96 protein-coding genes, 1 pseudogene and 1 riboswitch (1 of these 98 running past the window's edge) are annotated in these 115,343 nt (G+C 72.0%); of the genes and pseudogenes, 54 read left to right on the top strand and 43 right to left on the bottom strand.

Annotated elements, in window-relative coordinates; translation table 11 throughout:
* Positions 1–238: 238 nt before the first annotated feature.
* From AB0411_RS17885 to AB0411_RS17895, 3 genes are all read left to right on the top strand, one after another.
* Entirely contained in the window at positions 239–565 is a 327-nt protein-coding gene (locus AB0411_RS17885; RefSeq protein WP_366418253.1) for a helix-turn-helix domain-containing protein, read from the top strand.
* A 136-nt stretch (positions 566–701) separates the two neighbouring features.
* A complete protein-coding gene (locus AB0411_RS17890; protein WP_366418254.1) occupies positions 702–1,202 on the top strand; it encodes a phospholipase A2 in 501 nt (166 codons plus the stop codon).
* Between the two features lie 339 nt (positions 1,203–1,541).
* The gene (locus tag AB0411_RS17895; protein ID WP_366418255.1) at positions 1,542–1,760 is read left to right on the top strand and encodes a hypothetical protein; all 219 of its coding nucleotides are present in this window, start codon (positions 1,542–1,544) and stop codon (positions 1,758–1,760) included.
* 118 nt (positions 1,761–1,878) lie between these two features.
* Here AB0411_RS17895 and AB0411_RS17900 read toward each other — a convergent pair whose 3' ends face one another.
* Entirely contained in the window at positions 1,879–2,472 is a 594-nt protein-coding gene (locus AB0411_RS17900) for a GNAT family N-acetyltransferase (protein ID WP_366418256.1), read from the bottom strand.
* A 153-nt stretch (positions 2,473–2,625) separates the two neighbouring features.
* Here AB0411_RS17900 and AB0411_RS17905 point away from each other — a divergent pair, with 153 nt between their 5' ends.
* Positions 2,626–3,777, top strand: a complete 1,152-nt coding sequence (locus tag AB0411_RS17905) for a trypsin-like serine peptidase (protein ID WP_366418257.1) — start codon at positions 2,626–2,628, stop codon at positions 3,775–3,777.
* 44 nt (positions 3,778–3,821) lie between these two features.
* On the opposite strand, the gene AB0411_RS17910 is transcribed toward AB0411_RS17905, so the two are convergent.
* The gene (locus AB0411_RS17910; RefSeq protein WP_366418258.1) at positions 3,822–5,297 is read right to left on the bottom strand and encodes a PLP-dependent aminotransferase family protein; all 1,476 of its coding nucleotides are present in this window, start codon (positions 5,295–5,297) and stop codon (positions 3,822–3,824) included.
* A 46-nt stretch (positions 5,298–5,343) separates the two neighbouring features.
* Between AB0411_RS17910 and AB0411_RS17915 the strand changes: the two genes are divergently transcribed.
* On the top strand, positions 5,344–5,889 hold the full coding sequence (locus AB0411_RS17915) for a carboxymuconolactone decarboxylase family protein (RefSeq protein WP_366418259.1): 546 nt from the start codon (positions 5,344–5,346) through the stop codon (positions 5,887–5,889).
* A 122-nt stretch (positions 5,890–6,011) separates the two neighbouring features.
* On the opposite strand, the gene AB0411_RS17920 is transcribed toward AB0411_RS17915, so the two are convergent.
* Both AB0411_RS17920 and AB0411_RS17925 read right to left on the bottom strand, forming a co-directional pair.
* Positions 6,012–6,764 (bottom strand): isocitrate lyase/PEP mutase family protein, encoded by a 753-nt coding sequence (locus tag AB0411_RS17920; protein ID WP_366418260.1) that lies wholly within the window; start codon positions 6,762–6,764, stop codon positions 6,012–6,014.
* Complete coding sequence (locus tag AB0411_RS17925) at positions 6,761–7,303, bottom strand: carboxymuconolactone decarboxylase family protein (RefSeq protein WP_366418261.1); 543 nt, start codon at positions 7,301–7,303, stop codon at positions 6,761–6,763. The genes AB0411_RS17920 and AB0411_RS17925 overlap by 4 nt, the downstream gene beginning before the upstream one ends.
* A 47-nt stretch (positions 7,304–7,350) precedes the next feature.
* Between AB0411_RS17925 and AB0411_RS17930 the strand changes: the two genes are divergently transcribed.
* Positions 7,351–8,790, top strand: a complete 1,440-nt coding sequence (locus tag AB0411_RS17930) for a PLP-dependent aminotransferase family protein (protein WP_366418262.1) — start codon at positions 7,351–7,353, stop codon at positions 8,788–8,790.
* Between the two features lie 93 nt (positions 8,791–8,883).
* Here AB0411_RS17930 and AB0411_RS17935 read toward each other — a convergent pair whose 3' ends face one another.
* Entirely contained in the window at positions 8,884–9,423 is a 540-nt protein-coding gene (locus AB0411_RS17935) for a GNAT family N-acetyltransferase (protein WP_366418263.1), read from the bottom strand.
* A gap of 612 nt (positions 9,424–10,035) precedes the next feature.
* On the opposite strand from AB0411_RS17935, the gene AB0411_RS17940 reads away from it, so the two are divergent.
* The 3 genes from AB0411_RS17940 to AB0411_RS17950 all read left to right on the top strand — a co-directional run bounded on the left by AB0411_RS17940 (position 10,036) and on the right by AB0411_RS17950 (position 17,454).
* On the top strand, positions 10,036–15,627 hold the full coding sequence (locus AB0411_RS17940) for an Ig-like domain-containing protein (RefSeq protein ID WP_366418264.1): 5,592 nt from the start codon (positions 10,036–10,038) through the stop codon (positions 15,625–15,627).
* Between the two features lie 216 nt (positions 15,628–15,843).
* On the top strand, positions 15,844–16,248 hold the full coding sequence (locus tag AB0411_RS17945; protein ID WP_366418265.1) for a hypothetical protein: 405 nt from the start codon (positions 15,844–15,846) through the stop codon (positions 16,246–16,248).
* Between the two features lie 15 nt (positions 16,249–16,263).
* Positions 16,264–17,454, top strand: coding sequence for a glutathionylspermidine synthase family protein (locus tag AB0411_RS17950; RefSeq protein ID WP_366418266.1), 1,191 nt, complete (start codon positions 16,264–16,266; stop codon positions 17,452–17,454).
* Positions 17,455–17,694: 240 nt separating this feature from the next.
* Here the strand turns inward: AB0411_RS17950 and rocD are convergent, their stop codons facing one another.
* Complete coding sequence (gene rocD / locus AB0411_RS17955; protein ID WP_366418267.1) at positions 17,695–18,900, bottom strand: ornithine--oxo-acid transaminase; 1,206 nt, start codon at positions 18,898–18,900, stop codon at positions 17,695–17,697.
* 127 nt (positions 18,901–19,027) lie between these two features.
* Positions 19,028–19,119, top strand: a riboswitch (ZMP/ZTP riboswitch).
* Positions 19,120–19,160: 41 nt separating this feature from the next.
* Here rocD and glyA point away from each other — a divergent pair.
* Positions 19,161–20,432 carry a serine hydroxymethyltransferase gene (gene glyA / locus AB0411_RS17960; protein ID WP_366418268.1) on the top strand — a complete coding sequence of 424 codons (1,272 nt, stop codon included), beginning with the start codon at positions 19,161–19,163 and terminating at the stop codon, positions 20,430–20,432.
* A gap of 109 nt (positions 20,433–20,541) precedes the next feature.
* Here glyA and AB0411_RS17965 read toward each other — a convergent pair whose 3' ends face one another.
* Positions 20,542–21,810, bottom strand: coding sequence for a cytochrome P450 family protein (locus AB0411_RS17965; RefSeq protein WP_366418269.1), 1,269 nt, complete (start codon positions 21,808–21,810; stop codon positions 20,542–20,544).
* A 278-nt stretch (positions 21,811–22,088) separates the two neighbouring features.
* Between AB0411_RS17965 and trpS the strand changes: the two genes are divergently transcribed.
* The 3 genes from trpS to AB0411_RS17980 all read left to right on the top strand — a co-directional run bounded on the left by trpS (position 22,089) and on the right by AB0411_RS17980 (position 25,155).
* Positions 22,089–23,099, top strand: coding sequence for a tryptophan--tRNA ligase (gene trpS / locus AB0411_RS17970; RefSeq protein WP_366418511.1), 1,011 nt, complete (start codon positions 22,089–22,091; stop codon positions 23,097–23,099).
* Between the two features lie 204 nt (positions 23,100–23,303).
* A complete protein-coding gene (locus AB0411_RS17975) occupies positions 23,304–23,888 on the top strand; it encodes a 2'-5' RNA ligase family protein (RefSeq protein ID WP_366418270.1) in 585 nt (194 codons plus the stop codon).
* Between the two features lie 277 nt (positions 23,889–24,165).
* Complete coding sequence (locus AB0411_RS17980; protein WP_366418271.1) at positions 24,166–25,155, top strand: YihY/virulence factor BrkB family protein; 990 nt, start codon at positions 24,166–24,168, stop codon at positions 25,153–25,155.
* A gap of 161 nt (positions 25,156–25,316) precedes the next feature.
* Here the strand turns inward: AB0411_RS17980 and AB0411_RS17985 are convergent, their stop codons facing one another.
* Positions 25,317–26,741: a D-alanyl-D-alanine carboxypeptidase family protein gene (locus tag AB0411_RS17985; RefSeq protein WP_366418272.1), complete on the bottom strand. Its 1,425-nt coding sequence runs from the start codon at positions 26,739–26,741 to the stop codon at positions 25,317–25,319.
* A gap of 10 nt (positions 26,742–26,751) precedes the next feature.
* On the opposite strand from AB0411_RS17985, the gene AB0411_RS17990 reads away from it, so the two are divergent.
* The 7 genes from AB0411_RS17990 to AB0411_RS18020 all read left to right on the top strand — a co-directional run bounded on the left by AB0411_RS17990 (position 26,752) and on the right by AB0411_RS18020 (position 33,627).
* On the top strand, positions 26,752–27,042 hold the full coding sequence (locus tag AB0411_RS17990) for an SCO4848 family membrane protein (protein ID WP_366418273.1): 291 nt from the start codon (positions 26,752–26,754) through the stop codon (positions 27,040–27,042).
* Between the two features lie 22 nt (positions 27,043–27,064).
* Positions 27,065–28,480: a metallophosphoesterase gene (locus AB0411_RS17995; RefSeq protein WP_366418274.1), complete on the top strand. Its 1,416-nt coding sequence runs from the start codon at positions 27,065–27,067 to the stop codon at positions 28,478–28,480.
* Between the two features lie 218 nt (positions 28,481–28,698).
* Positions 28,699–29,010 carry a hypothetical protein gene (locus tag AB0411_RS18000; RefSeq protein ID WP_366418275.1) on the top strand — a complete coding sequence of 104 codons (312 nt, stop codon included), beginning with the start codon at positions 28,699–28,701 and terminating at the stop codon, positions 29,008–29,010.
* Between the two features lie 54 nt (positions 29,011–29,064).
* Complete coding sequence (locus AB0411_RS18005; RefSeq protein WP_366418276.1) at positions 29,065–30,489, top strand: hypothetical protein; 1,425 nt, start codon at positions 29,065–29,067, stop codon at positions 30,487–30,489.
* Positions 30,490–30,605: 116 nt separating this feature from the next.
* Positions 30,606–31,790: a S8 family peptidase gene (locus AB0411_RS18010; RefSeq protein WP_366418277.1), complete on the top strand. Its 1,185-nt coding sequence runs from the start codon at positions 30,606–30,608 to the stop codon at positions 31,788–31,790.
* A gap of 79 nt (positions 31,791–31,869) precedes the next feature.
* Positions 31,870–32,376: an FBP domain-containing protein gene (locus AB0411_RS18015; protein WP_366418278.1), complete on the top strand. Its 507-nt coding sequence runs from the start codon at positions 31,870–31,872 to the stop codon at positions 32,374–32,376.
* 387 nt (positions 32,377–32,763) lie between these two features.
* Entirely contained in the window at positions 32,764–33,627 is an 864-nt protein-coding gene (locus AB0411_RS18020) for a hypothetical protein (protein ID WP_366418279.1), read from the top strand.
* Here AB0411_RS18020 and AB0411_RS18025 read toward each other — a convergent pair.
* From AB0411_RS18025 to AB0411_RS18045, 5 genes are all read right to left on the bottom strand, one after another.
* The gene (locus AB0411_RS18025) at positions 33,611–34,384 is read right to left on the bottom strand and encodes a succinate dehydrogenase iron-sulfur subunit (protein WP_366418280.1); all 774 of its coding nucleotides are present in this window, start codon (positions 34,382–34,384) and stop codon (positions 33,611–33,613) included. The two genes, AB0411_RS18020 and AB0411_RS18025, sit on opposite strands and share 17 nt — an antisense overlap.
* A complete protein-coding gene (sdhA, locus tag AB0411_RS18030; protein ID WP_366418281.1) occupies positions 34,384–36,138 on the bottom strand; it encodes a succinate dehydrogenase flavoprotein subunit in 1,755 nt (584 codons plus the stop codon). The genes AB0411_RS18025 and sdhA overlap by 1 nt, the downstream gene beginning before the upstream one ends.
* Positions 36,139–36,158: 20 nt before the next feature.
* Positions 36,159–36,647 (bottom strand): succinate dehydrogenase hydrophobic membrane anchor subunit, encoded by a 489-nt coding sequence (locus tag AB0411_RS18035; RefSeq protein ID WP_086720443.1) that lies wholly within the window; start codon positions 36,645–36,647, stop codon positions 36,159–36,161.
* A 6-nt stretch (positions 36,648–36,653) separates the two neighbouring features.
* On the bottom strand, positions 36,654–37,034 hold the full coding sequence (gene sdhC, locus AB0411_RS18040; protein WP_030066793.1) for a succinate dehydrogenase, cytochrome b556 subunit: 381 nt from the start codon (positions 37,032–37,034) through the stop codon (positions 36,654–36,656).
* A gap of 207 nt (positions 37,035–37,241) precedes the next feature.
* Positions 37,242–37,769 carry a 2-oxo-4-hydroxy-4-carboxy-5-ureidoimidazoline decarboxylase gene (locus AB0411_RS18045; protein ID WP_366418512.1) on the bottom strand — a complete coding sequence of 176 codons (528 nt, stop codon included), beginning with the start codon at positions 37,767–37,769 and terminating at the stop codon, positions 37,242–37,244.
* A gap of 402 nt (positions 37,770–38,171) precedes the next feature.
* Between AB0411_RS18045 and AB0411_RS18050 the strand changes: the two genes are divergently transcribed.
* Together AB0411_RS18050 and AB0411_RS18055 are read left to right on the top strand one after the other, a co-directional pair.
* Complete coding sequence (locus AB0411_RS18050; RefSeq protein WP_366418282.1) at positions 38,172–39,890, top strand: beta-N-acetylhexosaminidase; 1,719 nt, start codon at positions 38,172–38,174, stop codon at positions 39,888–39,890.
* A 353-nt stretch (positions 39,891–40,243) separates the two neighbouring features.
* Positions 40,244–41,770, top strand: a pseudogene (locus AB0411_RS18055) (ATP-binding protein).
* Positions 41,771–42,081: 311 nt separating this feature from the next.
* Here the strand turns inward: AB0411_RS18055 and AB0411_RS18065 are convergent.
* From AB0411_RS18065 to AB0411_RS18075, 3 genes are all read right to left on the bottom strand, one after another.
* Positions 42,082–42,963 carry a hypothetical protein gene (locus AB0411_RS18065; protein ID WP_366418283.1) on the bottom strand — a complete coding sequence of 294 codons (882 nt, stop codon included), beginning with the start codon at positions 42,961–42,963 and terminating at the stop codon, positions 42,082–42,084.
* Between the two features lie 230 nt (positions 42,964–43,193).
* Positions 43,194–43,604: a hypothetical protein gene (locus AB0411_RS18070; protein WP_366418284.1), complete on the bottom strand. Its 411-nt coding sequence runs from the start codon at positions 43,602–43,604 to the stop codon at positions 43,194–43,196.
* A gap of 20 nt (positions 43,605–43,624) precedes the next feature.
* Entirely contained in the window at positions 43,625–48,403 is a 4,779-nt protein-coding gene (locus AB0411_RS18075; RefSeq protein WP_366418285.1) for a DUF6531 domain-containing protein, read from the bottom strand.
* A gap of 1,544 nt (positions 48,404–49,947) precedes the next feature.
* Here AB0411_RS18075 and AB0411_RS18080 point away from each other — a divergent pair.
* Positions 49,948–50,724: an RNA polymerase sigma factor gene (locus tag AB0411_RS18080; protein ID WP_403147222.1), complete on the top strand. Its 777-nt coding sequence runs from the start codon at positions 49,948–49,950 to the stop codon at positions 50,722–50,724.
* Positions 50,724–51,767, top strand: coding sequence for a hypothetical protein (locus AB0411_RS18085; protein WP_366418287.1), 1,044 nt, complete (start codon positions 50,724–50,726; stop codon positions 51,765–51,767). The genes AB0411_RS18080 and AB0411_RS18085 overlap by 1 nt, the downstream gene beginning before the upstream one ends.
* Positions 51,768–52,243: 476 nt before the next feature.
* Here the strand turns inward: AB0411_RS18085 and AB0411_RS18090 are convergent, their stop codons facing one another.
* Entirely contained in the window at positions 52,244–53,119 is an 876-nt protein-coding gene (locus AB0411_RS18090; protein ID WP_366418288.1) for a L,D-transpeptidase family protein, read from the bottom strand.
* Positions 53,120–53,254: 135 nt separating this feature from the next.
* Here AB0411_RS18090 and AB0411_RS18095 point away from each other — a divergent pair, with 135 nt between their 5' ends.
* Both AB0411_RS18095 and AB0411_RS18100 read left to right on the top strand, forming a co-directional pair.
* Positions 53,255–54,853, top strand: a complete 1,599-nt coding sequence (locus AB0411_RS18095; RefSeq protein WP_366418289.1) for an acyl-CoA mutase large subunit family protein — start codon at positions 53,255–53,257, stop codon at positions 54,851–54,853.
* Between the two features lie 209 nt (positions 54,854–55,062).
* Positions 55,063–55,275 (top strand): hypothetical protein, encoded by a 213-nt coding sequence (locus AB0411_RS18100; RefSeq protein WP_030981280.1) that lies wholly within the window; start codon positions 55,063–55,065, stop codon positions 55,273–55,275.
* Between the two features lie 60 nt (positions 55,276–55,335).
* On the opposite strand, the gene AB0411_RS18105 is transcribed toward AB0411_RS18100, so the two are convergent.
* Complete coding sequence (locus AB0411_RS18105) at positions 55,336–56,037, bottom strand: FadR/GntR family transcriptional regulator (protein WP_366418290.1); 702 nt, start codon at positions 56,035–56,037, stop codon at positions 55,336–55,338.
* Between the two features lie 132 nt (positions 56,038–56,169).
* On the opposite strand from AB0411_RS18105, the gene AB0411_RS18110 reads away from it, so the two are divergent.
* Together AB0411_RS18110 and AB0411_RS18115 are read left to right on the top strand one after the other, a co-directional pair.
* The gene (locus AB0411_RS18110) at positions 56,170–56,685 is read left to right on the top strand and encodes a gluconokinase (RefSeq protein WP_366418291.1); all 516 of its coding nucleotides are present in this window, start codon (positions 56,170–56,172) and stop codon (positions 56,683–56,685) included.
* An 85-nt stretch (positions 56,686–56,770) separates the two neighbouring features.
* Positions 56,771–58,168, top strand: a complete 1,398-nt coding sequence (locus AB0411_RS18115) for a GntT/GntP/DsdX family permease (RefSeq protein ID WP_366418292.1) — start codon at positions 56,771–56,773, stop codon at positions 58,166–58,168.
* Positions 58,169–58,212: 44 nt separating this feature from the next.
* On the opposite strand, the gene AB0411_RS18120 is transcribed toward AB0411_RS18115, so the two are convergent.
* Positions 58,213–59,202: a DMT family transporter gene (locus AB0411_RS18120; RefSeq protein ID WP_366418293.1), complete on the bottom strand. Its 990-nt coding sequence runs from the start codon at positions 59,200–59,202 to the stop codon at positions 58,213–58,215.
* A gap of 68 nt (positions 59,203–59,270) precedes the next feature.
* Between AB0411_RS18120 and AB0411_RS18125 the strand changes: the two genes are divergently transcribed.
* Entirely contained in the window at positions 59,271–59,870 is a 600-nt protein-coding gene (locus AB0411_RS18125; protein ID WP_366418294.1) for a TetR/AcrR family transcriptional regulator, read from the top strand.
* Positions 59,871–59,907: 37 nt separating this feature from the next.
* Here the strand turns inward: AB0411_RS18125 and AB0411_RS18130 are convergent, their stop codons facing one another.
* Positions 59,908–61,485 carry an FAD-dependent monooxygenase gene (locus tag AB0411_RS18130; RefSeq protein WP_366418295.1) on the bottom strand — a complete coding sequence of 526 codons (1,578 nt, stop codon included), beginning with the start codon at positions 61,483–61,485 and terminating at the stop codon, positions 59,908–59,910.
* A gap of 37 nt (positions 61,486–61,522) precedes the next feature.
* Between AB0411_RS18130 and AB0411_RS18135 the strand changes: the two genes are divergently transcribed.
* On the top strand, positions 61,523–62,200 hold the full coding sequence (locus AB0411_RS18135) for a TetR/AcrR family transcriptional regulator C-terminal domain-containing protein (RefSeq protein ID WP_366418296.1): 678 nt from the start codon (positions 61,523–61,525) through the stop codon (positions 62,198–62,200).
* An 85-nt stretch (positions 62,201–62,285) separates the two neighbouring features.
* Here AB0411_RS18135 and AB0411_RS18140 read toward each other — a convergent pair whose 3' ends face one another.
* Genes AB0411_RS18140 through AB0411_RS18150 form a run of 3 tightly spaced genes read right to left on the bottom strand, consistent with a single transcriptional unit; the run spans position 62,286 to position 65,772 of the window.
* Positions 62,286–63,440, bottom strand: a complete 1,155-nt coding sequence (locus AB0411_RS18140) for an acyltransferase family protein (protein ID WP_366418297.1) — start codon at positions 63,438–63,440, stop codon at positions 62,286–62,288.
* The gene (locus AB0411_RS18145) at positions 63,437–64,792 is read right to left on the bottom strand and encodes a polysialyltransferase family glycosyltransferase (protein ID WP_366418298.1); all 1,356 of its coding nucleotides are present in this window, start codon (positions 64,790–64,792) and stop codon (positions 63,437–63,439) included. The genes AB0411_RS18140 and AB0411_RS18145 overlap by 4 nt, the downstream gene beginning before the upstream one ends.
* The gene (locus tag AB0411_RS18150; protein WP_366418299.1) at positions 64,792–65,772 is read right to left on the bottom strand and encodes a glycosyltransferase family 2 protein; all 981 of its coding nucleotides are present in this window, start codon (positions 65,770–65,772) and stop codon (positions 64,792–64,794) included. The genes AB0411_RS18145 and AB0411_RS18150 overlap by 1 nt, the downstream gene beginning before the upstream one ends.
* Before the next feature lie 187 nt (positions 65,773–65,959).
* Here AB0411_RS18150 and AB0411_RS18155 point away from each other — a divergent pair, with 187 nt between their 5' ends.
* The 11 genes from AB0411_RS18155 (at position 65,960) to AB0411_RS18205 (ending at position 79,847) form a co-directional block, all read left to right on the top strand.
* Complete coding sequence (locus tag AB0411_RS18155) at positions 65,960–67,294, top strand: DUF6716 putative glycosyltransferase (RefSeq protein WP_366418300.1); 1,335 nt, start codon at positions 65,960–65,962, stop codon at positions 67,292–67,294.
* 56 nt (positions 67,295–67,350) lie between these two features.
* Positions 67,351–68,574, top strand: a complete 1,224-nt coding sequence (locus tag AB0411_RS18160; RefSeq protein WP_366418301.1) for an acylneuraminate cytidylyltransferase — start codon at positions 67,351–67,353, stop codon at positions 68,572–68,574.
* A 68-nt stretch (positions 68,575–68,642) separates the two neighbouring features.
* Positions 68,643–69,572 carry an N-acetylneuraminate synthase family protein gene (locus AB0411_RS18165; RefSeq protein WP_366418302.1) on the top strand — a complete coding sequence of 310 codons (930 nt, stop codon included), beginning with the start codon at positions 68,643–68,645 and terminating at the stop codon, positions 69,570–69,572.
* 32 nt (positions 69,573–69,604) lie between these two features.
* Positions 69,605–70,819 (top strand): hypothetical protein, encoded by a 1,215-nt coding sequence (locus AB0411_RS18170; RefSeq protein WP_437042443.1) that lies wholly within the window; start codon positions 69,605–69,607, stop codon positions 70,817–70,819.
* Positions 70,820–70,958: 139 nt separating this feature from the next.
* The gene (locus AB0411_RS18175) at positions 70,959–72,230 is read left to right on the top strand and encodes an amidohydrolase (RefSeq protein WP_366418304.1); all 1,272 of its coding nucleotides are present in this window, start codon (positions 70,959–70,961) and stop codon (positions 72,228–72,230) included.
* Between the two features lie 263 nt (positions 72,231–72,493).
* A complete protein-coding gene (locus AB0411_RS18180) occupies positions 72,494–73,525 on the top strand; it encodes a BMP family lipoprotein (RefSeq protein WP_366418305.1) in 1,032 nt (343 codons plus the stop codon).
* Between the two features lie 79 nt (positions 73,526–73,604).
* Positions 73,605–75,335: an ABC transporter ATP-binding protein gene (locus AB0411_RS18185; protein ID WP_437042446.1), complete on the top strand. Its 1,731-nt coding sequence runs from the start codon at positions 73,605–73,607 to the stop codon at positions 75,333–75,335.
* Positions 75,332–76,513 (top strand): ABC transporter permease, encoded by a 1,182-nt coding sequence (locus AB0411_RS18190; protein WP_403146906.1) that lies wholly within the window; start codon positions 75,332–75,334, stop codon positions 76,511–76,513. Before AB0411_RS18185 ends, AB0411_RS18190 begins: the two co-directional genes overlap by 4 nt.
* Entirely contained in the window at positions 76,510–77,790 is a 1,281-nt protein-coding gene (locus AB0411_RS18195) for an ABC transporter permease (RefSeq protein WP_366418306.1), read from the top strand. Before AB0411_RS18190 ends, AB0411_RS18195 begins: the two co-directional genes overlap by 4 nt.
* On the top strand, positions 77,787–78,206 hold the full coding sequence (locus tag AB0411_RS18200) for a cytidine deaminase (RefSeq protein WP_366418307.1): 420 nt from the start codon (positions 77,787–77,789) through the stop codon (positions 78,204–78,206). The genes AB0411_RS18195 and AB0411_RS18200 overlap by 4 nt, the downstream gene beginning before the upstream one ends.
* 363 nt (positions 78,207–78,569) lie before the next feature.
* Entirely contained in the window at positions 78,570–79,847 is a 1,278-nt protein-coding gene (locus AB0411_RS18205; protein ID WP_366418308.1) for a thymidine phosphorylase, read from the top strand.
* A gap of 436 nt (positions 79,848–80,283) precedes the next feature.
* On the opposite strand, the gene AB0411_RS18210 is transcribed toward AB0411_RS18205, so the two are convergent.
* Positions 80,284–81,603, bottom strand: coding sequence for an MFS transporter (locus tag AB0411_RS18210; protein WP_366418309.1), 1,320 nt, complete (start codon positions 81,601–81,603; stop codon positions 80,284–80,286).
* A gap of 185 nt (positions 81,604–81,788) precedes the next feature.
* Between AB0411_RS18210 and AB0411_RS18215 the strand changes: the two genes are divergently transcribed.
* Positions 81,789–82,679: a LysR family transcriptional regulator gene (locus AB0411_RS18215; protein ID WP_403147224.1), complete on the top strand. Its 891-nt coding sequence runs from the start codon at positions 81,789–81,791 to the stop codon at positions 82,677–82,679.
* Positions 82,680–82,756: 77 nt separating this feature from the next.
* On the opposite strand, the gene AB0411_RS18220 is transcribed toward AB0411_RS18215, so the two are convergent.
* Entirely contained in the window at positions 82,757–83,575 is an 819-nt protein-coding gene (locus tag AB0411_RS18220) for an alpha/beta hydrolase (protein WP_366418310.1), read from the bottom strand.
* Positions 83,576–83,678: 103 nt separating this feature from the next.
* Between AB0411_RS18220 and AB0411_RS18225 the strand changes: the two genes are divergently transcribed.
* Both AB0411_RS18225 and AB0411_RS18230 read left to right on the top strand, forming a co-directional pair.
* Positions 83,679–84,839 (top strand): adenosine deaminase, encoded by a 1,161-nt coding sequence (locus AB0411_RS18225; RefSeq protein ID WP_366418311.1) that lies wholly within the window; start codon positions 83,679–83,681, stop codon positions 84,837–84,839.
* A 142-nt stretch (positions 84,840–84,981) separates the two neighbouring features.
* A complete protein-coding gene (locus AB0411_RS18230) occupies positions 84,982–85,251 on the top strand; it encodes a hypothetical protein (RefSeq protein WP_366418312.1) in 270 nt (89 codons plus the stop codon).
* A gap of 154 nt (positions 85,252–85,405) precedes the next feature.
* Here the strand turns inward: AB0411_RS18230 and AB0411_RS18235 are convergent, their stop codons facing one another.
* The 5 genes from AB0411_RS18235 to afsQ1 all read right to left on the bottom strand — a co-directional run bounded on the left by AB0411_RS18235 (position 85,406) and on the right by afsQ1 (position 89,413).
* Positions 85,406–85,612 (bottom strand): PspC domain-containing protein, encoded by a 207-nt coding sequence (locus AB0411_RS18235; RefSeq protein WP_086718837.1) that lies wholly within the window; start codon positions 85,610–85,612, stop codon positions 85,406–85,408.
* A 45-nt stretch (positions 85,613–85,657) separates the two neighbouring features.
* Positions 85,658–86,173 carry a VanZ family protein gene (locus AB0411_RS18240; protein WP_366418516.1) on the bottom strand — a complete coding sequence of 172 codons (516 nt, stop codon included), beginning with the start codon at positions 86,171–86,173 and terminating at the stop codon, positions 85,658–85,660.
* Positions 86,174–86,325: 152 nt separating this feature from the next.
* Positions 86,326–86,946: a hypothetical protein gene (locus tag AB0411_RS18245; protein WP_366418313.1), complete on the bottom strand. Its 621-nt coding sequence runs from the start codon at positions 86,944–86,946 to the stop codon at positions 86,326–86,328.
* Positions 86,943–88,739 carry an ATP-binding protein gene (locus AB0411_RS18250; RefSeq protein WP_366418314.1) on the bottom strand — a complete coding sequence of 599 codons (1,797 nt, stop codon included), beginning with the start codon at positions 88,737–88,739 and terminating at the stop codon, positions 86,943–86,945. Before AB0411_RS18250 ends, AB0411_RS18245 begins: the two co-directional genes overlap by 4 nt.
* Positions 88,736–89,413, bottom strand: coding sequence for a two-component system response regulator AfsQ1 (gene afsQ1 / locus AB0411_RS18255; protein ID WP_048830120.1), 678 nt, complete (start codon positions 89,411–89,413; stop codon positions 88,736–88,738). Before afsQ1 ends, AB0411_RS18250 begins: the two co-directional genes overlap by 4 nt.
* A 224-nt stretch (positions 89,414–89,637) precedes the next feature.
* Between afsQ1 and AB0411_RS18260 the strand changes: the two genes are divergently transcribed.
* Positions 89,638–90,456, top strand: coding sequence for a SigE family RNA polymerase sigma factor (locus AB0411_RS18260; protein ID WP_366418315.1), 819 nt, complete (start codon positions 89,638–89,640; stop codon positions 90,454–90,456).
* Positions 90,457–90,676: 220 nt separating this feature from the next.
* Here AB0411_RS18260 and AB0411_RS18265 read toward each other — a convergent pair whose 3' ends face one another.
* Complete coding sequence (locus AB0411_RS18265) at positions 90,677–91,360, bottom strand: uridine kinase family protein (RefSeq protein ID WP_403146915.1); 684 nt, start codon at positions 91,358–91,360, stop codon at positions 90,677–90,679.
* Between the two features lie 156 nt (positions 91,361–91,516).
* Here AB0411_RS18265 and AB0411_RS18270 point away from each other — a divergent pair, with 156 nt between their 5' ends.
* Positions 91,517–91,918 carry a hypothetical protein gene (locus AB0411_RS18270; protein ID WP_366418316.1) on the top strand — a complete coding sequence of 134 codons (402 nt, stop codon included), beginning with the start codon at positions 91,517–91,519 and terminating at the stop codon, positions 91,916–91,918.
* A 112-nt stretch (positions 91,919–92,030) separates the two neighbouring features.
* Here the strand turns inward: AB0411_RS18270 and AB0411_RS18275 are convergent, their stop codons facing one another.
* The 7 genes from AB0411_RS18275 to deoC form a co-directional block, all read right to left on the bottom strand.
* The gene (locus tag AB0411_RS18275; protein WP_366418317.1) at positions 92,031–92,741 is read right to left on the bottom strand and encodes a hypothetical protein; all 711 of its coding nucleotides are present in this window, start codon (positions 92,739–92,741) and stop codon (positions 92,031–92,033) included.
* Between the two features lie 26 nt (positions 92,742–92,767).
* Positions 92,768–93,538, bottom strand: a complete 771-nt coding sequence (locus AB0411_RS18280) for a hypothetical protein (protein ID WP_366418318.1) — start codon at positions 93,536–93,538, stop codon at positions 92,768–92,770.
* 31 nt (positions 93,539–93,569) lie between these two features.
* A complete protein-coding gene (locus AB0411_RS18285) occupies positions 93,570–94,751 on the bottom strand; it encodes a WXG100 family type VII secretion target (protein ID WP_366418319.1) in 1,182 nt (393 codons plus the stop codon).
* A complete protein-coding gene (locus AB0411_RS18290; protein ID WP_366418320.1) occupies positions 94,748–95,077 on the bottom strand; it encodes a type VII secretion target in 330 nt (109 codons plus the stop codon). The genes AB0411_RS18285 and AB0411_RS18290 overlap by 4 nt, the downstream gene beginning before the upstream one ends.
* Positions 95,078–95,220: 143 nt before the next feature.
* Entirely contained in the window at positions 95,221–96,090 is an 870-nt protein-coding gene (locus tag AB0411_RS18295) for an aldehyde dehydrogenase family protein (protein WP_366418321.1), read from the bottom strand.
* Positions 96,083–97,513: an aldehyde dehydrogenase family protein gene (locus AB0411_RS18300; RefSeq protein ID WP_366418322.1), complete on the bottom strand. Its 1,431-nt coding sequence runs from the start codon at positions 97,511–97,513 to the stop codon at positions 96,083–96,085. The genes AB0411_RS18295 and AB0411_RS18300 overlap by 8 nt, the downstream gene beginning before the upstream one ends.
* 7 nt (positions 97,514–97,520) lie before the next feature.
* A complete protein-coding gene (gene deoC / locus AB0411_RS18305) occupies positions 97,521–98,516 on the bottom strand; it encodes a deoxyribose-phosphate aldolase (protein WP_340487612.1) in 996 nt (331 codons plus the stop codon).
* 212 nt (positions 98,517–98,728) lie between these two features.
* On the opposite strand from deoC, the gene AB0411_RS18310 reads away from it, so the two are divergent.
* Positions 98,729–99,364: a PH domain-containing protein gene (locus tag AB0411_RS18310; protein ID WP_366418323.1), complete on the top strand. Its 636-nt coding sequence runs from the start codon at positions 98,729–98,731 to the stop codon at positions 99,362–99,364.
* Between the two features lie 231 nt (positions 99,365–99,595).
* Here AB0411_RS18310 and AB0411_RS18315 read toward each other — a convergent pair whose 3' ends face one another.
* The 3 genes from AB0411_RS18315 to AB0411_RS18325 all read right to left on the bottom strand — a co-directional run bounded on the left by AB0411_RS18315 (position 99,596) and on the right by AB0411_RS18325 (position 103,077).
* A complete protein-coding gene (locus tag AB0411_RS18315) occupies positions 99,596–101,284 on the bottom strand; it encodes a phospho-sugar mutase (RefSeq protein ID WP_366418324.1) in 1,689 nt (562 codons plus the stop codon).
* A 376-nt stretch (positions 101,285–101,660) separates the two neighbouring features.
* Entirely contained in the window at positions 101,661–102,482 is an 822-nt protein-coding gene (locus tag AB0411_RS18320; RefSeq protein ID WP_366418325.1) for a purine-nucleoside phosphorylase, read from the bottom strand.
* A gap of 157 nt (positions 102,483–102,639) precedes the next feature.
* The gene (locus AB0411_RS18325; protein WP_088799631.1) at positions 102,640–103,077 is read right to left on the bottom strand and encodes a gamma-glutamylcyclotransferase; all 438 of its coding nucleotides are present in this window, start codon (positions 103,075–103,077) and stop codon (positions 102,640–102,642) included.
* Between the two features lie 140 nt (positions 103,078–103,217).
* Here AB0411_RS18325 and AB0411_RS18330 point away from each other — a divergent pair, with 140 nt between their 5' ends.
* The gene (locus AB0411_RS18330; RefSeq protein ID WP_366418326.1) at positions 103,218–104,663 is read left to right on the top strand and encodes an NAD(P)H-quinone dehydrogenase; all 1,446 of its coding nucleotides are present in this window, start codon (positions 103,218–103,220) and stop codon (positions 104,661–104,663) included.
* Between the two features lie 303 nt (positions 104,664–104,966).
* A complete protein-coding gene (locus tag AB0411_RS18335; RefSeq protein ID WP_366418327.1) occupies positions 104,967–105,950 on the top strand; it encodes a DeoR/GlpR family DNA-binding transcription regulator in 984 nt (327 codons plus the stop codon).
* Between the two features lie 87 nt (positions 105,951–106,037).
* Here the strand turns inward: AB0411_RS18335 and AB0411_RS18340 are convergent, their stop codons facing one another.
* Positions 106,038–106,598 carry a TetR/AcrR family transcriptional regulator gene (locus AB0411_RS18340; protein WP_366418518.1) on the bottom strand — a complete coding sequence of 187 codons (561 nt, stop codon included), beginning with the start codon at positions 106,596–106,598 and terminating at the stop codon, positions 106,038–106,040.
* Positions 106,599–107,031: 433 nt separating this feature from the next.
* On the opposite strand from AB0411_RS18340, the gene AB0411_RS18345 reads away from it, so the two are divergent.
* The gene (locus AB0411_RS18345) at positions 107,032–108,216 is read left to right on the top strand and encodes an alpha/beta hydrolase (RefSeq protein WP_366418328.1); all 1,185 of its coding nucleotides are present in this window, start codon (positions 107,032–107,034) and stop codon (positions 108,214–108,216) included.
* 105 nt (positions 108,217–108,321) lie between these two features.
* Here AB0411_RS18345 and AB0411_RS18350 read toward each other — a convergent pair whose 3' ends face one another.
* The gene (locus tag AB0411_RS18350; protein WP_366418329.1) at positions 108,322–110,091 is read right to left on the bottom strand and encodes an acetyl/propionyl/methylcrotonyl-CoA carboxylase subunit alpha; all 1,770 of its coding nucleotides are present in this window, start codon (positions 110,089–110,091) and stop codon (positions 108,322–108,324) included.
* 495 nt (positions 110,092–110,586) lie between these two features.
* Between AB0411_RS18350 and AB0411_RS18355 the strand changes: the two genes are divergently transcribed.
* The 4 genes from AB0411_RS18355 to AB0411_RS18370 all read left to right on the top strand — a co-directional run.
* Positions 110,587–111,066: a hypothetical protein gene (locus AB0411_RS18355; protein ID WP_437042464.1), complete on the top strand. Its 480-nt coding sequence runs from the start codon at positions 110,587–110,589 to the stop codon at positions 111,064–111,066.
* 151 nt (positions 111,067–111,217) lie between these two features.
* The gene (locus tag AB0411_RS18360) at positions 111,218–112,189 is read left to right on the top strand and encodes a serine/threonine protein kinase (RefSeq protein ID WP_366418330.1); all 972 of its coding nucleotides are present in this window, start codon (positions 111,218–111,220) and stop codon (positions 112,187–112,189) included.
* A 5-nt stretch (positions 112,190–112,194) separates the two neighbouring features.
* The gene (locus AB0411_RS18365; RefSeq protein WP_366418331.1) at positions 112,195–114,438 is read left to right on the top strand and encodes a serine/threonine-protein kinase; all 2,244 of its coding nucleotides are present in this window, start codon (positions 112,195–112,197) and stop codon (positions 114,436–114,438) included.
* Between the two features lie 67 nt (positions 114,439–114,505).
* Positions 114,506–115,343 carry the 5' end (the start) of a protein kinase domain-containing protein gene (locus AB0411_RS18370; RefSeq protein ID WP_366418332.1) on the top strand. The gene runs 1,259 nt beyond the window's last position, so only the first 838 of its 2,097 coding nucleotides appear in the window; it begins with the start codon at positions 114,506–114,508; its stop codon lies off the right edge, out of view.

Raw genomic sequence — 115,343 nt, forward strand, 5'->3', positions numbered from 1 at the left:
ATACACTCCAACAACACACCCCTTCCCCTCCCCGACCCTATCCGCTCCACCCAGTAACTCCACGCGGGTGCCGCTCGGGGCCCGGTCGTAACGCTGCCGCCGTCGCTCCAGGGCGACGGCGGCAGCATGACGACAGGACCTCGTCGTGCGTGGTGCCGGGCGGGTGAACCGCACGGCACCCGCTGCTTCTTGACCACACGGGGAATCAACGGGGACTACGGGGAAGGTGACGATCGCTGTGACGATCCAGGAAGCGGAGGCCGTTGGCCACTGTGACGGCGCCGGCGCGCTCACGACGGCGCACTGCCCGTGCAGACTCGCGGGCCACTTCGCCCACGAGGTGCCGGAGCTCGACGGCCTGACGGCCCGTGAGCGGCAGGTGCTGTTGTTGCTCGGCGACGGACTGCCCAACCGCCCTCTCGCCCGCCGGCTGGGCATCGCCGAGCGCACGGTGAAGGCCCATGTCGCGAACATCATCGACAAGCTGGGCCTGCACACCCGCCTGGAGGCGGTGGTCATCGCGGTCATCCACCACGATGTGCTCTGCCCGGCCGGAGCCCGGTGACCTTGTCCTGACGGACACCTCCCAAAGAGACGATGGCGGCGCCGCGGGCCGCGCCGGATGATGTTGTCGCCTCCCTGATCGCCCCTGCTTCCACCGGCGCGATCAGGGCTACATCTGAAAAGAGAACGGGGACGACATGCTCATCACGCGAGGTATCTTCGCCTCGGCCATGGCGGCCGGCGTGCTGCTCGCCGGACCGGGCGCGGCCATCGCCGCCGACGGCGCCGCCCCGGCGAAAGCCGGCCCGAGCAGGCAGGAAAAGTACCAGCGGCTCCACCAGCTGACCCGCTCGACGACGACCAGCGTCAAGGACTGGCGTCATACGCGCGAACTCGCCAAGTCCGGTATCGACCGCTGGGACTTCATCTGGAGCACCGACTGGTGCACAAAGCTCGTGGACAAGCCGGGCGGCTTCGACTTCAGGTTGTCATGCGCGCGACACGACTTCGGCTACCGCAACTACAAGAAGATGATGGGCAAGAAGGCCTTCCGGCACTCCACGCACGAGCGCCGCGTAGACAAGGCCTTCCTGTTCGACATGAACAACCAGTGCGCCGTACAGCCGCACAAGACGGAAGCGGAGCGCCGGCAGTGCCGGAAGACCGCGAAGAGCTATTACGACCGGGTCAGCGGGTGAGGCCGGCCGGCCTCTGAGGGCCTGAGCTGCCTGGACCGGGTGGGGCGGGGCCCGTCCGCACGGGACGGGGCCCGCCCGCCCCGGATGGGCGACGCGGGCGGCGGCCGGAGCCCTCTACGGCAGCTGGCCCGCTGCGGCGGCCGGAGAGCCTCTACGGCGGCCGGCGTGCCCTCCACGGCGACCGGAACGCTCCACGACGGCCGGACACGACCCCTGCGGCGGCCGGACGGACCTCCGCGGCGGGCGGACGACCCCGTTCGAGTGGCGGCCGGCCAACTGCCGCACGGCGCGGTGGCGGGCCCACCAGGCTGGGCAGCCCCCACCGATGAAAGGCCCGCCATGCCGCCGCCCCCGACCTGTCCGACCCCCGACTGCGACGACGCGCTCTGGAAGGACACCACGCACACCAACACCGACTGGGACAACTGGCGCTGGTGGTGCGGCCGTTGCCGCAAACAGTGGTACCCGACCGCCGAACAACTCCAGGACTACCGCTACGCCCGGCCCAGCCACCCCCACTCACCCGCCCACCGGGACCCCAGGGCAGTGCGGCAGTAGTCCGACGGCCGCCGGGGTACGTGCGCGACGGCAGAGGGGGGATCCGGCCGACGCCGGGGTGCGTAGTCGGGGACGAGCAGGCCGGAAGATCCTCGGGCGTGCCGCCGGATCCCCGGAGTCAGCGGGCCGTCGTCCACTCCTCGCGGGTCAGGGCGTACTCCACGTCGCCGTGTTCGGCGCCCTCGATGTGGTCCGGCCACTCCTCGAAGAACGTGCGGATGTGACGCAGGCCGGTTTTTTCCATGACGCGGCGTGAAGCGTGGTTGACCGTCATGGTCGTGGCCGTGACGCGTTGCAGCGGTGGGGCGTCCGGGGTGGTGAAGGCGCGGGCGATCAGGGCTCGTGCGCCCTCGGTGGCGTAGCCGCGTCCCCAGGCGGTCCGGTGCAGGCGGTAGCCGAGTTCTGCCTCGTCGGTGCGCCCGGGGGCGGTCGGCAGGAGGGCGAACCAGCCGATGAACCGGCCGGTGGCGGTCAGGGCCGCGGCCCAGACGCCGAGCCCGGTGAGGTGGCCTTCGGGGCGTGCGTCGGGTGTGCCGAGGAATTCCGGCAGGGTCTTTTCCAGGACGTCGGCCCGCGGCACCGGGCGTCCGGTGGCGATGAAGTGCATGACGTCGGGGTCGCCGTGCAGCGCGACGAGCGACTCGGCGTCGTCCGGGGTGAACCGGCGGAGCAGGAGCCGCTCCGTCCGGAACGAGAGCGGCGAGGAGGGCATCGCGTACGTCCCGTTCTGTCCGTCGGGGCGCCGGGACCTGGTTGCCCGGCGGGCGTGGCGTCACGGCATAGTAGGGCGCAGTCCGATGAGGGACATGACAATTTCGGGTCGCCGCTCGCCCGGCGCCGTCACGTATCAGGGGGACCGCGCTCCATGCCATCCATCCGCCGCTCCACCGCCACGGCCGCGGCACTGGTCGCGCTGCTCGCCGGCACCGTCACCGCCTGCGGCCCCAGTGACGACAAGGCCGCCGCTTCGGGGGCCGCCGACCAGAAGGGCGGCGGGCTGCAGATCCCCAAGGGCATGCCGACCAGCCTGGACGATCTGAAGAAGTGGAAGGACGGCGGCTGGCAGAACTGGGACAAGTGGGCCCGCAGGGCCGGCGACTTCGCCAACCCCGTCATCAAGGACCACTGGAAGGCGGACCGGCTGGCCGAGGCGAAGAACTCGCCGGAGATCGGGGTGCAGGCCACCGGTGCGGGAAGCGAGTTCGACGCCACGGACCCGGAGCCGCAGCCGGTCACCGCCGAGCAGGTCGCCCGCCCCTACCACCAGCACATGGCGCCGGTCGGGAAGATCTTCTTCGACAGCCCGAAGGGCCCGATGGTCTGCTCCGGCACGATCGTCGAGGATCCCGCGCACCCGGGCAAGTCCAACCTCGTGTGGACCGCGGGACACTGCGTGCACTCCGGCAAGCGGGGCGGCTGGATGCGCAACATCGTCTTCGTGCCGTCCTACAACGACAACGGCGTGCCGATGAACCAGGTCGGCGGCACCCCCTCCCAGCAGGTCACCCCGTACGGCCGGTTCTGGGCCGACTGGATCACCACGTCCGGGGAGTGGATCAACATGGGCAGCGAGGACACCGGGAACGGCGGCTCCGCCTACGACTTCGCGGTGCTGCACGTGAAGCCGGAGAACGGCAGCGGCAAGTCGCTCCAGGAGACCGTGGGCGCCGCCGCCCGGGTCGCGTTCGACACCCCCTCCGCCGACCGCATCGGTTCGCTGGACGCCTTCGGCTACCCGGCGGCGCCCCCGTTCGACGGCGCGCGCATGATGAACTGCCCGGCCCGCCCCGGCCGCCTCGTCATGCAGCAGGGCACACCCGCCATGAACCGCATCGGCTGCACCATGACCGGCGGCACGTCCGGCGGCGGCTGGTTCGTCAACCACGGCGGCAAGTTGACGCTGGTGTCCAACACCTCGATCAGCTCCAACACCCACACCTGGCTGGCCGGCCCGCACCTGGGCCCCGAAGCCCAGCGGATCTTCCAGAACATCAGCCGGAAGTTCGCGAACCAGTAGGCCGGGAGAAGCCGTAGGGACCAGGGCGCTTCGGGGATCCGGGATCACCGGGGCGGTCCCGGGGCCCCGCGCGAGGTGTCCCCGGCTCCCCGTGCCAGTGCGCGGCGCAGGGCCTCCAGGGCGGCGGGGAAGGCGCCGTCGGTGGGTGCGGCGTAGCCGATGACCAGGCCGTGGCGGGGCGGTGTGGTGGTGGCGGGGTGGCGGTAGCCGGAGAGGCCGTCGAGGGCCAGTCCCTGGCGGCGGGCGGCGTCGAGGGCGCGGTGTTCGTCCGATTCGGTGGCGTCGTGGGGGAGTTGGAGGACGGTGTGCAGGCCGGCGGAGAGGCCGGTGACGGTGAGGTGCGGGGCGTGGCCGGTCACCGCGTCGGTCAGCTGGTCGCGGCGTCTGCGGTAGCGCTGGCGCATCCGGCGGATGTGCCGGTCGTAGGCGCCGTGGGCGAGGAACTCCGCGAGGGTGAGCTGGTCGGTGACGCTCGCCCAGGCCTCGCGCTCCCCCTTGGCCTCCAGTACGGGGTCGACGAGGCGGGCGGGGAGCACCATCCAGCCCAGGCGCACCGCGGGGGACAGGCTCTTGCTGACCGAGCCGAGGTAGAGGACGTGCTCCGGGGCCAGTCCCTGGAGGGCGCCGACCGGTTTGCGGTCGTAGCGGAACTCGCCGTCGTAGTCGTCCTCCAGGAGGAAACCGCCGGCGGCGCGCGCCCAGTTGACGGCGGCGGTCCGTCGGTCGGGGTGCAGCGGTACGCCGGTGGGGAACTGGTGGGCGGGGGTGAGCAGGGCCGCGCGTACGCCGTCGAGGGCGGGCAACTGCGTGGTGTCGGCGCCGTGTTCGTCGAGGTCCAGGGGGTGGGTGCGGATGCCGGCCGTGGTCAGGAGCTGCCGGTGGAACGGGAGGCCGTACCCCTCGACGGCGAGGGGGCCGGGGAGGACGGCGGGCAGCAGCAGGCGCAGGGCATGGGCGAAGCCGGAACAGATGACGATGCGTTCGGGGTCGGTGCGGACGCCGCGGGTGCGGGCCAGGTAGCCGGCGAGGGCGCGGCGCAGTTCGGGGCGGCCGCGGGGGTCGCCGGGGCCGAAGGCGTCGTGGGGGGCGGCGGTCAGCGCGCGGCGGGCGGCGGCGAGCCAGGCGGTGCGCGGGAAGGAGGCGGCGTCCGGCTGTCCCTGGAGGAGGCCGTGCGCGGGGCGGTCGGCCGGGGCACGGGCGGGCGCCGGCGGCTCCGCGCGCTCCCGGACGTCGTCCGGGAGGTGCACCCGGGCGACGGTCGTGCCGGAGCCCTGCCGGGCGCTGAGCCAGCCTTCCGCGACCAGTTCGGCGTAGGCGTCGGCGACGGTGTTGCGGGCGAGGCCGAGGTCGGCGGCGAGCGAGCGGTAGGGCGGCAGGCGGGTGCCCGGGGCCAGCCGGCCGGACCGTACGGCGTCCCGCAGCGCCCGGATGAGGACGGCGCGGCGGCTGCCGGAGCCGCTGAGCTCCAGATGCAGATCGGCGCCCAGGCTCTCGGCAAGATTGACCCATGATTCCGGCATGGGAATGCACCCTACAGCCGGTCGCCCGAGCTTCTAGATTGAAGGCATGACGCATACAGCTACCGCGCAGATCGACGAAGCCGGCACGGGGAACGCGGCGAACGCGGCGAGGGGAACGACCTCACCGGACGGGGCGGCGACCCGCAGCCCCCGGGTCAACTTCGCCCGGGCCGCCCCGAAGGCCTTCAAGGCGCTGATCGGCTTCGACGCCGCGGCCCGCGAGGGCCTGGACCCGGCCCTGGTCGAACTGGTCCAGATCCGGTCCTCGCAGCTCAACAAGTGCGCGTACTGCCTCCATATGCACACCTCCGACGCCCGCAAGGCCGGCGAGAGCGAGGAGCGGCTGCACATGGTCGCGGTCTGGGAGGAGGCGGCGCACTTCTTCACCGCGAAGGAGCGGGCGGCGCTGGCGCTCACCGAGGCCGTGACGCTGGTCGCCCGGGGCGGGGTGCCGGACGAGGTCTACGAGCGCGCCGCCCGGCACTTCGAGGAGGCGGAGCTGGCCCGGCTGCTGGCGCTGATCTTCACGATCAACACCTGGAACCGGCTCGCGCTCAGCACGGGGAAGGTGCCGGGGACCGACGAGCGGTAGGGGCCCCGGGACCTGGGAGCGGGGCCGGCCGGCACGGCGGCGGGGAGGCCGTCAGTCTCCTCCCGGCGCTCGCGGGTCGGCCGTCGGGTCCCGGCCTGCTCCCGGCGCTCGCGGGTCGGCCCTCACCCCTCCGCCGCCAGCTCCTCCCGCAAGCGTTCCGCCATCTCCGTCACCGCGGCCGTCGCGCGATGCTGGAGGCCGGGGCCGAAGGTGATCCGGGCGGCGCCGAGAGCGCCGAGTTCGCGGGGCGTGGGGCCGTCCGGGGTCACCACGGCATTGACGGGGAGGCCGATATGGGCGGCCAGATCGGCCAGCAGCGGTGGCGGGGCGAGGATCGGATAGACGCAGTCGGCGCCCGCCGCCGCGTACATCCGGCCGCGCCGGACCGTCTCCTCGATGCCCTTGTCACCGTGCAGATAGGTGTCGATCCGGGCGTTGATCACCAGTCCCTCACCCGCCGCGGCCCGCACTGCGGCCAGCCGGTCCGCCTGTTCCTGCGCGTCCCGCAGGGCACCGGTGGCCGGGTCGGTGTCCTCCAGGTTGCAGCCCACCGCCCCGGTGTCCGCGAGCCGGCCCGCCAACTCCCGTGCGGACAGCCCGTATCCGGCCTCCACATCGGCCGAGACCGGGATGTCCACGGACCGCACGATGCGGGCGATCGCCGCGAACATCTCGTCGGCCGGCGTCTGTCCGTCCTCGTACCCGAGGGAGGCCGCGATGCCCGCGCTGGGGGTGGCGAGCGCCGGAAAGCCGGCGTCCGCGAACACCCGGGCGGCGGCCGCGTCCCACGGGCCGGGCAGGACCAGGGGCAGGCGGGGCCCGTGGTGCAGGGCGCGCAGCGCGGCGGCGGCCGGGGCGCGGTCCGTGGTGGTCATGCCCGCCCCGGGGTCATCCGGGTGGACACGCCGAAGCGGTTCCAGGCGTTGATGGTGGTGATCAGCGCGATCAGCCGGGCCAGTTCCTCCTGGCCGAAGTGGGCGGCGGCGCGGTCGTAGGCGGCGTCGGGCACAAAACCCTCGGTGAGCAGGGTGACGGCTTCGGTGAGCGCGAGGGCGGCCTGCTCCTTGGGGGAGTAGAAGCCGGTGGCCTCCTCCCAGGCGTCGAGGAGGTAGATCCGCTGCTCGGTCTCGCCGGCCTTGCGGGCGTCCTTGATGTGCATGTCGATACAGAACGCGCAGTGGTTGAGCTGCGACGCCCGGATCTTCACCAGCTCGACCAGCGTCGGGTCGAGGCCCTTCGTCGCCGCCGCGTCCAGCGCCAGCATGGCCTGGTACACCTCCGGAGCGAGCTTCGCCCAGGGCAGGCGGGGGCCGTGCCGGTGCGCCGCTCCCGGAGCCGCCGCCCCGGACGCCGTCGCCGGTGCCGCCTGTGTCGTCGGTGATGCCTGCGTCTTCTGTGATGTCCGTGTCGTCATGTCTCCGACGCTACGGCGGTAATGGCGCAGCGGTATGGTCCATTTCCATGGAGGATTCGTGGGCCACTTTCGGCCGTGATCTGCATCTGGACCTCACCGGTCCCGGCGGGCTGCGCGCCGCGCTGCTGCGGGCGCTGCGGGAGGCCGTACGCTCCGGGCGGCTGGCCCCCGGCACCCGCCTGCCGTCCTCCCGCTCGCTCGCCGCCGACCTCGGCATCGCCCGCAACACCGTCGCCGACGCCTACGCCGAACTCGTCGCCGAGGGCTGGCTCAGCGCCCGCCAGGGCTCCGGCACCCGCGTCGCCTGGGGGCACCTCCCGGACGGCGCCCGGGGGAGCGCGGAGCCGCCTGCCGCGCCCGCCGCCCGGCGCGCCCCCGGCCCGGCCGACCGCGCCGACCGGCCGCGCTTCGACCTCACCCCGGGCACCCCCGACGTCTCCGCCTTCCCGCGCACCGCCTGGCTGGCCGCCGCCCGCCGCGCGCTGACCGCCGCCCCCAGCGAGGCCTTCGGCTACAGCACCTCCCGCGGCCGCCCCGAACTCCGTACCGTCCTCGCCGACTACCTCGCGCGCGCCCGCGGCGTCCGCGCCGACCCCGAGCGCATCGTCGTCTGCGCCGGCTTCATGCAGGGGCTGGCCCTGCTCGGCCGCGCCCTGGGCGCCGGCCGGCTGGCCGTCGAGTCGTACGGCCTCGACCTCCACCGCGCCGTGATCACCCGGGCCGGCCTGCGCACCGTCCCGCTCCCCGTCGACGAACGCGGCGCGCGCACCGAGGAACTGACCGCCCTCGACGACGTGCGCGCGGCCCTGCTCACCCCCGCCCACCAGTTCCCCACCGGCGTACCGCTGCACCCCGACCGCCGGGCCGCGGCCGTCAGTTGGGCGCGCGCCACCGGCGGCTTCGTCCTGGAGGACGACTACGACGGCGAGTTCCGCTACGACCGCCAGCCGGTCGGCGCCCTCCAGGGACTGGACTGCGAACACGTCGTCTACCTGGGCACCGCCAGCAAGAGCCTCGCCCCCGCACTGCGGCTGGCCTGGATGGTGCTGCCGGACCGTCTCGTCGATCCGGTGCTCGCCCTCAAGAGCACCGGTGAATGGCAGTCCGGGGCACTGGACCAGCTCACGCTCGCCGAGTTCCTGTCCACGGGCGCCTACGACCGCCATCTGCGCGGGATGCGGCTGCGCTACCGGCGCCGCCGCGATCAGCTGGTGGCCGCCCTGACCGCCCGCGCGCCCCAGGTCCGGGTCTCCGGCATCGCCGCCGGCCTGCACGCCGTACTGGAACTCCCGCCCGGCACCGAACGGTCCGTCCTCCGGGCCGCCCGCCGGCAGGGCCTCGCCCTGGAGGGCCTCCACCGTTTCCACGACCCGACCGCCCCACCGGCCTCCCGCGACGCACTGGTGGTGGCCTACGGCACGCCGCCCGACCACTCCTTCGCCGGCGCCCTGGACGCCTTGCTCAGGGCGCTGCCGCCGGGGGAGTAGCGGGGAGGGGGGCTCGCGGGCGGGGGAGCGGGCGGCGCGCACCGGCGGGCGAGCGGAGCGGTGCGTACCGGTACGCACCGGCAGGATCCCGGCTCACAACTCCCGTACGAACGACACCCGGTCGAGCCCCGGCCCGTCGTAGTCCTCGTGCACCGGTACGCCCTCGTCGTCGGTATGGTCCCCGGGCTCCAGCCGGAAGCCCATGCGCCGGTGATACGCGAGGGAGTTGCGGTTGTTGGGGCTGGTGATGCAGCGGACCTGGCTGCGCCCGGCGGCGCGGGCCGCGGCGAAGAAGCGGTCGTAGAGAGCGCTGCCGACGCCGTCCCCCCGGCCCTCGGGGCAGACGCCCACGAAGTGGATGTAGGCGGTCGCGGGGTCCGTCTGGGAGAGAAAGCCGATCAGGAAGGCGTGCAGGGTCCGGTCCGGGCGCTCGACGAGGAAGCTGGTGTCGGCGAAGTGCTGCACGAACAGGCGCGGTACGAGCAGCTGCCGCTGCAGCGCGCCCGCCGCACCACCCAACCCGTCCCACCACTCGGCCAGAGCCACCTGGAGCCGCGCGTGGTCCGCAGGGCCGGGGTGCCGCAGCGTCAGTTCACCGGGGAGCGGTCCCGGTACCCGGGTGCGCTCGATCATGGTCTGCCTCCTCCGTCGACGGGCGAACGGGGCGCTCTGGCCTGCGGTTCTGCCCTACGGCGCCCGCCCTGCGCCGCTGCCTTCCGGCGTCTCGCGGCCGCCGCTTCCCGCGGCCCTCGTGCCGCGGTCCCGCCCCACGCCCCGTTCCACCGGCCAGCGTAGACGCGGGGGATCCGGGACGGTGTCCGTCAGGCCCCGCAACGGCGGTGCGCGAGCCCACGCCCCCAACTGCGCCGTTGTGCGGAGGTGTTGACCGTGGTGCGGCAGCGGCTCGCGGTGATGCCGCCTGCCGGCCGTCCGTCACCAGTGCCGACGCCCCGCGCGGCCGCGCCCCGCAGTGTGCGCCGCGTGGCGACGTGCGAGCCGCCGCGCGCTGCGCCATTCAGGGTAAAAGCGCGGACCGGCTCTGGCGTGGTGGCCGGATCTGCGCGCCTACTGATGCTATCGACCGGCGGGTTGCCCACCTGGCGGAGGACCACGGCAGGCAGCGGCGCATGGCGTCGGCCGTTGCTGCCCGGCTCGCTCCCCAGGTGATGCCCACTTCCCGCAGAGCGTCATGCACACGGGGAGCTGAACGGCCCGCCAACCTCATACCTCTCGGAGGGCCATTTCATGGCACCCACCTTCACTTTGGCGTCGGCCTCACCCAATCCAGCTGTCTTCGGGCAACCGGTCACCCTGACCGCCACGGTCATCCCGCTGGGCCTGGGAACCCCCACCGGCACCGTCACTTTCGTCATCACCGGCGGGCCCACCGTGACGGCCCCGCTCGTGGGCGGCACCGCGACCGTCACCGTCAGCAACATCAGCGTCGGCTTCCACACCATCACCGCGAATTACAACGGCAGCGCCCTGTTCTCGCCATCGAGCGGCCTGGCCTCCGTGACGGTGACCAAGGCGTCGACGACCACGACCGTCACCTCGTCGCCGGACCCGTCGACCTTCGGGCAGCCGGTATCCATCACGGCCACCGTCGCGCCGGTCGCACCGGGGGCGGGTACGCCGACCGGCACGGTCACCTTCGTCATCAGCGGCGGCGGGGGAGGCACCCTGACGGCCCCGCTCTCCGGCGGCACGGCGACCGTCACCACCAGCAGTCTCAGCGTCGGCAATCACACCATCACCGCGACCTACAACGGCAATGCCCAATTCAATCCGTCCTCCGGCACCGACACCCAGACCGTGCAGGCGACCCTGCTGCCGACGACCACCACGGTCACCTCGTCGCCCGACCCGTCGGTCTTCGGGCAGGCCGTGACCTTCACGGCGACCGTCGCCCCCGTACCGCCCGGTTCGGGCACCCCGACCGGCACGGTGACCTTCGTGATCTCCGGCGGCCCCACGCTGACGGCCACGCTCTCGGGCGGCACGGCGAGCGTCACCACCAGCAGTCTCGGCGTGGGCCCCCATACGGTCACGGCGACCTACAGCGGCAGCGGCACCTTCGCCGGGTCGAGCGGCACGGACACCCAGACCGTCAACAAGGCGTCCACGACCACCACGGTGACCTCGACACCCGACCCGTCGGTGGTCGGCCAGCCGGTGACGTTCACGGCGACGGTGGCCCCGGTCTCGCCGGGCGCGGGCACCCCGACCGGCACCGTCACCTTTGTGATCAGTGGTGGCCCGACGCTGACCGGCACCCTCTCCGGGGGCACGGCGAGCGTCACCACCAGCACGCTCTCACCCGGTACGCACACGGTCACCGCGACCTACAGCGGCGACGGCAACTTCAACAGCTCCAGCGGTACGGACACCCAGACGGTCGGCCAGGCCGCGACGACGACCACGGTGACGTCGTCGCCGGATCCGTCGGTGGTCGGGCAGTCGGTGACGTTCACGGCGACGGTGGCCCCGGTCTCGCCGGGTGCGGGGACGCCGACGGGCACCGTCACATTCGTGATCAGTGGTGGTCCGACGTTGACGGGGACGCTGTCCGGGGGCACGGCGAGCGTGAGCACCAGTGCGTTGTCCGCCGGTACGCATACGGTCACGGCGACGTACGGCGGTGACGCCAATTTCACGGGTTCCAGCGGTACGGACACCCAGACGGTCAACCAGGCGGCCACGACGACCACGGTGACGTCGTCGCCGGATCCGTCGGTGGTCGGGCAGTCGGTGACGTTCACGGCGACGGTGGCCCCGGTCTCGCCGGGTGCGGGGACGCCGACGGGCACCGTCACGTTCGTGATCAGTGGTGGGCCGACGCTGACGGGGACGCTGTCCGGGGGCACGGCGAGCGTGAGCACCAGCGCGTTGTCCGCCGGTACGCATACGGTCACGGCGACGTACGGCGGTGACGCCAATTTCACCGGCTCCAGCGGCACGGACACCCAGACCGTCAACCAGGCGGCCACGACCACCACGGTCACGTCCTTCCCCGACCCCTCCGTGACGGGACAGACGGTCAACTTCACCGCCTTCGTCGGGCCGGTGTTCCCCGGCGGCGGGGTGCCGACCGGAACCGTCAGCTTCGTCATCACCAACGGGGTCACGACCGTGACGCTCAGCGGCACCCTCGACGGCTCCGGCGTCGCCACGGTCAGTACCAACGGGCTGGTCACGGCGGGGGTGTACACCGTCACCGCGACCTACAGCGGGGACGCCAACTACGCCGGCTCCAGCGACACCGACACCCAGACGGTCGGCCAGGCGGCGACCACGACCACGGTCACGTCCGCTCCCGATCCGTCCGTCGTCGGCCAGGCGGTGACGTTCACGGCGACGGTGGCTCCGGTGGCCCCGGGTGCGGGGACGCCGACGGGCACGGTCACGTTCGTCATCAGCGGCGGCCCGACCCTGACCGGCACCCTGTCCGGGGGCACGGCGAGCGTCACCACCAGTGCGCTGGGCGCCGGCCCCCACACGGTCACGGCGACCTACAGCGGCGACGCCAACTTCGCCGGGTCGGTCGGCACGGACACCCAGACCGTCAACCAGGCGGCGACGACGACCACGGTGACGTCGGCTCCCGATCCGTCGGTCTTCGGGCAGTCGGTGACGTTCACGGCGACGGTGGCTCCGGTGGCCCCGGGTGCGGGGACGCCGACGGGCACGGTCACGTTCGTCATCAGCGGCGGCCCGACCCTGACCGGCACCCTGTCCGGCGGCATCGCGACCGTCACGACGAGCGCCTTGAGCGTCGGCTCGCACACGGTCACGGCGACGTACGGCGGTGACGCCAACTTCACGGGCTCCAGCGGTACGGACACCCAGACGGTCGGCCAGGCGGCGACGACCACCACGGTCTCGTCGGCCCCGGACCCCTCCGTGGTCGGGCAGTCGGTGACGTTCACGGCGACGGTGGCTCCGGTGGCCCCGGGCGCGGGGACGCCGTCGGGCACGGTGACGTTCGTGGCGACGGACGGCGTGACGACGGTGACGCTGACCGGGACCCTGAGCGGTGGCACCACCAGCGTGACCACCAACGGCCTGGTGACCGCCGGGACTTACACGGTCACGGCGACCTACAGCGGCGACGCCAACTTCGCCGGGTCGGTCGGCACGGACACCCAGACCGTCGGCCAGGCGGCGACGACGACCACGGTGACGTCGGCTCCCGATCCGTCGGTCTTCGGGCAGTCGGTGACGTTCACGGCGACGGTGGCTCCGGTGGCCCCGGGTGCGGGGACGCCGACGGGCACGGTCACGTTCGTCATCAGCGGCGGCCCGACCCTGACCGGCACCCTGTCCGGCGGCATCGCGACCGTCACGACGAGCGCCTTGAGCGTCGGGACGCACACGGTCACGGCGACGTACGGCGGTGACGCCAACTTCACGGGCTCCAGCGGTACGGACACCCAGACGGTCGGCCAGGCGGCGACGACCACCACGGTCTCGTCGGCCCCGGACCCCTCCGTGGTCGGCGAGTCGGTGACGTTCACGGCGACGGTGGCTCCGGTCGCTCCGGGCGCGGGGACGCCGTCGGGCACGGTGACGTTCGTGGCGACGGACGGCGTGACGACGGTGACGCTGACCGGAACCCTGAGCGGTGGCACCACCAGCGTGACCACCAACGGCCTGGTGACCGCGGGCGCGTACGTCGTCACGGCGACGTACAGCGGCGACGCCGGCTTCACCGGCTCGGTCGGTACGGACACCCAGACGGTCGGGCAGGCGTCGACGACGACCACGGTGACCTCGTCGCCGGACCCGTCCGTCGTCGGTCAGACGGTGACGTTCACGGCCACGGTCGCTCCGGTCGCCCCGGGTGCCGGTACACCGACCGGCACGGTGAACTTCGTGGCGACGGACGGCGTGACGACGGTGACGCTGGCCGGGACCCTCAGCGGCGGTACGACCAGCGTCAGCACCAGCGGCCTGGTGACCGCGGGGGCCTACACCGTCACGGCCACCTACAGCGGTGACGCCAACTTCACGGGCTCCGTCGGCACGGACACCCACACGGTCGGGCAGGCCTCGACGACCACCACGGTGACCTCGTCGCCGGACCCGTCCGTCGTCGGTCAGACGGTGACCTTCACGGCCACCGTGGCGCCGGTCGCGCCGGGGGCGGGCACCCCGACGGGCACGGTGGCGTTCGTGGCCACCGACGGGGTCACCACGGTGACGCTGACCGGGACCCTGAGCGGCGGCACCACCAGCGTCAGCACCAGCGGCCTGGTGACCGCCGGGACGTACACGGTCACGGCGACCTACAGCGGTGACGCCAACTTCGCGGCCTCCAGCGGGACCGACACGCAGACGGTCGGGCAGGCCTCGACGACCACCACGGTGACCTCGTCGCCGGACCCGTCCGTCGTCGGTCAGACGGTGACCTTCACGGCCACCGTGGCGCCGGTCGCGCCGGGGGCGGGCACCCCGACGGGCACGGTGGCGTTCGTGGCGACCGACGGGGTCACCACGGTGACGCTGACCGGGACCCTGAGCGGCGGCACCACCAGCGTCAGCACCAGCGGCCTGGTGACCGCCGGGACGTACTCCGTCACGGCGACCTACAGCGGCGACACCAACTTCAACGGCTCGGTGGGTACGGACACCCAGACGGTGACGGCGGCGGCGACGACCACCACCGTCACCTCGGCCCCGGACCCGTCCGTCGTCGGTCAGACGGTGACCTTCACGGCCACCGTGGCGCCGGTCGCGCCGGGGGCGGGCACCCCGACCGGCACGGTGGCGTTCCTGGTCACCGACGGGGTCACCACGGTGACGCTGACGGGGACGCTCAGCGGCGGCACCACCAGCGTGACCACCAGCGGTCTGGTGACCGCCGGCGTGTACGCGGTCACCGCGACCTACAGCGGTGACGCCAACTTCACGGGCTCCGTCGGCACGGACACCCACACGGTCGGGCAGGCCTCGACGACCACCACGGTGACCTCGGCCCCGGACCCGTCCGTCGTCGGCCAGTCGGTGACCTTCACGGCCACCGTGGCGCCGGTCGCGCCGGGGACAGGCACCCCGACCGGCACGGTCACCTTCGTCATCAGCGGTGGCCCGACGCTGACCGGCACCCTCACCGGAGGGACGACCAGCGTCACCACCAGCGCGCTGAACGCGGGCACCTTCCCCGTCACGGCGACCTACAGCGGCGACACCAACTTCGCGGCCTCCAGCGGCACCGACACCCAGACGGTGACGCCGGCCTCGACGACCACCACCGTCACCTCCTCGCCCGACCCGTCGGTCTTCGGGCAGACGGTGACCTTCACCGCCACGGTTACCCCGGTCCCGCCGGGCGCCGGGACGGTGACCGGCTCGGTCGTCTTCGTCATCGACGGCGGCGGGGGCGGCACACTGACCGGCACCGTCTCCGGCGGCGTCGCGACCGTCACCACCAGCACACTCGACGCCGGTGTCCACAACGTCACCGCGACCTACGGCGGCGACGCCAACTTCAGCGGCTCCAGCGGCACGGACACCCAGACCGTCGGCCAGGCCGCCACGACCATCACGGCCACCTCGTTCCCCGACCCGTCCAACTCCGGCGACAACGTCGCGATCCTCGCGTTCGTCTCGGCGGTGGCGCCGGGCAGCGGCATCCCGACCGGGACGGTCGCCTTCACCGTCACCGACGGCGTGACCACCATCAACCTCACCGGCACGCTCGACGGCTCCGGTGTCGCCGCGGTCAGCACCCCGCTGACCACCGGTGTCTACACCATCACGGCGGTCTACGGAGGTGACGCCAACTTCACCGGCTCGACCGACACCGACACCCAGACGGTCCTCGCGGGCCCCTGATCCGCCGTCCCCCAGCGCACACCCACACTGCCGGGCCGTCCTCTCCCCGAGGGCGGCCCGGCGCCGAGTGGGCCCCGCCCCGGCCCGGCAACCGGCACCGGGCACCCGGTCCGCGGTGCGTCCCCCGCCGGACCGGGACTCCCGCCTTGCGGCGGTCCCACGGGTGCCGTCTACGCTGGCCCCGCTCCAACAGATGTTCACGGGGGAAGGTACGACATGGCAGAGAAGGCACGCCGGCGGCTGCGGTCGAGCACGGTGATACTGGGCGGCATGGGCGCCCTGGCCGCCGCATTGACGTCCTGCGGCTCCGAGCCCGACAAGCGCTGCGTGGACCGCAACAGCTACGACGCCCTCAAGGGCTACCGCATCGTCGACTCCAAGAACTGCTCGGTGGGCGGCAGTTCGTCCTCCGGGAACAGCACCACCGGCTCCGGCGGCAGCGGCAAGGCCGGCCGCGGCGGGCTCGGCAAGAAGCCCGTCGACGGCCAGTGGTACTACGACCCGGACAACGCCGGCGGCAAGTACGCCGACCAGGGCACCTTCAGCAAGACCACGGCCGTCAACCGCGGCGGCTTCGGCTGCTCCGGCTCGGGCGGCCGGCACGGCTCCTACGGCGGCTGAGCGGACCGGAACGGCATGGAACGCCACACCATCGAGCCCCGCCCCGGCTGGCAGCAGACCGTCGAGGCGCAGGGCCTGATCTATCCGCTGACCCGCTACCCGGACGACTCGCTGCGCCCGTACTGGGACGAGAGCGCCTACTACTCCTTCACCCTCCCCGAGGTCGAGGCCCTGGAGGACGTCGTCGAGGAACTGCACGGCATGTGCCTGGCCGCGGCCGCGCACCTCGTCGAGCACGACCGCCTCGCCGACCTCGGCATCGAGGACCCGCGGCTGGCCCGCCTGGTCGCCGAGTCCTGGCGCCGGCGGGACGAACTGCCCTCCCTCTACGGGCGGTTCGACCTGCACTACGACGGCAGCGGCCCGGCCAAGATGCTGGAGTACAACGCCGACACACCGACCTCGCTGGTCGAGGCGGCCAGCCCGCAGTGGTTCTGGATGGAGGAGCGCTTCCCCGGCGCCGACCAGTGGAACTCGCTGCACGAGCGGCTGGTGGCGGCCTGGAAGCGGCAGGCCCCGCTGCTGCCGCCCGGCGCGCCGCTGCACTTCGCGCACTCGGCGGACGACGAGCTCGGCGAGGACCTGATGACCGTCGCCTACCTGGAGGAGACGGCGCAGCAGGCGGGCCTGGAGACGGTCGCCATACCGGTGGAGGAGATCGGCTGGGACCGGCTGTCCGGCCGCTTCGTCGACCAGCGGCTGCGCTTCGTCCGGGCCTGCTTCAAGCTCTACCCGTGGGAGTGGCTGGCCACCGACGACTTCGGCCCGCACGTCCTGGACACCCTCGACAACGGCGGGGGCACCGGCACCACCCTGTGGATCGAGCCCGCCTGGAAGATGCTGCTCTCCAACAAGGCGCTGCTGGCGGTCCTGTGGGAGCTGTACCCCGGGCACCCGAATCTGCTGCCCGCCTATCTCGACGGGCCGCGCGAACTGGCGCACACCTGCGGCTACGCCGCCAAGCCGCTGCTCGGGCGGGAGGGCGCCGGGGTGACCCTGCACGAGCCGGGCGCCGAACCGGTACCGCGCGACCCCGGGGACCCGTGCTGCTACCAGGAGCTGGCGCCGCTGCCGGACTTCGACGGCAACCGGGTGGTGCTCGGCGCCTGGGTCGTCGAGGACGAGGCGGCGGGGCTCGGCATCCGGGAGTCGGCGGGGCCGGTCACCGACGAGTACGCCCGCTTCGTGCCGCATGTGATCCGTTGAGCCGGCGGCCCGGACCCCGGGCGGCCGGCCGGCGCGGCGGGGTCCCCGGGCGGTGGCCGGCGCCGCCATGCGTCGCGGCACCGGCGACTACGCCTGAACGGGCGGCGGGCGGCGGACGGCGGGCGGCGGGTGAGGGACGGACGCCGGGCGGCGGGCGGGCAGCGGGGACGGCGCCGGGAGAGCACGCAGCGCACCCGCAGCAAACGCGGCAGAGGGTCCGGTCCTCCCGCCCGGCGGCCCCTACGCCTCCAGCACGCCCCGCAGTTGTGCGAGCCCCCAGTCCAGGTCCTCCTTGCTGATCACCAGCGGCGGCGCGAGCCGGATGGTGGCGCCGTGGGTGTCCTTGACCAGCACCCCGCGCTCCATCAGCTGCTCGGAGACGTCCCGGCCGGTGCCGCGTGACGGATTGATGTCCACCCCGGCCCACAGTCCGCGGCCGCGCACCGCGTCCACCGCGCCGCCGCCCACCAGCAGCCCCAGCTCGCTGTGCAGATGCTCGCCGAGCTCCCCGGCCTGCTGCTGGAGCTCGCCGGTCCGCAGCATCGCCAGCACCTCCAGCGCCACCGCGCAGGCGAGCGGGTTGCCGCCGAAGGTCGAGCCGTGCTCGCCCGGCGCGAAGACGCCCAGCACCTCACGGGAGGACACCACTGCCGACACCGGCACCACACCGCCGCCCAGCGCCTTGCCCAGCACGTACATGTCGGGGACCACCCCCTCGTGCTCGCAGGCGAAGGTCCGGCCGGTGCGGCCCAGCCCCGACTGGATCTCATCGGCGATGAACAGCACGTTCCGGCTGCGGGTCAGCTCCCGTACGCCCGCCAGATAGCCCGGCGGCGGCACCAGCACCCCCGCCTCGCCCTGGATCGGCTCCAGCAGCACCGCGACCGTGGTGTCGTCGAGGGCGGCCGCCATCGCGGCCAGGTCGCCGTAGGGGACGCTTTCGAAGCCGGGGGTGAACGGGCCGAACCCGGCGCGCGCCTCGGGGTCGGTGGAGAACGAGACGATGGTGGTCGTCCGGCCGTGGAAGTTGTTGTCCGCGACGATGATCTTCGCCCGGCCGTCGGGGACTCCCTTGATGTCGTACCCCCATTTGCGGGCCGTCTTCACCGCCGTCTCGACCGCCTCGGCGCCGGTGTTCATCGGGAGCACCAGCTCCATCCCGCACAGCTCGGCGAGCCGGGTGCAGAACTCGGCGAACCGGTCGTGGTGGAAGGCGCGCGAGGTGAGGGTGACGCGTTCCAGCTGAGCCTTGGCCGCGTCGAGCAGCCGGCGGTTGCCGTGCCCGAAGTTGAGTGCGGAGTACCCGGCGAGCATGTCCAGGTAGCGCCGGCCCTCCACGTCCGTCATCCAGGCGCCCTCGGCCGTGGCCACGACGACGGGCAGCGGGTGGTAGTTGTGCGCGCTGTGGGCCTCGGCGGCGGCGATGCTGCGTTCCGTGGACGTCACCGGTGACTCCGTTCGGTAGGCCGTGGGGCGCGGGCGGTGCCGCGTCCCCTTCCATTGTTGCGCCCCCTCCGGGCCACCGGCCTGCGAAGATCCGCCGGAAGGCGCCGGGGGGTGTCCTAGAATCTCCGGTGCGCACCGCGACTGGCGTACGAGGAAGCAACCTCGAGGAAGCGGTGTGCGGCCACCATCACGAGGTGCCGCCCCGCCTGGGCACCCCGGGACCACGACCGGAACACCGATCGACCGCCCCGGAGGACACCATGTCCCAGTCCCTTCCGCATCCCGCGCTGAGCGCCGCCGACCCCGAACTCGCCGCGCTGGTCGGCGCCGAGGAACAGCTCCAGGCCGACACGCTGCGACTGATCCCCAGCGAGAACTACGTCTCCGCCGCCGTCCTGGAAGCCACCGGCACCGTCCTGCAGAACAAGTACAGCGAGGGGTACGCGGGCCGTCGCTACTACGAAGGCCAGCAGAACATCGACCGCGTCGAGACCCTGGCCGTCGAGCGGGCCAAGGCCGTCTTCGGCGTGGAACACGCCAACGTCCAGCCGTACTCCGGCTCGCCCGCCAACCTCGCCGCCTACCTCGCGTTCGCCGAGCCCGGCGACACCGTGCTGGGGATGGCGCTGCCGATGGGCGGCCACCTCACGCACGGCTGGGGGGTGTCGGCCACCGGCACCTGGTTCCGCGGCGTCCAGTACGGCGTACGCCCCGACACCGCGCTGATCGACTTCGACGAGGTGCGCGACCTCGCCCGCAAGGAACGCCCGAAGATCATCTTCTGTGGGGGCACCGCCGTCCCGCGCACCATCGACTTCGCCGCGTTCGGCGAGATCGCCCGGGAGGTCGACGCCGTCCTGGTCGCCGACATCGCCCATATCGCGGGCCTGATCGCGGGCGGCGCCCACCCGTCGCCCGTACCGCACGCGGACGTCGTCTCCACCACCACCCACAAGACCCTGCGCGGCCCGCGCGGCGCCATGCTGATGTCCCGGGCGACCCACGCCAAGGCCGTCGACAAGGCCGTCTTCCCCGGCCTGCAGGGCGGTCCGCACAACCACACCACCGCCGCCATCGCGGTCGCCCTGCACGAGGCGGCCGCCCCGTCCTTCCGCGACTACGCGCACGCCGTCGTCGCCAACGCCAAGGCGCTCGCCGAGGCGCTGCTGGCCCGCGGCTACGACCTGGTCTCCGGCGGCACCGACAACCACCTGGTGCTGATCGACCTCACCTCGAAGGGGGTGCCGGGCAAGGCCGCGGCGAAGGCCCTGGACCGGGCCGGCATCGTCGTCAACTACAACACCGTCCCCTTCGACCCCCGTAAGCCCTTCGACCCCTCCGGCATCCGCATCGGCACCCCGTCCCTCACCTCCCGCGGGCTGGGGACGGACCGGATGCCGCTGGTCGCCGAGTGGATCGACCGCAGCGTCCGCGCCGCGGCCAAGGGGGACGAGGAGGCGCTGACCGTGATCCGCGGCGAGGTCGCGGACCTGATGGCCGGCTACCCCGCGCCGGGGCTGCCGGTCAACTGACGGCGGCGGGGCCGCGGCTCCGGACGCCCGGCCGGGCCCCTCCGGACAGCGGGCCGGGCCCGTGCGCGAGGCGTCCGGGCCCGTCCCGCGAGCCGCCCCGCCCCCCGGCTCAGCCGGTGAGCCGCACCGGCAGGACGTGGGTGCTGTTGCCGATGAAGCTCGGGTGCGGCGGCAGCTCCGCGTCCGGGACGGCGAGGTCCAGCGCCGGATAGCGGGCGAAGAGGGCCTCCAGGGCGACGGTCGCCTCCAGCCGGGCCAGCGGCGCGCCCAGGCAGTAGTGCGGCCCGTGGCCGAAGGAGAGGTGCCGGGCGGCGGGCCGCCGGGTCACGTCGAACCGGTCCGCGTCGGGGCCGTGGGCGTCCGGATCCCGGCCGGCCGCGGAGTAGGAGGCCAGCATCGGGGTGCCGCGGGGGACGAGCGTGCCGCCGATCTCCAGGTCCCGTACCGGGTAGCGGAACGGGAAGTGGGCGACGGGGCTGTCGTGGCGCAGCGTCTCCTCGACCACGTCGTCCCAGCCGGCCCGCCCGGCGCGGACCAGCTCCAGCTGCCCGCGGTCGGTGCACAGCGCCCGGACCGCGTTGGTGATCAGGTTGAGCGTGGTCTCGTGCCCGGCAATGATCATCAGCAGCAGGGTGCCGACCAGCTCACCGGCGCTCAGCCGGTCGCCGTCCTCCTCCTGCGCGGCGAGCAGCGCGCTGGTCAGATCGTCGCCCGGGTCCGCCCGCCGGGCCTCGGCGACCTGCGTGAGGACGGCGATGATCTCGCGGTGGGCGGCCTGCGCCTCGTCCGCCGTGCCGACGATCAGGTTCGACAGCTCGTGCAGCCGGTCGCGCAACGCGGCGTCCACCCCCAGCAGTTCGCTGATCACGCTCATCGGCAGCGGATAGGCGAAGTGCCGGCGCAGATCCACCGTGCCGTCGGCAGCGGCGGCCGCGGGCAGCCCGTCCAGCAGCCCGGCCGTCAGCTCCGCCACCCGGGGCCGCAGCGCCGCCACCCGCCGCGCGGTGAACGCCTTGGTCACCAGGCCGCGCAGCCGCCGGTGGTCGTCCCCGTCGGCCGTGGTCATGCCGTCGACGGTGGCGAACGTGGCCAGCGGCCAGCCGGGCGGCACGGTGCCGTCGTGCAGGGCGGTGAAGTGGCAGGCGTTCTTGGCGACTTCGGGGTGGGCCAGCACCTCGCGCAGCACCTCGTGGCGGGTGACGGCGACCGCGGGCACGTCCCCGGGCAGCAGCACCGGGACCACCGCCCCGGCCGCCCGCAGCAGCGCATCGGCCGCGGCCCGGCCGGCGCCGCCGGGGGCGAGCCGGTGCGGCGCGCCGCCGGATGGTGCGGGGCAGGCGGCGGCACCGGACGGGGACGGGCGGCGGTCGTCGGTCATCGGCGGTCCTCACAGATCGGGACGGAGATCCGGGGCGGTGCACAGGCCCGCACGGCGCGGACCACGACTCAACTCACCGCCCACGATCCCAGCTCCCGCCCACCCCGAACAGGCCGCCGCCACCCCGCCGCACGGCCGCGGCCGCCCCGTGCGCGCGCCCCTGCCGCGGCTTGCGCCACCATGCGCCCCGGCGCCCTTGCCGACCTGAGACAATCGGTGCCATGGCTCTTGATCGCCCGTCCGTCGCCCACCACCACCCCCAGGGGAATGGCTCCGCCATGCAGCATCGTCCGCGCGTGCTCTCCGGCATTCAGCCCACCGCCGGCTCCTTCCACCTCGGCAACTACCTCGGCGCGGTGCGCCAGTGGGTGGCCATGCAGGAGTCCCACGACGCCTTCTACATGGTGGTCGACCTGCACGCGATCACCGTCCCGCAGGACCCGGCGGAGCTGCGCCGCAACACCCGGGTCGCGGCCGCCCAGCTGCTGGCGGCGGGCCTCGACCCGGAGCGCTGCACGCTCTTCGTCCAGAGCCATGTGCCCGAGCACGCCCAGCTCGCCTGGGTCATGAACTGCGTCACCGGCTTCGGCGAGGCGTCGCGGATGACCCAGTTCAAGGACAAGTCCGCCAAGCAGGGCGCGGAGGGCACGACGGTCGGCCTGTTCACCTATCCGGTGCTGATGGTCGCCGACATCCTCCTCTACCAGGCCGACCAGGTCCCGGTCGGCGAGGACCAGCGCCAGCACCTGGAGCTCACCCGCGACCTCGCGGACCGCTTCAACGGCCGCTTCGGCGACACCTTCACCATCCCCAACGCGTACATCGTCAAGGAGACGGCGAAGATCTTCGATCTTCAGGACCCGTCGATCAAGATGAGCAAGTCCGCCTCCTCGCCCAAGGGCATCGTCGACCTGCTCGACGACCCCAAGGTCACCGCGAAGAAGGTCAAGAGCGCGGTCACGGACACCGACACGGTCATCCGCTTCGACCGCGAGGCCAAGCCGGGCGTCAGCAACCTCCTGTCGATCCTCTCCACGCTCACCGGCACCTCCGTACCGGACCTGGAGCGGTCCTACGAGGGCAAGATGTACGGCGCGCTGAAGACGGACCTCGCCGAGGTGATGGTCGATTTCGTCACACCGTTCCGCAACCGCACCCAGGAATACCTCGACGACCCCGAGACGCTGGACGCGATCTTGGCCAAGGGTGCGGAGAAGGCCCGCGGGGTCGCCGCCGAGACCCTCGCCACCACCTATGACCGGCTCGGATTGCTGCCGGCCAAGCACTGAGGCGACCGTCGGCGCACGGCCCGGAGCAGCCCCGAGGCGGGCCGCCCGGTGCCCCGCGGACGCCACCGGACCAGGGGCCCCCACCCGTGGGGGCTCCTGTGTCTGCTCACAAGACGGCCGAGGACGCTCCCCGCGAAGGGCGCGCACCCGGCACACTAAGAAGGTGCGCGAGCGCGCCGCCCATACGTCAGGAGGGAGAACGCCGTGGGGACCGTAACGCTGGGCGTTTCGATCGCGGTCCCGGAGCCGTACGGCAGCTTCCTCCAGAGGAAGCGCGAGGGCTTCGGGGACCTGGCCGCACCCGGCATCCCCACGCACATCACCCTCCTCCCGCCGACGGAGGTCCGCACCGAAGCGCTGCCCGGCATCGAACGCCACCTCGCCGAGGTCGCGGCCGGCTGCCGCCCCTTCCCGCTGCGCCTCGAAGGCACCGGAACCTTCCGGCCGCTCTCCCCGGTCGTCTACGTCAAGGTCACCGAGGGCGTGACGGGCTGCACCGCCCTCCAGGCCCGGATCCGCGCCGCGTCCGGCCCCTGCGCACGGGAGCTGCAGTTCCCCTACCACCCGCACGTGACGGTCGCCCACGGCACCGACGAGGCCTCCATGGACCGCGCCCAGGCCGGCCTCAGGGACTTCTGCGCGACCTGGACGATAAGCGGCTTCGCGCTCTACGAGCAGGGCCCGGACGCCGTGTGGCGGCTGGAGCAGGAGTACCCCTTCGGGCCGCAGACCGCCGCCGTCCCGCGCCAGGCCGTCGACCTCTCCCGGCCGCCGGCCCCGTCCTGCTGAGCGGCGCCGGCCGCCCGCCGAGCTGACCGCCGCCGCCCCGCGCACGGGGCGGCCGGCCCCGTCGCCCGCGGCCGTCGGCCCGGGGAAAGGGCCCCGTCGCCCGTAGTGGCTGCTGCGGCGCCCCCCCGCTCCCGTACGGCATGCCCCCCGGCCGGATACCCGGAGGTCAGGGCGCGTCTTTCCGATCGGCCCGGGCAGCCGCCTGACATCCTGCACACACCGGCGGGCACAAGGTCACCAGGGCAACGGACGCCTGGGACCGCACGAGGGGAACGCCATGGACTGGTTGGGCAAACTGCCGGTGATCGGACCGGCCGTCAGCTGGCTGATGACCACGCACCTCTGGCACGCCTACGAGCGGATGCTCCGGGTCCACTGGACCAGGCTCGCCGCCGCGATCACCTTCACCAGCTTCGTCGCGCTCTTCCCGCTGCTCACCGTCGCCGCCGCGATCGGCGCCGCGCTGCTCAGCGACGCCCGGCTGCACACCCTGGAAGACAAGATCGCCGAGCAGCTCCCCGGCATCTCGGGACAGCTCGACATCGCCGCACTCGTCGACAACGCCACCACCATCGGCCTGGTCGCCGGGGCCGCGCTGCTGCTCACCGGCATCGGCTGGGTCGAGTCGCTGCGCGACTGCCTGCGCGCCGTATGGGAGAAGGACAACGAGAAGGCCAACTTCTTCCTCGGCAAGCTCCGCGACGGCGTCCTGCTGCTCGGCGTCGGCGGCGTCGCCGTGCTCTCCCTCGCCTGCTCGACCTTCGCCGGCGCCGCGGTGGGCAAGGTGGCCGAGGCGATCGGCCTTCCGGAGAACGGCATCGGCAGCATCCTGCTCTCGGCCGCCGGGTTCGTCATCGCCGTCCTCGCGGACTTCCTGCTGCTCGCCTACATACTGACCAGGCTCCCCGGCGTGCACCCGCCGCGCCGCGCCGTCGTGATCGCCGGCCTCCTCGGCGCCGTCGGCTTCGAACTGCTGAAGCTGCTGCTCAGCGGCTATCTCCAGGGCGTCGCTTCGCGCAGCATGTACGGCGCCTTCGGCACCCCGATCGCACTCCTGCTGTGGATCAACTTCACCGCCAAGCTCCTGGTGTACTGCGCCTCCTGGACAGCCACGGAGGGGGAGGAGCGCGAGAAGGACACGGAGCTCAAGGTGCCGGACGGGCCGGACGGGCCCGAGCGACCGGAGGGACGGGAAGTGCCGGACGGGCCGGAGGGGCGGGACGAGCCGCAGCGGCCGGAGGGACGGGACCGCCCCCGGGCGGCCTGACACCGGCCGCCGTCGGGGCTCGTACGGGGGCTCCACGCGGCCGGTCCGCCCGCGCCCGTCAACGCCCGCCCGCGGCCCGTGAGCGCCGCCCTCGCCGCGCCTTCCGCGTCCTTTGCTCCCTCCGCGCCTTCGGTGTCCCCCCGCTCGCCCGGCTCACTCGCTCACTTCCGGGGCCGACGGCCCCGCACCCGCTCCGGCAGCGGCCGGCGCCGGTGGACGGCGAACGCCACGACGCCCAACACCGCCAGTACGGCGCTGGCGATGCCCACCGCGGTCCAGGCGCCGTCCGCGCCGCCGGTGCCGTTCAGCGCGGCCTGGGTGCTCTTGTGCGCGTCCTTGCCCTTGCCCTTGGCGTTCACGGCGCCGGTGCCGTCGTCCTCGCTCCGGGGGCCGACGAGCCGGCCGACCGGGTCCACCTTGTCGGCCGCGGCGAAGCCCCAGTCGAGCAGCCTGGCGGCCTCCCGGTAGGCCTCGTTGTGCTCCTTCTTCTCCGGGTTCATGACCGTGACGAGGAGCTTGCGGTCGCCGCGCTGGGCCACGCCGGTGAACGTCGACCCCGCGTTGGTGGTGGAACCGTTCTTCACCCCCGCGATCCCCGGGTACGGCTTGAGGTCGTAATCGCCGCTGAGCAGCCGGTTGGTGTTCTGGATGCCGAACGACGCCCGCTTGCCGCCCTTGCCCTTGTCGCCGGGGAACTGCGCGCTGGCCGTCGAGCAGTACTCGCGGAAGTCGGCGTTCTGCAGCCCCGACCGGGCGAACAGGCTCAGGTCGTACGCGCTGGAGACCTGGCCCGGCGCGTCATAGCCGTCCGGGGTCACCACATGGGTGTCGTTGGCGTTCAGTTCCTTCGCGTGCTTCTGCATCTGCCTGACGGTGGCCTCGGTGCCGCCGTTCATCGCCGAGAGCGTGTGCACCGCGTCGTTGCCGGACCGCAGGAAGACGCCCAGCCACAGGTCGTGGACCGTGTAGCTCAGGTTCTCCTTTATCCCCACGAGGCTGCTGCCGGCGCCCATTCCCGCCAGGTCGGCGGGCTTGACCGTGTGCTTCTCGTCCTTGGGGAACTTCGGCAGCACCGTGTCGGCGAACAGCATCTTCAGCGTGCTGGCGGGCGCGAGCTGCCAGTGCGGGTTCTTGGCGGCCAGCACCTTGCCGGAGGCCGCGTCGGAGACGATCCACGAGCGGGCGGTGAGCTGGTCCGGCCCCGGCAGTTTCGGGGCGCCGGGCCGCGGCGCCACCTGGACGCCGGGCGTGCCCAGCCGGTCCCCGCCGATCTGCGACATCTTCGCCGGCGGCGCGGGAGTCTTGGGATCGGCGTGTGCGGTGCCGGCCAGCAGCGGGGAGGCCAGCAGTCCGGAGGCGGCCAGCGCGGCGGCGGTGCGCAGGGGGAAGCCGGTGCGCGCCGCACGGCCGGGCGCGGCCGGGGCGGTCGACGCGGCCGGGGCAGCCGATGCGGTCGGATCGGTGGAAGCCGTGGAAGCACAGAAGGTCGTCGGCACGTCGGTGAACGTACCCGTCTTTGTCCGGGGCGCCGACAGCACCCCACGGAAGAGTGCCCCTGCCGACCGCCGGATGGAGCCGCTGCCCATACTGGGATGTATGAAGCTCTCCCGCCCCGTGTCCTGGTTCCTGCTCGCCTTCGGGGTGTGGAGCTGGTTCATCTGGATCACTTTCGTCAAAAACCTCTGGAAGGACGGGAGCGGCCTCGCCTTCGATGCTGCGGGTGACCCGACTGCCTACTTCTGGGTGCATCTGGCGCTCGCGGTGGCTTCCTTTCTCTTGGGGACGGCCATCGGCGTGATCGGGTTCCGTGGCGTACGGGCCCTGCGCCGCGAGACCGCCCAGGGCACGTCCGACCAGCCCCCCGCCCCCACCTCGTCCGGCTCCTGACCCACGGGCACGGGGAGACGCCGTGATCTTCGCCCTGATCGTGATCCCGGTCCTCGGACTGTTCTTCGGCGTGCACCGCTACCTGTGGTGCCGACTCGTCCGCGACACCACCGCACCCGGCAGCCGGCCCCGCCGCGCGGGCACCGCCGCCGCCTTCGTCCTCCCCCTGACCACCCTCGCCGCCCTGCTGGCCGGCCGGGCCGGCGCGCCCTTCCCCCTCCAGCAGGCACTCGCCTGGCCCGGCTACCTCTGGCTGGCGATGGTGCTCTACCTCACCCTGGCGCTGCTGGCGGGGGAGGCGGTCCGGGCGGTGGGCCTACGCCTCCTCCGCACCCGCGAGCCGGACGGAGCGCCCCCGCCGCCGGCCGCCTCGCAGGCACCCGCCCCGCCCACGGCTGCCCCGCCGACCGACGCCCGGCCGGCGCCCGCACCCTCCGCCGACCGCGACCCGTCGCCCCCTCCGACCCCCTCCCCGTCGTCCCCTCCGGCCCCCTCCCCGTCGCCCCCTCCGACCCCCTCCCCGTCGTCCCCTCCGCCTTCCCCTTCGCCCTCCCCCTCCCCGTCGCCCACGCTCCTCCCGCCCGGCACCCCTGCCCTGCCACCGCCCGCTGTGCCGCCCCGCCGGCTCTTCCTCGCCCGGGCGGTCGCCGCGGGCGCGTCGCTCGCCGCCACGGCCGCCGTCGGCTACGGCACCGCGACCACGCTCGGCGGACCGGTCGTGAAGCGGGTCACCGTCCCCCTGGCCAAACTGCCGCGCCGCGCCCACGGGTTCCGTATCGCCGTCGTCAGCGACATCCATCTGGGCCCGATCCTCGGCCGCGCCCACACCCGGCGGGTCGTCGAGACCATCAACCGCACCGACCCCGACCTGGTGGCCATCGTCGGCGACCTGGTCGACGGCAGCGTCGCCGACCTCGCCCCGGCCGCCGAACCCCTGCGCGGCCTCCGCTCCCGCCACGGCGCCTACTTCGTCACCGGCAACCACGAGTACTACTCCGGCGCCGGCTCCTGGGTCGACCACGTAAGGGAGTTGGGCATCCACCCGCTGGAGAACGCCCGCACCGAACTGCCCGGCTTCGACCTCGCCGGCGTCAACGACGTCACGGGCCAGACCGAACAGGCGGGCCCGGACTACGACCGGGCCCTGTCCGGCCGGGACCCGTCCCGCGCCGTCGTCCTGATGGCCCACCAGCCGGTCACCATCCACGACACCGTGCGGTTCGGCGTGGACCTCCAGCTCTCCGGCCACACCCACGGCGGCCAGATGTGGCCCTTCACCTACCTCGCCGCCGCCACCAACCCCACCGTCGCCGGCCTGGAGCGCTACGGCGACACCCAGCTCTACGTCACCCGCGGCGCCGGCGCCTGGGGACCCCCGGTACGCCTGGGCGCACCACCGGACGTGACGGTGGTGGAACTGGCTTCGCTGCGGGCGTGATCGTTACGGTGATCATCGAATGGATCGGTTGCGCCGTGAAGGTAACAACCCCTCTACAAAGTGCGGCGCCATCCAGCGTTAATCCGGACAGATGCCGACATTCGATCTTGCAGTGGCAGTGGCCAACTCCCTAGTATTTATTGACTTCATATTGTCCCTGGCGTGACGGCTCTGCAGGGCAGTGCGAGCGGGGCGATCGGGGAACGGGGAGAGCGGTAATGAGCGAGCGGTTCAAGGTCGATCTCGACGAACTGGATGGCGTGGTGCGCCAGCTCCGGCGCCTTCGGGCCGATATGGATGAACCCAGCCAGAAGGTGAAATACAGCACGACGATCCCGAAGTCGGCATTCGGCGTCGATTTCCTGGAGGCGGGGAGCCTCGCCCAGGCCCATGACGGCATGCAGGAGTACATGTCGCAGGTCATCAATGCGCTCCAGGACCTCATCCACAAGTTCGGTGAGAAGACGGAAGCCAGCCGGGGCGCGTACGAGGACCAGGAGCACGAGACGAAGACGTCGATGAACGGCTGAGCGGGCCGCTGGACGCACGGACGAGAGATGGAGCAGAGATGAAGGGGGGCCTGCATGGTTGACGCCAAGCAGGAGTACGACAACGCCAAGGCGATGGAGCAGCAGCGCAAGAACCACGAACGGGAAGAGCGGCTGAAGTCGTTCAAGGGGCAGCATCTGACCCCCCGTTCGCCCTCCGACTTCCATCACCACGGCATCAACGCACTCCGCGCAATGATCGCCAACGCCAACCCCGAGGCGATCGAGACCTCCGGCCAGCACTGGCGCGCCTCCGCCGACCGGCTCGCCGGCCAGGACGGCCAGGGCGGCATCCGCAAGGGCTTCATGGACGCCGTCGATCACGCCACCGCGCACTGGGAGGGCTCGGCCGCCGAGGCGTTCCGCAGGGAAGCCGGCAAGGTCCTGGAAAAGATCGACCGGACCTACCAGCACTCCCGCAACGTCGAGTCCACGCTCATCGGTTCGCGCTCCTCGGGCCCCGAGGTCGGTGTCGCGCACAACCTGCGCCAGGCCAAGCAGACCATGTCCAAGATCCATGACCCGGGCCTCGTGGACCGGGCCACGGACGACAGCGGCGACGACAGCCAGTTCAAGCGGGACATGCAGAACCCGAAGATGGACACCCGCATGGCGCTGGAGCTCAACCGGGGCAACCTGTCCCTGAGCAAGGAGCGTCAGGTCGAGGCGGTCGTCGTCATGGACGAACTGGCGGCGCATTACGAGGGGCACGGCAAGCGGCTCAACGAGGGGATCGAGCCGGGCGGCCCCGGGGACGACTGGCCGAAACCCCCGTCCTCCTCCCCGCCGCCGCCTCCCGTGCGGATGCCGGTGATCGGCGGCACCCACCCGAAGAAGTCGTCGTGCGCCTCGGACACGCCCAACGGTGCGGGCGGCCACGCCGTTCCGAAGGGCTTCGACAGCCCCCACCATGTGACGCGGCCCGAGGTGCCGGTGACGACGGGGCTGGACGGCGTGCAGGGCGGCACCCTCGCTCCGTCGACGGGTCCCGGTGCCATCAACGGCGGGATGACCGGCGGCAGTCACGGTGTGTCCGGCGGTACCGGCGGCGGCTTCCCCGGTGGTGCTCTGGGGCCCGGGGCCATCGGCGCGGCGGGTGCCCTCGGCGCCGGCGGTATGCGCGGCGGTGGCGGTATGCGCGGTGGCGGTATGCCGGGCGCCGGGCTCGGCGCGGGCAAGGCGGGCGCCGCGGGCGCGGCCGGCCGCGGCGGTCCGCAGGCACGCACCCGCGGCGGACTGATCGGCAAGCCGGGCGGCCCGGCGGGCGGCGCCAAGCAGGGCGGTTCCGGGCTGCACCGCAGCCGCGGCGGCAACCAGGCCGGTATGGCAGGTGCTGCCGGGGCGAAGGGCAAGGGCAAGGGGGACAAGGAGCGCACCACCGGACAGCGCCCCGACTACCTCGTCGAGGACGAGGAGACCTGGACCACGCAACGTAATGTGGCCCCTCGCGTCATCGAGTGAGGCGGCGATAACGTCGCCTGCGGCCCCTTGAGGCAAAGGCCCCGCACCCGGGTGTGCGGGGCCTTTCCTCAGACGGAACAATGCCGCCCGGACAGCACAGCAAGAAGGAGCGAAGGATGAGGGTCACCCGAACACTGCGCGCGACGGTGGGTGCTGCGCTGACCGGAGCGCTGCTGCTGGCCGCGGGCGGGACGGCCTCCGCAGACCAGGTGCGCAAGGATCTGTGGCCGTTGGAGGCATTCGGGGCCCAGCAGCTCTGGAAGGACGCCACCGGCAAGGGCGTGACGGTCGCCGTGCTCGACAGCGGTTTCCGCACGACCCACCAGGACCTGAAGGGGCAGTTCCTTCCCGGGCCGGACTTCGGAAAGGCGACGGAAGCCGAGGGCGCCAAGCACCTTTCCGGTCATGAGGACATCCGGGACCACGGCACCGCCATGGCAGGGATCATCGCGGGGCACGGACACGGCCCGAACGGTTCCGAAGGCGTCAAGGGGCTGGCACCGGACGCGAAGATCCTTCCCGTCCCGGAGTACAAAAACAGCGGACAGGCCACCCGGTGGGCCGTGGACCACGGTGCGGACGTCATCAACATGTCCTATGGCGGGGACATGGAAGGCGACACGTGCGAGTCCATCCAGTACGCCCTTCAGAAGGGCGCCGTGGTGGTGGCGGCCGCGGGCAACGACGGCTGGTCCCGGAAGAGCTACCCGGTGGGCTGCAAGGGGGCGATCGGCGTCGGCTCGGTCAACGAGTACGGCGAAGCCTCCGACGACAACAACTACAACTCGGACATGGATCTGCTCGCCCCCGGTGTGAAGGTCCCCGTGGCGATGGGCAAGAGCGACTCCGACTACCGCACGTCCGCCGACGGCAGTTCGGCCGCCACCGCCTACGTCTCCGCGGCCGCGGCCCTCCTCAAGCAGAAGTTCCCCGACCTCACGCCGGGCCAGATCGCCAACCGTCTGGTGAAGACCGCCGGACTGGCGCAGGCCGAAAAGGACAAGCACCTCAAGCTGCCCGACGCCCACTACGGCTACGGCTTCATCCAGCCCGGTCCGGCCCTGCGGCGCGACATCCCGGCCGGCCCGGCACAGGGCCCGCTGCCGATGCCCGACGCCAAGGACTCCACCCAGAACGCCGCCGGCCAGAACTTCGACCCCGACCCGCCCATGGGCGGCAAGCAGGCCATGATGCTCTACGGAGGTATCGGCCTCGGCGTGGTCGTCGTCGCCGGCATCATCATCGGCATCGTGGTCTCCGTCCGCCGCCGCAACAACCCCCGCAACCAGGCCTGGGGCTGAGCCAGGAGGGCGTCCCTGCGCCCCCGGCAGCGGGAAATTCGGGAGACGTGGCCCCGGGGCGCTGTTAGCTTCCCAGATCATGGACCCCGTTGGTGAAAAAGCGATACGTGCCTCCTTTGTGAATTGTTCGAAGGGGGAGGCGAGCAGACTCCATCTGCCGGTGGGGCTGGCCGAACTCCCCTGGGGCGAGCTGGATTTTCTGGGCTGGCGTGATCCGGGGGCGCCGGACCGGAGCTACCTGGTGGCGCCGCGCGGCGAGGGGCTCATCGGGGTGACGCTGCGGGTGCCGCAGGGCGTACGGCGGAGCTTTACGAAGACGACGGTGTGCTCGGTCTGTGTGACCGGGCATCCGGGATCCGGCGTCAGCCTGCTGGCCGCGCGCCGTGCCGGTCCCTCGGGGCGGCAGGGGAACACGGTCGGGACGTATCTGTGTGCCGATCTCGCCTGCTCCCTCTATGTGCGGGGCCGCAAGAAGTCCCAGCTCGCCGGGCGGCACGAGGAGACGCTGCCGGTGGAGGAGCGGATCGCTCGTACCGTGCGGAACCTGGATGCCTTTTTGGACAAGGTCCTTGAGGGCGAGCGGTAGCAGACCGGAGCGGATCGTGAGCCGGAGGGGGAGCGGGGTGTCCGCTGCCCCTCGTGCCTTGGCGGTCGATGCCACGGTCTGGCGATGACACCTTCCTGCGCAGACGACGACCGCACGGCTGCGTCTCATGCGCCAGCGTCTCCTGCGAGGAGGCGGGCGAAGCCCCGGGCCGAAGTGAGGCGTCGGGCCAAGGTCCCGAGCCGTCCGCTCCCGCCGGAAGGTCCAGGCCACCCCCCCCCCGATACAGCCCCCCATCGCCTCCCTCAGACCCCCCAACTCCCCTGCCCCACAAGCCCCCTGTCCCACAAAACCCTCAATGCTACCCACCGGTTCCGCTTGCCACCGTCCAGGCGTCGGACAGATCCTCGTGTCCACGCCGCCGGGGCAGTGGCGGCGCAGGAGCAGCAGGAGCAGGGGGACGATGTGCTGCGAGTGCACTTCACCGCGCAGGATCTGGCGCGTACGCGCGTGGCCGACGGGGCCGATCCGCTCTGGGAGACCGTGCTGAGCCTGCACGCCCTGCGGGAGAGCCGGGGCGATCCGGCGCTGGCGGCTTGGCGGCAGCACGCCGTACGGCACGGGCCGGGGCCGCTGCGGACGCTGTTCGCGCTGGTCCCGCCCTACGGCTACTTCCCGGACTTCCTCACGCCGTCCGCGTCCCAGTACGGGGTCGAGCCGGGTCTGGAGGCCGTGATGAGCACCCCGCGGCAGCGGCTGCGGACCGAGGTGACGCGGCTGTCGGGGCACCGGGCGCTGCCGGGGTGGGCGCGCGGCATCGGCGAGGGCGAGCCGGCCGCACTGCGCCGGCTCGCGCGCAGCCTGCGGACGTACCACCATCTGGCGGTGGCGCCGTCCTGGTCGCGGATCGCCCAACGGGTGGGCGCGGACCGGGAGTTGCGCAGGCACGCGCTGGCGCAGTCCGGGGTGGAGGCGATGCTGCGGACGTTCGGGGCGCCGATGCGCTGGCGGCCGCCGGTGCTGGAGGTCGGCTATCCGGTGGAGCGGGAGCTGCACCTGCAGGGGCGGGGGCTGGTCTTCGTCCCCTCGTACTTCTGCTGTGACCACCCGCTGGCGCTGGTGGACGACGCGCTGCCGCCGGTGCTGGTGTACCCGGCGCGGGAGACGGCGGACGGACAGGCCGAAGGGCCCCGCCTCCGGGGATACGGAGGCGAGGCCCTTCGGGACGTACCGGCTCTGCTCGGCGGCCGGGTCGGGACCCGGATCGCCGCAGGGCTCAGAAGCGGCGGGTGATCAGTGCCCGCTTGACTTCCTGGATGGCCTTGGTGACCTCGATACCGCGCGGGCAGGCGTCCGTGCAGTTGAAGGTCGTCCGGCAGCGCCAGACGCCGTCCTTGTCGTTGAGGATCTCGAGCCGCTGCTCGCCGCCCTCGTCGCGCGAGTCGAAGATGAAGCGGTGCGCGTTGACGATCGCCGCCGGGCCGAAGTACTGGCCGTCGTTCCAGAACACCGGGCACGAGGACGTGCAGGCGGCGCACAGGATGCACTTGGTGGTGTCGTCGAAGCGCTCGCGGTCCTCGGCGGACTGGCGCCGCTCACGGGTCGGCTCGTTGCCGGTCGTGATGAGGAACGGCATCACGTCCCGGTACGCCTGGAAGAAGGGCTCCATGTCGACGACAAGGTCCTTCAGCACCGTGAGGCCCTTGATGGCCTCGACGGTGATCGGCTTCTCGGGGTTGATGTCCTTGATCAGCGTCTTGCAGGCGAGGCGGTTGCGGCCGTTGATGCGCATGGCGTCCGAGCCGCAGATGCCGTGGGCGCAGGAGCGGCGGAAGGTCAGCGTCCCGTCCAGCTCCCACTTGATCTTGTGGAGGGCGTCCAGGACGCGCTCCTTGGGGTCGATCTCCAGCTGGAAGTCCTCCCAGCCGGCCTCGTCCGAGATCTCCGGGTTGAACCGGCGGATCCGGAAGGTGACCGTGATCAGGTGCGAAGCGCCGTCCTCGGCCGCGTCCAGCGCCGCGGAGTGCTTGTCGAGAGTCGGGGTGCTCATCAGTACTTACGCTCCATCGGCTGGTAGCGGGTCTGCACGACCGGCTTGTAGTCGAGGCGGATCGACTCTGCGCCGTCTGCGCCCACCTCGCGGTACGCCATGGTGTGCCGCATGAAGTTGACGTCGTCGCGGTTGGGGTAGTCCTCGCGGTAGTGACCGCCGCGGGACTCCTTGCGGGCCAGCGCAGAGACCGCCATGACCTCGGCCAGGTCGAGCAGGTTGCCCAGCTCGATGGCCTCCAGCAGGTCGGTGTTGAACCGCTTGCCCTTGTCCTGGACGGACACGTTCAGGTAGCGCTCGCGCAGCTCGCCGATCTTCTCGACCGCGGTCTTGATCGTCTGCTCGGTGCGGAACACCATCACATTGGCGTCCATGCACTCCTGCAGCTCCTTGCGGATCTCGGTGACCCGCTCGGTGCCGTTGGAGTTGCGCAGCCGCTCGACCTGGTCGAGGACCTGCCTCGCCGGGTCCTCGGGGAGCTCGACGAAGTCGGCCGTGGCCGAGTACTCCGCCGCCGTGATGCCGGCCCGGCGCCCGAAGACGTTGATGTCCAGGAGCGAGTTGGTGCCCAGGCGGTTGGCGCCGTGCACGGAGACACAGGCCACCTCGCCGGCGGCGTACAGGCCCGGCACGACGGTGGTGTTGTCGGCCAGCACCTCGCCCTCGACGTTGGTCGGGATGCCGCCCATGGCGTAGTGCGCGGTCGGCTGGATCGGGATCGGGTCCGTGTAGGGCTCGATGCCGAGGTAGGTCCGCGCGAACTCGGTGATGTCCGGGAGCTTGGCGTCCAGCTGCTCCGGCGGCAGGTGGGTGAGGTCCAGGTAGACGTGGTCGCCGTCGGGACCGCAGCCGCGGCCCTCGCGGATCTCCGTGTAGATGGAGCGCGAGACGACGTCACGCGAGGCGAGGTCCTTCATGACGGGCGCGTACTTCTCCATGAAGCGCTCGCCGTCCTTGTTGCGGAGGATGCCGCCCTCACCACGGGCGCCCTCCGTCAGCAGGATGCCCATGCGCCAGATGCCCGTCGGGTGGAACTGGAAGAACTCCATGTCCTCCAGGGGCAGCCCGCGGCGGTAGGCCGCGGCCTGGCCGTCACCGGTCAGGGTGTGCGCGTTGGAGGTCACCTTGAAGAACTTGCCGGTGCCGCCGGACGCGAAGATGATCGACTTCGCCTGGAAGACGTGCACCTCGCCGGTGGCCAGCTCGTACGCCACGACGCCCGCGGACTTCTTGACGCCGTCGACGTCCTGGAGCAGCAGGTCGAGCACGTAGAACTCGTTGAAGAACTCCACGCCCTCCTTGACGCAGTTCTGGTACAGCGTCTGGAGGATCATGTGGCCGGTGCGGTCCGAGGCGTAGCAGGACCGGCGGACCGGGGCCTCACCGTGGTTACGGGAGTGACCGCCGAAGCGGCGCTGGTCGATCGTGCCGTCCGGCGTGCGGTTGAACGGCAGGCCCATCTTCTCCAGGTCGAGGACCGAGTCGATGGCCTCCTTCGCGAGGATCTCGGCGGCGTCCTGGTCGACCAGGTAGTCGCCACCCTTGATCGTGTCGAAGGTGTGCCACTCCCAGTTGTCCTCCTCGACGTTCGCGAGGGCGGCGGCCATACCGCCCTGGGCGGCGCCGGTGTGGGAGCGGGTCGGGTAGAGCTTCGTCAGGACCGCGGTGCGGCTGCGCTTGGTCGACTCGATGGCCGCGCGCATGCCCGCGCCACCGGCGCCGACGATGACGGTGTCGTACTTGTGGATCTTCATGGTTCCAGTCAGCCCCGGCCTTAGGAGATGTTCGGGTCGAAGGTGAAGATCACCAGCGTGCCCAGAAGGACGGTGAACACCGTCGCGGTGTACAGCAGCATCTTCAGCCAGAAGCGGGTGTTGTCCCGCTGCGCGTAGTCGTTGATGACCGTGCGCAGGCCGTTGGCGCCGTGCAGCATGGCGAGCCACAGCATCAGCAGGTCCCAGACCTGCCAGAACGGCGAGGCCCAGCGGCCGGCCACGAACGCGAAGCCGATCTTGGAGACGCCGCCGTCGAGGACCAGCTGGATCAGCAGGTGGCCCAGGACCAGGACGACCAGCACGATGCCGGACAGCCGCATGAACAGCCAGGCCTGCAGCTCGAAGTTGCCCCGGGACGCACGCCCGGTCTTCTTCGTGCGCTTGCGCGGCGCCTCGATGACCGGAGCCGGGTGGTCCACGTCATAGAGCGAGACGCCGTCGGACGCGCCCGCCGCGGTGGTACCTGCGGAGGTGGTTTCAGCAGACATCTCGCGTCAGCTCCCGAACAGCGTGCGCAGGGTGTGCTGCAGCACGGGGTAGAAGGCACCGGCCATCAGTACGACCCAGACGCCGACAACGGTCCACAGCATCTGCTTCTGGTACTTCGGGCCCTTCGACCAGAAGTCCACGGCGATGACGCGCAGGCCGTTGAGCGCGTGGAAGAGGATGGCGGCCACCAGGCCGTACTCCATCACATTGACGATCGGCGTCTTGTAAGTCGCCACGACGTTGTCGTACGCCTCGGGGGAGACGCGTACGAGAGCGGTGTCGAGGACGTGTACGAACAGGAAGAAGAAGATGAGGACGCCGGTGACTCGGTGAGCCACCCAGGACCACATGCCTTCCCGGCCGCGGTACAGCGTTCCAGCCGGCACGGAATAGCCCTCCGGGAGCGGGGATTGGGGCGCCAGCCGGCTTCTCTGTCGGTCGGGCCCGGCCGGGTACGGTCCACCGGCCGCTCGTCATCGTATCGACGAGCTGTCGGTTCCTCGCGCGGGGGTCCTTAGGTGTGATCAAACAGGCACCAACGGGCTATCACACAAGCGGAAACCGGGGCCATACCGGGCAAAAGCCGCGGTTCGCTACGGTCCGGCGCTCAGCAGCCGCGCCAGCCGGCCGCGGGCCAGCCGCCGCAGCTCGTCCGCCGCGACCGCCCGCTCCTCGTCCGGTTCGTTGCCCAGCCGGGTGCGGAGGGCGGAGAGCACCTGGTCGAGCAGCTCGTCGTCGCGGTAGCCGTCCAGGCAGATGACGAAGACATGACGGAATCGCCGTTCGTACTCGGCGTGGGCGGCGCGCAGCGCGGTGTGGGCGGCGAGGGTGCCGGGCCCGCGGGCGCCGACGAGCGGCTGCGGGGAGAGGGACTCCTCGGCGAGCGCCTCGTCCAGCTCGGCCGCGGTCAGGTCGTAGCAGGCCTCGTCCGCGGCGGCGAGCAGGGACTCCGGATCCGGGTACGGGCGGTGCGCGGCCACCCGCTCGGCCCAGCGGCGGCTGCCGCAGCAGCTCAGGAGCGCCGTCAGGGTGTCGCCGCGGGTGAGGGCGTTGAAGCGGGCGAGCCCGAGCTCCTCGCGGCGGGGGCGGGGCAGGGCGGAGCCGGCGGCCCGTGAAGATATGCCGCACCACGGGGGCTGCGGCAGTGGCAGCGTCGTCGGCCGGGCGGCCGGGGTGTCACCGGACAGCGTGGGCTCCTCGGACGGGTGCGAATGGATCGGTTCGACGGGTGCGGGACGGGCGACTGAAGGAAGCTGGGGGAAGCGGACCCGAGCCGGGACGCGCAGGAAGCGGTGGTGGGTGTGACGGTGGTGCGTGTGACACGGCGCCCCGGTGGTATCCGGCGGTTCCGGGAGGCCCTGTGAAGGGGGTGACGACTGGAACCGCCACGCTAACGATGCTTGTCGTTCGCTGTCCGATGGATGCGCGAATTTCACCCGGATGAGAGAGCTTTCGTGCGTTCGGTGGACGACCGGCTCCGCACACCTGGCAATACCTTCGCCCCGAAAAGTGAGGATTGCACGATGTCGAATCCGATGCGGCCGCCGCGCGCCCCGCGGCCCTCGGCCTCCCCGCGCCCCCTGATGACGCCGGCGACGCGCACGGGCCCCGCGGCCCGCGCCGCCCTTCCGGCTGCGGCGCTCGCCGGTGCGCTGCTGCTCGCCGGCTGCTCCGGCAGCGCCGACACCGAGCCGCCCGGGAGCACCAGCGCCAAGATGAACCCCTCGCCCGCCGCCACCCCCAGCTGGGCGCCGGTGACCGGAAAGCCGCAGGTCGTCCCGGCCGTCCGCGAGTTCCGCCAGGCCGACGGGCGCGGCTGGCGCCCGTCCAAGGGGGCCCGTGTGGTGGTGCCGGCCGGCGAGAAGAGCAATGTCGCCGACGAGGCCCAGCGGATGGCCAACGACCTCGGCCTCGGCCTCGTCTACGGCGACCAGGAGGTACGGCCCGGCGACGTCGAGGTGAAGCTGACGGGGAAGAACGGCGACAACAACGTCCCCGTCAAGAGCGCCGCCGACGAGGCCTACACCCTCACCGCCTCCGGGACCAAGCTCACCCTCACGGCCCCCACCGACGCCGGAATCTTCTACGGCACCCGCACCGTCAAGCAGGCCGTCCGCGCCGCGGGCGGGCTCCCCGAGGGCACCATCGAGGACCGGCCCGACCGCCCGCAGCGCGGCATGTCGCTGGACAACGCCCGCAAGCCGTTCACCCAGAACTGGATCGAGGCCCGGCTGCGGGAGATCGCCGACCTCAAGCTCAACCAGTTCCAGCTGCACTTCTCCGACGACCAGGGCTTCCGCATCCAGAGCGACACCCACCCCGAGATCGTCTCCCCCGACCACCTCACCAAGGCCCAGGTCCGCCAGATCATCGCGCTCGCGCGCACCCTGCACATCTCCGTCGTCCCGGAGCTGGACTCGCCCGGCCACCTCGGCGCCGTCCTCGACCACTATCCCGATCTGCAGCTGCGCAATGTCCGGGGCCGGGTGATCCCGGGCGCGATCGACATCTCCAACCCCAAGTCGGCCCCGCTCATCGACTCGCTGCTCAAGGAGTTCAGCGAGCTGTTCACCAACCCCAAGGGCGCCCCGGCGTACTGGCACCTGGGCGGCGACGAGTACCAGGCGCTGATGGCGTCCTCACCGGCCGCCTCGTATCCGCAGCTGGCGCGGGCCGCACAGAAGAAGTACGGCTCCCGCGGCACCATCGAGGACCTGACGACCGGCTGGCTCAACGACCGGCAGAAGACCGTGGAGGCCAAGGGCAAGAACCGGGTGGAGGCCTGGAACGACGGGTTCTTCACCGGCGGGGTCGTGAGCGCGGACAAGAACCGGATGGTCGACTACTGGACCGGCAAGGAGGCCGGCAAGCGCGACCCCGCGGAGTTCCTGCGCGAGGGCCGCAACGTCATGAACTTCAACGACGAGTACCTCTACTACGTGCTCGGCGAGCCCAACCAGTTCGTCTACCCGACCGGCCAGCGGATCTACGAGAGCTGGACCCCGCGGGTGATCCGCGGGACCCGGCCGGTGGCGGTGCCCGCGAACATGACGGGCCCGGACCGGATCCCCGGGGCGCGCTTCGCGATCTGGTGCGACCGGGCGCAGGCGCAGACGGACCAGCAGGTGGCGGCCGGCATCCGGCTGCCGCTGGCGGCACTGGCGCAGAAGACCTGGGACCCGCGGACGCCCGCCCTGTCCTGGTCGGACTTCAAGGCGCTGGCCAACCGGGTGGGGCAGTGACGGCCCGGTAAGAAACGAGTGAGAGAACGAGGACGACCGGGGCCGCCACCTCTGGCCCGATGGAGCTGCAAAGGGCCTCTGACCAGGCGCTTTGTTGCCCTGGCGCAGGTTCTCGATTACTGCCCGGATCGGCCTTCATCTGAGTGCTTCTGAGCGTTCCTGACCGCTGTTGGTCACGCGTTGGTCATGCGACCAACAGTCGGTTCGGCCGCTGGGAAGAGGTGAAGGCCGTTGTGCATCGGCCGAGCATTCCGTCGGATCCGCTGGGCTCCGTTGCCTGAGGGGTGCATTGCACTACGGCGCATTTTGTCGAAGTAGACTTAGACGAATTTCGTCGCAGTCCAGGAGGGCGAGTGAAGCAGAGCCTGCCGGCCAAGCCGGACGACGTGGTCGACCGGGACCGGGAGTGGGATCTGCTCACGGAGTTCCTCACTGATCCGGATCCGGCGATGCGGCTCGGCATCGTGTCCGGGCGACGGCGGCACGGGAAGTCGTACCTTCTGCAGGCCCTGTCCGAGCAGGTCGGTGGCCTGTACGTCACAGCGGTCCGGGAGGAGGGGCGGCTGCCCGCGATCTAGCGGTTCAGTGACGCGGTCGCTGCCCATGCCGGCCTGCGGCCAGGGAGTCTGCGTCTGACCGACTGGCGTGACGTGCTGTCCAATGCCCTTGATGTGACCGCCCGTTCGTCTGATGTGACCGCCCGTTCGTCGCACCCGCTTCTGGTGATCGACGAGTTGCCGTACTTGCTCCAGCACTCGCCTGAAATCCCGGGGCTGCTGCAACAGCTCTACGATGAGCGTCAGCGGGGCGCCCGGCCCGGTACCGGGCCGGGGCCGCGGCTGATCCTGTGCGGCTCCGCGATGAGCGTGATGCACGAACTGCTTTCGGGGACCAAGCCGCTGCGGGGTCGGGCCGTGGTTGATCTACGGCTGGGCGCCTTCGACTACCGTGAGAGCCGGGCCTTCTGGCAGATCACCGACCCGCTGACCGCGCTGAAGGTGCACGCGGTCTTGGGCGGAGCCCCCGGCTACCGACCGGTGGCCGCTCGGCCGCATCCGGACGATGGCTTCGACACCTGGCTCACCCGGACGCTGCTGGACCCGGGGCGGGCGGTGTACTCACGTACGGAGACCGAGTACCTGCTGCGTGAGGACCCGAGGATCACGCAGTACACGCTGTACTACGACATCCTCACCGCGATCGCGCAGGGCGCCAGTACCCCGAGCAAGATCGGTGCCGCCTTGGAGCGCCCACGCAACGCCGTCGCTCACCCGCTCGGAGTTCTGGAATCCACCGGATACGTCCGGCGGGAGCAGGACATCCTCCGCCCCAGGCACCCCGTCATCACGCTCGCCGACCCCGTCATCCGCTTCAACCAACTCATCGCCGTCCCGCAGGCCGCCGCCGTGGAACAGGGATTCGCCGAGCAGGTGTGGCAACAGGCCGCTCCGACCTTCAACTCCAAGATCCTCGGGCCGCACTTCGAGGACCTGGCCCGCGACTTCACCCGTCGTTACGCCCACACCCTCTTGCCCGGTGGACTGCCCGGCCCGGTCGGCACCACCGAGGTCGCCGACCAGGCCGCCCGGACCAAGCACGAGGTCGATGTCATCGCCCTGGCCGCCGGCGAGCGCCCGCAGGCTCCCCGCGCGAGGATCGCGCTGCTGGGCGAGGCCAAGGCGACCGCCGCCCGCCGTGGGACTGGTGACCTGGAGCGCCTGGAACGTATCCGAGCTCTGCTCGCAGATCAGAGGTACGACACCGCTGCCACCACTCTGGTCCTGTACTCACTGCACGGCTTCTACCCCGACCTGGTGGACCTGGCCGACCGCCGAGACGATCTCCTCCTGGTCGATCTGCCCACCCTCTACGGCGGCTGACACCAAGAGCGGCCTGCCTTCGAATCAGGTGCGCGTCCCCAGGACCGGTTCGGGCAGGCCGTGTAAGAAGCCCGACAGCCTGGCGGCGCCGACAAGGCTTACAGCAATGGGCTCTGCCGCGATTACCTGCGGCAACGGGCATCAGCCACACGATCCCGGAGAAGGCCGACCGCCAGGCCGCCCGCCTGCGAAAGGGCTCGCGCGGCGGATGGCCAACTCGCTACAAGAAACGCAACACCGTCGAACGGGCGATCAATCGCCAGAAACAGTCCCGGGCAGTCGCCACCAGTTACGACAAGCGCGGACAAGTCCTAGTCGTAGTCACCGTGGAGGGCGGCTTCTGCGACCTCCAGGGATATGTCCAGGTCGGCGTCCGATGCCTCTATCTCCTCTGGACCGTTGAGGTGAAGCTGGCACCACGGACATGTCAGAGCCACAGCGACCGTACCCTTGTCCGAGGAGGGCTCCACCGTCACCTGCGCCTCCCTGCCGCACGCTGGGCAGCCCGCACCACCAGTCACAGAAACGATGTCTCCGTCACCATCGGGATTTTCCGCTCCGAAGAAGAAGTTGAAGCCGGACATCTTGGGCCGGTGCCGGAGCTCCTTGGGCAAGGGCAGCCCCTCAAGGCGATCCTCCAGGCGGTGTCGAGCCTGACTGATACGGAGCTGGACGTCCTGGAAGACCGCGTCCCTCTGCTCGTCCACTGCGTCCCTGACGGCCTTCGTCCACCGCTCCCAGAAGTCGTCCAGCGGCCTGCTGACATCGCTGAGCAGCGTCTCGATCGTCCGGGCGAGCGGAGAAATCATCCCCTTGGCCAGAGCGCTGTCCGGGACGGCATGGACCGCGCCGTTGCGCATCTCGATCAGCAGGTCGAGATCGGTATCGGCTTTGAGCACACCGATCTTCCGGAGCCGCTTGATGGCCTCTGTGGCCCCAACGGTGCGGACCTTCTCCTCGCCCAACTGAACATGTCCGCCGAGATGCATGACCATGTCCGCGCTGCCGTTGCGGATCTCCGCGATGTAGACCGGATTCTTCGCGGCGAGGGCCGCCTTGGCGAGCTTCTCGACCGCGACACCGGCGTGGAGCGCGAACTCGTCATACTCCGCGCGACCATGGTCGTCCATGGCCTTGTGGGCAGCCTTCTTGGCTCCCTGGTAAAAGCTCTCATACGAGAGCGAGTCGTCCATGTCGAGACGATAACTGCCTCTGCAGTACGGGGCGATCAATTTCAGAGATCAACTGACCGCACTGGCAAACTGCTCGGTGAACGAGCGGCTCACTTGGCTGAGCGGGTCAGCGAAGACGCTGAACTCTGTGAGCTTCTCTCGCTTCGAAATGATCTTGCGGAGGAACTCACGGGCCCCTTCTGGACACGGCACGATTGTTTGATTGGGCGACTGATCCTGAGTGGCCGGACTCAGTCGTCTGAAAGCGGCTCTCTTCCGCCCCAATGGAAGGTATATGCGGGCGGGGCAGGGTTGTAGTCGCAGCGAACCCCGGTGTCTGGCAACTCAAATTCATCGCGTAGCCAGCCGTCCATGGCGATCGCGGCGACTTCCGGGCGATAATCCGCGGGGGCATAGTTCAGGCTATGAATCTTGATATACACACCTTCGGGGTGCATTGACGAAATCGACCGTCCGGACAGTGATGCGCCAAAGCATAGCCAGGTCAGGTCGGTCCAATAGATGCCGTCATGAGGGAGGATCCAGAAATTTTGATAGATCTGCACCCCGTTGCTGGGTGGAGTCTGCAATAGAAGGCTCTCTGCCGTCAATTTTGCCGCAAGGCCACCCAAAGGCGAAATTTTGCTGCGATATTTGAACACGCGTTCCATGATATGGCCCGTCAGTCGAATTTCAGGAGATGGAATATGCGCTTACTGAAATAGTTCTCAGGGCCCAGGCCTGTGGGGCCGCGTACGTAATCATAGTCATGTGGATGGCCGTCTCCGTAGATCCGACTATGTCGACCTGCCCATGCCTCGGCGTCGTCCGGTGATTTCTCCCACATTTCAATCTGGTCGCGCCTCCGCAATCCCTGGAAGTCATCTTCGGATATTCTGAATGTGACGATTTCCAGGCCGGCATGGCTCTTTTGTCTGCGAGCCAGATATGTCTGGGCCTCCTCCAGAGTGTCCCAAGCGTAGACACCTTCACCATACTGTCCGCGGTCCTCATCGCCGGGCCATGGTGAGCCGTCTCCGCCTCCGCGCAGGCGCGCCGCATCTTGAGCGCCCTGCACCGAATGGAAATCCCGGTACGGAGCGAGACCAAGAGGGTCGGTCCAGGCTTGAGGGTTGTGGACATAGGCGACTGGATTGGGCGCCGCTGCGAGGCCGAGCGGGTCTGTAGTCGCGTAGCGGGCGGTTTCAGGGTCGTAGTAGCGGTGAAAGTTGTAGTGAAGGCCGGTTTCAGGGTCGAAGTATTGCCCCGGGAATCGGAGTGGCGTGTGGGCGCCACTCATGGTGGTCCACCTGGTCGACCCCCAGAGGGTGCTGTGGGCTCGCCCGGCAATATCACCTTGGATGTCGACAAGTTCGGTGGGTGTGCCGACAAGATCAGTGACGATAGCGAAGAAGCGCTGGTCTACTTCGTGTTGAGGCGCGTCAGCTGCCGTAGTGCGTTCGGTCTGCGACAGTGGGCGTACGCCATCGTATTCCCAGGTGACAGTGATGCTCTTGGGCAAGTCTGCGGATTTTGTAGTCTGTTCGACGAGGTTGCTGCCGTCCCAGGTGAAATCAACCTGCTCAAGAACCGAGCTGTCAGCGGCAATGCGCTGCTTTGCTACGCGGCGGCCGCGCGGGTCGTAAAGGTAGCGCCACACCTGGCCGTCAGGAGTGATTACGCTGGTGAGGCGGTCCTCGGCGTCCCACGTGTAACGCCATGTGTCGGGTTTTCGAGACAGGCGCATTTTCTGACGGAGAGTGACGCGCCCTTGTGCGTCGTATTCATAGCGGATGCCTCCCGCGCGGGTAATGCGGGTTCCGGTGTAGGTGCGCTCGCCGCGTGCTTCGGGGGCGGCGTGGTGGTCGGGCCAGGTGGCGTGGGTCTGGTTTCCGGCCGCGTCGTAGGCATAGGTCTCGGTCCAGTCGTGGGCGGAGACAGAGGTGACCCGGCCTGCGGTGTCGAGTGCGAAGCGGCGAATACCGTTGAGGTGGTCTTCCACGCCGGTGAGGTAGCCGTCCGCGCGGTAGCTGTACGCGCGGTGCTGGACGGTTTCAGCAGTGGAGGTGACGTGCTGGTCGGTGAGGCGGCCGAGGGCGTCGTAGGCGTGGTTGAAGGTGATGTCGCCGAGGACGCGGGAGAGTTCCTGGCCGAGTGCGTCGTAGGTAAAGGTCAGGGTGTGGCCGGAGGCGTCAAGTCTGGTGCGGCGCCCTGCCGCGTCGTAGGTCCATTGGCTCACCACGCCGGTGGGGGTGGTGCGGGATATACGGCGGCCCAGGGCGTCGTAGCTGAAGCTGGTGGTGCGGCCGTTCACCGTCTCGGCAACGACCTGCCCGGATGCGTCGCGGGTCCAGGTGAGATCGGTGCCCGGAGCGGAGGCCTGGAGGGGGCGTCCAGTAGCGTCGTAGGCGAAGGTGGTGAGTGCGCCGTCGACGTCCTTGGTGAGGATTCGCCCGAGAGCGTCGTGCTGGAAACGGATGGTGTGGCCGAGGGCTGTGGTGCGTGAGGTCAGCCGCCCTGCGGCGTCGTGCGCGTAGGTCTGGGTGCGCTTGTCGAAGTCTGTCTCGGAAATCAGCCGCCCGGCCTCGTCGTACTCGTAGCGCCAGGTCAAGCCCTGCGGGTTGGTGACCTTCATGAGCTTGAGTTCGGTGTCGTGCACAAACTCGTGGCGTGCGCCGTCCGGGGCGGTGCGCGCCTTGAGCTGGTCGAAGTGGCCGTACTCGAAGGTGGTGACCTGGCCCAACGGGTCGGTCCGGGAGATGCAATTGCCCTCACCGTCGTAGGCCCAGACCTCCTGGGTGGCGTCCGGGTGCAGACGGGTCGCGAGGAGCCCCTCGGAGGTCCATTGGTAGTGGGTGGCGTTGCCTAGGGGGTCGGTGACGGAGGTGGTGCGGCCGAACTTGTCCCGGCGGAAGTGCGTGACGGCACCGAGCGGGTCGGTGACCGTGAGCGGGAGCCCTGCCTCGTCGCACTCGATGCGACTGGTGTTTCCCAGAGGGTCGGTGACGGAGGCCAGGTGGCCACGTTCGTCGTGGGTGAAGCGGGTGGTTCGACCAGCGGAGTCGGTGACGGCAGTTCGGTTGCCCTTGGCGTCGTATTCCTGGCGTAGGACCAGGCCATCGGGTCCTGTGACCTTCGCCGGCAGGCCCAGGTCGGTGTAGGTCGCGGTGTTGGCGGAACCGTCCGGGCGAACGATGGATATGAGGTGCCCGGCCTCGTCGTAGGCGAGGTGTGTGGTGTTGCCGAGGGGGTCAGTGATCTGTAGGGGGCGGTCGTCGGCGTCGTAGGTGGTGCGGGTGGTGTTGCCGAGCGGGTCGGTGATTGCTATGGCCTGGAGGCGCTCGTTGATGAGGTATCGAGTGGGGAAACCTTCTCCGTTGGTATGTGTGGTGGTGCGGTTGCTGGTCTCCGGGTCGACTTCGCTGTAGGTGAAGCGATTGGCCATGTGGCCCTCTGCACCGGACTGGGTGATGCAGCGGTGGCGGTGGTCGTACGTGTACTCATAGCGTGAGCCGTTGGAATCGATCCAGGCGGTCATCTGGTGCTCAGTGTCGTACTCGAACCGAGTCACCGCGCCCGTGGAGGTGGTGACGGCGGTGAGATTGCCGGCTTCGTCGTGCGCGTACGACCGGATCAGTTGGTCCGAGCCATCATCAGCAGCTCCGACGAGATGCAGAACGGTGAGGCGGCCTTGTTCGTCGCAGGTGAGCTTGAGCTCGTAGCCGGCGCTGTGGCGGATCGCGTACGGGATTCCGGTCTCGTCCGCGTAGTCGAAGGTGATCCGGTGCCCGTTGCGGTCGCTGATCTCGTCGGGCAGGGCGATCCCGGGGGCGTGCTGGGCGTCGCTGAAGTAGCGGGTCTGACCGGTCTCGGGGACGTGGATGGCCCAGTCACCCTGGAGGGTGCGCATCAGAGGCCAGCGCGGGCCGTGCTTCGGCAGCACACGCTGGCCGGCGTCGGGTATCGCGTAGCGCAGTAGCATCCCGGACTCGGTGACGAAGATGACCTCTTCGGCGTCGATCTCCAGGCGCTGGTCGACCGTGGAGGACCAGGACGGGCCAATGTGCCGTCCGATACGGTTCGACGACTCGAACTTCCGGGTGAAGACCAGCGGCAGGGCGCCGGGCAGCGCGATATCGGTTTGGGACAGGAACATCTTGCCGGTGGCCAGGTCGACCGGGTCTGTGCCCCTCGTTTCCTTGGCCTTGTCCTCACGGGTCGAGTCGTGAGGACCGTTGCTGTCGGCCTGCTTGGCGGCCTCGCTCTTCGAGGGCCCCTTCGAATGACGACCCTTCGAGTTCGGCGACTTGCCGCCGTCACTGACACCCGGGCCTGAGCCTCCCCCGTTGGGGGACTTGGGGTCACCCTTGCCACCCTTGTTGAGTCCCTTGAAGTGGTCGGCCAGGGCCTTGTCGTTCTCGTGGTGGTTCTTGGCCATCTGCTTGATGCCGCGGGTCATGTTGTCGTCTAGGTGCTTGGCGGTCTTCTTGACCCCGTCCTGGATGCCTTCGATGACCTTGTCCAGCATCGTGTTCGCCGCATCCGCTATGAAGTCCTTGCCGCGGGTACGGCTGTGGTGGCTCTTGGCTCGGTCGATCTTGCCGCCGGCTTTGTTGCGGAAGGTGCCGCCCGCGCTCTCCAGACTGGTGACGGCCCTGTCGTGTTCGTCCTTGTCGAAGCTGAAGCCGCCACCACCACCGCCACCGGAGCTGCTGCCTCCACCGCTGTCGCCGCCTCCGCCCCCGCGGCGGCCGCCGGCGCTGAGGAGTTCCATGGGGTTGTCGGCGGCGGATTTGGCGGAGTCCTTGGCGTCGTTGACGCCCTGATTGAAGCCGGCTTTGCCGGCTTTGGCGGTCTGGCCCAGGTCAACGCCGTCCTTGACGCCGAGGGCATTGGCGCCGAGCTGGACGACGAGGTCGCCGACCATTGAGGCCAGGGCTTCCTCTACAGGGGTGAGCGCAATGCTGATGACCTGCTCGGCGACCTGCTGACAGACCTCCTTGAACAGGCGCTTGACGATCACGCGGGTGGCCTGGGTCGCGGCCAGCGCGCCGACCTCCGAGAGGCCCAGGGTGAAGGGGGCCGCGGCCTGGGCTGCGATGACCTCGGCGGCGAGGATGCCCAGCTGGACGAGGGCAGCGATCTTGGCGCCCTCGATGAGGACCGCGACACCGTCCATCGCGGTGCCTGCCATGCGCCCGCAGTCGGCCAGGCCCTTGAGATGCCGGCCGTTGATCTTCCCCCAGTGTGCGTTGAGTGCCTCAATGGCCAGTGAACCGCCCGCAGAGCCCACCAGGCTCTGGATGGCGGTGTGGGCCTCGTTCGCGCCCTCGTCGATGTCATCGGCGAACTCCCGCATGGCGTTGGCCATTTCGCGGTAGTCGTCCTCGTCCACGTTCGGCCATGAGACCCCGATGAGGTCCAGCAGCTCATCTGCCCAGCCAGGCAGCACAACGCCCATGCGAAACATCCCCCGTACGACCGTGCCAGATGATCAGACTATTCCAGGTGGTGCCTGGCTCCCCAAGTGCCGTATGAGACACATGCGGTGGCGTTGCATCTGGCGAGCGGCATGGACAGGGCCAGCTCATAGTCCTGTGTTGGAGACCTGGGGGTCAATGAGTCGAATGTCGGGCAGAACGTCAACGAGTGATCCACGCAGCGAAACCGTCCTCCCGCGCCCGTGCCTCCCCGAACCGGGCCAGGGTGAGCGCACGGGCTATCGCGAAGCCGAGCACGGCCAGGTCAGGCCCGGGCGGGTGCGGACGTCGAGCCAGGCGTCGCCTACCAAGGCCCGGCCAACGGTTTCGCCGATGGTCGCGACTGCCGTGGCGGCGGTGACCGAGCTGCGTTGGCCGCACCGCCGCCGATGAGCAGGGCGTAGGGGGCGGGGTTAGCCCGGAGGGTGGGACCGCGGGGAGGGGGAAGTAGTCGATCAGGCGGACAGCGACCTGCACCGGCCGACCGCAGGCGCGGCAGGGGAAGCCGGGCTCGCGTGGGTCGACCGTGACCTCGTCTTCGCCCGTGATGGGTACATGCTTCGCCTGAACGGAATAACGCCCGGTGGGCCCCAGGACGCCGGCCAGGTCAGTGCACGATGGCGGAGCGCCAGGGAGAGGCTTGACCTCCCGGAGAAGTTCCCCATTCACGACTGGCGCCACAGCAAGGTCATGAACGACCTGGCGCGGGGGAGAACCCGTGGAGGTCTCCGCAACGTGAGGCACCACTCACCTGGGTACGCCTGGCCCAGTACGGAAAGAGCAGATCCCAAGGCGCCAGCAAGCCAGCTGCCGGGACGGCTCAGCGTATCGGTTTGGGAAAGATCACAGGGGCCACTGGACGCGTGGGTCACGCGGTTGGTCATGGCCACCGTGCGATTGACGTAAAGATCCAGGTCAGAGGCTGGAGGAGAACGAGGACGACCGGGGCCGCCACCCCCCACAGGAGAGGCCCCGGCCGTCTTCGCGAAGGGCCGGTGACGACCCTCTCTCCGTACAGCGCCAGAGGGCGCGAAAGCGTCACACGGGGTACGGGCAGGGGTACGGCTCGTGGTCTGGACGCGGCCGGGGAAGGGCCCGTAACATCCACATCCGCGCAGGTCACAGTGGTGTTCGGGCCGCCGGGCGCGGCGCGGGGACGCCGTCCTCGCCGGGAGGTCCGGAGGGATCCGGGCGCGCTCCCGGCCGGCGCGTCGCGGGCCCGGCGTCCTCGTTGCGGGGCTCCGCCGCGGCGGGCGGCGCCCGCATCCCGGGTTCGGATCGTTTGCCCACACGGGATACGGTCTGCGGGAAGATCCGGGTTACCGGCGGTTTCCGGCCTTCCGCGGCGGGCGGCGCGCGGTAGCCGATCCGGTCCCGGCGCCGTACGGCGGGGTGCTGCCCGCTCGGACGACGCAGGGAACGGGGAATCAGGGCCGGTGGCACGGTCGAGCGAAGCAGCAATGCAGCAAGGACCGGGCGGCGGACATTCCGCGTGCGACAGGATGGACCCGTGCGAGGGGACGACATTCAGCCGGACGACCGTCGGCTGACGGTGGCCGTGCAGGCGGCACAGGGCGGTGACGAGGCGGCGTTCCGTACCGTCTACCGCGCCGTACATCCCCGGCTATTGGGATATGTACGGACCTTGGTGAGTGAACCGGACGTGGAGGACGTCACGTCCGAGGCCTGGCTACAGATCACCCGCGACCTCGCCCGCTTCAGCGGGGACGCCGACCGCTTCCGCGGCTGGGCCGCCCGCATCGCCCGCAACCGGGCCCTGGACCACATCAGGATGCGCGGCCGCCGACCGGCGATCGGCGGCGACGAGAGCGAACTCGCCGACACCCCCGGCGCCTCCGACACCGCGGGCGAGGCCCTCGAGGCCCTGGGCACCGGCCGCACCATGCGGCTGATAGCCCGGCTGCCGCAGGACCAGGCCGAGGCCGTGGTGCTGCGGGTGGTGGTCGGGCTCGACGCCAAGAACGCCGCGCAGGTGCTCGGCAAGCGGCCCGGCGCGGTGCGCACCGCCGCGCACCGCGGGCTGCGGCGGCTCGCCGAGCTGCTCGGCGAGCAGCCGGACGGCGGCCGGGACGGACATCAGGACAACAGCCGGGACGGCGACGGCACCGGCGCCGGCCACGGTGGCAAAGCCCCCTCCGACCGGCCCGTTCAGGGCCCGCCCGGAGGCGGTGGAACGGTGCACGGAGTGCCTGTACAGGGCAGAAGACGCCGCGACGGCGTGGCGGAATCGTACGTACCGGGTGTGACGGAAACGGCCGCACGAACGCAGAAGGACATGTGATGGCCGACGACCGGTACAACTGGCTCGACAAGGACACCGCGGAGCAATTGCTGCGCGGTGAGCCGGTCAGTGCCCGGCACGGCGACGGCGCAGAGGAACTCGCACAGCTCCTGGAGGCCGCCGCCGCGGTCGCCGCCAGGACACCCGAAACCGTCGAGCTGCCCGGCGAAGAGGCGGCCGTCGCCGCATTCCGCCGGGCCGCCCATGGCGCCGGCGCCCACAGCGCCGCCGCCGGCCCGGTCGTGACCGGCGGGCACACCGCCCGCACCGCGGACCGCACCGAACGCACCCGGCTCGGCCGCCCCATCCGGCGCGGCCTCGCCGTGGCCCTCGCCGCCTGCGCCATCGGCGGCGTCGCCGTCGCGGCCGGTACCGGCGTCCTGCCCGACCCCTTCCGGGGCGGCGACCCGGCACCCGCCTCCAGCGTCTCCGCCGACGAGACCCCCGGCCCCTTCCGTACCGGCGAGCCCGGCGCCCAGACCGACGGCACCACGGCGCAGACCCCCGACGCCACCCCCGGCGGACGGGACACCGCACCCCCCGACGAGAAGCCGTCCCCCGGCAGCAGCCCCGGCGCCGGCACGACGCCCGGCAGCACCCCCGGCGGCGGCACGGGACGCGACCACAGCACGCCCGGCGGCGGCACCCTTCCCGGCCAGGGCGGCCAGAAGAACTTCCTGCTCGCCCTGTGCCAGAACTACGAGTCGGGCAAGCGGGACGCCATGGACCGCGACACGCTGCGGCGCCTCGAACGCAAGGCCGGCGGACCGGAGAAGGTGCACGTCTTCTGCCGCGCCTACCTGGCCCGGTACCAGAACCTCGGCGGCTCCGGCGGCAGTGACGGCTTCGTCGGCGGCGCCGGCGGCGACACCGGCGGATCCGGCCAGAGCGGCGGGTCGGGCGGCGACGAGGACGACGAAGGCCACCCCTCCCATTCGCCCGGCACCACCCCCGGCTCCAGCGCCTCCGCTCCGACCCCCGCCCCCTCGGCAACCGCCCCGGACCCGGGCGAACCCACGCCGACTGCCACCACGGGCGGCTAGGCCCCCTCGTCGGGATCAGGCCGGGCGGCTCGGATGCCCCGGCACCACGCCTCGCGGCATTGCCGTCGGCGGCCAAGGGCTTCGCCATGACTCCGCCCTGGCTTCCTCCTCCACCCTGCTCGGCCCTCCTCCACCCTGCTCGGCCCTCCTCCGTCCTGCGCTCCACGGCACCGGACCCGGCTCGCCGATCCGGCCTGAGCCCGACGGCGGACCCCGGGTGTGACGTTTTTCGGACCCCCGGCGCAGTAATGAGTGAGCCGACTGGTCATCGGCTGCGCGACGAGCCGGGGTTCCCCCCGTACCTGCGGCTCAGCGCATCGGCGCGGGCGGGGCACGTTCCCCCGGCCCTGCCCGCGCCCCTTTCCGCGCCCGAGCCGGCGCCGCTCTCACGGAGGCGGATCCATGGGCAGGGGTGGCTCAACCGTTGCTTCCGTCGGAGAGCGGGCAGCGTGGCCGAGGACCCGTGGCGGTGCGGGTCAGTGATAGACCACCACCTTGGTTCCCTTCTTCGCCGTGTCGAAGAGGGCGGCGATCTTGGCCTTGTCGCGGACGTTGACGCAGCCGTGTGAGGCTCCGCGGTAGCCGCGGGCGGCGAAGTCCGCGGAGTAGTGGACGGCCTGGCCGCCGCTGAAGAACATCGCGTACGGCATGGCCGTGTGGTACAGCGTCGAGACGTGGTGGCGGCTCTTGAAGGTGAGCGTGAAGACGCCCTCGCGGGTGGGGGTGTACTGCGAGCCGAAGCGGACGTCCATCGCCGAGACGATCCGGCCGTCGACCCGCCAGGTGAGGGTGTTGCTCCGCTTGCTGATGCAGATCACCCTGCCCGTCATGCAGCGCGGGTCGGGGGTGCCGACCGGCCTCGCGGTGGGCGGGTAGAGCTCGCTGTGCGCGGGCCGGCGCGTATGGGACCGCAACGCCCGCCAGACCGAGGGCTGCACGGTGCCCGTACGGGGCAGGCCCTGCCGCTGCTGGAAGGCGCGGACCGAGGCGGCGGTCACCGAGGCGTAGTAGCCCGTCGGGGCGCGGTCGAAGAGACCCAGTTGGGCCAGCCGCGCCTGGAGTTCGCGGACCTGCGCACCGCGCGCGCCCGCCGCCATGAGCGTCCGCCGGGCCGGGGGCGCGTGGGGGACGGTGCGATGGGGGCGCGGCGAGGCGGTGTGCCCGGCCGGGGCGGGTGGTGCCTGATGGCCGAGCGGCGGGGGAGCGGGGGTGGTGGGGGCGTAACGGCTCGCCCCGGCGTCCGGCGAACCGGCTCCGGTGACCGTCACGGGGCGGCAGCCCGCCACGAGCGCCGCCGCCACCAGCACCGCGGCCACCGCAGGCGCCGTACGTCTTCCACTGCTCCGCTGCATGCGTAACCCCCGCATCTCGGCGGCCCGACCGGCCCTCGGGGACTCTTCCCAGGGCTGCGGGGCGGCGAACCTGCGGGCATGCTGTGAGCACGGCGTATCCCCGGTGCCGGTCAACCCAGCGGGAGGCGTACACCCATGGCGCACGAGTCGGGCAGGGAGCGGTACAACGAGAGCGGGCTGCCCGTCGAACCGGTGTACGGGCCGGAGGCGCTGGACGGCTGGGACCCGGAGCGCAGCCTCGGCGCGCCCGGCAGCTACCCCTTCACCCGCGGGGTGTACCCGTCGATGTACACCGGACGGCCCTGGACGATGCGCCAGTACGCCGGCTTCGGCACCGCCCGCGAGTCCAACGCCCGCTACCGGCAGCTGATCGCCCACGGCACCACCGGGCTGTCGGTCGCCTTCGACCTGCCGACGCAGATGGGCCACGACTCCGACACCCCGATCGCCTCGGGCGAGGTCGGCAAGGTCGGGGTGGCCATCGACTCCGTCGAGGACATGCGGGTGCTGTTCGGCGGCATCCCGCTGGACAAGGTGTCGACGTCGATGACGATCAACGCGCCCGCCGCGCTGCTGCTGCTCCTCTACCAACTGGTGGGGGAGGAGGAAGGGGTGGCCGCGGACCGGCTCAACGGGACCGTGCAGAACGATGTGCTCAAGGAGTACATCGCGCGGGGCACCTATATCTTCCCGCCGCAGCCGTCGCTGCGGCTGACCGCGGACATCTTCCAGTACTGCCGGGCCGAGATCCCCCGGTGGAACACCATCTCCATCTCCGGCTACCACATGGCGGAGGCCGGCGCCTCGCCCGCGCAGGAGATCGCCTTCACCCTCGCCAACGGCATCGCCTATGTGCGGACCGCCGTTGCCGCCGGGATGGACGTCGACGACTTCGCGCCCCGGCTCTCCTTCTTCTTCGTCGCCCGTACGACGCTGCTCGAAGAGGTCGCCAAGTTCCGGGCCGCGCGCAGGATCTGGGCCCGGGTGATGCGGGAGGAGTTCGGTGCCGAGAACCCCAAGTCGCTGATGCTGCGGTTCCACACCCAGACCGCGGGGGTGCAGCTCACCGCCCAGCAGCCGGAGGTGAACCTCGCGCGGGTCACCCTCCAGGGGCTCGCCGCCGTGCTCGGCGGCACCCAGTCGCTGCACACCAACTCCTTCGACGAGGCCATCGCCCTGCCCACCGACAAGTCGGCCCGGCTCGCGCTGCGCACCCAGCAGGTGCTCGCCTACGAGACCGATGTGACCGCCACCGTCGATCCGTTCGCCGGTTCCTACGCCGTCGAGTCGATGACGGACGAGGTGGAGGAGGCGGCCGTGGCGCTGATGCGGCGGGTCGAGGACATGGGCGGTGCGGTGGCCGCCATCGAGCGGGGCTTCCAGAAGGACGAGATCGAGCGCAACGCCTACCGCCTCGCTCAGGAGACGGACGCCGGCGAGCGCGTCGTGGTCGGCGTCAACCGTTTCCAGCTCGACGAGGAGGAGCCGTACGAGCCGCTGCGGGTCGACCCGGCGATCGAGGCCCAGCAGGTCGAACGGCTCGCCGTGCTCCGGGACCGCCGCAACGCCCGTGCCGTCTCGACCGCCCTCGGCGACCTGCGCAAGGCCGCCGAGGGCACCGACAACGTCCTCTACCCCCTGCGCGAGGCCCTGCGGGCGAGGGCGACGGTGGGCGAGGTGTGCGATGCGCTGCGGGGGGTGTGGGGGACGTACGTGCCCACGAACGCGTTCTGAGTGAGCAGTTGAGGGGGTAGGGGCAGGTGAGCGTGGTACCGGCTTCGGCTTCGGCTTCTGCGGCGCCGGGGAACTGGACCCGCGGGCACCGGCCGTGGCGCTCTCCGGGTGCCTGGGGGCCGGCGGCGGCGCTCGGCCGGGTGGTGGTGTACGAGGCACCGCCGCATCGGTCTTGTGACCGCCGGGCTGGAGTGAGTCAAACTGGTGCCATGTCGTCACCCCGCCGCGCGTGCCCCGTCTGCACCCGAGAGATCGCCGTTGTCGGCGGCCGATTCGCCCGCCATGACCCGCCCGGGCGGCGGACGGTGCTGGAGCTGATCTCCTGCCCGGGGTCGCGCAGGATCGCGCCGATGATGGCGCCGGCGGAGAAGCTGTTCGACCCGGAGGAGCCGCCGATCCCGGGGCAGCAGCCGTTGTTCTGAGCCGGGGCGCTGCCGGGGGTACGGCGGCAGCGGCGTCGGCGCGCCCCGGCGGCGGTGCAACTACGGTGCCAGCACGTCCAGTTCGGCCATCGCGCCCGCCGTGATCTCACGGGTCAGGGACTCCGCCCGAGCCGCGTCGCCGGTGCGTACCGCCTCGGCGACCTGGACGTGCAGGGTGACCGCGGCCGGGTCGGGGTCGGTGAACATCACATGGTGCTGGGTGCGGCCGGTCAGGACGGCGGCGACCACGTCGCCGAGCCGGGCGAACATCTCGTTGCCGGAGGCGGTCAGGACGACGCGGTGGAAGGCCGTGTCGTGGACGAGATAGGCGTCGAGCTGCTGGCCGCGTGAGGTGGCGACCATGCCCATGGCCTGTTCGGTGAGTTCGGCGCACTGCTCGGGGGTGGCGTGCTGGGCGGCGAGGCCCGCGGCGACCGGTTCGATCGCCGAGCGCAGCACGGTCAGCGAGCGCAGCTGCCGGGGACGGTCGCGGCCGGCCAGCCGCCAGCCGATCACCCGCGGGTCGTAGACGTTCCACTCCTCGGTGGGGCGGACGGTCACCCCGACCCGGCGCCGGGAGGCGACCAGCTGCATGGATTCCAGTACCCGGACCGCCTCGCGGATGACCGTGCGGGAGACGTCGAAGCGCTGCTCCAGCTCGTCCGTGCGCAGCACCGTGCCCGGAGGGTAGTCGCCCGCGGTGATCGCGGGTCCCAGGGACTCCAGTACACGGGCGTGCAGTCCCTTCCCCTCGTTTTCCATGGGGCAAGCCTACGTTCCCGCACCCCGGCCAATTAAGTATGACGTTTGCATCACAGGCTCTTGAATACGTCGTACCTAATGGGTTTCAGTGGGGGCCGCACGAGGTCGATGAAGACAGCGAGGTACCACGGGATGAGCACCCCCGACGTGATCGTCGTGATGGGCGTGGCCGGCACCGGCAAGACCACCATCGGCCCGTTGGTGGCCGCCGGACTGGGCGTCCCGTACGCCGAGGGTGACGACTTCCACCCGCCGGCCAACATCGCCAAGATGTCCGCCGGCATCCCGCTGGACGACGCCGACCGCGGCCCGTGGCTGGACGCCATCGGCGCCTGGGCGCACGAGCGGGCCGGGCACGGCGGGGTGGTCAGCAGCTCCGCGCTCAAGCGCGCCTACCGCGACCGGCTGCGCGCCGCCGCCCCCGGCGTCGTCTTTCTGCACCTCACCGGGGACCGCGCGCTGATCGAGGAGCGGATGGCCGGGCGCACGGGCCACTTCATGCCGACGGCGCTGCTCGACTCCCAGTTCGCCACGCTCGAACCCCTCGGGCCGGGCGAGACCGGCGTCGCCGTGGACGTGTCCGGCAGCCCGCAGGAGATCGCCGGGCGCGCGGTGGCCGCACTGCGCGCGATGACCGCCCCGGCCTGACGGCCCGCCCCGCACCTCACCCGTACCGCAGCACCCCCTTCCGCCTCTCCCTCCCTGCCCCCTCCGTCCAACCAAGGGAATCGCCGTGACACATCTCAGCGTCGAGATGCTCGCAGCGGACGCGATCGAGCCGATCACCTCGGCCGGTCACGCGCAGCTGGGCATCGCCGTCCTGGCCGGCATAGCCGTCATCGTCCTGCTCATCACCAAGTTCAAGCTGCACGCCTTCCTGTCGCTGATCATCGGTTCGCTGGTGCTCGGCGCGGTGGCCGGCGCCCCGCTGGACAAGGCCATCGCCAGCTTCTCGACGGGGCTGGGCACGACCGTCGCGAGCACCGGCGTGCTGATCGCGCTCGGTGCCGTCCTCGGACGGCTGCTCGCCGACTCGGGCGGCGCGGACCAGATCGTCGACACGATCCTGGCGAAGGCGGGCCGGCGGGCGATGCCCTGGGCGATGGTGCTGATCGCCGGGATCGTGGGGCTGCCGATCTTCTTCGAGGTCGGCATCGTGCTGCTGATCCCGGTGGTGCTGCTGGTCGCCAAGCGCGGCAACTTCTCGCTGATGCGGATCGGCATCCCCGCCCTGGCCGGCCTGTCCGTCATGCACGGGCTGATCCCTCCGCACCCCGGCCCGCTCGCCGCGATCGACGCCGTCAAGGCGAACCTCGGCGTCACCCTCGCGCTCGGTGTGGTCGTCGCCGTCCCGACCGCGATCATCGCCGGTCCGGTCTTCTCCCGCTACGCGGCCCGCTGGGTGGACATCCAGCCGCCGGAGAAGATGGTGCCCGAACGCGCCTCCGACGACCTCCGGAAGCGGCCCGGCTTCGGGATCACCGTGGCCACCGTGCTGCTGCCGGTGGTGATGATGCTGGCCAAGGCGCTGGTGGACATCGTCGTCGACGATCCGGAGCACCCCGTCCAGAGGGTCTTCGACGTCCTCGGGTCCCCGCTGATCGCGCTGCTCACCGCCGTGCTCGTCGCGATGTTCACGCTGGGCCGGGCGGCCGGCTTCACCCGCGGCCGGATCGCCGCCACCGTCGAGAAGTCGCTCGCCCCGATCGCGGGCGTGGTGCTGATCGTCGGCGCGGGCGGCGGCTTCAAGCAGACGCTGGTGGACTCCGGCGTCGGCCAGATGATCCTGGACGTCTCCAAGGGCTGGAACATCTCCGCGCTCCTGCTGGCCTGGCTGATCGCGGTGGCCATCCGGCTCGCGACCGGCTCCGCGACGGTGGCCACCATCTCCGCCGCCGGCCTGGTCGGCCCGCTCGCGGCGGACATGAGCACCACCCATGCCGCGCTGCTGGTGCTGGCCATCGGATGCGGGTCGCTGTTCTTCAGCCATGTCAACGACGCCGGATTCTGGCTGGTCAAGGAGTACTTCGGGATGAGCGTCGGCCAGACGCTGAAGACCTGGTCGGTGATGGAGACGCTGATCTCGGTCGTCGGGATCGGCTGCGTCCTGCTCCTCTCCCTGGTCCTGTAGGCGTCCGGCCCACCGGACCGCTGCCCCCTTTCCCTCCGGACGGTTCACCGTCCCGGGCGCCCCACCCCCCTCGGGCGCCCGTCCCCGGCACGAGGCCGTACGAGCGGATGCCCGCTGGTACGGCCTCGTGCGGGTGGGGGCGGACTTCCGGCGGGGGGCACGGTTGCGGGGGTCGTGCCGCGGCGCACGAGGACGACCGCCGTGAGGCCGACCGCCAGGCCGGCGGCGGTCTGCGGGCCGAACGGTTCGCCGAACATGGCGGCTCCCCACAGGGCCGTGACCGGTGCCATCAGGAACATCAGGGTGTTCACCTCGGTGACGCCGGAGCGCCTGAGGATCAGCCAGTACAGCCCGTACCCGCCGAAGGTGGACAGCGCCACCAGCCAGCCGACCGCGACCCAGAAGGAGAGCGCGGCGGGCGGCCGTACGGAGCCGGCGCCGGTGGCGAGGGCGGTGAAGAGGACGGCGCTGGTGGCGCAGTGGACGGTCATCGCGACCGACGGCGCGACCCGGGTGCGCGAGCGGCCCTCCAGGAACGTGGCCGCCACCAGCGAGGACATGCCGAGGAACGGGACGAGGTACGCCCACCGGCTCACCCCTGCCCCGGCCGCCGCGTCGGCCGTGGTGACCAGGACGACGCCCGCCAGGCCCAGGCACAGCCCGAGCCACTGCCGGCGGGAGACGTACTGGTGCAGCACGGGACCGGCGAGCGCCCCGGCCACCAGGGGCTGGGTGCCGTCGATCAGGGCCGTGGTGCCGCTGGAGACCCCGAGCTGGATCGCGTAGTAGACGGTGAACAGGTAGCCGCTCTGCGACAGGGCGCCGACGGCGACCTGCCGGGCCAGGTCCCGTGCCGTCAGGCCCCGCCACGAGGCGCGGGCGGTGGTGGCCGCCACGAGGGCGAGGACGGCGGCGAGCGGCAGGAAGCGCCACATCAGGAGCGTCACCGCGGGCGCGCTGCCCGCGCCGAGCCGGGCCCCGATGAATCCGGAGCTCCAGCAGAGCACGAAGGCGGCCGAGAGCAGGAAGCGCATGCCGCACCCCTTCGGTAGACCGATCTGTATACCTCTCCTTTCACTATACAGATCGGTATACTTTTGTCATGGGTACCTCGCAGACGCCCCGACGGATCACCATGACGCCCGCCGCCCGCCGCGCCCTGGCGGCCGCCGAGCGGCTGTTCTACGAGCGCGGCATCCATGCTGTCGGGGTGGATCTGATCGCGGCCGAGGCCGGGGTGACGAAGAAGACGCTCTACGACCGGTTCGGCTCCAAGGAGCAGCTCGTCGTGGAGTACCTCGCGGACCGCGACGAGCGCTGGCGGGCCTTCCTGGCGCCGTACCTCGACGCCGCGGAGGGATCGCCCGCCGCCGGGATCCTGGCCGTCTTCGACGCCTCGCGGGCCTGGGCGGCGGAGTACAGCGCCAAGGGGTGCAGCATGGTCAACGCCCACGCGGAGATCAGCGACCCGGCCCATCCCGCGTACGCGATCATCGCCGCGCAGAAGCAGTGGATGCTCGGGCTGTTCACCGACCTGGCCGGGGCCGCGGCGCCCGGCCGGGGCGGCAGGCTGGGCCGGGCGCTGATGCTGCTCCACGAAGGGGCCCTGGTCGCCCACGGCCTGGAGGTCTTCCCCGACCCGGTCGGCGAGGCCCGTGGCGAGGCGGAGGCGCTGCTCGCCGCCGCGGGGGCGGAGGGGTGAGCGGCGGCGGCCGGGCCCCCGCGCCGGCCGCCCGCGTTCACCGGGCCGCCGGTACCGTTTCCGTGCCCGCGCCGAGGTAGGTCTCCAGGGCCGCGGCCACCTGCGCCGTCGCGTTCTCGGGAGGGGTGGCGAGGGCGAGGTAGCCGTCGGGGCGGATGAGGAGGACGGCGGGGGCGGGGCCGTAGGCGTCGCGGATGTGGCCGCCGGAGTCGATCAGGTCCGGGGCCGGGCCGCCGACGCGGACGACGCGCAGCAGGGCCGGATCGGCGGGCAGCGCGCCGTCGTCGATGCCGGTGCCGCCCAGGTCGAGCAGGGTGAAGTGCGGGCCGCGGAAGACGTCGAAGAGCCGGGTGGGCGTGCCGTCGGCCGTGGTGCAGGGGGCCTCGGGGGCCCGGTCGCCGGCGGCGGGGATGCCCTCGGCGAGGTCCGTGCGCAGCTCCCGCGTCAGCGGGCTGTCGGGGTAGCCGATGCCGAGCTGGTGGAGGTCCCGGCCGCGCCGCAGCGTACGGGTGCGGTGCAGCCGGGTGCTGGTGTCGAGGATGCCCTCGGCGATCGGGCGGCGCTCGGTCTCGTAGGTGTCGAGGAGGCTGTCGGGGGCGCCGTGCCGCAGCACCTGGCCGAGCTTCCAGCCGAGGTTGTAGGCGTCCTGGACGCTGGTGTTCAGGCCCTGGCCGCCCGCGGGGGAGTGGATGTGCGCGGCATCGCCGGCCAGGAAGACGCGGCCGGTGCGGTAGCTGTCGACCAGGCCCGCCCGGGGGCGGAAGAGGGAGGACCAGACGACCTCGCGGATCTGCTCGGCGCCGAGGTGGGTGTGGGCCGCGAGCTCGGCGCGGATGGTCTCGGGTGAGGTGTCCGTCGTTCCGTTGAAGGACGCGATCATGGTCTGGAAGCGGTCGGTGCGGGCCAGCGGGAGCATGCCCACGAAGCCGCCGTTGGGCAGTTCCCAGCGGTGCCAGTGGTCGCGGTCCAGGCCGTCCACCCGGACGTCCGCGAGCAGCACGCCGACCGGCTCCAGCTCCGGACCGCTCATCTTGACGCCCAGCGCGCGGCGCACGGTGCTGCGCCCGCCGTCGGAGGCGACCAGATAGGCCCCGCGCACGGTGCGCTCCGTCCCGTCGGTGTGGTGCAGACGGGCCGTCACACCGGTGGAGTCCTGGTCGAACGAGGTGAGTTCGGTGCCGAAGACCACGTCCTGGCCGAGCTCCCGCAGTCGTGCGCGCAGCAGCTCCAGATTGCGGTACTGCGGCACCATCAGGGCGTTGGAGTACGGATTGCCGGGCGTCGGGTCGACCTGCTCGATCATCTCGGTGACGTCGACGATCTCGCCGTTCTCCCAGCGGGCGGTCTTGGGGTAGCGGCCGCCGGCCGCGAAGGCCGCGTCGATCAGGCCGAGGTCGTCGTAGACCTCCTGGGTGCGCGGCTGGATGCCGTTGCCCCGGGCGCCGGGCGAGAGCTGCTCCTGCCGTTCGACGAGCAGGGTGCGCACGCCGCGCCGGGTGAGGTCGATCGCCAGGGCGAGGCCGGTCGGGCCCGCGCCGGCGATCAGTACGTCGACCGCCGTGCCGTCGTCGGGCAGGGCGGCGCCGAAGGTTTCCTTAACGTTGTTAAGTGCCATGCCCCGAGGATGGATTTAACAGTGTTAAGTTGTCAACATGGTTTCGCGCATCGACCGGAAACAGGTCGTGGACACCGCACTGCGGCTGCTGAACGAGGTCGGCCTCGACGGGCTCACCCTGCGGGGCATCGCCAAGGAGCTGAACGTCCAGGCCCCCGCGCTGTACTGGCACTTCAAGAACAAGCAGGAACTGCTGGACGAGATGGCCACCGAGATGATCCGGCGGATGGCCGGGCGGCTGGAGGGCGGCGGGTCCGGCGCGGGCCGCTCCGCCGGTACCTGGCAGGAGATGCTCCTCGGCGCCTGCCGGACGGTGCGCCGCGAGCTGCTCGCCTACCGCGACGGCGGCAAGGTCTTCAGCGGCACGCGGATGACCGACGGCACCGCCGCCGGGCCGCTCGACTCCCTGATGACCCGCCTGACGGAAGCGGGCTTCACCCTGGAAGAGGCCGTGCGGGCCTGGTGGACCGCGTACAACTTCACCGTGGGCGCGGTGATCGAGGACCAGTCGGTCCACCCGGTGCCCGGACGGCGGGAGATCCGCGACCCGGCCTACGACGAGTCGGAGCGTGAGCGGCAGATCGGGCGCGAGTATCCGCTCGCGGCGCTGGCCGGCCGGACGATGTTCGGCGATCTGGAGCAGGGCTTCGAGGTCGGGCTGCGGGTCATCGTCGCGGGCATCGAGGTCACCATGGGCCCGGACGCGCGGGGCTGATCGCGCCGCGGGACGGCCGCCCGCGGCGCCGCGGAGGCCGGCCCCGCGTGCGGGATTCGGCGCCGTGGAGGCCGGCCGCCCGACGTCAGCGCCGCGGGTCGACCGACCGTTTCAGGACGGGCGTCAGCGGGCGCTCGACGAAGCGGTGCAGCACCCACGCGAGCAGCAGCATCAGCGCGACGGTCAGCAGCAGCGTCGCGTACGAGGGCAGCCCGAGGCCGTGGTGCAGCGCCCGCACCACGACCCAGCCCAGGTGCTCGTGCACGAGGTAGAACGGGTAGGTCAGCGCGCCGGCCACGGTCAGCCAGCGCCAGTTCGCCCACCGCAGCTTGCCCAGCGCGACCGCCGCGACCAGGGCGAAGCCGAGGGTGACGACGGCGATGATGCCGGCCGTCGAGCGGTAGGAGAACGCGTCGGCCGACGGGGCGTGCCACAGCCCGGCGACCGCGTAGTGCTGGCCGGTCAGCCAGCTGACCAGCACTATCGCCCAGCCGATCGGATCGCGGGCGCCGTAGCGGTGCAGCAGGTACAGGCCCACCCCGCCGATGAAGAACGGGGCGTACTCGGGCATCAGGACGGTGTCGAGGAAGGGCTGGTGGGCGGCCTGCGCGAGCGCGGCCGCCAGCGTCCAGCCCGCGCAGAAGAGCACCACCCGGCCGCGGGTGGCGCCGGGCAGCACCACGCAGAGCGCGAAGAGGGCGTAGAAACGCATCTCCGCCCACAGGGTCCAGCACACCCCGAGCACCCGGTCCACGCCCAACGGCTGCTGCAGCATGGTCAGGTTGGTCAGCACCTCGCTGGGCGGCAGCGCCTTGTAGGCGACCCAGGGGAGCGCGAAGACCGCGGTCACCAGCAGGATGGCGGCCCAGTACGCCGGATAGAGGCGGGAGACCCGGGAGGCGATGAACGCGCGCAGCGTCCGGCCCCAGCCGCTGAGGCAGATGACGAAGCCGCTGATCACGAAGAAGATCTGCACGCCCAGACAGCCGTAGGCGAACAGCGGGGCGGCGGTGGGGAACTGATGGGCGGGCGAGCCGCCCCAGGCCTGCGCTATCTCGCCGTTGCGGCCGCCGAAGTGGTACGCGGCGACCATCAGGGCGGCGAGCAGCCGCAGCCCGTCCAGGGCGCGCAGCCGCGGTGGTCCTCCGCGGCTGCGCCCCCGTATCGCGGGCCGGGGGGCGGTGGTGACGAGATCCGGCGCGCCGGGCGGCACGCCGGTCGTCAGCTGGGGCGCGCTCATCCGAACGCGGCCCGCTTCTTCAGCCGCCGCTGCACCGCCCGCGCCCGGCGCGCGACCCTGCGCACGGTGGCGTTGCGCGGAATGAACGACAGCTGCGACGGCAGCGCGCCGGGCAGCGCCAGCGCGGTCAGCCGGCGGCGCTTGAAGTAACGCCAGGTGACCTGGTCGAGCCGGGTCGCGAGGTAGCGCTCGGCGGCCGGCCGCAGCTGCGGATAGATCTGGTGCTGCATCGCATAGCCGACCGCGGTGACCAGGCCCTCGACGCTCTCACCCGTGGCGAAGGCGCGCGGGTGCGCGCTGCGGTCGCCCAGGTCGGGCACCAGCGCGTCCACGATCGTGACCGGGACCCGGTTGCTGTTCTGGTACGGCGTGAGGCGCTCCAGCAGCAGGCCGGTGCCGGTCCGCGCGGTCGGCAGACCGTAGAAGGTGGCCGCCGTCAGCAGCGCGGTGGAGAAGCAGCCGACGACCAGCGCGGGCCGCATCCGCTGGTAGAGGACCTCGGCCAGCACCGGGGTGTCCAGCACGGTCAGCGCGATGTCCAGCTTCTCGGCCTCCCGCTCCAGCAGCCGCGACCAGCGGGCCGGCGCGGACGGGTGCGGCTTGAAGACGATCTCGCGGTGGCCGCGCTCGGCGGCGCCGCGCACCATCCGCACATGGAGCTCCTCTTCCTCCTCGGGCGTGAGGATGCCCAGCGCGGAGAGGTACTGGCCGAGCAGCAGCGCGGCGCCCTCCGGGGCCGCCACCTCGCCACTGGCGTCGCACAGTTCGGCCAGCACCTTGGTGAAGGCGTCGGTCGGCACGGTCTGCGCCGGGACGTCGAACTCGGTGAGCAGCAGCGGCGTCAGCCCCGGCACCAGGTCCAGGTGCAGCAGCCGGTTGATCCGGGTGCCGATCAGCGGGTCGAGCTTGTTGCGGGTGGGCCCGTAGCTCATCAGCCCGTCGGCGTAGACGTCGATCGGCGCGTCGGGGAACAGCTGGGCGAGGGCCAGTGCCGGGTTGACCTGGATCGACTCCACGACCAGTTCGACGCGGTCGTCGCCCAGGCCCCACAGCAGCCGCAGATGCCGCTCCCACAGCGGGGCGTCGTCGGAGCGCGGCGACCAGCCGCCGGGGTGGAAGGGGCTGATCGTCTCGTTCCACGACAGCACCCGGTCGAAGCGGCCGCGCAGCCGCTCGAAGCCGGGCATGGTGTCCAGCGACGCGGTGGTCTCCGGGGTCGTCGCGTTGTTGCTGAGCAGCAGCAGGCGGCGGTCGGCCGGGGCGAAGCAGTCGGCGTCCAGCGCGGCGGCGAGGGTCGCCGCTCCGTAGAGCGTGGACGCGAGGAAGATCTGGGTACGCGGTCGGGTGGACATCAGGCCGCGACCTCCGCCGTGGGGGAGGGACGGCGGCGCAGCCGCCGCAGCCGGGACGCACGCTGCACATCCATCGAATCCAGGGCTTCCTTCAGTACGTCCTGCGGCATGCGTTTCATGGCCGCGGCGCTCATCGCGCGCAATTTACGGGCGACCTGCGGCTCGAAACGTTCGATCGAACCGAGGTGGTGGGAAATGATCGCGCAATAGGTGCGCACCGCCTTCGGCAGCAGAAGAGCCGCATCGCGGTCCTGCGCCGTTTCCTCGATCACCTGATCGAAGGCGCGAATGAAGTCCAATTGCCGTACATCCCCGATCTGGGTCAGCGACGACGCCACTCCGCGCCGGTAGAAAACGCCGAGCAGGCCGACCACCGCCATGGACTTCGCCTCGCGGTGCAGCCGCCAGATCCACGGGCGGTCCTCCGCGGTGCGCAGCCCGTCCTTGAAGTGCAGCACCCCCTCGTCCAGCAGCCTGCGGTGGTACATCCCGGCCCAGGCGTAGGCGTAGTCGACGGAGGTGGAGCGGTCGGCGGGCAGGATCACCTCGCGCGGGTCCAGCACCACCGAGCGCCGGCCGTGCGGGACGCGGTGGACGGTGCGCGCGCGGGCGGTGCACTGGACATGGTCGGTGCGGACGAAGTCGCACCCCAACTCCTCGATGGTGCGCAGGAGCTGGGGGTAGTAGCCGGGGGCGAGCCAGTCGTCGCCGTCCAGGAAGGCGACGTACTCGCCGCGGGCCTGGTCCAGGCCGGTGTTCCGGGCGGTGGCCAGGCCGCCGTTTTGTTCGTGCCGCAGCAGTCTGGCACCCGGCAGCTCGCGCTCGGCGCGCGCGAGAATCTCCGGGGTCTCGTCGCGGGAACAGTCGTCGACGAGCAGGAATTCAAAGTCGTCGCGGGCGTTGGCCGCCAGGCTTTTCAGGGTGTCGGGCGCGTATGTCTGCACGTTGTAGAACGGCACGATGACGGAGAGCTTAACCACCCGGGTGACGTTAGGTGCGCGGGCGGCATTCGTCTTTACCGGGTGCGGACCTGAAGGTGAACGAAGAATGGCGGGATGGTTAACCGGGTCGGCCATCGGGCCGGTTAGTCATTCGTCGACCCGCTGTTAACCCTTTGTTGCGACCCAGTTGGCCCGACAAACGGAATGGCTTCCTAGCGTCTTCGACGTGCCATCACGTACCCACTCTTCGCCGCGGGTCGCCGTACTCGCCGACTCGGATACCCGATGGAAATGGGGCGCTTTGACAGCGTACCGAATCCAATCGGACATCCGGCTCGACGGCTACCTCCTCCGCGGCCGCGCCACTCCCACGGTCCGACAGCTCGACGAGGTCGGCGCCCGTGCGGACTCGCTGCGCGAAATCCGGGGCGTCGACTTCGTGCGGTCCGTCGACCGTACGCGCTACGACGTCGTCGTGCTGGCCTGCGTCGGCGGCGCGGTGCAGGCGATGCTGCACGGCCTCGCCCGCGCCTGGCGCGGAGCGCAGCAGCGCCCCGTCGTCGTCACCGGCTATGTCGGCGTGGTCTACGAGAAGCTCGCGGACGGGCTGCTGCTGCGGCACGGCGCGGACGTCGTCCTCGCCAACTCCCGGCACGACGCGGACCGGTTCCGCGAGGTCTACCGCGGCGTCGGCGCCGACGACGGCAGCATCGCCGAGTGCGCCCTGCCGTTCCTCGGCGGCGACCGCTACCGCGGTGCCGGCGCGACCGGCACACCGGACCCGTACACCGTGGTGTTCGCCGCCCAGCCCTCCGTCCCGGAGAGCCGCGCCGACCGGACGTACCTGCTGCGCCGCGCCGTGGAGCACGCCCGCAAGCACCCGGACCGCGAGGTGCTGATCAAGCTCCGCAGCAAGCCGGGCGAGCACACCACCCACATCGAGGAACTGCCCTACCAGAAGCTCGCCGCCAAGGCCCCCGGCGGTCTGCCCGCCAACTGCCGCCTGGTGTACGGCAACATGGGCGAGGTCCTGGACCGCACCGACCTGATGGTGACGGTCAGCTCGACCGCCGCCCTGGAGTCGCTGCACCGCGGCATCCCCACCGCCGTCCTCACCGACCTCGGCATCCGCGAGGTCCTCGGCAACCACCACTTCCTCGGCTCCGGCTGCCTCGCCTCCTGGGACGAGCTGGACGCCGGACACCGCCCGGAGCCGGACGCCGACTGGCTCGCCCGGCAGGGCGTCGCCGCCCACGGGGAGTACGAGCAGGCCTTCGACGCCGCCCGCGCCCGGGTCACCGCGCTGCGCACCGCCGACCGGCTGCCGCCGATCACCCCGTACTACACACCCCGCACCGCCCCCGGCTACCTCCCCGGCATCCTCGCCCGGCACGGCCTGGACCCGCACGGCGAGCCGCTCGCCGGCTACGCGGACGCCCCCGAGGAGACCGGCGGACTGCGCCGGGTCGCCCGCGAGACGGTCCGCGAGGCCGCCCGCGGCGCCTACCGCCACGGCGTCCAGCGCGTCGCCCCCGCCATCCGCCGCTGGGGGCAGCTGTGACCCTCCCGACGCCCGCCAGCCCCCGGAGCCCGCACGGCCCCCGGAAGGAGCCCGAAATGCCGCCGAACCCGCAGAGCAGCCCGCCGACCGTGGTGGCCGTCATCCCCGCCCGCGGCGGATCCAAGGGCGTGCCCGCCAAGAACCTCGCCGCCGTCGGGGGAGTGCCCCTGGTGGCCCGTGCGGTCCGCGAGTGCCGCGCCGCCCGCCTGGTCACCGATGTCGTGGTCTCCACCGACGACGCCGGGATAGCGGCCGCGGCCCGCGGCGCCGGCGCGGTCGTCGTACGGCGCCCCGGCGACATCGCGGGCGACACCGCCACCAGCGAGGCGGCCGTCCTGCACGCCATGGACGCCTACGAGGCCGAGCACGGCGCCCGGGTCGACACGGTGCTGCTGGTCCAGTGCACCAGCCCGTTCATCGTCCGCGAGGACATCGACGGAGTCGCCGCGGCGGTCGTCGAGGGCGGCGCCGACAGCGCGCTGACCGTGGCCCCGTTCCACGGCTTCGTCTGGCGCGACGCCGAACCCGCGGTGGGCGGCGCGACCGCCGCCGACGGCGGCCACGGCGTCAACCACGACAAGTCCTTCCGGCCACGCCGCCAGGACCGCCCCCAGGACCTGCTGGAGACCGGCGCCGCCTACGCCATGGACGCGGCCGGCTTCCGCGCCGGCGGCCACCGCTTCTTCGGCCGCACCGAGCTGGTGCGCACCGACCCCGCCCGGGTGCTGGAGATCGACGACCCGCACGACCTGGCCCGCGCCCGCGCACTGGCACCGCTGCTGGACGCCCCGCGCCCCGGCGCCCTGCCGACCCTCGACGACATCGACGCCGTCGTCCTCGACTTCGACGGCACCCAGACCGACGACCGGGTGCTGATCGACGCCGACGGACGGGAGATCGTCGCGGTGCACCGCGGCGACGGCCTCGGCATCGCCGCCCTGCGCAGGGCGGAGCTGAAGCTGCTGATCCTGTCCACGGAGACCAACCCGGTCGTCGCCGCGAGGGCCCGCAAGCTGCGGGTGCCCGTCCTGCACGGCATCGACCGCAAGGACCTCGCCCTCAAGCAGTGGTGCGAGGAAGCGGGCATCGACCCCGCGCGCGTGCTCTACGTCGGCAACGACGTCAACGACCTGCCGTGCTTCGACCTCGTCGGCTGGCCCGTGGCGGTCGCCGGGGCGCACGACGTGGTGCGCGGCGCCGCCCGCGCGCTCACCGCGACGCCCGGTGGCAGCGGCGCGATCCGCGAGATCGCCGGCTGGCTGCTGGGCCCGTCCCTGTAACCCGCACCGACCCCCGCACACCCCTGATCAATCCGCACACCCCCTGATCGACACGAAGGAATCTCCCCATGAGCAACAACTCCCGCCTCCGCACCCTCGGCTCCCGCGAGGCCGGCCCCGGCCGCCCCGTCTACGTCACCGGCGAGATCGGCATCAACCACAACGGCGACCTGGAGAACGCCTTCGCGCTGATCGACGCCGCCGCCGACGCCGGCTGTGACGCCGTCAAGTTCCAGAAGCGGACCCCGGAGATCTGCACCCCGCGCGACCAGTGGGACATCGAGCGCGACACCCCCTGGGGCCGGATGACCTACATCGACTACCGCCACCGCGTGGAGTTCGACGAGGACGGCTACCGCGCCATCGACGAGTACTGCAAGAAGCGCGGCATCGCCTGGTTCGCCTCCCCGTGGGACGTCGAGTCCGTCGCCTTCCTGGAGAAGTTCGACGTGCCCTGCTACAAGGTCGCCTCCGCCTCGCTCACCGACGACGACCTGCTGCGCGCCATGCGCGCCACCGGCCGCACCGTCATCCTCTCGACGGGCATGTCCACCCCCAAGCAGATCCGGCACGCCGTCGAGGTCCTGGGCAGCGAGAACATCCTGCTCTGCCACGCCACCAGCACCTACCCGGCCAAGGCCGAGGAGCTCAACCTGCGCATGATCAACACCCTGCAGGAGGAGTACCCCAACGTCCCGATCGGCTACAGCGGCCACGAGACCGGCCTGCAGACCACCCTCGCCGCGGTCGCCCTCGGCGCCACCTTCGTCGAGCGCCACATCACCCTCGACCGCGCGATGTGGGGCTCCGACCAGGCCGCCTCCGTCGAGCCCGGCGGCCTGTCCCGCCTGGTCCGCGACATCCGCACCATCGAGGAGTCCCTCGGTGACGGCGTCAAGAAGGTCTACGAGAGCGAGCTCGGCCCGATGAAGAAGCTGCGCCGGGTCGCCGGCGTGGTGGCCGAGGCCGAGGCCGGCGCCGAGCCGGCGGCGGTCTGACGGCCGGCCCGCCCGACCGACCGACGGGAGCGATGGTGAGCTCACCCGAAGGGGCCCGCGCCGGGTCCGTCACGCCCGGCGCCGGGGTCCCGCCCCCGGAGACGACGGGTTCTCCCGCCCGCCGTCTCCGGGGGGTGCCGCGGCAGCGCAACCGGACCGCACGCGCCGGCGCAGGACCGGACGCCCCGGCCCGGGGCACCGGCACCCTCGCGTTCGTCGAGAGCCCGGTGCAGCTGCTGAACGTCCTGGAATGGGCGCACACGGCACAGGCCACCTCGCTCACCGTCGTCGTGCTCTCCCCGCACGACCCGATGACCCGCGGACAGCTGCGCCGGATGGCCGAACTCGCCCGCGACGAAGGCCATACGGTGCGCTGGGAAGAGGCCCGCGGCGGCCCCACCGCGCCGATGCGCACCATCGGCGGGCTCACCCCGCTGCTGCGCCGCGCCCGCCGCGTCGTCATCGGCGACCCGTTCTCCCGCTACGTCCAGCTGCTGCTCACCCTCACCCGGGCGCGCGACCTGGTCGTGGTCGACGACGGCACCGCCACCATGGAGTTCATCTCCCAACTCGCCCGCGGCGAACGGCTGGTGCGCTGGCACCGCAACGGCAGCGGGCGCGGCGCCCGGGACCTGGTCTTCGCACCGTTCTCGGCCACCGCCCGCCGCCGGCTCACCCCGCAGCCCGAGGGCGGCCGGCGCACCGTCGGCCTGTTCAGCTCGATGCCCGTCGAGGCGCCGCCGGGCGTCGAGGTCACCACCAACGAGTTCGCCTGGACCCGCGGCCGCTTCGGCCCGCCCCGGCTCACCCGCGCCGCCGACATCGTCGGCACCTCGCTGGTGGAGACCGGGGTCGTGGACGCCGACCGCTACCTGGCGGCGGTGGGGGTGCTGGCCCGTACGCACGGTGCCACCCGCTACTTCGCCCACCGCAAGGAGAGCGCCGACAAGCTGCGCCGGCTGGTGGCGGAAACCGGGCTGGAGATCGTCCGCCCCGACCTGCCGCTGGAGCTGATCGCCCGGCGCGGCCCCATCGGACGGCTGATCGTCAGCTTCCCCTCCACCGTCGTGCACACCCTGCCGCTCGCCCTGCTGGGCACCGAGGTCAAGGTCGCGGTCTGCGACATCGACCCGGAATGGCTGACGGCCCACGCCTCGCCGCGCGCCCAGGGCTTTCTCGACGGGGTCACCGGCACCGCCCGCGACGTGCAGCGACTGCCGTTCACCCAGCGGATGGCCGCCGGATGACAGTGCGCGGAAAGCCTTACTGCATACCCGTCGCATAAACCGTCCATGCGCCGAGCGGCCTAGATTTTCTTCCCCTAACGGGCTGAACTTTTGTTGATCGAAGGACAGTTGCCCCGTTGTGGGCCGTAACCTTCCAGGGGTGAACCACTCGATCTCCCGCGATGCCGGCACCGCCCGTACTCCCGCCGGGGACCAGCTCCCCGGCGCGCTCCCCGAGGCGCTGCGCGCCGAACTCGGCCGCTTCCGCCGCGACTTGCACATGCATCCCGAGCTCGGCAACCAGGAGTTCCGCACCACCGCGGCGCTCAAGGAACGGCTGGAGAGGGCCGGCCTGCGGCCCCGGGTACTGTCCGTCGGCACCGGCCTGGTCTGCGACATCGGCACCCCGGACGCGACGGCCGGCGGACGGGCGCTCGCCGCGGACCCCGACCGCCCCCTGCTGGCCCTGCGCGCGGACATCGACGCCCTGCCCATCCCGGACACCAAGACCGTCGACTACGCCTCGACGGTCCCCGGCCACGCCCACGCCTGCGGCCACGACGTGCACACCACCGTCGTCCTCGGCGCCGGACTGGTCCTCGCCGAACTCGCCCGCGCCGGCGCCCTGCCGCGCCCGGTCCGCCTGATCTTCCAGCCCGCCGAGGAAGTGCTGCCCGGCGGCGCCTCCGACGCGATCGAGTCCGGCGTGCTGGAGGGCGTCGGCCGGATCCTCGCCGTCCACTGCGATCCGCGCGTCGACGCCGGCCGGATCGGGCTCCGCACGGGCCCGATCACCTCCGCCTGCGACCGCCTGGAGGTCGAGCTGGACGGCCCCGGCGGCCACACCGCCCGCCCGCACCTGACCACCGACATGGTCACCGCCGCCTCCCGGGTCGCCGTGGACGTGCCGGCGCTGCTGTCCCGCCGGGTCGACGCCCGCGCCGGCCTCGCCGTCACCTGGGGCCGGCTGGCGTCCGGCCACGCCTGCAATGTGATCCCGCAGCACGCCGAACTCTCCGGCACGGTCCGCTGTCTCGATCTCGACGCCTGGCGCAAGGCCCCCGACCTGGTGCACGCGGCGATCGACGAGGTGGCCGCGCTGCACGGCGCCAAGCCGCAGATCACCTACGTCCGCGGAGTGCCGCCGGTGGTCAACGAGCCGGTCACCGTCCAGCTCCTGCACTCCGCGATGGCCGCGCGCCGCGGCGAGGGCGCCATCGAGGACACCGACCAGTCCCTCGGCGGCGAGGACTTCTCCTGGTACCTCGAACACGTCCCCGGCGCCATGGCCCGCCTCGGCGTCCACCCACCCGCCGACCCCGTCCGCCGCGACCTGCACCGCGGCGACTTCGACGTCGACGAACAGGCCATCAAGGTGGGCGCGGAACTCTTCACGGCGTGCGCGCTGCTGGACGGGGATCTTCCGGACTGAACGCCGCGGGGCTCGCGCCGTCTCCCGCCTGCCGCTCAAGATCGAACTCATATAGCGGGCGCTGTCCGTAAAGAAGGCATATAGGCCCGTTTCGGCAGTTAGCCGGGACGGGCTTCGCAATTCGCCCGCCCCTGTTTCCTCCACGTGCCCTACGCCTCGAATCGATAACGTCCGCGCAGTGGAGGGTTTTGCGCCAGGTCTACGCGCGTTAATCTCCCACAAGCCAGCGCCAAAGGGGGCGCTTAGAGCGAAGGGAAGGCCCCGTGCGTCGGGTCATCAGGATTGCCGCCGCGGCTACCGCCACCACCTGTCTCGCGTTCACCGCCACCGCGTGCGGACAGAGCTTCGCCGAGGCCAATCGCGCCAAGCACGCGGGCGTCGGACTGGCCTTCGACATCGGCGGGCGGGACGACCACTCGTTCAACGAGGCGGCCGCCCGCGGCACGGAGAACGCCCGGGAGAAACTGGGCGTCAAGGTCAAGATGCTCACCGCGAAGAACGGCGAGACCGAGGCGGACCGCGAGCAGCGGCTGTCGTCCTTCGCCGAGGCCGGATACAACCCGGTCATCGGCGTCGGCTTCGCGTACAGCCAGTCCGTGCAGAACGTCGCCAAGGACTTCCCCGACACCTCCTTCGGTGTCGTGGACGCCGTGCCGCAGGGCAAGAACGTCGACGCCATGGTCTTCGCCGAGCACGAGGGCTCCTACCTGGCGGGCGTCGCCGCGGCGCTGAAGAGCAAGACCCACAAGGTGGGCTTCATCGGTGGCGTGAACAACGCGCTCATCCAGAAGTTCCAGGCCGGCTTCGAGCAGGGCGTACGCGACACCGACCCGAAGGCCAAGGTCGTCTCGCAGTACCTCTACCCGAACAACGACAAGGGCTTCAACGACCCGGCCGCCGCCAAGGCCAAGGCCGCGGGCATGACCGACAGCGGTATCGACGTGATCTACACGGCGGCCGGGCAGTCGGGCGCCGGCTCGATCGAGGAGGTCAGCAGGCACAAGGGCGTCTGGGCGATCGGGGTCGACTCCGACCAGTACCAGCAGCCCGGTCTGGCGAAGTACAAGGACCACATCCTGACCTCGGTCGTGAAGAACGTCGATGTGGCCGTCTTCGACCTGATCAAGAGCTACGAGGACCACAAGCCGCTGACCGGCATCCACGCCTACGACCTCAAGCACAAGGGCGTCTCGCTCGCCACCTCGGGCGGCTTCATCAAGGACATCCAGCCGCAGATCGACGCGGCCCGGAAGAAGATCATCGAGGGCAAGGTGAAGGTCAAGGAGACGCCGTAGTCAGACGCCGTAGCCAGGGACGACGATCCACCCCGGGGAGCCGCAGCGCCGGCCCCGGGGGCGGTCCCCGCGTCCCCCTGTGACCTTCCGGTCCCGCTTTCCTGCTTCCTCGTCCTTTCCGCACCGTCATCCCCGAGGGGAGTGCGCCATCAACGCAGCATCCACGCGCAGCGGCCCGGCCGTCCCGGACGCCCCCGCTGTAGAACTCCGCGGAATCACCAAAAGGTTCCCCGGCGTCGTGGCCAACCACGACATCCACCTCACCGTGCGCCGCGGTACCGTCCACGCCCTCTGCGGCGAGAACGGTGCCGGCAAGTCCACCCTGATGAAGATCCTCTACGGCATGCAGAAGCCGGACGAGGGCACCGTCGCGCTCGACGGCGAGCAGGTCGCCCTGCACACCCCGGGCGACGCCATCGCCCGCGGCATCGGCATGGTCCACCAGCACTTCATGCTGGCCGACAACCTCACCGTCCTGGAGAACACCGTCCTCGGCGCGGAGAAGCTGCACGGCATCGGCGCCGGCGCCCGCGCGAAGATCAAGGAAATCTCCGACGCGTACGGCCTGAACATCCGGCCGGACGTCCTCGTCGAGGACCTCGGTGTCGCCGACCGCCAGCGCGTCGAGATCCTCAAGGTCCTCTACCGCGGCGCCCGCACCCTGATCCTCGACGAGCCGACCGCCGTCCTGGTCCCGCAGGAGGTCGACGCGCTCTTCGACAACCTGCGCGAGCTCAAGTCCGAGGGCCTGACCGTCATCTTCATCTCGCACAAGCTGGGCGAGGTGCTCTCGGTCGCCGACGACATCACCGTCATACGCCGCGGGACGACCGTGGCGTCCGTCGAGCCGTCCGCGACCACGCCCAAGCAGCTCGCCGAGCTGATGGTCGGCAGCGAACTGCCGTCGCCGGAGACCCGCGAGTCGACCGTCACCGAGGAGGAGATGCTGCGGGTCCGCGACCTCCGCCTGTCGGCGACCGACTCCGACGGGGTGGTCCGCACCGTCCTGGACGGCATCTCCTTCACCATCCACAAGGGCGAGGTGCTGGGCGTCGCCGGTGTCGAGGGCAACGGCCAGGCCGAACTCGTCGAGGCCGTCATGGGCACCCGCACCCCCGACCACGGCACCGTCGTCCTGGACGGCAACGACCTGTCCGGGGCCTCCACCCGCGCCCGGCGCGAGGGCGGCGTCGGCTACATCCCCGAGGACCGCCACCGCCACGGCCTGCTGCTGGAAGCCCCGCTGTGGGAGAACCGCATCCTGGGCCACGTCACCGAGCGGCCCAACAGCAAGGGCAGGCTGCTCGACCTGGCCGGCGCCCGCAAGGACACCGCGCGCATCGTCGCCGAGTACGACGTGCGCACCCCGGGCATCGAGGTCACCGCGTCCTCGCTCTCCGGCGGCAACCAGCAGAAGCTGATCGTCGGCCGCGAGATGAGCCACCGGCCCAAGCTCCTGATCGCCGCCCACCCCACCCGCGGCGTCGACGTCGGCGCGCAGGCGCAGATCTGGGAACAGATCCGCGAGGCGCGCCGCGAGGGCCTGGCGGTGCTGCTGATCTCTGCCGACCTGGACGAGCTGATCGGGCTGTCCGACACCCTGCGGGTGATGTACCGGGGCCGGCTGGTCGCGGACGCGGACCCCGCCGTCATCACCCCGGAGGAGTTGGGCTCCGCCATGACCGGTGCCGCCAGCGGCCACCTCACCGCGCCGGAGGACGGCGCCCAGGAAGGCGGTGCGCCCGGCACGGGTGCGCCCGAGAAGGCCGCGCCGAACGGCGCCGGCGAGCAGGGCGGTGAGCAGAAGTGAGCACCTCCGCCAAGAGCCCCGCAAAGAACCCCGCGGTGGACGCCATCGCCAGGAGCGCCACCCGCGACAAGGTGATCCTCGCGATCGCCGCGCCCGTCCTGGCCATCGTCGCCGCGATAGTGATCTCGTCCCTGGTCTTCCTCGCGTCCGGCGAGAACCCCTTCCGGGCCTACGGGATCATGGCCGATTACGGCCACTACAGCGACAGCCAGGTCTGGATCATCAACAAGGCGGTGCCGTACTACCTTTCGGCGCTGGCGGTGGCCATCGGCTTCCGCATGAACCTCTTCAACATCGGTGTCGACGGCCAGTACCGCCTGGCGGCCTTCGCGGCCGCCGCGGTGGGCGGGGCCATCGCGCTCCCCGGCGCGATCCAGATCATCCTGCTCATCGTCATCGCGATGCTGGTGGGCGCCCTCTGGTCGGGCCTCGCGGGTCTGCTGAAGACCACCCGCGGCGTCAGCGAAGTGATCACCACGATCATGCTGAACGCCATCGCCGCCTCGATCATCGGCTACTTCCTGCAGGACGGCCGCCTCGCCATCAAGGACGGCAACCTCCTGCACACCAAGTTCCTCCCGGAATCCAGCCACTTCTTCTCCTTCCCGACCCACCCCAAGCCGGTCTACGGCTTCGTGGTGATCGCGGTGCTGGCCGGCGCGCTGTACTGGTTCGGCATCAACCGCACCCGCTTCGGCTTCGACCTGCGCGCCGTGGGCGCCTCCGAGCCGGCCGCCGAGGCCAGCGGGGTCAGCGTCAAGCGCATGGTCGTCAGCAGCATGCTGCTGTCGGGTGCCGCGGCCGGCCTGGTCGGCATGCCCACCCTGCTCGGCGAGTCCTTCCAGTACGGCACGGACTTCCCGGCCGGCATCGGCTTCACCGGTATCGCCATCGCCCTGCTCGGCCGCAACCACCCCGTCGGGATGGCCTTCGGCGCCCTGCTGTGGGCGTTCCTCGACCGCACCGGCTCCCGGCTGGAGTTCGAGGGCTACGCGCAGGAGATCGTCGGCGTCATCCAGGGCGTCATCGTGCTCTGCGTGGTCATCGCCTACGAGGTCGTGCGCCGCTACGGGCTGCGGCTCCAGCAGCGCAAGGTCGGCGAGGAGCTGGCCGCCCTCGCCCGCACCACCAACGCCGACAAGTCTGACAAGAGCGACAAGCCGGAGGTGTCGGCGTGAGTACGGACCTCAAGACCGCGACGAAGCTCGCGGTCCCCGGGAAGGGCGGGCGGCGCAGGCTGACCTACCCCTGGATCCTGCTGATCATCGCCGGTGCGCTGGTCGCGCTCTCCGTCCTGCGGGCCGTCACCGGCACCGCGGACCTCACCTCCACCGGCCAGTTCGGTGCCGCGCTGAGCGCCGCCGTGCCGATCGGCCTCGCCGGTCTGGGCGGCCTGTGGTCCGAGCGGGCCGGCGTGGTGAACATCGGCCTCGAAGGCATGATGATGCTCGGCTCGTTCGCGGCAGGCTGGGTCGGCTGGCAGCACGGGCCCTGGGCGGCGGCGCTGGCCGGCATCATCGGCGGTGCGCTCGGCGGCCTCATCCACGCCGTCGCCACCGTCACCTTCGGCGTCGACCACATCGTCTCCGGTGTCGCGGTCAACATCCTGGCGCTGGGCGCCACCCAGTACCTGGCCACCCTGTGGTTCGGCCAGGAGGGCAGCGCGGCGATGGCCGCCGGCGGCAACGACAAGCAGTCCCCGCCGATGCCCGACATGCCGAGCTTCACCGTGCCCGGCCTGTCGGACGCGCTGAACTCCCTGGAGGCGCACCACTGGTTCCTGGTCTCCGACCTCGCCGGCATCCTCGGCGCCGCGGTCACCAACGTCTCGTGGCTGACGCTGCTGACGATCGCACTGTTCGTCGGCACCTTCTTCGTGCTGTGGCGCTCGTCCTTCGGCCTGCGGCTGCGCTCCTGCGGCGAGGCCCCGGTCTCGGCCGAGTCGCTGGGCGTCAACGTCTACTCGTACAAGTACGCGGCGGTCCTGGTCTCCGGCGCCCTGGCCGGCCTCGGCGGTGCCTTCCTCTCCATCGGGGTGCACTTCTACCAGGACGGCCAGACCGGCGGCCGCGGCTACATCGGCCTCGCGACGATGATCTTCGGCAACTGGCGTCCTGGCGGCGTCGCGATGGGCGCGGGCCTGTTCGGCTTCATGGACGCCATGCAGCTGCGCAGCGGCGGCCCGACCGTCCACGCCCTGCTGCTGGGCCTGGCCGCGCTCCTCGCGGTGATCGCGCTGCTGAAGGTGCGGGCCGCCAAGCGCACCCAGGCCGCGCTGTCGGCGGTGGCCGCCGTCGTCCTCATAGGCTGGTACTTCCTGGCCGACACCGTTCCGCTCGAACTGGTCGAGGCGAGCCCGTACATCGCCACCCTGCTCGTCCTCGCCCTCTCCGCCCAGCGACTGCGGCCCCCGAAGGCGAACGGCAGGCCCTACCGCCGAGGACAAGGCACATGACACCACCAGTGCCGGTCGACTGGACCGCACTGCGCGCGCAGGCCCGGGACGCGATGTCCCGGGCCTACGCCCCGTACTCCGGCTACCCCGTCGGCGCCGCCGCCCTCGTGGACGACGGCCGCACGATCGCCGCCTGCAACGTCGAGAACGCCTCCTACGGCCTCGCCCTCTGCGCCGAATGCGGTCTGGTCTCAGAGCTGTTCGCGGGCCGCACCGACGGCGGCGGACCCGCACCCCGGCTGACCGCCTTCACCTGCGTGGACGGCACAGGCGACCTGCTCGTCCCCTGCGGCCGCTGCCGCCAGCTGCTGTGGGAACACGGCGGCCCCGAGTTGCTGGTGGACACGGCGTCCGGCATCCGGCCCCTGTCGGAACTGCTGCCGGACGCGTTCGGGCCGGGGCATCTGGCGGGCTGACGGGGCGGCCGCCTCACCGTGGCCCGGTCGGTGCTGACCGGCCGCCATCTGACGGCGGGCGAAGCACGCGACGTCGCCTGCGGAGGCGGACGTCGCCTGCGGAGGCGGCCGAAGGGCCCGCCGCGGCATCAGCCGCGAGCGGGCTCTTCGTTCGTTCGGGTCCGCCGGAGTGCTTCGGCAGCGCTTCGGGACCGCTTCGTGAACCCGTCATCCACAGGGGCCCCGGCCTCCGTATGGCGCATCCCGCCCTCGAGCCCCCCGGGGTCGTCCCCGGCCGTCCCGGGGGGCGCCCGTTCGGCGCCCCTGGCCACCCCGGCATCTATGCGTGTAGAACGTACCTACCCGTTCGAAAGGAACCGTCGCATGGACGTCATCTCCGTCATCCGTACCAAGCGCGACCGCGGTGAGCTGACCCCTGATCAGATCGACTGGGTCATCGACGCCTACACCCGGGGCGAGGTCGCCCATGAGCAGATGTCGTCCCTCGCGATGGCCGTCTTCCTCAACGGTATGAACCGCACGGAGATCGCCCGCTGGACGGCCGCGATGATCGCCTCCGGCGAGCGCATGGACTTCTCCTCCCTGCCCCGCCCCACCGCGGACAAGCACTCCACCGGCGGCGTCGGCGACAAGATCACCCTCCCGCTCGCCCCGCTCGTCGCCGCCTGCGGCGCGGCCGTGCCGCAGCTCTCCGGCCGCGGTCTGGGCCACACCGGCGGCACCCTGGACAAGCTCGAAGCGATCCCCGGCTGGCGCGCGAGCCTCTCCAACGCCGAGATGCTGGACGTCCTGCGCGACGTCGGCTCGGTGATCTGCGCGGCCGGCGACGGTCTCGCCCCCGCCGACAAGAAGCTCTACGCGCTGCGCGATGTCACCGGCACCGTCGAGTCCATCCCCCTGATCGCCTCCTCGATCATGTCCAAGAAGATCGCCGAGGGCACCGGCTCCCTCGTCCTGGACGTCAAGGTCGGCTCCGGCGCCTTCATGAAGGACCTCGACAACGCCCGCGAACTGGCCTCCACGATGGTCGAGCTGGGCACCGACCACGGCGTGCGGACCGTCGCGCTGCTCACCGACATGGCCACCCCGCTCGGCCTGACCGCCGGCAACGCCCTCGAAGTCCGCGAATCCGTCGAGGTACTGGCCGGCGGCGGCCCCCGGGACGTCGTCGAGCTGACCCTGGCGCTCGCCCGCGAGATGCTCGACGCGGCCGGCCTCCAGGACGCCGACCCGGCCAAGGCGCTGGCCGACGGCTCCGCCATGGACCACTGGCGCCGCATGATCACCGCCCAGGGCGGCGACCCCGACGCGGCCCTCCCGGTGGCCCGCGAACAGCATGTCGTCACCGCTGCCTCCTCCGGCACCCTCACCACCCTCGACGCATACGCCGTCGGCCTCGCCGCCTGGCGCCTGGGCGCCGGCCGCGCCCGCAAGGAGGACCCGGTCCAGGCGGGCGCGGGCGTCGAACTGCACGCCAAGCCGGGCGACACGGTCAGCGCCGGCCAGCCCCTGCTGACCCTGCACACCGACACCCCGGAGAAGTTCCCCTACGCCCTGGAGGCCCTCGACGGCGGCGTCCTCGTCGGCCCCGAGGACGCGGCCTTCGCCACCACGCCGGTGGTGCTGGAGCGTATCGCCTGACCTGGCCCGGCCGGAGGCCGGTGAGGGAGCGGCCCGCATGGGTGAACGGGACCGGTGGACCGCCGCCGGTCCCGTTCGGCGGGCTGTTGCGGGTGGTACTCGTCGGGCCCGTTCCGGAACGAGAAAGGGTCCCTGCCTCGGATGAGGCAGGGACCCTCGTGCGGAGCGCCCGGCAGGCCTTGCACCTGCATTTCCCGCCGGCTGGCGGACGTCTTTCCTTGGACCACAGACGCGTGAACTCCGGGCTGTGCGCCGAAGTTGCATCATGATCATACAGGACCGTCCGGCCCGCCCGCACATCCGCCGCAGCCGCCGACCCGGCTCGCTCCGCCCGGGTCCACGCGGTCGCCGACCGCCCTGGCCCGGATGTCCCGCGACCGTGAAAGGCCCGCCCCACCAGGACAGGTGGCGGGACGGGCCCTTCGGACTGCGGGGGTTACGCGGCCTTCTCCAGGTGGAGGAGGCGGCGTTCGACCACGGCCTTGCGGGTGGCGTAGAGGGTGATCGAGGCGGCGCCGAGCATCGCGACGAGGCCCAGGAGCACGGTGCCCTCCCAGCCGACGGCGTGGAAGGCGGCGGCGCCGAGCGCGCCGCCCAGGCTGCTGCCGACGTAGTACGCGCACTGGTACAGCGCCGACGCCTGCGCGCGGGCCGTCTTGGCGGTGCGGCTCACCGAGGACGAGGCCACCGCATGGCCCGCGAAGAAGCCCGCGGTGATCAGGACGAGCCCCGCCAGCACCGTGGAGACGGAGTCGGAGAGGGAGAGCAGCAGACCCGTGGAGGTGGTGCCGACGGCCAGGTACAAGGCGCCGCGGCGACCCGTGCGGGCGACCAGCTTGCCGGCCGCGGCCGAGGAGACCGTACCGACCAGGTAGACCACGAAGATCGAACCGACGATGCCCTGCGGGAGGTTGAACGGCTCGGACACCAGGCGGTAGCCGATGACCGTGTAGACCGCGCCGAACACCGTCATGAACAGCCCGCCGATGGCGTAGAGGCGGCGCAGCAGCGGGTCGGCGAGGTGGCCGCCGAGGGTACGGGCCAGCGCCCGCGGGCCCACCGAACGGGGCGCGAAGTGCCGGGCCTTGGGCACCAGCAGCCGGAACGTCACCGCGCACACCACGGCCAGCACACCCACCGCGGCCAGCGCGGCCCGCCAGCCCCAGGCCTGGGCGACCCAGCCGGTCACGATCCGGCCGGACATGCCGCCGATGCTGTTGCCCGCCACGAACAGTCCGATGGCCGCCACCAGCGCCTTGGCGCGTACCTCCTCGGCCAGGAAGGCCATCGCCGACGCCGGCAGTCCGGCCAGCGCGACGCCCTGGATGCCGCGCAGCGCGATCAGCGCGCCGAGCGACGGGGCGAACGGCACCAGCATCGCGATCAGCGCGGCGACCGAGAGGGACACGGTCATCAGCGTGCGCCGCCCGAAGCGCTCGGAGACCGCGCTCAGCGGGATGACCCCGAGGGCCAGGCCGAAGGTGGCCGCGGACACGGTCCAGCTCGCCTGGTCCGGGCTGACCCCGAGGTCGCTGGAGATCGCGGGCAGCAGCGCCTGCGTGGAGTACAGGAGCGCGAAGGTCGCGACTCCGGCGGCGAAGAGGGCGAAGCTCATCCGGCGGTAGCCCGGGCCGCCCGGCCGCAGCTTGCCCGACTCGGGATCGGGGGCGGCGGCGGAAGGAGAAGTGTCAGTGGACGACTGGGGAGAGGCGGCCGCACGGTCGGTGACGGACGCCCCGGTATCAGCGGGAGGCATGCTTCGAAGGTAGGCCCGCCCGTTTCATGCGTCCAATGCATAGAAACGGCATAATCGATGCTGTGACACATGATCCGAGGTCGCAGGGGCCGCTGTTGCAAGGTCGCAACAGAAAAGATCTCGCCGGAGCGCCGCGGAGCGCGGAAGCGGGGGAGCCGGCCGAGCTCGGGGGCGACTCCTGGGCGGTGCTCCTCGCCCCGCGGCTCGCCCAGTTCACCGCCGTCGCCCGGCACGAACACGTCACCCGCGCCGCCCTGGAACTCGGCATGCCGCAGCCGACGCTCAGCCGCGCCCTCGTCCGCCTGGAGGAGGACCTCGGCGTCGCCCTCTTCGCCCGGCACGGCCGCACCCTCTCCCTCACCCCGGCCGGCCGCGCCTTCCTCGCCTCCACCGAGCGGGCGCTGACGGACCTGGAACGGGCGACGGAGTCCGTACGGGCCGATGTCGACCCCGCCGCCGGGAAGGTGGCGTTCGGCTTTCTGCACACCCTCGGCTCGGAGACCGTGCCCGGCCTGATCCGCAGCTTCCGTGCCGACCACCCGCGCGTCCGCTTCCAGCTCGTCCAGAACTACGGCGAGGCCATGATCGAACGCCTCCGCGCCGGCGACCTCGACCTCTGCCTGACCTCACCGGTCCCGGACTACCCGGACCTGGTCGCCCGCCGGCTCGACGAGCAGAAGCTGCGCCTCGTCGTCCCGGACGACCATGCGCTGGCCGGCCGTAAGCGGATCCGGCTCGCGGAGGCCGCGGGCGAGCTGTTCGTCACCCTGGAACCCGGCTACGGGCTGCGCCGGATCACCGACGCGCTGTGCGCCGAGGCCGGCTTCACCCCGCGGGTCGCCTTCGAGGGGGAGGAGGCCGAGACCCTGCGCGGGCTGGTCGCGGCCGGACTGGGCGTGGCGCTGCTGCCACCGCCCGCCGTGCCGCGCCCCGGCGTCGCCGAGCTGACGGTGACGGCGCCCCGCGCGGTCCGCGAGATCGGCGTCGCCTGGCTGGACGGCCATCCGGACACCCCACCGGTCGCCGCCTTCAAGAAGTTCCTGCTCAGTCGCCGGGGGAAGCTGCTGCCACGGTGAGGGGCGGGGAGCGGGAGGACGCATGGAGGGGCGTGCGGGGCGCCGGTGCCCCGGCGCCCCGTCCGCGGTGTTCACCCTCAGTGCCGCAACGACGCCCCGAAGCCCGCGGCCAGGGGCATGCGGAGGCCGAGTGGTGGTGGGGCGGCCAGGGCGTCCTTCACGGGGCGGGCGTAGTCGCGGGCGAAGAGGGAGCCGAGCATGAAGTCGGCGGCCAGGGAGAGGACTTCGGCGCGGTGCTGGTGCAGGGAGTGGCCGTCGGAGTGCACCTCGAAACGGCAGGTGTCGCGGTTGACCTTCTTGGCGCGCTGGGCGTAGCGGTAGGACAGATCGGGGTCGGTGCGTTCGTCGTTGGTGCCGTGGACCAGCAGGACCTGCCGGCCGATGAGCTGTTTCACCGGGTCGGGCCGTTCGCCCTCCTGGCCGGGGCCGGGCAGCCAAGGGGCCAGCGCGAGGACGGAGTTGACGGCGGGATGGCCCGCGGCGTGCAGGGCGGCGCGGGCGCCCATGCCCGTGCCGACGAGGCAGACCGGGACATCGCCGTAGCGGCGGACCACCTCGTCCAGGGCCCAGGCCGCATCACGCGCCGGATGGGCGTCGGGGCCGTTCCAGCCGTTGCAGCGGTAGCGGACGACATGGGCCGTCAGGCCCTCGGGGCGCCCGGCCTTCGCCAGCCGGACGGCCAGCGGCCGCACCGCCAGCGCCGCCACCGGCGACGGCCGCCGTATCCCGGTCGGGCCGCCTCCGGGCAGTAAAAGAGCGACCCCGCTCACCTCCCGGCCGGTGCTCCGACCGCCGCCACCCCGCCATCGGAGCGCCTCGCGCGCCCCCTCCTTGCCGGCCGTTCCCAGCGGTTTTCCCAGCCGGGCCTCGCGCACCGGCAGTGCTTGCTGAGCCATGACCAGAACGATGGCAGAAGGCGGCGTGCCCGCCACCCCGTGGACGGGTCACTGTTACGTATCGTTCGATGAGATCTACGCGCGTAGGGGCTAGAGTGCCGAGATGACGAGCGAGACCACCACACTCCCGACCAGTGAACAGATCCGCCGTGCCCCCAAGGTGCTGCTCCACGACCACCTCGACGGCGGGCTCCGGCCGGCCACGGTCGTCGACCTGGCCCGGGAGACCGGCTACGAGGGCCTGCCCGAGACCGACCCGGAGAAGCTCGGGGTCTGGTTCCGCGAGGCGGCCGACTCCGGCTCCCTGGAGCGCTACCTGGAGACCTTCGCGCACACCTGCGCCGTCATGCAGACCCGCGACGCGCTGGTCCGGGTGGCCGCCGAGTGCGCCGAGGACCTGGCCGCGGACGGTGTCGTCTACGCCGAGGTCAGGTACGCGCCCGAGCAGCACCTCGAAAAGGGGCTGACCCTCGAAGAGGTCGTCGAGGCCGTCAACGAGGGCTTCCGCGAGGGCGAGCGGCGGGCCCGGGAGAACGGCCACCGCATCCGGGTCGGCGCGCTGCTGACCGCGATGCGGCACGCCGCCCGCGCCCTGGAGATCGCCGAACTCGCCAACCGCTACCGCGACACCGGCGTCGTCGGCTTCGACATCGCGGGCGCGGAGGCCGGCTACCCGCCCACCCGTCACCTCGACGCGTTCGAGTACCTCAAGCGGGAGAACAACCACTTCACCATCCACGCCGGTGAGGCCTTCGGCCTGCCGTCCATCTGGCAGGCCCTGCAGTGGTGCGGCGCCGACCGCCTCGGCCACGGCGTCCGGATCATCGACGACATCGAGGTCGCCGACGACGGCTCGGTCAAGCTCGGCCGGCTCGCCTCGTACGTCCGGGACAAGCGCATCCCGCTGGAGATGTGCCCGACCTCCAACCTGCAGACCGGCGCCGCGCCCTCCTACGCGGAGCACCCCATCGGCCTGCTGCGCCGCCTGCAGTTCCGGCTCACGGTCAACACCGACAACCGGTTGATGAGCGGCACGAACATGTCCCGGGAATTCGAGCACCTGGTCAAGACATTTCGATACACGCTCGACGACATGCAGTGGTTTACAGTCAATGCGATGAAATCAGCGTTCATTCCTTTCGATGAACGTCTGGCCATGATCAATGACGTCATCAAGCCCGGTTACGCAGAACTGCGGGCCGAATGGCTGTTCCGTCCGCAGGGAGCAACCGCCCCCGCCAGCAGGGCTTCTGACTCTGCGTAAGTGGACAGCGCGAGCTTATAGCGCAACGGCCGGTGGAATGTCCACCGGCCGTTTTTTCCTTCCTCGTGGCTGTTTGCGGCGCCGGTCGCCGCATCACTAGGTTGATTTGCCGGTCAAGCCCCCATCACGAGGACGTAATTCGATGAAGCAGGGAACCATCAAGACTCTCGGTACCGTCGCGCTCGGTGCCGCTTTCGCCGTCACCGCCGCGGGCGTCGCCAGCGCGGCCCCGGCGGTCGGCGCCGCCGACACCACCGGGGTGCTGAAGAGCCTGCCGGTGAAGGACGCCGCCAAGACCGTCTCCGGCCTCACCAAGGCCAAGCCGGCCGGCCACGACGTCAAGACCAAGGTCAAGTCCCAGGGCAACAAGCTGCTGGGTGGTCTGCAGCCCGGCAGCCTCCTGGGCGGCTGACACGCGGCCCGTCCCAGGGACGGGCGCTGCGCCGTGCCCCGTCCGTACGCCCTCGCGTACGGACGGGGCACCGTCGTGTACGGCCGGTGAGCCGGGCCGCGGGCGGGCGGAGCACCGGATCAGCGGTCCGCGCCGGGCGGCCGCCCCGGGTGGGTCACCAGGCGGCGCCGGTGGCCTTGTCCTCCGACGGGAGGAGTATCCACAGCGCCAGGTAGACCAGGAACTGCGGGCCGGGGAGCAGACACGACACCACGAAGATCACGCGCATCGTCGTCGGGGTCGTACCGAAGCGACGGGCCAGGCCCGCGCACACTCCGGCGATCATTCGGTTGTTGCGGGGGCGGACCAGTGCGGCGGCCATGAGGGCGACTCCTTTTCGACTCCGTGGGGCGTGTGCCCCGATGTCTCAAAGGTAGGTCCGGCTGCCGGAGAGAGCGTCAGCCTGCGGGGCCAGTCCGACCCTGGGGATTCTCGGGGTCGCATCCCCGAGATGCCTGTACCTGCGGCGTAGCCGGCAGCGGGCCCGGGGGACGAGGGCCAGGTGCACCACGGCCACCCCGAGCGTGCCGAGCAGTACCGAGTCGATGTCCGGGACCCGGCCGGGAACCCCTGACTGCAGCAGCTCGATGGCCAGCGCGATCATCGCCCCGGCGAAGGCGGTACGGGTCAGGGACACCAGCGGCGAAACGTTCAGGCGGCCCGCCGAGAGCGGCAGCAGCACACCCAGCGGCGCCAGCAGCAGGACCGAGGCGCCGAGATGCTGTACGACCTCCCACGACGGGCCCCGGGCCAGCTCGGCCCGGATCGTCGCCAGCGGTTCGAGGTTCGCGGCGGGCACCCACGGCACCGTACGGGGACGCAGTGTCAGCCAGCCGACGATCGACAGGTGCGCCACGAGGAGGAGAAGTCCGGTGACGCGCATACGGGGGCCGGCGGTGGCGCCGGGGCCATGGGGCTGCACACAGGCCAGGACGCCGGGAGCGGCGGCTGCGGTTCCGCCCAGTTGCGCCCGTCTTGGTCGGTCCCGCAGGGCCCCTTCGGGGAGCGCCGCCGGCCCTGCCGCGGCGCCCCGTCTCAGCCCTCTTCCGACAGCGGGTCGCCCCATCCGGCGTTCTCCGCGATGTCCGGATTGGCCAGCACATCCGCCGAGCAGTCGTAGCGGTGCGCCGTGTCGTCGCCGGGGCCGCCCAGCACCGCCGCATGGGTGCGGCCCAGCGCGGTGCTCGCGCCGTAGGTGCACACCAGCTGCGCCAGCGCGAACGACGGCAGGTCGTCCGGCCGGATGCTCAGCCGCAGCGCATCCGAGGGATCGCCCGCACGCGGCCCCGAGACCTTCAGGTCCTGGGGGAGCGCGCTGCTGAAGCCGGCCTTCTCCTCGTCGGCGTACGGCTTGCGCTGCAGCTCGTCCAGCAGCGCACGGGCCGTCGGCAGCCGCGGATCGGTGCCCTCGGCCGGGGGCACCGCCCGCTCGACCTGTGCCAGCGCCGAGCCGCACACCAGATACACGCTCGTCGAGGTGCTCTCGCCGGACGCGTCCGGTCGCGCCGGGCTCACCGGGGCCTTGCAGCTCACCCGGGAGGGCGCGCCGCCCGCGTCGACAGGTACGGACGTGCCGCGGATCCCGCAGCCCGCCGCGGCGAGCGCGAGCACCGCCGCGGCGGCGGCGCGCCGTCCGGTCCGCCTGGTCGCCGTCATCGCCCGCCCTCCGTGCCCTCGCCGGCCGTGCCGTCCTGCCTATCGCCGTCCGTCAGCGGGGAGGCGTCCATCGGCAGCCGCAGGGTGAAGACCGCGCCGCCCTCGGGGAGGTTGGCCGCGGTGATCTCCCCGCCGTGGATGTGTGCGTTCTCCATGGCGATCGACAGGCCCAGCCCGCTGCCCTCCGACCGCGGCCGGGAGGCGCTCGCCTTGTAGAAGCGGTCGAAGACGTGCGGGAGGACCTCCTCCGGGATGCCGGGGCCGTGGTCCCGTACGCGGATCACCAGCTGCCCGCTCCCGGACCGCCCCTCGCCCGGGGCGCGCCCGGACTCCTCCGGCCCGTCGTCCCCCGCAGCGGCCGCCGCCACGCCGGCCGCATCGGCCCCGGCCGGGCCGCCACCGCCGGAGACGGCCGTGCTGCCCGTCCGGCCGCTCTCGCCGCCGTCCGGCACCCCTTCCGTGCGCACCGAGACCCGCACCGGCGAGCCGCCGTGCTTGAGGGCGTTGCCGATCAGGTTCGCCAGGATCACATCGAGCCGCCGCGGGTCCAGCCGGGCCACGATGCCGCGGTCCGCGTCGAGTTCGACCGCGTCCAGCCAGGCCCGCGCGTCGATACAGGCGGTCACCTGGTCCGCGACATCGACGTCGTCGAGCACGAGCCGGGCCGTGCCCGCGTCGAAGCGGGTGACCTCCATGAGGTTCTCCACGAGGTCGTTGAGCCGCCGGGTCTCGCTGACCACCAGCTGCACCGCCGGCGCGATCATCGGATCGAGGTCGTCGGCCTCCTCCTCCAGCACCTCGGAGACCGCGGTGATCGCGGTCAGCGGCGTCCGCAGCTCGTGCGACATGTCCGCGACGAACCGCCGGGAGGCCGCCTCGCGTCCGCTCAGCTCCTCGACCCGCTGCTCCAGCCGCTCCGCCGTCCGGTTGAACGTCCGGGAGAGGTCGGCCAGTTCGTCCGTGCCGGTCACCCGCAGCCGGGTGTCCAGGCGCCCCTCGCCGAGCTGCCGCGCGGCGTGTCCCAGCCGCTGGACGGGCCGCAGCACCGTCGTCGCCGCGGCCTGTGCCAGCAGCGCCGAGCCGACCAGCGCGAGCGCGGTCGCGATGCCCAGGGACCAGGCCAGCGAGTTGAGGTCCTGCCGCTCGGCGGCCAGCGACTTCATCATGTAGCCGGTGGGCCCGCCGCCGATCACCTTCGCCCCGGCGACGAGGTAGGGGGTGTCCTCGATCTGCTTGCGCTGCCAGTAGAGGTGGTGCGGGTAGCGGTTGGCGTCGTCGACCGGGCGCACCTCGTTGACCGCCTTGCGCAGCGGCACGGGCACGTTCCCGAGCGTCAGCAGGTCCTTGTCGGTGGTGGCGGCGCAGTCCTTGCCCTCGCGGTCCACCCCGATCAGCAGTACCGCGTAGTTCTGCGGCCCGCCCGCCATCTGCCGGGCGGCGTCCTGGAGTTCGGCGCACCGCGGATGCAGCGGCAGCGACCGGGTGCTGTCCTCCAGCGCCTTGCGGAAGTCCTTGAGGACGGCGTTCTGGGTGCGGTCCAGGACGGTGTTGCGGTTGAGCCAGTACGCGATGCCCGAGGCGGAGACCGCGGCGGTCAGCGCCACCAGCGCGAAGACCACGACCAGCCGCAGTCGCAGACTGGTCCAGCGCAGCAGCCCCGACGGGCGGCCCAGTATCCGCAGCATCCGCCGCCCCGCCGAGGGCCTGCCGGCGTCCCCGGCCGCGCCGGCACCCCCGGTCCCGCCGTCCGCACCGTCCTCCGTCGGCGCGCCGCTCGTGGCACGCTCCCTCACTGCGGCGAGTCCAGCCGGTAGCCGACGCCACGGACCGTACGGATCAGGGTCGGTGAGGACGGCACGTCCTCCACCTTGGCGCGCAGCCGCTGGACGCACGCGTCCACCAGGCGGGAGTCGCCGAGGTAGTCGTGCTCCCACACCAGCCGCAGCAACTGCTGGCGGGACAGGGCCTGGCCGGGCCTGCGGCTCAGCTCCAGCAGCAACCGCAGCTCGGTCGGTGTCAGTTGCAGGTCCTCGCCGTTCTTGGTGACCGTCATCGCCGACCGGTCGATCATCAGCGAGCCGAACGTCGCCGAGTCGCTGGACTCGCGCTCGCCGCGCCGCAGCACGGCCCGGATACGGGCGTCCAGCACCCTGCCCTGCACCGGTTTGACGACATAGTCGTCGGCGCCGGACTCCAGGCCCACCACGACGTCGATGTCGTCGTTGCGCGCCGTGAGCAGAATGATGGGCAGCTGGTCCGTACGCCTGATCCGCCGGCACACCTCGAAACCGTCGATGCCCGGCAGCATCACATCCAGCACGATCAGGTCCGGGCGCTGCTCGCGCAGCAGCTTCAGGCCGTCCTCGCCCGTCGCCGCGGTCACCACACGGTGACCCTGGCGCGACAGCGAGAGTTCGAGGGCCGTGCGGATGGCGTCGTCGTCCTCGATCAGCAACAGGAAAGGCACCTCGCCATTCTGGCCCATGGGACGCCTGGAGATCGACCAGTGGCGCTCTCGTACACAAGCCCCGCACCCGCGAGCCGCCCGCGACGCGCCGCACCCACCCCTGTGACAGGCCTGTGACAGTCGACGGACAACGCGATGAAACTGGGTTGGCAGTCTTTGGGGCATCGGGAGAGATCAACACCCGGACACACCGAACGAGCTGGCTCTACGACGGGGGGCGCGAGATGAACACACTGCACGGCACCACGAACAGCGCAGTTATCACGCGGCTCCACGACGTCGTCAGGTCCGGCGACAAGCCCGGTGTCACCGGGGGCAGCGCCCTTCGGGGATGCGCCCGCGGCATCGGGCGCCAGCGGCCGCCGTACATGGTGGCCATCGATGCCACGACGGTCACGGTCAACGGGACCGACGGGGAAAACGGGGGGCACGGGGGCAACGCCGCCCACGGGGGGAACAACGGGGGAGCGGAGTACGGGGAGGCCACGGGGGAACGGCGTTCCCCGGCGGAGACGGCGGAGGCCGAAGCGGCCTTCACCGCCTACGTCCAGGAGCGCCGCGCCTCCCTGTACGCCACCGCCTACCACCTGACCGGTGACCGCTACGAGGCCGAGGACCTGCTGCAGAGCGCGCTGTTCTCGACCTACCGGGCATGGGACCGGATCAGCGACAAGGCCGCGCTCGGCGGCTACCTGCGCCGCACCATGACCAACCTGCACATCAGCGCCTGGCGCCGGCGCAAGCTCAACGAGTACCCGACCGAGGAGCTGCCGGAGACGGCGGCCGACGTGGACGCGATGCGCGGCACCGAGCTGCGCGCCGTGCTGTGGCAGGCGCTGGTCCGGCTGCCCGAGACGCAGCGCACGATGCTGGTGCTGCGCTACTACGAGGGCCGCACGGACCCGGAGATCGCAGACATCCTCGACATCAGTGTCGGCACGGTGAAGTCGAGCATCTGGCGCGCCCTGCGCCGGCTGCGCGAGGACGAGGTCCTCAGCTTCGGCCGTGACCAGGAAGAGTCCTTCGGCGAGCTGGTGGCCTGAGGATCGGGGGGCCCGAGGGGGGACCAGGGGGAACGCCCGAGGGGAAAAGGGGAAAGGGGATACGGGGGAAACCGGCGGAAGCGGAGTAATCCGAACAAGCCGGACGTATCGGGGGATACGGGGGATCACGGGGGAAGAAGAAGCGGGTTCGGGCGGCCGGGGGGTCTGTCCGAGCCCGCTTCTTCGTGCGCAGAAAACCGGAGCGGGGCAGTGCTGCCCGTCAGGAACGGACGGCCGCGCCGACCGCGTCCACCGCCCGCGCCGCCGCTATCCGGGCCAGTGCCTCCGGCTTGGCGCAGGGGTGCGCGCCCAGCGCGGTGTGCCGGGCCACGATGGACCGCTCGCCGCGCAGCAGACGCAGTCCCCGGCGGACCAGGTACGGGGCCGACTTACGGCCCTCGCGCAGATCCCGTACCAGCCGGCGCCGGAACGTGGTCGTCGGGCGGCCGCGCAGGCACAGCGCGTCGGCCAGCAGGCCCGCCGCCCGGCAGTCCGCGATGACATCGGCCGCGAAGACGCCCTCCGCGATGAACAGCGGGGCGCCGCCGAGGTCGAGTCCCGTCACGCCGACCCGGGCGCTGGCCGCGATGTCGTAGACCGGGACCTCGGTGCGCCCCGAACGGCACAGGTCGCCGATGGCCGCGACCGCGGCGGAGGCGTCCCAGGACAGCGGCGCGTCCCAGTCGGCGCCGCCCCCGTCGGGCAGTTGCGGCAGCGTCGGGTCCGTCGCCTCCTTGTAGAAGTCGTCGAGACGGAGGACGGGCAGTCCGCTGCGCTCGGCCAGTGACGTCTTGCCGGAGCCCGAAGGGCCGGTCAGCAGGATGACCCGGGTGGCGGCGCCTCCCCGCTCGCGCGGCGTCGAGAGCTGGGGGGAGGGCGGCGGGGGGCAGGAGTGGGAGCTCACGGGCAGCCATTGTCGCGTATGGGGCCGTGTGGGGTACCCCTGGCGCGCGAGGTGGATCGGCCGGTTCCGTCTCAACTACGCTACGCAGTCAATCGATTACCCGACTGCTCTCGCTCGTACAGCGCTTCGACCCTCTTCGATCCCAGGCAGGTGCCCATGCCCTCCCACGCACGTCCCAAGCCCAGCCGCTTTCCCCGCACTCTGCTGCGGGCGGGGCTGGTGATCTCCGCGGCCGGCGCCGCGCTCGCGACGGGCGGTGCGGCCACGGCGTCCGCCGCCCCCGCGTCCGCGGAACGCAGCACCGACACCGGCGCCACGGCCTCCGCCCTGACCGGCGCCCTGCTCAACACCGCGGCCGGCGGACTCGCCCCGGTCAAGAACCTTCAGGTGAACCCGCTGGCCAACACCCCCGTCGACCCGCTGGCCAACGCCGTCAGCACCCAGATCGCCGACTTCAAGCCGGTGGGCACCACGCTGCTGACCGGCGCCCTCTCGAAGGGCGGCGCGCTCAAGGACCTGCCGCTGGTCGGGACGTTGACGAGGGTGCTGCCGGGGTGAGACCGGGGCGGCCGCGGGCGCCGGCCGGCTGAGATCCAGGCCGCCGGGCGCTGCCCCGGCGGCCCTCAGCCGCCGGGACCGGTCGTCGCGCCCGCCGCCGCGCCCTCCGGGCTCAGCGCCCGTGGAAGGCCGTGACCATCGCCTGCATGTCCTCCTGGAACGAACAGCACAGCGCCAGCCACGAGCCGTCGACGAAGACCAGGTCGAAGCGGCCGCGGGGGAACGTCATACGCGGCCTGGGCCGCAGCTCCGCGATGTTCGACAGCTGGATCTGGACGGCGACTTCCAGCTCGGGCTCGCGCTCCCGCCACCCGGTGGCCTGGTCCGTCAGCACGAACAGCCGGCGGTCGGTGAGCGCCTGATGCCGGGGCTCGCCGCCCGCGTTGGTGACCTGGACGAGGAACCGGCCGGCCATGCTGGACCAGTCGCCCTCCATGGTCTTGCCGAACAGCGCGCGGTTCGCCGCGTCGTCGAGGGCGTCCTCGATGTTCTCCTGGGCCTCGTTCAGGCTCTCGGCGACCGTGCCGACCACACGCGTCGCCCGGTTGTCGAGCAGCTGGTTGTTGAGCAGGCGGCTGTCGGACGGTCGGCTGTTCGACGGTCGGCCGGAGGCGACCGCACCCGACGGCTGCGATGCCTTGTCGAGGATGTCGCTCAGCTTTCCCAGGAGGCCCTTTGCGCGCGGCGGCTGCTTGCGGGGCACCCGAAGATGAGCGGGCACGAGCGGGAGATCCGGGTACTCGTGGTAGTCCCGGGCCTCCCGTAGTACTTCGCCGGGGTGGAGGAACTGTCGGCAGGGCGTCGCATGGTCGATCTTCGGCACGTGGTCAGCTTCCCCGGATCATGTCTTCAGACGCCGCGGTTGAAGGCGGCGACAATGCCCTCCATGTTCTCGCGGTGCAGACTGCCCAGGGCGATCCACGAACCGTCGACGAAGGTGACGTCGAACCGCCCCTTGGTGACGGTCTTCGAATGCGCGGTGACCCGGGCGATGTTCGTACGGGGCACCGCCACCCCGAGATCACACTTCGGGGTGCCGTCCAGCCAGCTCTTGTTGCGGTTCACGAGCACGATCAGCCGGCGGTCGGTCAGCGCCTGAAATCGGGGCTCGTCGCCCGCGTTCGTCAGATCGACCAGGAAACGCCCGGCCATGCTCGACCAGCCGCCCTCCATGGACTTGCCATACATCATGCGCTCGATGGCGTCGGACGCGGCGTCCTCGATCGTCTCCTGAATCTCGAACACCGCCTCGCTGAGATCGCGGTCCGGCCGCCTCCCGCCGTTGCCGCCGAAGTCTCCGGCGGCATACGTGGCGACGGATTCGCCCTCTCCGCCGACGGGCCGCGGCGCGCTCTTGTCGGCGGACCCGCTGACGGCCCGGGTCACGGGATTGTTCGCCAGTCGGTTGCTGATCGCCGGGCCCAGCGGCTTCGTCACCTTGCCCAGAGCGTTCCCCAGTGCGCCCCGTACCCGCTGTTCGAGAGGGGACGGGGTGCGCGGGGTGCGCAGCTCGGCAGGGACGAAGGGCAGCGCCGCATTGTGGCAGTAGTCCGAGGCGATGATCAGCCTTTCCCCTGGCTGGAGGAAAGGAGGAAAGCAGTCGCGGTAAAACGGCTTCATCCGGTGCCGCTCCTCTCGTCTGGTGTGCGGCTCAGCCGAACGGGTTGTCGGGATCGCGGGGCGCGGTCGTCCGGGCCGCCGCCGGCATGGTGGTCACTCCGGGATTCTCCTCGACGGCCGGTTCGCGGTAGCGGCTGAGCGGGTCCTGGGCGACGGGCTGGTCGGGCAGCGACGCGAACCCCGGGTCCGGGGCGGTGGGCCGTCCGCCGGGCAGGGGGGAGACCGGCTCCTGGACGTCGCGCGACGGGACGAAGCCCGGCGCGGGCGGCAGATGCACCTCGCTGTGCGCGGGCCGGGGCGAACCGAGGCCGGACAGGGGCGAGCTGTTGTCGCCGGACGAGGAGGACTTGTCGCCGGTCAGGAACTCATCGATCTCCTCGGCCGCGTGATCGACGGCGACTCCCGCCGCGGCGCCCAGGGGAGTGCCGCTGAAACCGAGGCCACCCATCCCGATGGCGGCGCCCGCCTTCAGCGGGGTCTTGATGGCCTTGAGCGCCTTCTTGGCGCCCTGTCCCATCAGGAACGCCTCCCTCTGCGCCGGGTCGCTCATGTGCTTCCAGGTCCAGGGCTTCATCTTCTTGACCTTGGAGAGCTTCGTCAGCTTCTTCGCCCGCTTGAGCAACTTCAGAATGTTGGAGAGGGACTTGAGATTACTGCCGAGCTTGTACACCACTTCGGCGATACGGCTCGTGGCGACGCTGGCCTCGGTCGCGGCCATCGCGGCCTCGCCGGCCCATGAGAGACCCGCGGTCACGACGGTCAGGGCCAGCGCCGCTGCCAGTGTGATCAGGGCCCACTCGATGAGCTCCTGGATGATGGCCTCGACCATCTCCTGGGCGAACTGGGCCTGCTCGGCAGCCCCCTCCAGGACGTCGGCCGTCTTGTCCATGTCATCGGCTTCCGCCTCCATGGCGGTTTCCAGCTCGGCGAGGTAGCCCTGGAGGGCCTCGGCGGCCTCACCGGTCCACTCGTGCGCGAGATCCGAACGGTCGCGCCGCTGGTCGGCCACGACGTCCCGGAGCTCGTTCGCCTTGTCCCGCCACAGCTTGGCCGCTTCCTTGAGCGTCTCCGGATCGCCGGTCACGCACTCCAGCTGGTCTGCGAGCGGTTCGACGAGCGGACGCATGATCTCGTCCACGAGACCGCTCATCCCGCTCATCCAGTCGTTGACCTTGTTGTAGGCGCCGACAGCCGTCGATGCGGGCCCGCTCATCGGTTGCCACCCCCGTGGTGCACGCTGTTCAGTGCCCGGACGGTCTCGTCATCGCTGTCCTGGTAGGACTGCGCGGTAGTCGTGACGCCCTCGCTGATCTTCTCCTGCAAGGTGGCGATGTCCTCGAGGGTTTCCAGGGTGTCCTCCTGGCGTTCCTCGTAGTCGTTGCTGATCTCCTCCGACTCCGGGAGCTTCCCGAAGGCTTCGCGGTGCACGGAGTGCGAGGCGAGGCTGCTGCGGATCGACCGCACCTTCTCGGCCCGCTGATCGGCACTCCTGGCGAACTTGTGCAGCGCTTCCTGGGCAGCGCTGAATTGCTCCGGCACGAAATCTCCCCCGTTGAACGTCGATGGCGTGCAGTGACGTCAATCGTAGTTAACGGATCGGACAGCCGTGCGGGGCCCCGCCCTTCCGGCGAGGCCCCGCGGGGGCATTGGTGACGGCATGTCATAAGGCCGCCAGAGCAGGCCTAAACGCCCATCGGGTGCCACACCGTCTTCGTCTCCAGGAAGCTCAGCAGGCGGCCGGTCCCGGGGTCGGCGGTCCAGTTCGGCGCGGCCGGGCGCAGGACCCGCTTGAGGTTGTCGGCCGCGGCCGTCTCCAGCTCCTCGGCCAGTGCCTCGTCGGCGCCCGCGAGGTCGAGGGCGTTGACGTCCTGGTGGGCGGCGAGCGGAGCGCCCAGCTCCGCGGTGCGGCCCGAGAGGATGTTGACCACGCCGCCCGGGAGGTCGGACGTGGCGAGCGCCTCGGCCAGCGAGAGGGCGGGCAGCGGGGCGTTCTCGGCGGCCGCCACGACCACCGTGTTGCCGGTGACGATCGCCGGGGCGATTACCGAGACCAGGCCGAGGAAGGACGAGTCCTGGGGGGCCAGGACCGCGACCACGCCGGTCGGTTCGGGGGCGGAGAGGTTGAAGTACGGGCCGGCCACCGGGTTGGCGCCGCCGGCGATCTGGGCGACCTTGTCGGACCAGCCCGCGTACCAGACCCAGCGGTCGATCGCCGCGTCCACCTGCGCCGCGGCCTTCGCCTTGGACAGGCCCTCGGCGGCGGCCACCTCGGCGGTGAACTGGTCGCGGCGGCCCTCCAGCATCTCGGCGATGCGGTAGAGGATCTGCCCGCGGTTGTAGGCCGTCGCGCCCGACCAGCCGCCGAACGCCTTGCGGGCGGCGGTCACCGCGTCGCGGGCGTCCTTGCGGGAGGCCAGCGGCGCGTTGGCGAGCCATGTGCCCTTGGAGTCGGTCACCTCGTACACCCGCCCGCTCTCGGACCGGGGGAACTTGCCCCCGACGTACAGCTTGTAGGTCTTGAAGACGGCGAGTCGGCCAGTCAGCTCAGACATTGAGGTACGCCTCCAGACCGTGCCGGCCGCCCTCGCGGCCGTAGCCCGACTCCTTGTAGCCGCCGAAGGGCGAGGCCGGGTCGAACTTGTTGAACGTGTTGGACCAGATGACGCCCGCGCGCAGCTTGTTCGCCATCCACAGCATCCGCGAGCCCTTCTCCGTCCAGATGCCGGCGGAGAGGCCGTAGGGGGTGTTGTTGGCCTTCTCCACGGCCTCCGCGGGGGTGCGGAAGGTCAGCACGGACAGCACCGGGCCGAAGATCTCCTCCCGGGCGATGCGGTGCGCCTGGGTGACGCCGGTGAACAGCGTCGGGGCGAACCAGTAGCCGGAGGAGGGGAGTTCGCACGAGGGCGACCAGCGCTCGGCGCCCTCGGCCTCGCCGGCGTCGGCCAGCGCGGTGATCCGGGCCAGCTGCTCGGCGGAGTTGATGGCGCCGATGTCGGTGTTCTTGTCGAGCGGATCGCCCACGCGCAGGGTCCGCATCCGGCGCTTGAGGGCCTCCAGCAGCTCGTCGGCCACCGACTCCTGGACCAGCAGGCGCGAGCCCGCGCAGCAGACGTGGCCCTGGTTGAAGAAGATGCCGTTGACGATGCCCTCGACGGCCTGGTCGAGCGGCGCGTCGTCGAAGACGATGTTCGCCGCCTTGCCGCCCAGCTCCAGGGTGACCTTCTTCTCCGTGCCGGCGACCGTACGGGCGATGGCCTTGCCGACCTCGGTGGAGCCGGTGAAGGCGACCTTGTCGATGCCGGGGTGCCCGACCAGCGCCGCGCCCGTGGAGCCCTCGCCCGTCAGGATGTTGACGACACCCTTGGGCAGGCCCGCCTGGCGGCAGATGTCCGCGAAGAACAGGGCGGAGAGCGGGGTGGTCTCGGCGGGCTTGAGGACGACCGTGTTGCCGGTCGCCAGCGCCGGGGCGATCTTCCACGCCAGCATCAGCAGGGGGAAGTTCCAGGGGATGACCTGGCCCGCGACGCCCAGGGGGCGGGGGTTGGGGCCGTAGCCCGCGTGGTCGAGCTTGTCGGCCCAGCCCGCGTAGTAGAAGAAGTGCGCGGCGACCAGCGGCAGGTCGGCGTCGCGGGACTCGCGGATCGGCTTGCCGTTGTCCAGCGACTCCAGCACGGCCAGCTCGCGCGAGCGCTCCTGGATGATCCGGGCGATCCGGAAGAGGTACTTGGCGCGCTCGGCGCCGGGCAGCGCGGACCACTTCTCGAAGGCCTTGCGGGCGGCCTTCACGGCGCGGTCGACGTCGTCGGCGCTCGCCTGGGCGACCTCGGAGAGGACCTCCTCGGTCGACGGGGAGACGGTCTTGAAGACCTTGCCGTCGGAGGCCGGTGCGAACTCGCCGTCGATGAACAGGCCGTAGGACGGCGCGATGTCGACGACCGCGCGGGACTCGGGGGCGGGTGCGTAATCGAAGGTCATGGGAGCCTCAGTCCACCGTGACGTAGTCGGGGCCGGAGTAGCGGCCGGTGCTGAGCTTCTGGCGCTGCATCAGCAGGTCGTTGAGGAGGCTGGAGGCGCCGAAGCGGAACCAGTCGGCGGTCAGCCAGGGCTCGCCGAGGGTCTCGTTGACCATGACCAGGTACTTGATCGCGTCCTTGGTCGTCCGGATGCCGCCGGCCGGCTTCACGCCGACCTGGACGCCGGTCGCGGCGTGGAAGTCGCGGACCGCCTCCAGCATCAGGAGGGTGACCGGCGGGGTGGCGTTGACGGCGACCTTGCCGGTGGAGGTCTTGATGAAGTCGGCGCCCGCGAGCATCGCCAGCCAGGAGACCCGGCGGACGTTGTCGTACGTCTGGAGCTCACCGGTCTCGAAGATGACCTTGAGGTGGGCCGCGCTGCCATCGGGGCGGGCGCAGGCCTCCTTGACGGCCTTGATCTCCTCGAAGACGTCCATGTAGCGGCCGGAGAGGAAGGCGCCCCGGTCGATCACCATGTCGATCTCGTCGGCGCCGGCCGCGACCGCGTCCCGGGTGTCGGCGAGCTTGACCGGCAGTGCGGCGCGGCCGGCCGGGAAGGCGGTGGCGACGGACGCGACGTGGATGCCGGAGTCGCCGAGCGCCTCCTTGGCCGTCGCGACCATGTCCGGGTAGACGCAGATCGCCGCGACCTTGGGGCTGGTGCGGTCGGTGGGGTCGGGGTGGACGCCCTTCGCGCACAGCGCCCGGACCTTGCCCGGGGTGTCCGCGCCTTCGAGGGTCGTCAGGTCGATCATCGAGATGGCGAGATCGATGGCGTACGCCTTCGCCGTCGTCTTGATCGAGCGGGTGCCGAGGGTGGCGGCGCGGGCCTCGAGGCCGACCGCGTCGACGCCCGGGAGGCCGTGGAGGAAGCGGCGCAGCGCACCGTCGTCGGCGGTCACGTCCGCCATTGACGCCAGACGCCCCGCGGCTTCCTTGCCGTATGCGGGAACAGTGATGGGCATGGTCACGAGGGGAGCATATCTACGCGCGTAGCACCATGTCATCCCCTTCGGCCGTCCGAATCCGGCCGGGTGCGCGGCCGCCGGCGGGGCGACATGCCCGGTCCCGGGCCCCGGACGCGGCCGTCCCCGTGCCCCGGGCGGCCTTCGGCCCGCGCGCGAATGATGCCGTAACGCAATGTCCGGCATCCGGACGGTCAGGCAGAATCGGCGGCATGACGACCCAGGACCGGTCCACCCCGCCCCCGCAGCAGTACGCGGAGCGCAGCTACCGTTCGCCCGCGGCCCTCGCGGGCGGCGTGCTGCTCCTCGCGCTCGGCGGCTGGCTCGGCGGCGACGCACTGCTGCGGGGCGCCGCGCACACCAAGCTCATGGCGGTGTTCGCGCTGCTCCTCGGGGTGCCGCTGGTGATCGCCTACACGCTGCGGCCGCTGGTGCGGGCGGGCGAGGACCGGCTGACGGTGCGCAATCCGTTCCGCACGGTCACGCTGCCGTGGGGCGCGGTGGAGACGCTGCGCGCGGCGTTCTCCACCGAGGCGGTCAGCACCGCCGGCACGACCTACCAGCTGTGGGCGATCCCGGTCTCGCTGCGGCAGCGCAAGAAGGCCAGCCGGCAGGCGCGGCGAGGGGCCGGCTCCGGGCCGCGGTTCGGGCCGCACGCCGGTGCGGGGGAGGACGGATCCGTGCAGCGGGCCGTCGCCGACCAGGCCCTCGTCGAGCTCCGCGAGGTCAAGGAGCGCGCCGCCGGCCGCGAGAGCGCCCAGGGCGAGCCGGTGGTGCGCTGGTCGTACGAGACCATCGCCCCGATGGTGGTGGGCGCGTTCGGGCTGGTCGTGATGGCGGCCCTGTAGGGGCGGTGCGCCCCGGCGGGCGGCGGCGGTGCTGTCCGGCCGACGCCGAGGGGCCGACGCCGACCGGCGGAAGCCCACGGGCGGTTGCCGACGGGGCGCTGCCGACGGGCGGGCGCCGACGGCCCGAAGACGACGTGCAGACGCCGCCCGGGCGGGCGCCGACGAGCCGGCGTCGCCGCCCGGCCCGCCGGCACGGAGCGCCGCCGGCGCCCCGTCACCGCCCCCCTCGGCTCAGATTCCGGCCGCCGCCGCCAGGTCCCGCTTGACGGACGCCAGGGCCGCGGCGGCCTTCGTCCGGGCCTCGGACAGGGCCTCGCGGGAGGCCACCGGGACCACGACCTCCAGATAGCACTTGAGCTTCGGCTCGGTGCCGCTGGGGCGGACCACCACGCGGGCGGCCTCGATGCCGGCCTCCGGCGAGCCGGACAGGTAGTAGCGCAGGCCGTCGGTCGGCGGCAGCGTCTCCGTGCCCCGGTCCAGGTCGTCGGCGCGCGTCACGGCCAGGCCCGCCAGCGTGGTCGGCGGCTGCTCGCGCAGCGTGCGCATGGCACCGGCGATCAGGGACAGGTCCTCGACGCGGACCGAGAGCTGGTCGGTGGCGTGCAGACCGTGCGCCAGGGCGAGGTCGTCGAGCAGGTCGGCGAGGGTGCGGCCGGACTGCTTGAGTTCCGCGGCCAGTTCGGTGATCAGCAGGGCGGCGGTGATGCCGTCCTTGTCGCGCACGCCCTGGGGGTCGACGCAGTAGCCGAGCGCCTCCTCGAAGGCGTACCGCAGGCCGTCCACCCGGGCCAGCCACTTGAAGCCGGTCAGTGTCTCCTCGTACGGCAGCGACGAGGCGGCCGCGATACGGGACAGCAGCTGGGAGGAGACGATGGTCGTCGCGAAGGTGCCGGACGCGCGCTTGCCCACCAGGTGGGCGGCGAGCAGCGCGCCGACCTCGTCGCCGCGCAGCATCCGCCAGCCGTCCGGGGTGCCGGGGGCGGGGACGGCGACGGCGCAGCGGTCCGCGTCGGGGTCGTTGGCGATCACGATGTCGACGCCGGCGGTGTTCCGGGCGGTGGCGAACGCGAGGTCCATCGCGCCCGGCTCCTCCGGATTGGGGAACGCGACCGTCGGGAAGTCCGGGTCCGGCTCGGCCTGCTCGGCGACGACGGTCGGGGCCGGGAAGCCGGCCCGGGCGAAGGCGGCGACGAGGGTGTCCCGGCCGACGCCGTGCATCGGCGTGTAGACGACCTCGGTGTTCCGGGGTGAGCCCGGCGTCAGCACCGCGTCCGTACGCGCCAGATAGGCGTCCAGGACGGCTTCGTCGAGGGTTTCCCAGCCGTCCTCGGGGCGCGGGACGCCCGACAGCGGGCCGACCGCGGCGATCCGGTCGGCGATCTCGCCGTCCGCGGGCGGCACGATCTGCGAGCCGTCGCCCAGGTAGACCTTGTAGCCGTTGTCGCGCGGCGGGTTGTGGCTGGCGGTGACCTCGACACCGGCCACCGCGCCCAGGTGCCTTATCGCGAAGGCCAGGACCGGGGTGGGCAGCGGGCGCGGCAGCACCGCGGCGCGCAGGCCGGCGCCGACCATCACGGCCGCCGTGTCGCGGGCGAAGTCGGCGCTCTTGTGGCGGGCGTCGTAGCCGATGACGACCAGCCCCGCGCCGTCGCCCTGCGCCTTGAGGTACGCGGCGAGGCCGGCCGCCGCCCGGATGACCACCGAGCGGTTCATCCGCATCGGGCCCGCGCCCAGCTCCCCGCGGAGCCCGGCGGTGCCGAACTGGAGGGTGCCGGCGAACCGGGCGGCCAGCTCGGCCGCGATCTCCTCGTCGTCGGCGGCCTCGATGAGCTTGGACAGCTCTTCCCCGGTCTCCGGGTCGGGGTCCTCGGCCAGCCATGCCTGGGCCCGGTTGATCAGCTCCGCGGGATCGGTAGCCACGTGATGCTCCTGACGGTGGATGCGGGTGGGGGCGCGCCGGGGGCGGCGGCCGGGGGAGACCCCTCCCGGCTCGTCACGCATACCCCGTGCACGCATGGGGGGAGCCGCAGAACCGGCCAATGCCACCGGACGGCAGCGGGCCCGGACGGCGGCGCCGCGCGGCGGGACCGGCCGGTCGGCGGCCCGGCCGGTGCGGCGGGGCGGCGGCGGGGCGGCGGCGGGGCGGCCCGGCGGGTGGCGCGCACCCGCCGCGGCCCTCAGCCGTCATCGTCCCGGGGTCGGCCCCCTGGGGTCCGTCTTCACCGCCCCGGCCGCCCACGGGCGGACGACGCGACGGTGAAGACGGGCCCCAGAGGCACCGGAGTGCCTCAGGGCTTCAGAGCTTGCCGAGCACCTGGGCGAGCAGGCTGCCCATCCGGGTCGCGGAGTCGCGGCCGGCCTGCAGCACCTCTTCGTGGTTGAGCGGCTCGCCCGTCATGCCGGCGGCGAGGTTCGTCACCAGCGACAGGCCGAGCACCTCGGCGCCGGCCTCGCGGGCCGCGATGGCCTCCAGGACCGTGGACATCCCGACCAGGTCGGCGCCCAGCGTCCGGATCATCTTGATCTCGGCCGGGGTCTCGTAGTGCGGGCCGGGGAACTGGGCGTAGACACCCTCCTCCAGGCTCGGGTCGACCTCCTTGCACAGCGCGCGCAGCCGCGGCGAGTACAGGTCCGTCAGGTCGACGAAGTTCGCGCCGGCGATCGGGGAGGTGGCGGTCAGGTTGAGGTGGTCGCTGATGAGGACCGGCTGGCCGGGGCGCATGCCCTCGCGCAGGCCGCCGCACCCGTTGGTGAGCACGACGGTCTTGCAGCCGGCCGCCACGGCGGTGCGGACGCCGTGCGCGACCGCGGCGACCCCGCGGCCCTCGTAGTAGTGCGTACGGCCCAGGAAGACCAGGGCCCGCTTCTCGCCGACCCGGTACGAGCGGATCTTGCCGCCGTGTCCTGCGACGGCCGGCGGCGGGAAGCCGGGGAGCTCGGTGACGGGGAATTCGTGCTCGGGCGCGCCCAGGGCCTCGGCGGCCGGGGCCCAGCCGGAGCCCATGACCAGGGCCACGTCGTGGGTCTCGGCGCCGGTCAGCTCGCGCAGACGGGCGGCGGCGTCGGCGGCGGCACCCTGCGGGTCGCGCGCGATGTCCGGGGTAACAGATGCGTTCACGCGGACGAGGGTAGCCGGTATTCCCCTACGCGCGTAGATGTCGCTGCTCACTGTCCTGGGATCGTCGTCTTGTGGGTTTTGCCGAACATGTCGTCCCGGGCGCGTCGCGACACCCGTACGGCGGTGCGCACGGCGGGTCGCCCGCCGCGGCCGCCCGTCAGCAGGGTCGCTTGCGCAGCTCCATCACATAGTCGTGCGGGGCGCCCGCCGACTCCGCCGCGTCCGCGATCTCGCCCAGATAGCGGGCGGACGGCAGGCCGCCCTCATAGCCGTTGAGGACGTAGATCCACGCCGTCTCGTCGCCGTCGAGGGTGTGCACCCGCACCCGCATCCGCCGGTAGATGTCCATGCCGACGCCCTCCCAGCGGTCCATGGACTCCTCGTCCATGGGCGCGATGTCGTAGAGCGCGACGAAGAGCTGCGAGCCGGGGGATTCGACCACCGTCGCCAGCGCGCCCTCCCAGCCCATCTGCTCGCCCCCGAAGGTGAGCCGCCAGCCGTCCAGCCAGCCGGTGCCGCGCAGCGGCGAGTGCGGTGCGCGGCGGGACATCAGCCGCGCGTCGAGGTTGCCGGCGTACGCGGCGTAGAGCGACATGGTTCCGAGGGTACGGGAGGAAGCCCGCCGGGCTCGTGGTGACGGAGGTTCGTACAAGAGGCCTGGCCGGGCGCGCCCCGGCCGCCCGCGGGGGACGCAGCCCGCCCCCGGGGGAGAGCGACGTACGGGCGTGCGGGACAATGGAGTACGTGACTCGGATCGTGATCATCGGTGGCGGACCCGGCGGATACGAAGCGGCCCTGGTGGCCGCCTCTCTCGGCGCGGAGGTGACCGTCGTCGACTGCGACGGTCTGGGCGGGGCGTCGGTGCTGACCGACTGCGTGCCGTCGAAGACTCTCATCGCCACGGCCGAGGTGATGACCACCTTCGATTCGTCGTACGAAGAGCTCGGCATCATCGTCGAGGACGACACCCCGTACAAGGACCGGCCCGCCCGGGTCGTCGGCGTCGACCTCGGCAAGGTCAACCGGCGGGTCAAGCGCCTCGCGCTCGCCCAGTCGCACGACATCACCGCGTCCGTGACCCGCGCCGGCGGCCGGGTCATGCGCGGCCGCGGCCGGCTGGAGCCGGGCCAGGCGCCGGACGGCTCCCGCAAGGTGACGGTCACCGCCGCCGACGGCACGACCGAGGGCCTGATCGCGGACGCGGTGCTGATCGCCACCGGCGCGCACCCCCGCGAGATCCCCGACGCGCTCCCCGACGGCGAGCGGATCCTGAACTGGACGCAGGTCTACGACCTCGACGAGCTGCCCGAAGAGCTGATCGTGGTCGGCTCCGGTGTCACCGGTGCCGAGTTCGCCGGCGCCTACCAGGCGCTCGGCTCCCGCGTCACCCTCGTCTCCTCCCGTGACCGCGTGCTGCCGGGCGAGGACCCGGACGCGGCCGCCGTCCTGGAGGACGTCTTCCGCCGCCGCGGCATGAACGTCATGTCGCGCTCCCGGGCGCAGTCCGCCAAACGGGTCGGCGACCGCGTCGAGGTCACCCTGGCCGACGGCCGGACGATCTCCGGTACGCACTGCCTGATGGCGGTCGGCTCCATCCCCAACACCGAGGGCATCGGCCTGGAAGCGGCCGGCGTCAAGCTCAAGGAGTCCGGCCACGTCTGGACCGACAAGGTCTCCCGCACCACCGCCCCGGGCGTGTACGCGGCCGGTGACTGCACCGGGATCTTCGCGCTGGCGTCGGTCGCCGCGATGCAGGGCCGGATCGCGATGTACCACTTCCTCGGCGACGCGGTCACGCCGCTGAACCTCAAGACGGTCTCCGCGAACGTCTTCACCGACCCGGAGATCGCCACCGTCGGCTACTCCCAGGCCGACGTCGACAGCGGCCGGATCGACGCCCGGGTCGTCAAGCTCCCGCTGCTGCGCAACCCGCGCGCCAAGATGCAGGGCATCCGCGACGGCTTCGTGAAGCTGTTCTGCCGCCCCGGCACCGGCATCGTCGTGGGCGGCGTGGTCGTCTCCCCGCGCGCCAGTGAGCTGATCCATCCGATCTCGATCGCGGTCGACAACAACCTGACCGTCGAGCAGATCGCCAACACCTTCACCGTCTACCCGTCGCTGTCCGGTTCGCTCGCCGAGGTGGCCCGTCAGCTGCACGTCCGCAAGACGGCCGCGGAGTAACCGGCGATCAGGCGATAAACGGACGGACTGCGGCCGGGCGATGGGAAACTTTGTGCCAGCGGTGAGCACTGGGGATGAAACGTCCCTGCGCCGGCCGGGGCCCCGTCCGCCCGGTGGGAGCGCCGCCGTGCGGGCCGCGCACGGCGGCTGACCAGGCGGCGAGCGGGTCGCGCCGCCCGGCAGTTCGACATCCGCATGACATATGCACACCGCATACCACGTCACGCTCCGCGGTGCGCACAACTTCCGTTAATTGGTGCAACCTGCTGAAAACAGACGGTCGTTGGCGTTACTGTCAGTTTCGTGTTCGCTGCAGAACGTCGCCAATTGATCCTTGAAATGGTGCGCGCCAATGGAGCCGTATCGCTCCGGGAGCTCGCCCGCGTCGTCCAGACCTCCGAAGTAACCGTACGGCGGGACGTGCGGGCGCTGGAGGCAGAGGGGCTGCTCGACCGTCGACACGGCGGTGCGGTCCTGCCGGGAGGCTTTACTCGCGAATCCGGATTCCCACAGAAGTCCCATCTAGCGACCGCGGAGAAGACGGCCATCGCCGATCTCGCGGCCGGCTTCGTCGAAGAGGGCGAGGCCATCGTGGTCGGCGCCGGAACCACCACCCAGGAGCTGGCCCGCCGGCTCGCCCGGGTGCCCGGACTGACCGTCGTCACCAACTCCCTGCTGGTCGCCCAGGCGTTGGCCCATGCCAACCGCGTCGAGGTCGTGATGACCGGCGGCACCCTGCGCGGCTCCAACTACGCGCTGGTCGGCAGCGGTGCCGAACAGTCCCTCCAGGGCCTGCGGGTCTCCCGCGCCTTCCTGTCGGGCAGCGGCCTGACCGCCGAGCGCGGGCTGTCCACCTCCAACATGCTCTCCGCCAGCGTCGACCGGGCGCTGGTGCAGGCGGCGGGGGAGGTGGTGGTGCTCGCCGACCACACCAAGCTCGGTTCCGACACGATGTTCCAGACCGTGCCGACGGATGTGATCACGCGGCTCGTCACGGACGAGCCGCCGGGCCACGACGACCGCGCCGCCACGGAGCTGCAGGCCCTGGCCGACCAGGGCGTGCAGATCGCGGTCGCCGGCGGCTCGGGCGCGGGCCGCGGCCCGGGGCAGCCCGGGATGGACGGCGCGGGGGAGCGCAGAGGCCCCCGGCGGGACGTCCCGCTGCCGGGCCAGCGGCGCAGCCATGCACCGGGCGGCGGGGCCGGCGGGCCACAGCTCCGCTCGGCCACCCCGCTGTCCGAGGCCACGGGCGGCCGGGTCGCCGACCTCGCCCCACGTCGGCGCTGACCCCAGGAGCCGGAGGCGCGCCGCCCGGGGCGCGCCGCGCCGGCCGCAGGACAGGCGACCCATCGGACGGAGCCTTCGGGAGACGCCCTAGCGGTTCCGCTCGCCGCCCTTGAGCCCGCTGAGGGTGAGGGTCAGCAGCCGGTCGGCGAGCTGCGGGTCGTCCGGGGATTCCTCGGCGGCCAGGGCGATGCCGTTGGTCAGCTGCATCAGATCGCCGATGCTCACATCGGGGCGTACGGCGCCGGCCTGCTGGGCGCGGGCCAGCAGCGCGCCGCCGGCCTCCCGCATCGGCACGCTGCACCGCGCCATCCCCGAGCTCTCGTCCGCCGACGCCGTCATCAGCGCGCGCGACAGCCCGCGGTAGGTGCTGGCGTGGGTGATGATCGCGCGCAGCCACTCGACCAGCGCGGCGCAGGGCTGCGGCGCGTCGGCGAGCTCCCTGGCGTGCGCCAGCAGTGCGTCCACCTCCCCCTGGAAGACCGCGCCCATCAGGGCGGTCCGGTTGGGGAAGTGCCGGTAGAGGGTGCCGATGCCGACGCCGGCGCGGCGCGCGATGTCCTCCAGCGAGGTGTCCGTGCCGTGCTCGGTGAAGGCCGTACGGGCCTCGGTCAGCAGCCGCTCGTAGTTGCGGCGCGCATCGGCCCGCATCGGGCGGACGTCAGGTGTTCTCACCGGTGCGGTCGCCACCGGCCCCTGCGTGGACTGCCGCTGCCCTGCCGTGTCGGTCGCCATCGCCGTCCTCCCTCGACCGGGCCGGTTGCGGCCCGGTGGCTCCAGGATGCCATTGCGCCCTCGGGAGGTGTGCCGGTGCCGGGTGCGCGAGGTGGGGCGATGCGGTTCCCCGGGCGCCCACCGGCCGTTCCGCCGTCCGCCGGGTGACCGTCCGGCGGACCGGGCGTGAAGTCCCGGCATACCCCGGTGGTCGCGCGGCCGAACTCCTCGCCGGACCCGCAACGCCCCGCCGTGAGAAGGCATCAAACCAGGCGCAACGAGGTCTTCCGGGGTCTTCCGGAGGCCTGGGAATACGCCGTGACGAACCGCCGGGGAGCGGGGCACGGCGCGGAACACCTGGGGAAGAGTCATGGGACTGACCAGCCGCTCGCTGCTCTACGCCGTGGCCGCGGTCGCCGTGGTCTGCGTGGGGCTCACGCTCCGGCTGTGGCCGCGGTTCGCGGGGCGCGGGCCGCGGGCGCTGCTGGGGCGGCTCGGGGCGATCGCCGCGACCCAGCTGACCATCGTGGCGGCCCTCGGTCTCGCGGTGAACGCCAACTTCCAGTTCTACGCCTCCTGGCACGAACTGCTCGGCCTGTACGACGACGCCCCGGCCGCCGTCGGCAAATGGGGCGACGCGGGGACGGCCGGGCCCGCCGGCGACCCGTCGAAGGGCCTGGTGCAGCCCTCGGGGGCGGACGGGCTGGACAAGGTGCACGGGCTGCCGAAGGGCGCCCCGTCCCTGGCGGGCAAGGTCGAGTCCGTACGGATCGTCGGCAAGCGGACCCGGGCCGTGGACCCGGCGTACGTCTATCTGCCGCCGCAGTACTTCCAGCCGCAGTACGCCCGCCAGCGGTTCCCCGTCGTCGTCGCGCTCAGCGGCTATCCGGGCGGCACCTTCCTGCTGGGGCAGCACCTGCGGCTGCCGCAGACCGCCGCCCGGCTGATCCGGGCGGGCCGGATGCAGCCGACGGTCATCGTGATGCTGCGGCCCACCATCGCGCCGCCGCGCGACACCCAGTGCGTCGACGTACCGGGCGGCCCGCAGGCCGAGACCTTCTTCGCCCGCGATGTGCCCGACGCCCTCAGGTCCCGCTACCGCGTGGGCCACGACCCCGGCGGCTGGGGCGTCCTGGGCTACTCCTCGGGCGGCAGCTGCGCCCTCCAGCTCGCCATGCGGCACGACCGTACGTACACCGCGGCGGCCGCGCTCTCGCCCGACTACAAGGTCAGCAACGACCCCACGACCGGCAACCTCTTCGGCGACGGCCGCGACCGGGTCCGCCGCCGCCAGGAACACGACCTGATGTGGCGTCTGCGGCACCTGCCCGCTCCGCGGGTGAACGTCCTGGTGGGCACGAGCCGGACCGGCGAGAAGAACTACCCGGCGGCCCGGGACTTCCTCGCGGCCGTCAGGCCGCCGATGACGGCGGACTCGATCGTCCTCGACCACGGCAGCCACAACTTCGCCACCTGGCGGCGGGAGCTGCCCGCCGCGCTCCAGTGGATCAGCCGGTCGCTGAGCTTCCCGGAGGACGTGGTGGGCAACTCCTAGGGGTGTCCCGGCCGGGCCCGGAGCGAGTCCCGGCCGGGCGGCAACGCGCGAGGGGCTCCCGGCCGGTGCCGGGAGCCCCTCGCGCGCGGGCGCGATGCCGTCGCGTCAGTCCTTGATCTCGCAGATCACGGCGCCGGACGTGAGGGCGGCGCCGACCTCGGCGGTCAGGCCCTTGATGGTGCCGGAGCGGTGCGCGTTGAGCGGCTGCTCCATCTTCATCGCCTCCAGGACGACGACCAGCTCGCCCTCGGTGACCTGCTGGCCCTCCTCGACGGCCACCTTGACGATGGTGCCCTGCATCGGGGAGGCGAGCGCATCGCCGGAGGCGGCGGAGCCGGACTTCTTGGCGGCCTTGCGCTTGGGCTTGGCGCCACCGGCGACCGCGGCCCGGGCCAGCGGCATGCCCAGCGACGACGGCAGCGAGACCTCCAGCCGCTTCCCGCCGACCTCGACGACCACCGTCTCGCGGGAGTCGGCCTCGGCCTCGTCCGCGCCCGGCGCCACGAACGGCGGGATCTCGTTGACGAACTCGGTCTCGATCCAGCGGGTGTGGACCGTGAACGGGTCGGCCGAACCGGTCAGTTCGGGGGCGAACGCCGGGTCCACGACGACCGTGCGGTGGAAGGGGATGGCGGTGGCCATGCCCTCGACGGTGAACTCCGCCAGCGCACGCGCGGCACGCTGCAGCGCCTGCTCACGGGTGGCGCCGGTGACGACCAGCTTGGCCAGCAGCGAGTCCCAGGCCGGGCCGATGACGCTGCCGGACTCCACGCCCGCGTCCAGCCGGACACCGGGACCGGCCGGCGCCTCGAACCGGGTGACGGTGCCGGGAGCCGGGAGGAAGTTGCGGCCCGGGTCCTCGCCGTTGATACGGAACTCGAACGAGTGACCGCGCACCGCCGGGTCGTCGTAGCCGAGCTTCTCGCCGTCGGCGATCCGGAACATCTCGCGGACCAGGTCCAGGCCGGTGACCTCCTCGGTGACCGGGTGCTCGACCTGCAGACGGGTGTTGACCTCCAGGAAGGAGATCGTGCCGTCCTGGCCGACGAGGAACTCACAGGTGCCCGCGCCCTCGTAGCCGGCCTCCTTGAGGATGGCCTTGGAGGCGCGGTAGAGCTCGGCGTTCTGCTCCTTCGTCAGGAACGGGGCCGGGGCCTCCTCCACCAGCTTCTGGTGGCGGCGCTGCAGCGAGCAGTCACGGGTCGAGACCACGACCACGTTGCCGTGCTTGTCGGCCAGGCACTGGGTCTCCACGTGCCGGGGGCGGTCCAGGTAACGCTCGACGAAGCACTCGCCGCGGCCGAACGCGGCCACCGCCTCGCGCACCGCGGAGTCGTACAGCTCAGGGACCTCTTCGAGGGTGCGGGCGACCTTCAGCCCGCGGCCGCCGCCACCGAAGGCGGCCTTGATCGCGATCGGCAGGCCGTGCTCCTCGGCGAAGGCCACGACCTCCTCCGCACCGGAGACCGGGTCGGGCGTGCCGGCGACCAGCGGCGCACCGGCCCGCTGGGCGATGTGGCGGGCGGCGACCTTGTCGCCGAGGTCGCGGATGGCCTGCGGGGGCGGCCCGATCCACGTCAGCCCCGCGTCCAGGACGGCCTGCGCGAACTCGGCGTTCTCCGACAGGAAGCCGTACCCCGGGTGGACGGCGTCCGCGCCCGAATCGGCGGCGGCAGCCAGGACCTTGGCGATGTCCAGGTAACTGGTGGCAGGAGTGTCACCGCCCAAGGCGTACGCCTCGTCCGCCGCGCGTACGTGCAGTGCGTCCCGGTCGGGGTCGGCGTAGACGGCTACGCTTCCGATCCCCGCGTCCCGGCATGCACGGGCAACGCGAACAGCGATTTCGCCACGGTTGGCGATGAGCACCTTGCGCACGATGGGTCCTTCCTTGGCGCTTCGCCGTAACAAATGGATGCGGCGATTTTAGGGACTGGCGACACCGCGTGCCGACCCGTTCCCTGGGGTGAGCTTGCCCACACGGAGTGTGCTCGGGGCGCCAGTGAGGAACCTAAGTCCCCTGGTATCCCAGGGTAGGCCCGGATTCCTGGGCTCCGACTCGAGTCCCGGTGTGGCTTAGGTCTCGCCGTCGTGGCGTCCAGCGCATCGTCAATTCTTTGTGGAGTCCCTACGAATGGGCGAAGGAATCTTTGCGGGCGGCTCGCTGCGTCGGCGTGCCGCCGCCCTCCGGTCCGCCGCCCTCCGCCCCCGCCCGCGCGCGACCCTTGCCCAGCTTTTACCTTCCGCAGAACTCTTCCCGAGCAGGGGGGACCCCCATGTAGCGTGCCCGATGTCCTGTACCCCGCGGTAACAGGGGTATCGGCGGCACCGGGCGTCCGCGGGACGCCCCGGGCTCGTGAACGGCGGAAGTGGGTGGACGGCGTGAGAGTGGCGCGACGGCCGGTGGCCTTGGCCGCGGCGGTGGTACTGGTCCTGGAAGCGTTCGGGATCGTGCTGCTCAACTGGATTCTGAGCATCGTCGTGGACAGGCAGCAGATGTCCCTGGCCGGGCTGCAGCCCCGCGCGATGTCCATCGGCTCCTGGGTGGGCGGCATCGTCTTCGGCCTCTATCTGCTGTTCTGCGCCGCCGTGCTGCTCCGCAGCGCGATACGCGACCGCGCCCCCGGCGGCTTCACCCGTATCGCCCTCATCAGCTGCGCGGTGGTGCACGGCGTCCTGGGCGCCTTCGCGGTGGGCCTGGTCGGCTGGGTCGCCTTCCTCGCGATGACGGTCGTCCTGGGGCTGCTGGTGCTGACCCTGGTGGCGTACGGCGAGGGCCTTACGGGGGAAGCGCACGGAAACGCCGAAAACCGCCCGAACGGCGCACCGCCGGTGGCCCCCACCTCCGCCTGACCCCCTCGCCGCCCGTCCGGCGGACCGGGGCCGCCCCTCTCCGGCCGGTCCGAACTCCCCGCGGCCCGGGGAGGATCGACTCCCCCCGGGGCCGCGCGACACGCCCGGGTAGGCTCGTCGCGCCAGGGCGTAGACACGGGGGATGGTGCGCATGCCTGCATCGGTTGCGGGTGCGGAGGGCCGGGCGCGGGGCGCCACGGGCCCGTACGCGGTGTTGCGGGAGCTGGATGACGAAGCGTCCGGCATACCCGTACCGGAACGGCGGTTCATCGGGCGGAGCGCGGACGGCGACCGGACGGTCCTGATCGGCGTGCCGCTGCCGGGCGCCGACGCCGGGCGGTTCCTGGCCGAGGCGGAGACCTCGCGCTATCTGCTCGGGCCCTGGTCCGCTCCGGCGGCCGAGGTCGCCGCGCCCGGCGACGCACCCTGGCACGCCCGCCCGTACGTGCCCGTGCTCCCGCTGCCCGCCGCGCTCGCCGTGCACGGCGGGCCGCTGCCCGAGCGCACCGTGCGGGCCCTCGGCGCGGCCCTCGTCGAGACCCTGGTCATCGGGCACGGGCAGGGCCTGGCCCATGCCGGGGTGTCGCCCGCCGCGGTGCTGCTGGCGGCCGACGGGCCCCGGCTGATGTGCTTCGGGGCGGTACGGGCCGCCGCCGAGGACGGCACCGCGCGCTCCGGGCTGCCGGGCCTGGAGTCGGGCAGCCTGCCGCCGGAACAGGCGGCCGGCGGGCGACCGCAGCCGGCGGGCGACGTCTACGCGCTCGGCGCGGTCCTCGCCTACGCCGCGACCGGCTACACCGTGCCGGAGCGCGACGAGCTCCCGGCCGCCCTGCGGGCCGTCGTCACGGCCTGCCTGTCCCGGGACCCGGCGGCCCGCCCGCGCCCCGCCGAACTGCTCGACGCGCTGTGCCCGGCCGCCGGACCGCCCCCGCCGGACACCGGGGCCGCGGCGGAACCGCCGCGCCCCGCCACGCTGCCCGACGCCGCCGCGAACCCGGCCGGCCGCGCCGCCGCCCTGCTCGGCCCCGGCTGGCTGCCCGGCCGGATCATCGCGGCCCTCGCCCGCCAGTCGGCCGAGCTGCTCGCCGCCGCCCTCCCGGCTCCGCCCGCCCCACAGGACTGACCGCCATGCCCTTCCCCCTCGCCCATGACGACCCGCCCGGCCTGGGCACCTACCGCCTCCTCGCCCGGCTGGGCAGCGGCGGTATGGGCACCGTCTACCTGGCCCGCTCCCCGGGCGGCCGGACCCTGGCGCTCAAGACGATGCACGCCCGGATCGCCACCACCACCGAGTTCCGCACCCGGTTCCGGCTGGAGGCGGACGCCGCCCGGGTCATCGGCGGCCGGTACGGCGCCCAGGTCGTCGACGCCGATCCGCTCGCCGACACCCCCTGGATGGCCACCGAGTACGTCCTCGGCCCGCCCCTCGACGACGCGGTGGAGCTGGCCGGTCCGCTGCCCGAGGCGTCGGTGCGCGCCCTCGGGGCGGCGCTGTGCGCGGCGCTCGGCCAGCTCCACCGGTCCGATGTCGTGCACCGTGACCTCAAGCCGTCGAACATCATGGTCACGGCGCACGGCCCGAAGGTCATCGATTTCGGTATCGCCCGCGCCCTCGGCGACGCCCGGCTGACGCACACCGGCGCCGCGGTCGGCACCCCGGCGTTCATGTCGCCGGAGCAGGCCACCGGGCAGGAACACACCCCGGCCGGAGACGTCTTCGCGCTCGCCGGGGTCCTGGTCTTCGCCGCCACCGGCCGCGGCCCGTTCGGCGACGGGCAGCCCGCCGACCTCCTCTACCGCGTGCGCTACGCCGAACCCGACCTCACCGGCCTCCCGGCCGCCCTCGTCCCGGTCCTCTCCCGCGCGCTGGCCAAGGACCCCGCCGAGCGCCCGGCGACCACCGAGCTGGCGGGCCTGCTCCACGACGGCGGCGGGGAGTTCACCGACCACCTGCCGGACGCGGTGCTCGCCGAGATCGGACGGCGGGCGAGCGAGGTCTGGCAGCTCGTGCCGCAGCGGCTGCCCGCACCGCCCGGCGGGCCGGCGACCGTGCCGGCCGCCGACGCCCCCGCCGCCCGCGGCCCGTCCCGCCGGGGGCTGCTGCTGGCGGGCGCGGGTTCGGCGCTCGGCGTCGCCGGGGCCGGCGCGGGGGTGTGGGCCTGGCTGGGGCGGGACGCGTCGGCGCAGGGGCCCGGCACCGGGCCGGGGTACACCGAGCCGAAGCCGGGGCCGAGCGTCAGCGCGCTGAAGAAGAAAAAGCTGGACTCGGTGTGGCAGAAGCAGTACGGCGGCCCCGCCGACGACCAGAACCCCGATGTGCCCCTGCTCGCCGGCGACCAGGTCGTCCTGGTGGCCAACGCCGGGGCGCGCGGGGTGGACGCGGCGTCCGGCGACTCCCGCTGGACGTACTCGCTGTACGCCGACGACTCCTGGCAGATCGCCTCGGACGGCACCCGCGTCTACGGGATCACGAGGGACGAGGTCCACGGTGCCGGCGGCTACCTGAAGTCCGTCTCGTGGTTCCTCGCCCGCCTGGACCTCTCCTCGGGCAAGGCCGGCAAGCACCTCGCCCCGGTGTCGGACGACCGGGACAACGGCCTCATCAGCCGGCTGCTGGCCGTCGCCGACGACACGGCCTACCTGGCGATCTCGCACGGGAAGGTCAAGCGGTACGAACGCCAGCTCCCCTGGTCCGTGGTGGCCACGCGCCTGACCGACGGGAGCCGGAAGTGGACGGACCCGCTGCCGTTCCACTCCGCCAAGAGCGACGACAACCACTTCCTGTCCGCCACGGTCGCCGGCCGCCTCCTGGTGCTCCTGCAGCAGATGAACGACGGCACGGTGCGCATCGTCGCCCGCGACCTGCGCACCGGGCACGTCGTCTGGGACAAGCCGTGGAAGGGCGCCGACCCGCGCTTCGTACGGGACCCGCTGACGGCCGATCACCGGCATCTCTACCTGGGCTACGGCCCGTTGCGGGCGCTGCGGCTGAGCGACGGCGGGCAGGCGTGGGACACGGCCGCCGGCCGGCCGGGGAAGACGTACGGACCGCCGGTCCTCAAGGACGGTGTGCTGTACGCCGTGGAGAAGGGCCGCGGCCTGGCCGCGTTCGAGGCCGGCGGCGGGAAGCCGCGGTGGACGGAGCAGAGCGCGGAGGGCCGGCGGGCGGACCATGTCGTACGCCCCGTGATCGGCTCGGAGTTCGCCTACACGTACAGCCGCGCCGACGGGGTCCTCCGGGCCGTCGGCCTCGCCTCGCGCACCACCGAGCAGCTGTACACGACCAGCGGCACCAAGTTCACGCCGCACGAGAAGAGCCGGATGATCATCGCGTCCGGGCCCGCCTTCCTCGCCGGCTTCCCCCTCCGCTGAACCCGCCCGGCCCGCCGGGCCGTTGCACCCGCCGGCCCCGCCCGAACCCGCCCGAAGGACACCGCCCATGAAACCGCTCGGCACCGGCGACCCGCTCCGCCTCGGCCCGTACCGCCTGCTCGGCGTGCTCGGCGAGGGCGGCATGGGCAAGGTCTACGTCGGCCAGGACCCCGGGGGCACCGTCGCCGCGGTCAAGGTCCTGCGGCCCGAGCTCACCGACGAGGCGCACCTCGCCCGCCGCTTCGTCCGCGAGGCGCAGGCGGCGACGGCCGTGACCGGCAAGGGCGTGGCCCGGGTGCTGGGCACGGACACGGAGGGCGGACGCCCGTGGATCGCCACCGAGTTCCTGGCCGGTCCCACCCTCGACGAGGCCGTCGAGGCGTACGGCTCCTTCGACGAACCCGCCGTACGCGCCCTCGCCGCATCGCTCGCGCACACCCTCGCGGACATCCACGCCACCGGCCTGGTCCACCGCGACCTCAAGCCGCCGAACATCGTCCTGACCTCGGGCGGCCCGCGCGTCATCGACTTCGGCATCGCCCGCCCCGAGCACGGCCTGACCCTGACCACCACCGGACAGGTCCCGGTCACCCCCGGCTACGGCGCCCCCGAACAGGTCCTGGGCCGCCGGGTCGGGGCCCCCGCCGACGTCTTCTCGCTGGGCGCCGTCCTCGTCCACGCGGCCGCCGGCCGGCGGGCGTTCGACGGCAGCCACATCGCCGCCCTCCAGTACAAGGTCGTGCACGACGAGCCCGACCTGACCGGCGTCCCGGACGCCCTGCGCCCGCTCATCGCCCCCCTCCTGGCCAAGGACCCGGCCGTCCGCCCCACCCCCGCCCAGATCGCCGCCGCCTTCGCACCGCCCCGCGGCGCCGAACGGGCCTGGCGGCGCGGCCCGGTGAGCC

It is taken from the genome of Streptomyces angustmyceticus, from assembly GCF_040701845.1.
GTDB classification, from domain to species: Bacteria; Actinomycetota; Actinomycetes; order Streptomycetales; family Streptomycetaceae; genus Streptomyces; species Streptomyces angustmyceticus_A.

Bases quoted from the DNA above. Each gene is read 5' to 3' on its own strand.
- AB0411_RS17890 (WP_366418254.1), top strand. From the start codon at position 702: ATGCTCATCACGCGAGGTATCTTCGCCTCGGCCATGGCGGCCGGCGTG.
- AB0411_RS17895 (WP_366418255.1), top strand. From the start codon at position 1,542: ATGCCGCCGCCCCCGACCTGTCCGACCCCCGACTGCGACGACGCGCTC.
- AB0411_RS17900 (WP_366418256.1), bottom strand. From the start codon at position 2,472: ATGCCCTCCTCGCCGCTCTCGTTCCGGACGGAGCGGCTCCTGCTCCGC.
- AB0411_RS17905 (WP_366418257.1), top strand. From the start codon at position 2,626: ATGCCATCCATCCGCCGCTCCACCGCCACGGCCGCGGCACTGGTCGCG.
- AB0411_RS17910 (WP_366418258.1), bottom strand. From the start codon at position 5,297: ATGCCGGAATCATGGGTCAATCTTGCCGAGAGCCTGGGCGCCGATCTG.
- AB0411_RS17915 (WP_366418259.1), top strand. From the start codon at position 5,344: ATGACGCATACAGCTACCGCGCAGATCGACGAAGCCGGCACGGGGAAC.
- AB0411_RS17920 (WP_366418260.1), bottom strand. From the start codon at position 6,764: ATGACCACCACGGACCGCGCCCCGGCCGCCGCCGCGCTGCGCGCCCTG.
- AB0411_RS17925 (WP_366418261.1), bottom strand. From the start codon at position 7,303: ATGACGACACGGACATCACAGAAGACGCAGGCATCACCGACGACACAG.
- AB0411_RS17930 (WP_366418262.1), top strand. From the start codon at position 7,351: ATGGAGGATTCGTGGGCCACTTTCGGCCGTGATCTGCATCTGGACCTC.
- AB0411_RS17935 (WP_366418263.1), bottom strand. From the start codon at position 9,423: ATGATCGAGCGCACCCGGGTACCGGGACCGCTCCCCGGTGAACTGACG.
- AB0411_RS17940 (WP_366418264.1), top strand. From the start codon at position 10,036: ATGGCACCCACCTTCACTTTGGCGTCGGCCTCACCCAATCCAGCTGTC.
- AB0411_RS17945 (WP_366418265.1), top strand. From the start codon at position 15,844: ATGGCAGAGAAGGCACGCCGGCGGCTGCGGTCGAGCACGGTGATACTG.
- AB0411_RS17950 (WP_366418266.1), top strand. From the start codon at position 16,264: ATGGAACGCCACACCATCGAGCCCCGCCCCGGCTGGCAGCAGACCGTC.
- glyA (WP_366418268.1), top strand. From the start codon at position 19,161: ATGTCCCAGTCCCTTCCGCATCCCGCGCTGAGCGCCGCCGACCCCGAA.
- AB0411_RS17965 (WP_366418269.1), bottom strand. From the start codon at position 21,810: ATGACCGACGACCGCCGCCCGTCCCCGTCCGGTGCCGCCGCCTGCCCC.
- trpS (WP_366418511.1), top strand. From the start codon at position 22,089: ATGCAGCATCGTCCGCGCGTGCTCTCCGGCATTCAGCCCACCGCCGGC.
- AB0411_RS17980 (WP_366418271.1), top strand. From the start codon at position 24,166: ATGGACTGGTTGGGCAAACTGCCGGTGATCGGACCGGCCGTCAGCTGG.
- AB0411_RS17985 (WP_366418272.1), bottom strand. From the start codon at position 26,741: ATGGGCAGCGGCTCCATCCGGCGGTCGGCAGGGGCACTCTTCCGTGGG.
- AB0411_RS17990 (WP_366418273.1), top strand. From the start codon at position 26,752: ATGAAGCTCTCCCGCCCCGTGTCCTGGTTCCTGCTCGCCTTCGGGGTG.
- AB0411_RS18000 (WP_366418275.1), top strand. From the start codon at position 28,699: ATGAGCGAGCGGTTCAAGGTCGATCTCGACGAACTGGATGGCGTGGTG.
- AB0411_RS18005 (WP_366418276.1), top strand. From the start codon at position 29,065: ATGGTTGACGCCAAGCAGGAGTACGACAACGCCAAGGCGATGGAGCAG.
- AB0411_RS18010 (WP_366418277.1), top strand. From the start codon at position 30,606: ATGAGGGTCACCCGAACACTGCGCGCGACGGTGGGTGCTGCGCTGACC.
- AB0411_RS18015 (WP_366418278.1), top strand. From the start codon at position 31,870: ATGGACCCCGTTGGTGAAAAAGCGATACGTGCCTCCTTTGTGAATTGT.
- AB0411_RS18025 (WP_366418280.1), bottom strand. From the start codon at position 34,384: ATGAGCACCCCGACTCTCGACAAGCACTCCGCGGCGCTGGACGCGGCC.
- sdhA (WP_366418281.1), bottom strand. From the start codon at position 36,138: ATGAAGATCCACAAGTACGACACCGTCATCGTCGGCGCCGGTGGCGCG.
- AB0411_RS18035 (WP_086720443.1), bottom strand. From the start codon at position 36,647: ATGTCTGCTGAAACCACCTCCGCAGGTACCACCGCGGCGGGCGCGTCC.
- AB0411_RS18050 (WP_366418282.1), top strand. From the start codon at position 38,172: ATGTCGAATCCGATGCGGCCGCCGCGCGCCCCGCGGCCCTCGGCCTCC.
- AB0411_RS18065 (WP_366418283.1), bottom strand. From the start codon at position 42,963: ATGGACGACTCGCTCTCGTATGAGAGCTTTTACCAGGGAGCCAAGAAG.
- AB0411_RS18075 (WP_366418285.1), bottom strand. From the start codon at position 48,403: ATGGGCGTTGTGCTGCCTGGCTGGGCAGATGAGCTGCTGGACCTCATC.
- AB0411_RS18085 (WP_366418287.1), top strand. From the start codon at position 50,724: ATGGCCGACGACCGGTACAACTGGCTCGACAAGGACACCGCGGAGCAA.
- AB0411_RS18090 (WP_366418288.1), bottom strand. From the start codon at position 53,119: ATGCAGCGGAGCAGTGGAAGACGTACGGCGCCTGCGGTGGCCGCGGTG.
- AB0411_RS18095 (WP_366418289.1), top strand. From the start codon at position 53,255: ATGGCGCACGAGTCGGGCAGGGAGCGGTACAACGAGAGCGGGCTGCCC.
- AB0411_RS18100 (WP_030981280.1), top strand. From the start codon at position 55,063: ATGTCGTCACCCCGCCGCGCGTGCCCCGTCTGCACCCGAGAGATCGCC.
- AB0411_RS18105 (WP_366418290.1), bottom strand. From the start codon at position 56,037: ATGGAAAACGAGGGGAAGGGACTGCACGCCCGTGTACTGGAGTCCCTG.
- AB0411_RS18110 (WP_366418291.1), top strand. From the start codon at position 56,170: ATGAGCACCCCCGACGTGATCGTCGTGATGGGCGTGGCCGGCACCGGC.
- AB0411_RS18120 (WP_366418293.1), bottom strand. From the start codon at position 59,202: ATGCGCTTCCTGCTCTCGGCCGCCTTCGTGCTCTGCTGGAGCTCCGGA.
- AB0411_RS18125 (WP_366418294.1), top strand. From the start codon at position 59,271: ATGGGTACCTCGCAGACGCCCCGACGGATCACCATGACGCCCGCCGCC.
- AB0411_RS18130 (WP_366418295.1), bottom strand. From the start codon at position 61,485: ATGGCACTTAACAACGTTAAGGAAACCTTCGGCGCCGCCCTGCCCGAC.
- AB0411_RS18135 (WP_366418296.1), top strand. From the start codon at position 61,523: ATGGTTTCGCGCATCGACCGGAAACAGGTCGTGGACACCGCACTGCGG.
- AB0411_RS18140 (WP_366418297.1), bottom strand. From the start codon at position 63,440: ATGAGCGCGCCCCAGCTGACGACCGGCGTGCCGCCCGGCGCGCCGGAT.
- AB0411_RS18145 (WP_366418298.1), bottom strand. From the start codon at position 64,792: ATGTCCACCCGACCGCGTACCCAGATCTTCCTCGCGTCCACGCTCTAC.
- AB0411_RS18160 (WP_366418301.1), top strand. From the start codon at position 67,351: ATGCCGCCGAACCCGCAGAGCAGCCCGCCGACCGTGGTGGCCGTCATC.
- AB0411_RS18165 (WP_366418302.1), top strand. From the start codon at position 68,643: ATGAGCAACAACTCCCGCCTCCGCACCCTCGGCTCCCGCGAGGCCGGC.
- AB0411_RS18170 (WP_437042443.1), top strand. From the start codon at position 69,605: ATGGTGAGCTCACCCGAAGGGGCCCGCGCCGGGTCCGTCACGCCCGGC.
- AB0411_RS18200 (WP_366418307.1), top strand. From the start codon at position 77,787: ATGACACCACCAGTGCCGGTCGACTGGACCGCACTGCGCGCGCAGGCC.
- AB0411_RS18205 (WP_366418308.1), top strand. From the start codon at position 78,570: ATGGACGTCATCTCCGTCATCCGTACCAAGCGCGACCGCGGTGAGCTG.
- AB0411_RS18210 (WP_366418309.1), bottom strand. From the start codon at position 81,603: ATGCCTCCCGCTGATACCGGGGCGTCCGTCACCGACCGTGCGGCCGCC.
- AB0411_RS18220 (WP_366418310.1), bottom strand. From the start codon at position 83,575: ATGGCTCAGCAAGCACTGCCGGTGCGCGAGGCCCGGCTGGGAAAACCG.
- AB0411_RS18225 (WP_366418311.1), top strand. From the start codon at position 83,679: ATGACGAGCGAGACCACCACACTCCCGACCAGTGAACAGATCCGCCGT.
- AB0411_RS18230 (WP_366418312.1), top strand. From the start codon at position 84,982: ATGAAGCAGGGAACCATCAAGACTCTCGGTACCGTCGCGCTCGGTGCC.
- AB0411_RS18235 (WP_086718837.1), bottom strand. From the start codon at position 85,612: ATGGCCGCCGCACTGGTCCGCCCCCGCAACAACCGAATGATCGCCGGA.
- AB0411_RS18240 (WP_366418516.1), bottom strand. From the start codon at position 86,173: ATGCGCGTCACCGGACTTCTCCTCCTCGTGGCGCACCTGTCGATCGTC.
- AB0411_RS18245 (WP_366418313.1), bottom strand. From the start codon at position 86,946: ATGACGGCGACCAGGCGGACCGGACGGCGCGCCGCCGCCGCGGCGGTG.
- AB0411_RS18260 (WP_366418315.1), top strand. From the start codon at position 89,638: ATGAACACACTGCACGGCACCACGAACAGCGCAGTTATCACGCGGCTC.
- AB0411_RS18270 (WP_366418316.1), top strand. From the start codon at position 91,517: ATGCCCTCCCACGCACGTCCCAAGCCCAGCCGCTTTCCCCGCACTCTG.
- AB0411_RS18280 (WP_366418318.1), bottom strand. From the start codon at position 93,538: ATGAAGCCGTTTTACCGCGACTGCTTTCCTCCTTTCCTCCAGCCAGGG.
- AB0411_RS18285 (WP_366418319.1), bottom strand. From the start codon at position 94,751: ATGAGCGGGCCCGCATCGACGGCTGTCGGCGCCTACAACAAGGTCAAC.
- AB0411_RS18295 (WP_366418321.1), bottom strand. From the start codon at position 96,090: ATGTCTGAGCTGACTGGCCGACTCGCCGTCTTCAAGACCTACAAGCTG.
- AB0411_RS18300 (WP_366418322.1), bottom strand. From the start codon at position 97,513: ATGACCTTCGATTACGCACCCGCCCCCGAGTCCCGCGCGGTCGTCGAC.
- deoC (WP_340487612.1), bottom strand. From the start codon at position 98,516: ATGCCCATCACTGTTCCCGCATACGGCAAGGAAGCCGCGGGGCGTCTG.
- AB0411_RS18310 (WP_366418323.1), top strand. From the start codon at position 98,729: ATGACGACCCAGGACCGGTCCACCCCGCCCCCGCAGCAGTACGCGGAG.
- AB0411_RS18325 (WP_088799631.1), bottom strand. From the start codon at position 103,077: ATGTCGCTCTACGCCGCGTACGCCGGCAACCTCGACGCGCGGCTGATG.
- AB0411_RS18330 (WP_366418326.1), top strand. From the start codon at position 103,218: ATGGAGTACGTGACTCGGATCGTGATCATCGGTGGCGGACCCGGCGGA.
- AB0411_RS18340 (WP_366418518.1), bottom strand. From the start codon at position 106,598: ATGCGGGCCGATGCGCGCCGCAACTACGAGCGGCTGCTGACCGAGGCC.
- AB0411_RS18345 (WP_366418328.1), top strand. From the start codon at position 107,032: ATGGGACTGACCAGCCGCTCGCTGCTCTACGCCGTGGCCGCGGTCGCC.
- AB0411_RS18360 (WP_366418330.1), top strand. From the start codon at position 111,218: ATGCCTGCATCGGTTGCGGGTGCGGAGGGCCGGGCGCGGGGCGCCACG.
- AB0411_RS18365 (WP_366418331.1), top strand. From the start codon at position 112,195: ATGCCCTTCCCCCTCGCCCATGACGACCCGCCCGGCCTGGGCACCTAC.